We start from the raw sequence: 85,671 nt of genomic DNA on the forward strand, positions 1-85,671 counted from the left end.
TCGTCACATAGCCACCACTATGATCCTCAAAACCGTGAAAATTTGGCCTCGATTCCCCACTCGGCTCGCTACGGACGCTCAAGCCCGACAGGCTCCTAGCCCACCTAAAGCCCCATCCCCACGCTCAAGCTGTGGACCCGGCCGACCGGGTCGGTGCCGATGGTTTCGCTGCGCAGGGTGACGAAGGGTTTGATCCCCTCCCAATCCTCCGGCTCCCACCCCAGGTTGGTGACCAGCCCAAAGGGGCGCTGCCGACCCCCTCCGGCGCCGATGTAGCCGATGGTGCCGATCGACATGTTGAACCAGCCCCAGAGCCGCTGCTCCAAAACGATCCCGAAGGCGGTGAAGCTGGGGCCGCGTTCGGGGGTCAGACGGGTCAGCTCCAGTCCGTAGCGCTTGGCGCCCCCCGCTTGGCCCAGGATCCGAATTCCGGCATGGCGAACCATCTTGCCGTTTTGACTCCCCCCCTCGAAGACCCCGATCCCCGCCTGAGGGCGAACCAATAGGGCGTCGTCGGCCTGGGCGACCCCCGCCACGAACAGCAGCAATACCGCCATAAATACTGGTTTCATCACGCACTCCTATCGTTACAACGCCAGTTTCATCCCCGCCAACAGCAGCCGGTCGTACAGAAGCTTGAATTCCGAATCGCCCCCCCCCAGCGGCAGTTGCCCCAGCCCAAACACCCCCCAGCGGCCGTCGAGGTTCTCATCCAAATACAGGGTCGCTGCGCCGCCGCCGTGGGTTGCATCCACGCTCCCCATCGCCCGCCAGTAGAGGTCGTCGTCCCCAGGCGCCGATTGGGCGACCAGGTGCAGGTAATCGCGCCCGAGTAACCCCGGTAGGTGGGCCAGCGCCAGAGGGGCGGAGGGGTTCTGGTTGTGTAGGCGCGCAAAAAAGGCGCGGTACGCACTGGCGGAAAACCCGCTGCCCTGGTGCAGCCACTCCAGTGTCAGTGTCTCCCCCGAGAGGAAAGAGTAACTCCCCCCGATCAACCAATCGCTGCGGCGCGGGGCGTCGGTGGCGACCGAAAACGGCAGCAAGGGGTTGTCGGGGCTTTGCAGCGCCTGTTGCCGGGCGCCGGAGCCGAATTCGGCGTAGAGCAGTACCGCATCCGAGACGGTGATTTGCCCGTAGCCGCCCCAAAACGCCGGGTGGCGGTCGCGCCGGGCGGCGACCCACCCCACCGTCCAGTCGTCCGCCCGGTATTCCCCCTTGAGCAGCCAGCTGTTTTGCCGGTCGATGGGCTCGAAGTGGCCCGAACCGACGATGCGGGCGAGCAGTACCTGGGCGCGGAAGTCGGGGCTCCAGGTCGCCTTCACATCGTCGAGCCCCGAGAGCTCGCGCATCGGATCGGAGCGTCCGGCATCGAAGTAGAAGGGGTTGGAGGGGGAGCGAAACTGGGCCGGGCCCCAGGTGAGCAGATCCCGCCCACCGCTGATGCCGACGGCGTCGCTGATCTGCCAGCGCAGTTCGGCTTGGCTCAGATACCCCTCTCGGCGGATCAAATCCCCCGCACTGCGGTGGTCGATGCGGGCGATGGGGCGCAGGTGGAGCGACCAGTCGCCGACCCCCGCCCCCAGGTTCAGCCTTGCTTCGCCGGTCCAGGTGGTGGCGGGGATTTGGGCGAATTGATTGCCGGGGTTGAGGGGGCTGTCGCTGCGGACCCCCAGCGATTGGCCGTAGCCATAAAGGGTCGCATCTCCGTCATGCCATAGGGCGTCGCCCCAGACGGGGGTGGCGGCCAGACATACAGCCAGGGCAAGCCCCCTGCTCATCGCATGCGTCCCAGATCAAAAATACTGGGGGGAATCTCTTTCACGGTAACCGCCCCGTAGGCCATGACGGTAACGTCGTCGGACAGCGCGTCGGTGATGGTCATGCGGCTGACGAAGGGGATGTGCTCCCCCTCGAATGCGATGGCGTTGTGGTACTCGAACACCGCGCTTTTGAGCGGCTTGCCCCCCAGGGCGAAGAACTCGGCCTTTACCCCGACCAAGCGGGTTCGATCGACCCAATAGCGAATCTTCGCGTAGGTGGTGTTTACCCCCTTGGCGGTCAGGTCGAGGATCCAGCAGGGGGTGCCATTGACCTCTTCTTGTCCCACCAGCACCGCGTCGTAGTCTCCCGCGTAGTCGGTGGCGGCGATGTCGCCGTTGGCCGCCTGTCCGCTGAGCCGTTGCCGGGGGGAGATCGGGATCGGCTTGCTCAAACCCGGTTTGGTCAGCCACATGTTGCGTCCGATTTGCAGCAGGCGGCTGCCCTTGAAACGGACCGGCTCCAGGGTTTGCGCCACGCTGGCCTCTGAGTTGGCCTGTACCAGAAGCCGCTGTGGCTCCAGGTCGCGCCCGTGCTCGCGGGCTTGCAGTTGGATCTCCCATTCGATCCCCGGCAGGCCGCCGCCGCGGGCCCGGTCGGAGTGGATCAGGATGTCGTGGGGGTCGGGGGTGGCGGTGCCCGGCTCGGCTTGGGCGGGAGCGGTAGTAATCAAGGCGATCAACAGAACCAGGGCCTGGATCAACCCCCTCCAGATCCCCTTGCCTCCGTAGGTGGAGAGAGTTGGGGTGAGGGGGAGGCTCAAGCACGCCGAGGGCGGAACAATGAATCGCGGCGAGGACGCCGCTCCCACAAGTTGATTTGATGTCGCCGAGGACGGCGCTCCAACGGCAACAAGCAATCGCGCCGAGGACGCCGCTCCAACGGCAACAAGCAACCGCGCCGAGGACGGCGCTCCAACAAATGACTTAAACATGGCCCAGTGCCTCGATGATCGGTTGTCGGGCGGCCCGCCGCGCCGGCAACCACGCCGCCGCGCTGCCCACCACCAACATCAACGCCAGGGTCCACCAGGCGCGGGCGGCGTCGAAGTCGACCCGCAGTGGCACCGGGGCGGTGGCGTTGGGGGGGATGTAGCTGATGTGGGCGGCGTTGACCCCATAGCGGGTTAGGTAAGCCAGCAGCAGCCCGGTCGCGCACCCCAGCAGGGTGAGCAAAAACGATTCGAGCACGAACAACCGCACCACCTTGCCCCGCTTCAAACCGATGGCCCGCAGGGTGCCGATCTCCCGGGTGCGCTCGACCACCGTCATCCCCATGGCGCTGGCGGTGCTCATCACCACCACTGTCAGCACGATCAGGGCGATGAAGCCGAAGATCATCTCGAACATCCCCTTCACCTGCCGATAGAAGGCCGAGAGCGTCTGCCAGGTTTTCACCTCGACGTCGAATCCCGCCCCGTTCAGCACCTTTTCAATGCGATCCCGCGCCTGGGCGGTGTGCTTCACATCGTCGAGCAGTACGGTCAGTCGGTCGGCGCCGCCGGGCAGGTCGTAGAGGGTCCGGGCCAGCTCGATGGGCATGAACATCATCTTGTCGTTGGTCCCGGCGTTGCCGGTGTCGAAGATCCCCCCCACGCTGAAATCGAGGGCGTTGGCCTGCCCCCCCACCGTGTTGACCAGCACCACCCCGATGTCGCCGCGTTTCAAATCGAGCAATCCGGCCAGATCGCGCCCCAGGGTCACCCCATCGGGCCTGGCCGCATCGAGCCCCTCGACCGCCAGTTGCTCAGGAATCCCACTGTCCTCAAGCCCCAGGGAATCGCGCAGCGCCGCCGCCGGGGCCTGAATCCGCCAGCCGTCGTCGGGATCGATCCCCTCGGCGATGAAGATGGTGCTCACCCGGCCGTTGGCGGCGATGCCGCTCAGGGCCAGCCGGGGGGTGACCAGGGTGACCTGGGGGTCTGCTTCGAGCAGTGCCTCGATCTTGGCGATGTCGTCCTCGTGCAGCAGGTACCGCTCGGGATCGAACCGCCCCTCTTTGTCGAGCCCCCGCAGGCTGAGGGTCAGGTGGCCGAGCAGCTCGCCATGGATCGACTGAGCCGCCAGCCCACCGAAGATGTTGTGGATGTAGCCGGCAAACAGGGTGACGGCGGCAAAGCCGACCGCGATGGCGCTCAGGGTGGTCAGGCTGCGGCGGCGGTTGCGGGTCAGGCCGCGCAGGGCGAGTGGGAGCATGTTCATACGGCCCCCCTTTCGTCGGTCTCGATCAACCCATCGCGCAGGTGCACTTTGCGGTCGACGTGCTCCAGCAACCGGGGATCGTGGGTGGTGAAAAGAAAGGTCACCCCGAGGCGGCGGTTCAGGTCGTGCATCAGCTCGACCACCATGGCGCTGTTGCCCGAATCGAGGTTGGCGGTCGGCTCGTCGGCGATCACCAGCTTGGGACCAACCACCAGGGCGCGGGCGATGGCAACCCGCTGCCGCTGTCCGCCGCTGAGTTTGTCGGGTCGGGCCGGGGCATGGTCGGCCAAACCCACATCGCCGAGCGCTCCCTGCGCCCGCTGCCGAGCCGCAACCTTGTCGACCCCCTGAATCTGCAAGGGGAGCATGACGTTCTCCAGCGCCGAGAGGACCGGCACCAGGTTGAAGCTCTGGAAGACAAAGCCGATGTGCTGCCCCCGAAAGGTGGTGATGGCGTCGTCGCTTAAGGTGTGCACGTCGTGGCCGTCGATCTCGACCTTGCCCGAAGTGGGGGCGTCGATCAGGCCGACCATGTTCATCAGGGTCGATTTGCCGCTGCCCGAGGGGCCCCAGACCGCCAGGAATTCCCCGGCGTGAATCGTTAAATCGACCCCGCGCAGCGCTTGCACCGGGGTTTGTCCCAACATGAAGGTGCGGTGGAGGTTTTTGAGTCGTACCAGGGGCTGATGGCTCACGGACCGCCTCCTTTCAACGCAAATGGATGGTCTGAATTGCCCCCTGGGGGGGCAGATCGAAAACGGCGGCCTCAAAATCGGGGGGGCCAAAGCGGCCCCGAGCATCGCGACTGAAGCCGTAGGGTTCGGTGGGGATGCCGAGCAGGCCGGTGTCGAGGGTTTGGTTGCCGTTGATGTCGGCAAAACTGGAGACCGCATAACGACCCGGCGTCAGATTTTGCAGAGTAACGGTCGCTGCGTTGCCTTCAGCCGGAATGAGGCGCTTGGCCACGGCCCGCTCAACGTTCATGAAGGTGTCGGGGGTGGCGTAGAGCGCCAGCAGGATGCGGCTCCCCTTGAGCCCTTTGCCTTGAAAGTCGAGGGTGAGGTCGGCGGCATGGGTCGCCGGGGGGGCGAACAGCAAGGGGGTCGATAGGGCGGCGATCAGCAGCGGTCGGTTCACGGCAATTCCCTCCGAGGTTGGACGATGGAGGGAATCTAAAGGCGGGGGCGGAGAGGAGACGAGACGTGTGCGATGGGTGGGAGATAGGGCCGACGAACTGCCGATCTAGGTCTTATCGGACGTATGAGACCTATAAGGCCTAGGGAAGCGCTGATTGAATAGCGCTTCCGAGCGGTCCACGGATGGGCCGCCAAAATCAGGAACGTCAGTAGGAGGCGACCTAAGTCGCCGAAGCTCTGCTTTTGGTTTTTGCGCAGCGTGCCGCTTCAAGGCAGGAGGCCTTCAATCAGCGTTTCCCTAGATTCAACCGGCCATCAAATACCCGTCCCCTGCCCCAACAGATGCAACACCGCCATCCGCACCGCCACCCCGTTTTTCACCTGTTCGAGCACCAGCGATTCTGGGCCGTCGGCGGCGTCGGAGGCCAGCTCCACCCCGCGGTTGATCGGGCCGGGGTGCATCACCAGGGCGCCGGGGGCCATGCGGTGCAGGCGGTCGCGGTTGATCCCGTACATGTTGAAATACTCGTTGATCGAGGGGATGAAACTGCCTTGCATCCGCTCGCGTTGCAGCCGTAGCACCATCACCACGTCGGCCCCGGCAATCCCCCGTTCCAGGTCGTAATGGACCTCGCACCCGTAGTTCTGTACGTCGCGGGGCAGCAGGGTGGGGGGGGCGACGACGCGGGTGTGGGCCCCCAGGGTTTTGAGGGCGATCAAATTGGAGCGGGCGACCCGGGAGTGGGTGACGTCGCCGACGATGGCAATCGTTTTGTCTGCCCAATCGCCGATGTGGTCGTGCATGGTCAGCAGGTCGAGCAGCGCCTGGGTCGGGTGCTCGTGCCGTCCGTCGCCCGCGTTGACGATGCTGCATTCCAGATGGCGGGTGAGGAATTCGCAGGCCCCCCCCTGAGCATGCCGCACCACCACCACGTCGGGGACCATCGCCTGCAGGTTGGCCGCCGTGTCGAGCAGGGTTTCACCCTTGGTGGTCGATGAGCCGGAGGCCGAGATGTTGATGACGTCGGCCGAAAGTCGCTTGCCGGCGATCTCAAAGCTGGAACGGGTCCGGGTCGAGTTTTCGAAAAACAGGTTGATGACGGTGCGACCGCGCAGCGAGGGGCTTTTTTTGATGTCGCGCTCGTTGAGCTCCCGGAAGGAGCGGGCCACCGCGAGGATTGCCTCGATCTCGTCGCGGCTTAAGCCCTCCATGGTGATGAGATGGCGCTGATGGAAGGCGAGCGACTCAGCCATGGAGAACCTCCTTGCGGGTCACGATCATCTGCCCGTCGTCGCGGGCGACCAGCTTGACCAGCCAATGGGTGGGAATGTCGAGGGGGTAGGCGGTGAGGTCAGGTTGGATCGGCAGCTCCCGTTCCCCCCGGTCGATCAACACCGCCAGGATGATGCGGGCAGGGCGACCGAATTCGAACAGCGCCTCCATCGCCGAACGGATCGTCCGTCCGCTGCGAATCACCTCGTCGACTAGAATCACGGTGCGGTCGTTGATGTCGGGCAGGATCGTCTCGTGCACCAACGGGTGGTGGCCGATGCGTGAAAGGTCGTCGCGGTAGAAGGTAATGTCGATCATCCCGACTTCGTCGATGCCGGTTTTGGCCGCCAGCGCCTCGGCGAGCAGGTCGCCCCCAGAGGGGATGCCAACCATGACCGCCCCTGCGGCCATGCGCCGGTCGAGGATCGCCTCGGCCAGACGGTCGATCCCCTCGGCAACCTCTTCGGCACTCAGAAGGATTTGGGTGGTTTGCATGAAAAATCCAGGGCAGGAAACGTCCTCGTTTGGACAGAAACGAGGCGCTTTGGAAGGATTACCGGATAGAACGTATGGTGTTGTCGTATCATCGCCGCAACGAAATCGAAGCGCTTTCTTACGCTGCTTGTCGCAGCTTTCAAATTCTGCCGGAGGGCATCTGTAATGGGAATCTTCAAAGCGTACGACATCCGGGGGATCGTCCCTAGCCAGCTCGACACCGATACCGCCCAGCGGATCGGCATCGCGCTGGGGGAGCTGCTCGGCCAGGGACCGGTGGTGGTCACCCGCGACATGCGCGATTCCAGCCCCGGTATGTCGCAGGCGCTGATTGCCGGAATCACCCAGGCCGGGGTCGATGTGATCGACTGCGGCATGGGGGCGACCCCGATGAATTACTTCGCCAATGTGCATTTGAAGGGTGAGGCCTCGGTTTCGATCACCGCCTCCCACAACCCCGGTCAGTACAACGGCTTCAAGATTTCGCTGCGCGACGCCAAACCGATGAGCTACGAGACCGGCATCGACAAGATCGAGGCGAGGGTTGCCGAACTGGCCGCTGGGGCCGCCCCCCGTGCGGTGGAGCGCCCCGGCACCGTCACGCAAGCCGACGTCTTCACCCCCTTCCTCGACCACAACTTGGCGGTTCTCTCGGAAGCGACCCCCCCCTTTAAGATGGCCATCGACGGCGGCAACGGCATCGCGGGGCATTTTCTGCCCGCTTTGTTCGAGCGGCTGCCCCAGTTCGACCCCATCGCGATGTACTGGGAGCCCGACGGCAACTTCCCCAACCACGAGGCCAATCCCCTTGACCTTGAAACCCTGCGCGACTTGCAGGCCAAGGTAAAAGAGGTGGGGTGCGACTTCGGCATCGCCTTCGACGGCGACGCCGACCGCTGCGCCTTCGTCGACGAGCACGGGCAGATCATCCCCTCCGATCTGCTCACCGCCTTGATCGCCGAGGAGGTGCTGCGCCGCCATCCCGGCGCCACCATCCTCTACGATCTGCGCTCTTCTCGGGTGGTCCCCGAGGTGGTCGAGGCGGCGGGGGGCAAGGCGATCCGCTGCCGGGTCGGCCACGCCTACATCAAGGCGCAGATGCGGCAGGATGGGGCGACCTTCGCGGGCGAGCTTTCGGGCCACTACTACTTCGCCGACAACTTCACCACCGACTCGGGCCTCTATGCCATGCTCTACGTCTTGAGTCTGTTGGGGCGCAGCGACGCGCCGATCTCGGCCCGGATTGCCCCGCTACGCAAATACGCCCAGAGCGGCGAGATCAACTTCCGGGTCGGCGACCCCGACGCGGTGCTGGCCAACCTCGAAAAGCGCTACGCCGAGGCCAAGACCGACCACCTCGATGGATTAACCCTGACTTTTGAGTGGGGATGGGCCAACATCCGTAAGTCCAACACCGAGCCGCTGCTGCGGCTGAACGTCGAAACCTTCGACAAGGGGCTGATCGATGAGAAGTTGGCCGAGATTCGCGGCGCCATCGAGGCGGGGGGGTGAGCCTCGATGGGTAAAACGACGGCGTTGGCTCCAATGGGGGGCGGCATTGCTGCCCCTGCTGCTGACGGGCTGCGGCTACACGATGATCGGTTCGGGAGGCCCCGATCTGACCGGGATCTCAAGGGTGGTGGTCGAGGTGCAGGGGGAGGGAGACCTGCGCGGTGCCCTGGCCCGTCACCTGCAAACCCAGGGGGTCGAGGTGGTCGACCGCAACGGCGACATCCCCCGGCTGTGGATCGAGGTCGAGAAACCCTGGATCGTCGCCCTGTCGCGGGACCTGCGCGGGGTGGTGACCGAGGGGGAGGTGGTGGTGGCGGCCAAGGGGGTGTGGTATCCCAAGCCCGACGTGCGCCAGCCCATCGCACGGGTCGAAGTGCGGCTGCCGGTTGCGATGACCGGCGATCCCACCGTCGACGACGCCCGAGTTCGGCAGGGGCAACGTCAGGCGGCTCAGGCGTTGGCCGATGAGGTATGGTCGGCCTGGGGCAGCAGGTTCTAGGGAAGCGCTGATTCAAGCGGCGCTTCCGAGCAGCCCGGGATGGGCCGCCAAAATCAGGAACGTCAGCGACTGATTTTGCAAGCGAAGCAAAAACCACGTTTTTTGCGAAACGCCACTTGAAAAAAGGCCCGGAGCCTTTTTTCAGTGTTTCCCTAGATATGCCCTTAGCCCTGACAGACATTCAACCGTTGTAAGGAGCTCCCATCGTGGAATTTCTCCGCTTGCCCAAAGCCCGGCTTGCGGGTTGGTTGGAGGCGGTTGAGCGGCAGGTTCCGGTCATCATTCCGGTACGTGTGCCCGCTCCCGCCGGAGCCTTGCCCGAGGCCCGTCCCCTCTACCGATTTGCCCCCATGAGCGAAACCGGGGTCGGGGCACTGGCACTGGAATACCTGCGCACTCAACTGCCCCCCAAACAGTATTTCTTCCCCCCAAAAGAGCCGCTCTACCGGTTCGACCGCGAAGGGCAATTCGAGCCCATCGCCCCCCCGAAACAGCCCCAGGTGATCTTTGGTCTGCACCCCTGCGACCTGCACGGTCTGGCGGTGACCGACGCCTTTTTCACCCGCTCCTACCCCGACCGCACCTACCACGCCCGCCGCAGTGAGGCGCTCTTGATCGGCCTGGGCTGCTTGCCCGACGAACGGTGCTTTTGCCGCAGTCAGGGGACCGATCAGATCGACGACGGTTACGACCTGTTTTTGTGGGATCTGGGCGACCGCTTCTTCGTGCGCATCCGCACCGAGCAGGGACACGACCTGATCCACCTGGCGCGGGAGCTCTTCGAGCCGATCGACGAGGCCGACAAAACCGACTATCTGGCGCTGCTCGAACGGCGGTTGGGGATGTTCACCCTGGAGGTCGACACCAAAACCCTGCCCCAGGTGCTTGACATGGCCTGCGACACCCCCGCCTGGGAGGCGCTCGGCGCCGCCTGTTTCGCCTGCGCCGCTTGCACCTTCGTCTGCCCCACCTGCACCTGTTACCGCTTCACTGAGCAGCTCAATCTCGACGATTCGGGGGAGCGTTGCCGGGAGTGGGACTCCTGCCTGCTGCGCGATTTCGACCGGGTGGCGGGGGATCACCACCTGCGTCCCGAGCGGGCCGATCGGGTGAAAAACCGCTACTACCACAAGGAGCACGGCTACGTGCAGGAATTCGGCATGCCCTCGTGTGTGGGCTGCGGTCGCTGCATCGACGCCTGCATGGCGGGGATCAACATCGTCGACGTCTTTGCCAAGGTGCGGTCCAGTTGCGGAGTGAACCCATGATCCGCTTTGGCTCCGAAATGCCCGCTTCCCCCAAGGTCCAGGCGCCCGATCCTCTGTTTCCCTATCCGGCTCGTTTGGTCGAGCGGATCGACATGGGGCCCGATCAGGCGATGTTCACCTTCGCCCCCGAAGAGCCGGGTTTCCCTTGCCCCGATGGGCGCAACCACGAGCCGGGGCAGTTCTTGATGCTCTCGGTTCCCCCTGCCGGTGAGGCCCCGTTCACCATCTGCGCCGCTCCCCGTCGTGGTGCGCCGGGGGTGCAAACCACCATCCGCCGGGTTGGACGGGTCACCCGCCGTCTGTTCGAGCTTCCGGTCGGGGCGCGGGTCGGGCTGCGCGGCCCTTTTGGTCGCCCCTATCCGGTGGCCAAGATGGCGGGACTCGATCTGGTCTTCGTCGCCGGGGGGTTGGGAATTGCCCCGCTGCGCGGGTTGATCGAACACACTTTGGGCGATCCCGCATCATACGGGCGGCAACACCTGATCTACGGCATGCGCGAGGGGGGGCAACTGCTCTATGGGGATCAATGGCGGGCGGCGCGGGATGCCGAAACCTTGAGTCTCGACCTGCGCGCCGATGAAAACCTGCCGGGCGATTTCAATTCTGGGGGGGTACTTGACGCCATCGAGGCGTGGGACTGGCAGCCCGAGCGCACCGCTGTGGCGGTCTGCGGCCCTCCGGTGATGTACCCCCCGGTGCTGCAACGCCTGCAAGCGCTCAAAGTGTGGCCGCAGCGGATCTTCGTCACCCTGGAGCGCCGCATGGTGTGTGGCATCGGCCAGTGCGGCCACTGCGCCATCGGCTATCGCTACACCTGCACCGACGGGCCGGTCTTCTCGGCCTGGGAGGCGCGGGGCTTGCGCGAAGCCTGGGAAGAGCCCAAGGAGCGGCCATGAGTGGCTCCCTCGCCCTGGCCTCCCTGCTCGGCCATCCCCCGGGTCCCCCCCCCCGGATTTTGCTCCTGGAGTCGAGCCACGCCCTGGCGGGATTGGTTCGCGGTCGCATCGAACAGGAGCTCGGGTTCGAGGTGGTGCAGGCCTTCACCCTGGACGAGGCGGCCGAGGCGGTGGGCTTGAGCGAAACCCCCTTCTTCGTCGCCCTGGCCTCTTTGGCGTTGCCCGACGGTGAAGGGGTCGAGGTGATCGAGGCGCTCAATGCCCTCGATGTGCCGGTCATCGCCTTTACAGGGGTGGACGACGAAAAAACCCGTAAGGCGATTCTGGGGGCCGAGGCACTCGATTACGTCCTCAAAAGCGGCGAGGCGAGCCTGACCTACCTGGTCTGGTTGCTGGGGCGACTGTCGCGCAACCGCTTCATCAAGGTGCTGGTGGTCGACGACGCCCCCTTCATGCGCGAGATCATCGGCGAGCTGCTCATCAACCACTGTTACCAAGTGGTCGAGGCGGGCAATGGTCTGGAGGCGCTGGAACAACTGGCAGCCCACCCTGATATCAAGCTGGTGGTGACCGACTACCTGATGCCCAGCATGGATGGTATCGAGTTGCTGGCCCGCATTCGCGAGCGCCACCCTCGTGAGGAGCTGGCGGTCATCGGTATTTCGGGGGACGAGAGTCGGCACCTTAATACCGACTTTCTCAAGTTGGGGGCCAGCGACTACATCCCCAAGCCGTTCCGCAACGAGGAGTTCTATTGCCGGGTCTCCCAGGTGGTCGAAACCATCGAGTATGTGGCGGCCATTAAAGAGGCGGCCAATCGCGACTACCTGACCAATCTTTCGAACCGGCGCCATTTTTTCGCCCGCGCCAGTGAAGTGCTCGCAAGCGGGATCACCCCCATCGCCGCCGCCCTGCTCGATCTCGACCATTTTAAGGCGATCAACGACCTATACGGCCACGAGGCGGGCGACGTGGTGCTCAAGGTTTTCGCCGATCTGCTGCGCCCCCTTGAGGAGGAGGGGGCGGTGGTGGCGCGTCTGGGGGGGGAGGAATTCGGACTGCTACTGCCCGGTTGGGAGCGAGACCGTGTCAGGCAGCGGCTGGAACAACTGCGGGAGGAGACCGCCCGTCAGGTGCGGATCCTGGGGGGTAAGGCGGTGCGGTTTACGACCTCGATCGGCATCGCCTTTGGCGTCGAAGAGGGGCTCGACGATCTACTGCGCCGGGCCGATCAACAGCTTTTTCGGGCCAAAGAGACGGGGCGCAATCGGGTGGCGTTGGAGCTACAGATCGGAAAAGAGGCCTAGGAGCCTGTCGGGCTTGAGCGTACGTAGCGAGCCGAGTGGGGAATCGAGGCCAAATTTTCACGGTTTTGAGGATCATAGTGGTGGCTATGTGACGAAAAACCGGGGGAATTTGGACCGATTACCCGCCGGCGCAGTAGGACGATCTCAAGTCCGACAGACTCCTAGCCGTCAGCGAATGGGGCCGATCAGGCGAACCAAGCCCCGACCCTCTGCCCGTTCGATCCACTCAGGGTTCCGCCCCGCCGCTTCCCGTTCCGCCATCTCCTCGTTCAACCGTCCTCCTTTGGCCTTCAACGCAATCAACACCCCCCCAGGTTGCAACAGCGGTTGGGCCCAGGCATCGAGTTGGGCCAGGGTGTCGACCGCCTGGGCGGTGACGGCGGCGGCGCTGCCAAGCAATTCGACGGGGGGATGATTCAGGTTGGCGCGCAGCGCCCGCACGTGGGTCAACCCCAACTGACGGATGACGTGTTTGAGAAAGGCGACCTTTTTGGCGTTGAGATCGAGCAGGGTGACTTGCCCTTCGCGGTGTAGCGCCCAGATCAAAGCAGGTAACCCCTGCCCCGAACCCATGTCGATCAATATCCCAGGGGGGAGATGGGGCAGTACCTCATGGGCTTGATGGATCTTCTCTTGAACCTCCCGCAGCCCCCAACGTTTGCTGACCAGCGCCAGCTTTTGGTTCCAGCGCAGCAGCTCCTCGGCAAACCAGGCCTCTTGTTCGGTGGGCGTCATTCCCGCTCCAGTCGTCCCTGACGGCGCAGGTTCAGATGCAGGGTGAGCGCCTCGATGGCGGCCACGGTTACCCCCCGCACTTGGCGGGCATGGGCCATGGTCTCGGGGGCGGCCTGGCTCAGACGGTGGCGCATCTCAATCGACAGCCCCATCACCTGCCCGAAATCGACCCCTTCCAGGCTGAAGTCATCCATGGCGGCAATACGGTGGCGTTCGCGTCGTTTGCGGGCGATGTACCCGGCGTATTTGGCCTCGGCCTCCAGGGTGCGTCGGTCGCGCCCGGTCATTGCAGGGTCCCGCAAATCCCCCTTTTCAAGCCGTTCCAGCCGGGCGGAAAACCATTTTTTTTGGTCGTTTTGGACCAGCCCTAATGCAACCCCTACCGGGGTCAGGCGCAGGTCGGCGTTGTCCTCGCGCAGACTCAGACGGTGTTCGGCCCGGCTGGTGAAGACCCGGTAGGGCTCGTCGACCCCGTGAAGGGTAAGGTCGCGCACCAGCACCCCGGCATAGCTGCTTTCGGCTGCAGGCTGCCAGTCCGGTAGGTCGAGTGCCCAGGCTGCCGCGTTGGTCCCCCCCACCAACCCTTGAGCCGCCGCCTCCTCGTAGCCGGTGGTGCCGTTGATCTGCCCTGCCAAAAAGAGGCCGCCAACCTGGCTTGAGGCCAGCGTCATCTTGAGTTTGCGCGGATCAACGGCGTCGTACTCGATGGCATAGCCGGGGCGCAGGATGCGCACCTGCTCCAGCGCCGGAATCGAGCGTACCACCTCAAGCTGGGTCGCCAACGATAGTCCGGTCGAGATGCCGTTGGGGTAGATCTCGGAGCTGTCGTGCCCTTCGGGTTCGAGGAAAACGTGGTGGCGCTCCCGGCCCGCGAAACGGACGACTTTGTCTTCAATTGAGGGGCAGTAGCGCGGCCCGGTACCGGTGATGGCGCCCCGGTAGACCGCCGATTCTCCCAGGTGGGCGCGGACGATGTCGTGGGTTTCGGGGGTGGTCCAGGTGATGCCGCAATCCATGGGGGGGAGCCCCGGCGCGGAGGAGCCCCAATGCAACAGCGACGGGGGTTGATCCCCCGGCTGAGCCTCGACCCGGCTCCAGTCGATGGTGGCGCGGTCGAGGCGGGGTGGGGTGCCGGTTTTCAAACGAAAGGAGGGGTGGCCGAGCCGCTCCAGGGCGGCGGTGAGCCCCATGGCCGGGGCGTCGCCCAGCCGCCCCCCCGACATCGTTTGGATGCCGATGTGGATCACCCCACGCAAAAAAGTGCCGCAGGTGACCACGGCGGCGCGGCAGGCGATGCGACCGAAAACCCTGCCGATCACGGCGCCGATGCGCCCCCCCTCGGTTTCAAGGTCGACGATTTCGTCCTGGATTTGGCTCAGATTGGGGTGATCGGCCAAAAAGCCTTGAATCCACAGGCGATAACGGCGCCGATCATTTTGCACTCGTGTCGCCTGCACCGCCGGACCCTTGCGGGTGTTGAGCCGCCGAAAGTGCAGCCCTGTAGCGTCGGCCGCCCGCGCCATGACCCCTCCCATAGCGTCGATTTCGGCGACCAAATGCCCCTTGCCGATGCCGCCGATGGCGGGGTTGCAGGACATCTGGCCAACGGTGTCGAGGTTGAGGGAGACCAACAGGGTGCGGGCGCCGCGCCGCGCCGAGGCGGCCGCCGCCTCGACACCGGCGTGGCCGCCACCAATGACGACAACGTCGAAGGATTCGCTCATAAAATTATTTCTGTCTTAGCCCTCGATGGCGTCGAGCGCATCGAGGGCGATGGAGGTCATGCGGGTCAAGGTCGCCTTGTCGGCCACCAGTGGGGGCACAAGATAGGCGGCCGAGCCCAAGGGGCGGGCATAGAGCCCCATCTGTTGGCAGGCGGCAGCCCACTGCGGTCCCGCGTCGCCCAAATAAGAGGTGGTGCCCGGCGGATCGAGATCGAAGGCGATCATCGCCCCCACTTGGCGAGGACGGTGGGCTTTGGGGTGCTGGGCGATGGCGGCCAGCCCTTGGGTCAGGGTGGGGACGGTCACCTTTTGCACATGGGCCATCACCCGCTCCTCCTCGAAGACCTTCAAGGTTTCAAGGGCGACGGCGGTCCCCAGCGGGTTGCCGTAGAAGGAGTGGCCGTAATAGAGGGCACGGCCCGAGCCGTGATTCCCCAGGAACCCGGCAAAAACCTCTTCGGTGGCCAGGGTTGCGGCGATGGGGAGCATCCCACCTGCGAACCCCTTGCCGGTGGTGAGCAGATCGGGGGCGATCCCGGCGCCGTCGCAGGCCCAGAAGGTGCCGGTGCGGCCATAACCGACAAACACCTCATCGGCGATGAGCAAGCAGCCCGCTTTGTCGCAGGCGGCACGCAGGCGGCGCAGGTATTCGGGGGGGTGAACCCACATTCCCACCGCCCCTTGAATCAAGGGTTCGATCACCACCGCCGCGATGTGCTCGCCGTGTTCGGACAGATGCCGCTCCATCGCTTGGGCCGCCTGCTCCCAGTCGCCGTCCGGCTCGCCGGGGGAGGGGAGGCGGTCGCAGGTAAAAAGCAGGGGGGCGAAGCGTTGATGGAACACCGCCACCCCACCCAACGATACCGCGCCGATGGTTTCGCCGTGGAAGGAGCCGGTGAAGGCGACAAAGCGGTTGCGCCGCGGCTGGCCGTTTTGCTGGAAGAACTGAAAGGCGATCTTCAGCGCCACCTCGACGGCGGTGGAGCCGTCGTCGGAATAGAAGACCCGGTTGAGTTTGCCGGGGGCGATGTCGATCAGCCGTTCGGCCAGTTCGGCGGCGGGGCCATGGGTGGTGTTGCCCGCCATGACGATGTGGGGCAACACCCCGGCTTGCCGGGTTAGCGCCGCCACCAAACGGGGGTGGCGGTGCCCCAGGGCGGCAACCCACCAAGAGGCGGTACCGTCGAGCAAGGTTTGCCCAGCGCTGGTGGTGAAGCTGCACCCCTGTGCCCCGGTTACCACCAGGGGATCGGGACGATCCTGCATCTGGGTGTAGGGGTGCCAGAGGTGGTTGCGATCAGCCTGAAGAATCGACTCAAAGGCTGGGTTTACCAACGGAAGATCACCCACTGCGGCACCGAGATGCGGTTGGGCTCCGAGGCCGGATGGCGCGGCGCCAGGGTGCCGCCTCCGGTTTCGTCGACGAAGAAGAAGGGGGGGGCGCCGTTCTTGGGGATCACCTCGATCATGTAGGTGGTCCCCTTGACCCGATACTCCCGGACCTCTTGGGTGTTCTCTTTGTAGATGCGCACCTCGGTCTCTTTGCCTTCGATGTCGGGGGAGAGATCATGCATCTCGACGGCAGAGGGTTTTTGCCCCGACAGATCGGGGAGGCTGGGCTCGGGATCGCTCCCCTGACCCCAGGCGTTTGCGGTAAGTCCCGCCCCGCCGAGAAGCAGGGCCAGCCCCAATAGGGTGGTGCGTGCAGTAGGATTCATAGAGAAAAACCCATCAGTTAGAGGGATCAAACTGTAGGAAAACGGGGCGAAAAAGGGTTGCGGACAGGTCGGTCCCTTAAGGTATGCTTGTCAACCTCGGCTATTTCTTCAACCAACCTGGCCGAGCAGCGACGGAACAATCCCCCTAGGAGCTGGATCGTATCTTGGCCCTTTCCTGCGGTGTCCTCAACCGAAGGAAAACCGGCTCGAACCACGGTTCGAGAGGGAATGTTGCGGGCGCGGCTTGCCGTGCCGCCTGCTCCTTGGCAGGCTGGCGTCCATTCTAGATCACTCGTTCGACAGGAGCGCTGCCGATGGCACGGGTCCAAATTTATAAGACCCCCGAAGTCGACCTGAATCAGGTCCGGGAAATCTTGACGCGCTATATCCCCAGCAAAAGCAACGTGATGGGGGTGCTTCAAGATGTGCAGGCCCATTACGGCTATGTTCCTGAGGAGGCATGCGACCTGATTGCCAAAACCCTTCGGGTGCCGATGTCCCAGATTTTCGGGGTGCTCACCTTCTACGGTTTTTTCCGTCTCAAGCCCCGCGGTAAATACACCGTCCGGGTTTGTGTCGGTACCGCCTGCCATGTGAAGGGGGCCGAGATCGTTGGTATGGCCATCCAGCGCGAGGTGGGGTTGAGCAACGGGGAGGACACCACCGACGACGGGATGTTCACCTACGAAGAGGTCGCTTGCATCGGCGCCTGTGGGCTTGCGCCGCTGGTGTTGGTCGACGAGGAATCGTTCGCCGAGCTGAATCCCGCTCAGGTGCCGAGCATGATCAACAAGGTTCGTGACCGGGAGGCCGCCGCGGTGGCGGCGCAGGGCGAGGCCACGGAGGCCGCAGCATCTTAAGGTTGGAGCCAATCGGCTTCGACCCGGTGTCCCCCTTTTTACCATAGGGCCCATCGACCGATGGTGCCTCGGAGGATAGATCGCCATGACGACTGAACCCACGACGGCTGCCGGTAACGCCGCCGGACCTATTCGCTTCGTGATCGGCATGGGCACCTGCGGACTCTCCGCCGGCGCCCAGGAGATCTACGACACGGTTGCCGGACTCATCAAGGAGGAGGGTCTCGACGCCGTTATCGAAAGCACAGCATGTATTGGTTGTTGCTCCCGCGAACCCTTGATGGATGTGGTGATGCCGGGTATGGCTCGGCTGTCGTACGAGAAGATGACCCCCAAGAAGGTTAAGCAGATCTTCGACAAACACGTCAAAGAGGGGGAGCCGGTCAAGCGTAGCGTCCTCGGGCAGTTTCCTGCCGAGGAGGGGCAAAAGCCCTACGAGAAGATTCAGCTGATCGACGAACACCCTTACTACAAACGGCAGACCAAGATCGTCCTGGAGAACGTCGGTCTGATCGATCCCGAATCGATTGACGATTACATCCGGGTCGGCCAGGGGTATCAGGGGCTACGCAAGGCGCTGGCTCAATCGCCCCAGGATGTGGTCGACATGATTAAGAAATCGGGGCTGCGCGGTCGCGGGGGCGGGGGCTTCCCCACCGGTTTGAAGTGGCAGTTTTGCCGCGACGCCCAGGGGACCCAGAAATACAACATCGCCAACGCCGACGAGGGGGATCCGGGCGCCTTTATGGACCGCTCGGTGCTGGAGGGCGACCCCCATGCCATGCTCGAAGGGATGGCCATCGGTGCCTACGCCATCGGTGCCAGCGAGGGGTACATCTACATCCGCGCCGAGTACCCGTTGGCGATCAAACGGCTGCAAAAGGCGATTGCCCAAGCCAAGGAGCGAGGCTTCTTGGGTAAGAACATCCTGGGCAGCGACTTCAACTACGACATCAAGATCAAGAAGGGCTCCGGCGCCTTCGTCTGCGGCGAGGAAACCGCCCTGATCGCCTCTATTGAGGGCGAGCGTGGCACCCCCCGTCCCCGTCCCCCCTATCCGGCGATCTCCGGTTTGTGGGGCAAACCGACCAACATCAACAACGTCGAAACCTGGGCTAACGTCCCCAAGATCCTGCGCAAGGGGGCCGAGTGGTATGCCTCCTTCGGGGTGGAGCGCAACACCGGCACCAAGGTTTTCGCGCTGACCGGCGCCCTGAAGAACACCGGCTTGGCCGAGGTTCCAATGGGGATCACCCTGCGTGAGGTGGTCGAAGAGGTGGGCGGCGGCGTCCCCTACAAGGCCCGCGCCTTCAAGGGTGCCCAAATGGGCGGCCCCTCGGGGGGAATCATCCCCGCCGATCATGCCGACGTGGCCATCACCTACGAGTCGTTGCTCGAAAAAGGGGCGATGATGGGCTCCGGCGGGGTGGTAGTGATCGACGAATCGACCTGCGTCGTTGAGCTCGCCCGCTTCTTCATGAAGTTCACCGAAGACGAGTCTTGCGGCCACTGCACCCCCTGCCGCGACGGTACCAAGCGAATGCTTGAAATCGTCACGCGCATTGCCGACGGCGAGGGGCGCGAGGGCGACCTTGAGCTGATGGAAAACCTGGGCGAGGCGATTAAGTCCTCCTCCCAGTGCGGTTTGGGTATGACGGCGCCCAATCCGGTGCTGTCGACCATGCGCTGGTTCCGGCACGAGTACGAAGAGCACATCCACGACAAGACCTGCCGGGCCCACCAATGCTCAAAGCTGCTTAAGTTTTGGGTGATCCCCGATTTGTGTACCTCGTGCTCGATTTGTGCGGTCAATTGCCCTGACAACGCCATCGAGTGGGAGAAGGGGAAGGTTGCCTTCATCGATCAGGACAAGTGCACGATGTGCCGCAACTGCTACATCGACTGCAAGTTCATGGCGATCGAATAATCCGGATCGAATCCACGAGTTCTTCTGATCTTCCCGAAGCCGTGGGCCGCCCGGCGGTCCGCCGAGGAGTTTCTGAATATGTCTGATTTGGTGAAAGTCACCATCGATGGCAAGACGGTCGAGGTTCCCCGCGACCACACCATTTTGCAGGCGGCCGAGGTCGCCGGTGTCGACATCCCGACGATGTGCTTTGATCCTCGTATCAAGCCGTTCGGCGCCTGCCGCATGTGCCTGGTTCAGGTCGAGGGGGGGCGCGGATTGGCGACTGCCTGCACCCACCCGGTGATGCCCGACATGGTGGTGACCACCCAGACCGAGCAGATCGCGGCCAACCGCAAGACCCTGCTGGAGCTGCTCCTCACCTACCACCCCTTGGATTGCCCGACCTGCGACAAGGGGGGTGAGTGCACCCTGCAGAACCTTTCGTTTGCCCACGGCCCGCAGACCTCCCGCCTAGAGGCCCCCAAGCATCATTACACCGTCGACGACCGCTCGCCCCTGATTCAGATCGACAACAACCTCTGCGTACTCTGCGAAAAATGCGTGCGCATGTGCGACGAGGTGATCGATGTGGCGGCGCTGGCGATGTCGTATCGCGGCTATCACACCAAGGTGGTCCCGAGCTTCGGCAAGGTGCTCGACTGCGAGTACTGCGGCGCCTGCGTCTCGGTCTGTCCGGTCGGCGCCTTGGGCGACAAGCTCTACAAGTACCGCTCCCGCCCCTGGGATCAGGCGAAGAAAGAGTCGATCTGCACTTACTGCGGCGTCGGTTGCCACTTGAAGTACGGGGTCGCCAACGACGAGGTGTTGCGGGTGACCACCTCCCCCGATCTGGGTCACAACCAGGGGTTGCTCTGCACCCGTGGGAGCTACGGTTGGGGCTACATCGAATCGGAACAGCGGATCCGTCAGCCCCTCATCAAGAAAAACGGCACGTTCCAAACCGCGACCTGGTCCGAGGCGCTCGATTGGGTGGCCGAGAAGCTTCAGCGGGTTAAGTCGGATCATGGGGCCAATGCCGTGGCAGCGGTGGGCAGCGGCGGCATGACGATGGAAGAGGCCTTCCTGCTGCGCAAAGCAGTGCGGGAGGGGCTCGGTTCGGCGCACCTTGATTGCATCGGCGGCAGCCAAAGCGCTGCCGCACTCGATGGCATCGAGGCGGTGATCGGGGTGCGCAGCAACGCTACGATCCGTGGCGCCGCCGCCATCGAGCAGGCCGATTTGGTCTTCATCGCCCGCGCCGTGATCTCCGAAACCCAGCCGGTCGCCGGTTATGTGGTCTCCCACCTGGTTCACCGCAACGAGGGTAGCAACCTGGTGTTGGTCGATGGTCGGGAAGAGAAATTTTCCCGTTACTCCACCCCCCATGCCCGGGTCCGTCCCGGCACCGAAACGGCCTTTGTTTACGGGGTTATCAACGCCCTGATTCAGGGAGGCTTGGTCGATTGTGAGGCGGCGGCGGAGCGTGGAGAGGGCTTTGAGGCGCTGGCCGGATCGGTTGCCCGTTTCACGCCCGAGCATGTTGCTCAGGTTTGCGGCATCCCCGCCGAACAGGTGGGTGAGGCGGCGGCCAAGGTGGCCGGTGCGAACAACGCAGTCTTCATCACCGCCGTTGAATCGGCGGTGGGTGGGCAGAATCGCGAAATCGCCGAGGCGCTGGCGCTGCTGGCGTTGGTTAGCGGCCATTTCAAAGAGGGATCCGGTCTTCTGGTGATGCAGGAGCGGGCCAATTCGGTCGGAGTGCTCGCTGCCGGTCTGCGTCCTGCTGTAGAGGGTCTCGACGCTGCGGGCATCGCTGCTCATCTGGGGAGCCAAATCAAGGGGCTGTTGGTGGTCGGGGAAGACCTGACCGTGACCTTACCGGCAGGCGGCAAGGTGGCGGCGGCCCTGAACGATCTTGACTTCTTGGTTGTGTGCGATCACTTCATGACGGCGACCGCCCAGGCAGCCGACGTGGTGTTGCCTCTGGCTTCGACCGCTGAGAGCGATGGCACCTTCATCAATCAAGGCGGTTTGGTGCAGTCGTTCCAAGCGGCGATCAGCCCCAAAGAGGCGGCCAAACCGGGTTGGCAAATCCTTTACAACCTGGCCCGCCGCCTGGGTGGGATTGGCGAGATTGGCGGCTTTGCCGAGCTGCAATCCCAGGTTAAGGCTGCGGTTCCCGCCATGGCGGGGCGTGCCACCAACCTCTTTGCCGAAGCGGCCCCCAAGGGCAGCTATCGGGCGGTTGCATTCGACGCGGCCCCCCCCTCTTCCGGGCTGGTGCTAACCACCGGATCGATCCGTCAACACAACGGCACGTTGTCGACCCATGCCGAGGGGCCGATGCGGCTGGTCAGGCACGGTTTTGTCGAGGTGCATCCCGACGATGCTCTGCGCCTTGAGCTCGACAACGGCGACCGCATCCAGGTGCGCACCACCCACGGCGTGTTTGAGGCTGAGGTTGAGGTGAATGATCGCGGTGTGGCCGGGTACCTGTTTGTCCCCCGCCACTTTGTCGACACCCCGGTCTTGCAGGCGATGCCTGCCGACGGCAGCCTGCCCGCCGCCGAGTTGGTGGTGGTGGCCCGTGCCCAGAGCGCTGAGCCGGTCGCCGTCGATGCCTGAAGAGGGGGCGCGGCAACGGCAGATTGCCGAAAGTTTGATCGGCAAGGGGTGGCGCAGGCTCGAACACAACCGCTCCGGCGAGCTGCTGATGCTCAAGGACGACGAAATCCGCTGGTGGAAGGTGCGCGACGAGGCGACCGGACGCTGGGAGGTCGAGGCGGCCATGCAGCTCGACTCGGTGTTGCTCGCCAAGAAGTGGGAGGAGGGGCGTTACCGCCTGCCCCCCACCATCAACCATCCACTCGGTTTGTTCGTCGACGCCGCCATGATGGCCAACATCCGCCGCCAACTTGACCGCCCCGCCCTCGACAGGGGCGCCGAACAGGTCGCCCCCTTCGATCCCGGCATCCCCCTGTGTATTCCGATTGTTCCTGCCAAAGATTGACCCCTCCCCGGAGGGGCTCGATTTTCAGCCCGATACCCAAGAGAAACCGACATGATTAAGGCCACCGTCACCAGCTACGACGTCAAAAAGGGTTTTGGTTACGCAAGCGACGATCAAGGCAGGGCGATCTTCGTCCACTACTCGGCCATTGAACGTGGCGAGGGTGAGGAGGGGGATGTGACGCTGGAGGAGGGGCAGACTCTTCAGATTGAGGTGAAGGACAACAACCTCAAGATGCCGGTGGCGTTAAAAGCCAAGCTTACCTAAGCAGTACCCTCATCGTGATTGGTGGCACTGCGCCATTGGGGGCATAGCCCTCACCGTGTGCAACCCATCCACCCCACCAGGGGACAGCCCTCCATGAGCTTTCTGATTCAATCGCGTTCGCTGCTTTTGCAGCCGGTGAGTACCGCCAAGGAGTCGCGGTTCACCGAGCGGCTCAAGCGGTGCCCGCTGTTGATTTCCCTGCCCCGAGAGGAATGGCGGGACTGGTTGGCGGGCTGCAAATTGCAGATTTTGCGCGACGACGAACCGCTATGGGAGGAGGGCTCCCTGGGTCGTTCGGTCATGGTGCTACTCGACGGCGAGGTCTCGGTGGAATACCAGGGAACGGTCTTGGGCCACCTCAAGGCGGGCGCCATGCTGGGGCTCAATGCCACCCTGGGGCGCTGGCGGCGCGAATCGGGGATTCGGGCCCACGCCGGCGACGCCCTTGTCCTTGAAATCCCCTGGTCGCTGACCAAATCGACGCTCAAACGCAATCCCGGCATCACCGGCGCCTTGCAGGTGATCGGGCGTAGTTTCGAAGCGCTCAAACTGCTGGCGGGTCATCCCCTGTTGCAACATCTCGACGAAGATTCCCGAGGCAAGGTCGCCGCTGCGGCGCAGTGGCTTGATATGCCCCCCGGTCACATCTTTATCCGCCAGGGTGCCCATGACCGTGACGCCTACATCGTGGTCTCGGGATCGGTCGAGGTGGTCCGGCACGAGGGGCCGCGTGACATCGTGTTGGCTCAACTTGGCCACGGCAAGGTGATTGGCGAGCTGGCTCTGCTCGATGGCCGTCCCCGTACCGCCTCGGTCCGCACCGTCGAGCCGACCCGCTTACTCCACCTTCCGGCCAACGCGTTTGAGGATGCTGTCGAATCGCCCACCGCCTTTCGCGAATCACTGCGGCGTTGGCGCCGCAAGTTGGGGATGCACACGGTCCAGGATTGGATGGTGACGGGGGCAGCGACCGCCGAGAGCATCCCGGCCAAAGGTTGAATCCCCTCGGTTTGCATCCCCCCCTGGAAACCCCGATGGACCAAGATCCCACCCGCGCCGCCCCCTCCGGTTGGATCGAAGTGGTTGTGGATCGCCCCCTTCCCCCCTTGACCTACCGCTGGCCCGACGATCTGGATTGCCCCCCCAAGGTGGGGCGCGAGGTCGAGGTGCCCTTGGGGCGGGGCCGCGCCCGGGGCTGGATCGTTGCTCTGCATGCCGCACCCCCCGACGACGTGGCGGTTGGTCGCATCAAACCGATCATCGACCTGCCCGCTGCCGCTCCTGTCCCCCAGCCCATCTGGCAGACCCTGTGTTGGGCCGCCGATTACTACGGCTATCCCCTCGGCCCCTACTTGGCTGCCCTGCTGCCCAAGGAGGACCCCCCCGGTAAGGTTCGGCTGCTTGCCGGGTGGCAAGAGCATCCAGCGGGCAAAACCCTGCCGATCCGCACCCTGCTTGCGGGGCTTACGCCCCACCCGTTTGCCCGGTTTTGGATGGGGTGGCTGCAAGGGCATTGGGGGACGGTCGACCGAGAGGGGCGAATGCTGGTGCTCAGCGCGCAGGGGCGGGCCGTCACCATTGCACCGCGTGCCCATCGACAGCTGGCGCTGCACAACGCTCTGCTCAGTCACCCTCTTGAAGAGGCCGACGCGGTGGCTCAATTCGGCCGCGACGCGGTGCGCAGTCTTGAAGCCAAAGGTTGGGTGGTGGGGCACAAGCGGGGGCGGGAGGGAATGCTCCCCATGGGGCCGCAGCTCAACCCCGATCAAGCTGCCGCAGTGGCCCGCCTGACCGAGATGCTGACCGCGCCCGAGCGCCCAGCTTTGCTCTTCGGTACAACCGGATCGGGCAAAACCGAGGTGTACCTGCGGATCGCCCGCACAGTGGTGGAGCGGGGGGGGCAGGTGTTGGTGGTGGTCCCCGAGATCGCCCTGACCCCGCAAACCGCCGCCCGTTTTGAAGATCGCTTCCCTGGGCGGGTGGGTGTTTGGCATTCGGCACAAGGGGCGACCGACCGGGGTGACCTGGCAAGGCGGGTGCGGGCGGGACAGGTCCAGGTGTTGGTCGGGACCCGCTCGGCCCTCTTCCTGCCTTGGTTGAATCTCAAGCTTATGGTGGTCGACGAAGAGCACGACAACGCCCTGTCGCAAGAGGAGGGGATGCGCTACCACGGCCGCGATTTGGCGGTGGTGTTGGCCAAGAATGCGGGGGCGCTATGCCTGCTTGGTACCGCTACCCCCTCGGTTGAAAGTTGGCGCAATGCCGAGATGGGGCGGTACGAGCGGATCGATCTACCAGGAAGAGCAGGGGCGGGAAGAATGCCCGAGGTACGGCTGATCGACCTGCGCCAGGGGCGGGACGAGACCGACCGTCACCCCTTCGACCGTCCGCTGATCGCCGCGCCCTTGCGGCAGGCATTGGAAGAGGGTCTAGCCAAGGGGGAGCAGGCGATCCTGCTGCTCAACCGGCGCGGCTACGCCCCTTTTTTACGCTGCATCGGTTGCGGCGCCGAGTTCGCCTGCGAGCACTGCGCCGTCCCCCTGACCTACCACCACCACCCTCGCCGCCTGCTTTGCCACTACTGCGGTCATACCAAGCCGGTCCCCGATTTGTGCCCCACCTGCCAACAGATGCTCCTCACGCCCATCGGGGTCGGAATTCAGCAGGTTGAGGGGTGGCTAAACCAAATTCTGCCCAAGGCCAAGGTACTGCGGCTCGACCGAGACACCGCCCGGCTTAAGGGGATCGGGACGATTTTGGAGGCCTTCCGGCAAGGGGAGGGGGACATCCTGCTCGGCACCCAGATGCTGGCCAAGGGGCATGATTTTCCCAAGGTGACGACGGTAGGGGTGGTGTTGGCCGATCAGGGGCTGTCGCTGCCCGACTTCCGCGCCCAGGAGAGGCTCTTCCAAACCCTGGTGCAAACCTCGGGACGGGCAGGGCGAGCCGAGCTGCCGGGACAGGTGTTTATTCAGACCTTCGAGCCGGAGCACCCGTTGTTCGGGCAGATTCAGCGGGGTGAAGTCGCCCAATTTTTGGATGAGGAGCTGGCACTGCGCCGGATGCTCGGTTATCCGCCCGATCAGCCGATGCTGCGGGTGCTCGCACGGGGTAAGGGCAAACGGGTGGTGGGGCAGGCGTTGGAGGGGGTGGCGCGGACGCTGGCCAAACTGCCCGGTTTGATCCTACTCGGCCCCGCCCCCGCCCCGATTGAGCGAATTCAAGGGATCGACCGCCACCACCTGTTGCTACGCGGCCCCCGCCCAGCGCTACGCAGCGCCCTACGGCTGCTGCAACAGTGGCCGGAAGAACAAGGGGTGAACCTGCGTTGGGAGGTTGATCCGGTGCAGATGATGTAGGGGTTAAACCCCGCCAAGTTGATGCCAAGCGGTATAGAGCCCCACCGCCGCCGCCGAAGAAAGGTTCAACGAGCGCACGTCATCCACCATTGGGATGCGAAAGGCGGAGTCGGCACCTTCGATTTGCTCGGGCGGCAGCCCCCGGCTTTCGGGGCCGAAGAGCAGTCCGTCCCCCGGCTGAAACCGAACTTCGAACAGGGAGCGCTCGGTCTTGGTTGTCGCCGCCAGCACCCGCCCATTGAACGCCCTATGAAACTCCTGCCAGTCGTCATGGTGATGAATCGCCACCTCCCGCCAGTAGTCGAGCCCCGCCCGCTTGAGCTGCTTGTCGTCCCAAGAAAACCCCAGCGGATGGATCAGATGCAGGGTGGCGCCGGTGACCCGGCACAGCCGCACGATATTGCCGGTGTTGGGGGGGATCTCGGGTTGGTAGAGGATGATGTGGAGGGGGCAGGGGGCGGGCACGGGGACTCCGGCAAGCGTGATGGGGAAAAGGGCGGGGGTTGATCGGCCCCGTGTGCAACAGGCTCAAGCTGTGCGGATCGATGGTATCGGAAGCATCATCGGCAATCCGCCCATCGTCTCTTCCCGAGGGGGGAAGGGTGCTCCGGCGAACGCGAATCCAAGCAATAAAAAGGGGACGGTGGTTGCTCCACCGTCCCCATGATTGATCAAAACCGAAGCAATGCAGACACAGCGTTAAACCGGTTCACGGGTGGATTCCGGGTTTATCGATGGCGCCCCGGAATGACGCCCCACCCTTTACCCCAGCGCGTCGAGGATGTCCCGTTCGTGTTCCTGCTCTTGGGTCAGGATGTCCTCCAAGACCCGTTTGAGGGCGTATTCCCCCAGCGCCTCGGCCTGTTTCATCCGCTCTTTATAGCGGGTGATGGCAACCTTTTCGCCGACCAAATCCTGCTGGAGCATGGCGACCTGATCTTCAGAGGTCACGACATGCCGAACATCGACGGCGGGGGTACCCCCCAGGTAGTCGATCTCGTTGGCTAGAAGCAGGGCGTGTTGGTGCTCCTCGGCGGCGTGGACCACCAATTCTTGCTGAATGCTGCGGTACTGCGCCCCCTTCATCACCGCCGAATGCTGGATGTACTGGATCATCGCGGTGTATTCCAGGCGCAGGTCTTCATTGAGTAGCTCGATCAACGCCTCTCGGGTTAGCACCCCTTCGATTGCCGAGGGGGGCTCGATCATTTCCTCTTTTTTCTTCTTCTTGGGCATGGCGTGCAACCTCCTTGAAAGATGGGAACGGAATCAACCGGCCCCTTACCCGAACGGTAAAATCGCGCTTAGTTCGTCACCCTTTCTCAAACCCCAACTCCCCCCCATCCACAATCACCCGAACGGTGTCGCCATCGCGGAAGCTGCCCTCCAGCAACGCAATGGCCAGGGGGTTTTGGATCGCCTGTTGGATCAAACGCTTCAAAGGTCGGGCGCCGAAGGCGGAATCAAAACCGTGTTCGGCCAGCCATCCCACCGCCTCGTCGCTCAATTCGAGGGTGATCTTGCGATCGAGCAAAATCTTGCGTAGCCGGGCCAGCTGAATCTCGACGATTTTGGCCATATGGCCCCGCGCCAGCCGGTGGGCTCAACGGGACGACCTTTTCCCCGTAGCGGCCCCACCCCACCCTCCACCGTCGCCCCCGCGCCCGCTGGATCCCCGCCTGCGCGGGGATGACGCCGGGATGGGCGGGGGATGGGGGGCTTCGGGTCAGGCTTGGCACATGGGGATGCGAAAGCCCCAACCGGGCCGGGAGTTGGAGGCACAGCCCGAAGCCACCCAACAACGGCACTCTTTTCCAGGAGTCTGCCGGTCTTTCGTTGTCGTGGGGTAGAAGGAATAACGACAGCCCTTTCGCTGATGAGGGGCAAGAAAGACAACCTCTCGCTGAGGGATAGGATTCAGGTAGACGCATTCGGGTCGACAGGTACCCTTCTCCCCTTCGGTAAGCCCTACCCCATTTTGGCTGAGGTCTCCTGCGGAATGGATCCGTTCTTCGAGCAACCCATCCTCAACTCCCCCTACGAGTCTCCCTCCCGGCATTGGGAGTTGGATGAGCACGGCCAACCAACCCAGCGGACCATTGAGCAACGGCGGAGTGCAGAATTCGTCACCCCCATTCCCAAACCCAAAAAGCGCAAAGGGGGGGAGGGAAATTACCTGGCGTTGGATGAAGGATTTGGGCTGTCCACCCAGGACCAGCGTTACGAACACACCGGTTTGATCAACGCCCTGCGTGAAGAGGTGGCGCAGTGGCGGCAATTGCCCCCGGCCCACTGGCGAGTGACCCCCGAAACAGCCCGATTGCTCCAGCATTGGCGACACCACCCGTTTGGGGGTGTGCGCCCATTCTTTTGCCAGGTAGAGGCGGCGGAAACCGCCATTTGGCTGACCGAAGTTGCCCCCCAAAGTGGAAAAACCGGGGAACGGTTTTTGCGCCATCTGGAAGAGTCCAGCCAAGCAGCCAATCCCGATTTACTGCGTTTGGCCCTCAAGCTGGCCACCGGTGCAGGCAAAACCACCGTGATGGCCATGCTCATCGCTTGGCAAACCCTCAATGCCGTCCGACGCCCCAACAGCCGCAAATTCACCCGTGGGTTTTTGATCGTTACCCCCGGCATCACCATCAAGGACCGCCTGCGCGTCCTTCAGCCCAACGACCCGGACAGCTACTACAAGAGCCGCGAGCTGGTGCCCGGCGACATGATGGGCGACCTGGAACGGGCCAAGATCGTCATCACCAACTATCACGCCTTCAAACTGCGCGAACGTATGCCCCTGTCCAAGGGCGGTAGGCTGCTGCTGCAAGGCCGTGGCGGCGAAGCACTCGATACGTTGGAATCCGAAGGCCAGATGATCCAGAGGGTCATGCCGGAGTTGATGGGCATGAAGAACATCCTGGTCATCAACGACGAGGCTCATCACTGCTACCGGGAGAAACCCAACCACGACGACGAAAAGCTGAAAGGGGACGAGAAAAGGGAGGCGGAAGAAAACAACGAAGCAGCCCGTCTGTGGATTTCCGGTTTGGAGGCCGTCAACCGCAAGCTGGGCCTTAGCCGGGTGATCGACCTATCCGCCACCCCCTTCTTTCTGCGTGGTTCCGGTTATGCCGAGGGCACCCTGTTCCCCTGGACCCTCAGCGATTTCTCGCTGATGGACGCCATCGAATGCGGCATCGTCAAACTGCCGCGTGTGCCGGTGGCCGACAACATCCCCGGCGCCGAAGTGCCGGTGTTCCGCAACCTGTGGGAACACATCCGCAAAGACATGCCCAAGAAGGGGCGCGGCAAGGCCGAAGGACTCGACCCGCTTAAGTTGCCGACCCGCCTGCAAACCGCCCTCGAAGCCCTCTACGGCCATTACAAGAAAACCTACGATTTGTGGGAGCAGGCTGGAATCCAAGTGCCGCCCTGCTTCATCGTGGTTTGCAACAACACCTCGACCTCCAAGCTGGTGTACGACTACATCTCTGGCTTCCAGCGGCTAAACGACGATGGCAGCAGCAAGCTGGAGAACGGTCGGCTCCCACTGTTCCGCAACTTTGATGAACACGGCAATCCACTCGGCCGCCCCAAAACCCTGCTCATCGACAGCGAACAACTGGAATCCGGCGAGGCTTTGGATAACAGCTTCCGGGGCATAGCCGCTGACGAAATCGAGCGCTTCCGCCGCGAGATCATCGAACGCACCGGCGACCCGCGTGCGGCCGACACCATCACCGACGCGGCCTTGCTGCGCGAGGTCATGAACACCGTCGGCAAGGCTGGCCGACTGGGCGACTCCATTCGCTGCGTGGTTTCGGTCTCCATGCTGACCGAAGGCTGGGACGCCAGCACCGTCACCCACGTCCTGGGCGTGCGCGCCTTCGGCACCCAGTTGCTGTGCGAACAGGTCATTGGCCGCGCCTTGCGCCGCCAGTCTTACGAACTCAACGAGGCAGGGCTGTTCAACGTCGAATACGCCGACGTTCTCGGCATTCCCTTCGACTTCACCGCCAAACCGGTGGTCGCGCCGCCGCAACCGCCGCGCGAAACCATCCAGGTCAGGGCCATCCGTCCCGACCGCGACGCTCTTGAAATCCGCTTCCCCCGCGTCCAGGGCTACCGGGTGGAACTCCCGGAAGAACGCCTCACCGCCGGGTTCAACGCCGACTCCGTGCTGGAACTGACCCCCGATCTGGTTGGCCCCTCCATCACCCGCAACGCTGGCATCATCGGCCAGGATGTGGACCTGAACCTGGTCCACACCGGCGACATGCGCCATTCCACGCTGCTGTTTCACCTCACCCAGCGCCTGATCTACACCCGGTGGCGCGACCCCGGCGAGGAACCCAAGCTCTACCTGTTCGGCCAACTCAAACGCATCGCCAAACAATGGCTGGACACCTGTTTGGTTTGCAAAGGCGGCACCTACCCGGCCCAGCTCATGTATCAGGCCCTGGCCGACGTGGCTTGCGAACGCATCACCGCTGGCATCACCCGAGCGCTGATTGGTGAGCGCCCCATCAAAGCCGTGCTTGATCCGTACAACCCCACCGGCACCACCGCCCACGTTAACTTCAGCACTGCGAAGAAAGACCGCTGGCAGACCGACGCCCGCCGCTGCCACCTCAACTGGGTCATTCTCGATAGCGGTTGGGAAGGCGAGTTTTGCCGCGTCGCCGAAGCCCATCCGCAGGTACGCGCCTATGTGAAGAACCACAACCTGGGGCTGGAGGTGCCGTACCGCTATGGCTCCGAAATGCGCACCTACCTGCCCGACTTCGTCGTTCTTGTAGACGACGGCCATGGCGAGGATGACCTGCTGCACCTTGTGGTCGAGGTCAAAGGCTACCGGCGCGAAGACGCCAAGGAGAAGAAAGCCACGATGGAAACCTACTGGGTGCCGGGGGTGAACAACCTCAAGCAATACGGCCGCTGGGCCTTCGCCGAGTTCACCGAGGTCTGGCAGATGCAGGACGACTTCGCCGCGAAGGTGGAGGCCGAATTCAGCAAGATGATCGGGCGGGTGGTGGATGGAAGCTGAAACTGCATTCAGGAGCATTTTCTTGGCGTCAGGAAAATGCTCCCTAGGTGGCGATGCGCACCATTTTGTTGGCGCCAACAAAATGGTTCGACAAGAGGCCGGGCAGAAACGGGAGAAGAAGTCATGAGCAACATCAAGTTGTTCGAGTCCAAGCACATCCGTTCGGCCTGGGACGAAGCCACCCAACGCTGGTACTTTGCCATTGTCGATGTCGTCGCAGCCTTGAGCGAAAGCGAGAACCCGCAGGTCTACTGGCGGGTGCTCAAGAAGCGCCTGCTGGCCGAGGGCAATGAAACCGTTACAGCTTGTAACGCCTTGAAGATGACCGCAGCCGATGGCAAGCAGCGTCTGACCGACGTGGCGGATACCGAGCAATTGCTTCGGCTCATTCAGTCCATCCCCTCCCCCAAAGCCGAGCCGTTCAAACGCTGGCTGGCCCAGGTGGGCTACGAGCGGCTGGAAGAAATCGAAAACCCCGAACTGGCCGCCGCACGTATGCGCGAGTTGTACAAAGCCAAGGGCTACAGCGACGAATGGATCGAAAAGCGGGTGCGCGGCATCGCCATCCGCGACGAACTGACCCACGAATGGCAGAAGCGCGGCGTCAAGGAGCAGCGCGAATACGCCATCCTTACCGCCGAAATCAGCCGCGCCACCTTTGGCATGACCCCCGCCGAATACAAAACCTTCAAGAGTCTCGACAAGCCCGCCGACAACCTGCGCGACCACATGAACGATCTGGAACTGATCTTCACCATGCTGGGCGAAGCCTCCACCACCGAGATTGCTCGTAATAAAGACGCGCAAGGCTACGGCGAGAACCGCGAAGCGGCCGTGGCGGGCGGCGCGGTGGCCGGACGGGCACGCCGCGACCTGGAGAAAAAATCCGGCAAGCGCGTCGCCAGCCCGGAAAACTACAAAGCCTTGCCCGAAGCCGTGGCACGCAAAAAGCTGAAGAAGAAGGAAGCCTGAGCATGGCCAAAGCACCGAAAAGAAAACTTAGCGTCGAAACCCTTACCCACGACGCCACCCGCAAAAACATCCCCACCGCCGAATACCAATCGGTGATGCAGAAGGAAGAGCAGACGCCGGTTCGCGTGGCCTACCCTCGCAATGCTGCCGGGCAGGAGGAAGAAAAGCAGCGCCGCAACCGCGACCTGGACCCGCAACTGGTCTGGCGCGGCAAGGATGAACAAGACTGGTCCGACCTCGTCGTTCACGCCCCGCCGGTTTACATCCAGGAAAAGGTCCACCCCAAGGTGTTGATTGATGACCTGCGCCAGCAAAGCCAGGAGCAACAGGCAGCGGCGGGGCGTCAGGCGGGGAAATTACGGCAAGTCGACCTCTTCGCCGACTTCAACGGCCTGCCCGATAACAACGCCAAAACCGAGTTCTACCAGCACGACGGCCACTGGCAGAACCGCATGATTTTGGGCGACAGCCTGCAAGTGATGGCCTCCCTGGCCGAGCGCGAAGGGCTGCGCGGTCAGGTGCAGTGCATCTATTTCGATCCGCCCTACGGCATCAAATTCAACAGCAACTTCCAGTGGTCCACCACCAGCCGGGACGTGAAAGACGGCAACACCGACCACATCACCCGCGAGCCGGAACAGGTCAAGGCCTTCCGCGACACCTGGCGCGACGGCATCCACTCCTACCTCACTTACCTGCGCGACCGGCTGACTGTGGCGCGGGATTTGTTGACGGATTCCGGGTCGATCTTTGTGCAGATTGGGGATGAGAACGTGCACCGGGTACGGGCGGTGATGGATGAGGTGTTTGGGGATGGGAACTTCATTTCACAGATCGGATTTGCCAAGACTTCTGGCTCGACCGATGACTATCTTGGACAAACAACCGACTACCTGCTCTGGTATGCAAGAGATCGCCAGCAGGTGAAGTATCGAGCCGCACTCAAACGTAAACGCCCAGGTGAAGCAGGTGGCACGAATTACAACAGGCTTAGAGATATCCTCGGCAATAGCCGGTCTATCAAGACTTCCGAGGATTTGTCGTCTCAGATTGAGACTGGCGAGCTACGCATTTATTCACTGGATAATCTGACTTCCCAGAGCGCGGGTCGTGATAAGGGCGAAGGGGCAGCTTCTTGGTTCGGCGTCGAGTTGGATGGACGCATACATAAGCCATCGCTATCCGTTCGTTGGAAAACAAACGAGAGCGGTATGGCACGGCTCAAAGCAGCTGGGCGCTTGGAAGCCACGGAGAAACGACTTGGATACGTTCGCTACCTCGATGATTTTCCCGCTGTACAAATAAATAACCGCTGGGAGGATGTGGCTGCAAGTTTCATGGCGGACAAGATGTATGTTGTTCAGACATCACCGACCGTCATTCAACGCTGCCTCCTGATGACTACCGACCCCGGCGACTTGGTTCTCGACCCCACCTGCGGTTCCGGCACCACCGCCTACGTCGCCGAACAATGGGGCCGCCGCTGGATCACCCTTGATACCTCCCGCGTCGCCCTGGCCCTGGCCCGAGCCCGCATCATGGGTGCCCGCTACCCCTACTACCTGCTGGCCGACAGTCGCGAGGGGCAGATCAAGGAGGCCGAAGTCACCCGCACCGCGCCTTCCAGCCAACCCACACGCGGCAACATCCGCCACGGCTTCGTCTACGAGCGCGTCCCCCACATCACCCTGAAATCCATCGCCAACAACAGCGAGATCGACGTCATCTGGAGCAATTGGCAGGCGAAGCTGGAACCGCTGCGCGAGCAACTCAACCAGGCGCTGGGCAAACATTGGCAGGAATGGGAAATCCCCCGCGACGCCGAGGCCCAATGGCCCGATGCGGCGAAGAAACTCCACGCCGACTGGTGGCAAGCCCGCATCACCCGCCAGAAGGAGATCGACGCCTCCATCGCCGCCAAGGCCGAGTTCGAATACCTCTACGACAAGCCCTTTGATGACAAGAAGAAGGTCCGCGTCGCCGGTCCCTTCACCGTGGAAAGCCTGTCGCCCCACCGCGTCCTGGCCGTCGATGAAAACGACGAACTGATCAACAAGGTGGCCGAGCTGGAGCCCGGCTACGGCGAGGAACGCAGCTTTGTCCAGATGATCCTGGAAAACCTGAAGACCGCTGGCGTTCAGCAGGCCCACAAGGAAGACAAGATCAACTTCACCGCCCTGACCCCCTGGCCGGGCAACCTGGTTTGCGCCGAGGGCCGATACGAAGATGCCGGCGGTGAAAAACGCGCCGCCATCTTCATCGGCCCCGAGTTCGGCACCGTCTCCCGCCCCGACCTGGTGGAGGCCGCCCGCGAGGCGGGCGACGCCGCTTTCGACGTGCTCATCGCCTGCGCCTTCAACTACGACGCCCATTCCTCCGAGTTCGACAAACTCGGCCGCATCCCCGTGCTCAAGGCCCGCATGAACGCCGACCTGCACATGGCCGAAGACCTGAAGAACACCGGCAAGGGCAACCTGTTCGTGATCTTCGGCGAGCCCGACATCGACATCCTCGACGCCGAAGATGGTCAGGTGCGGGTCAAGGTCAACGGCGTGGACGTGTTCCACCCCAACACCGGCGAAGTCCGCAGCGACGGCAGCGACGGCATCGCCTGCTGGTTCATCGACACCGACTACAACATGGAATCCTTCTTCGTCCGCCACGCCTACTTCCTGGGCGCCAACGACCCCTACAAAGCATTGAAGACAACCCTCAAAGCCGAAATCGACGAGGAGGCCTGGGCTACCCTGAACAGCGATACCTCACGCCCCTTCGACAAACCCAAGTCCGGCCGCATCGCAGTGAAGGTGATCAATCACCTGGGGGATGAGGTGATGAAGGTGTTCAGGGTGGAGTGATGGCCGACCGCCACCAATTCCTCATCTACCAAGCGTTTCGAATCGGATTTCGACCGCACGGTGAAGCAGTGGGCGGTGAAGACGGGGCTTGGTGGATCGTGGGGAAGGTCGTCAATGAGCGGGGTGATCAAGTTGCCCCGGGAATATCTAACAACATCTAAATATGTCTAACTGTTTTTAGATAGAACCACCTAGAACTGGCTAGAGGCACCTATGGACCCGATCAAAAATCCCTTTTCTCCCGGTGAGGGTGCGCCACCGCCCGAATTGGTCGGGCGCGACCCACTGATCGAGCAAGCACGTATTCTGCTGGGGCGGGTGAAGCAGAAACGTCCGGAAAAGAGTCTGCTACTGACTGGCTTGCGTGGTGTGGGCAAGACCGTGCTGCTGAACGAAATCGAGCGGATGGCGAGGGCCGTTGGCTATCAGACGATTTTGCTGGAAGCGCAGGAGGAAAAGCCGCTGGGCGAGCTCATCTACCCCGCGCTGCGAGGACTGCTTTACGAGCTGGATCGGGTGGCTGGAGGGGGCGACAAGGTCAAACGCGGGCTGGCGGTGCTGCGCAGTTTTATCGGCAGCATCAAGCTGACGGTGGGCGATGTGGCGCTGGGGTTGGACATCGAGCCGGCCAAAGGCACGGCCGATAGCGGCGATCTGGAAATCGATCTGCCGAATCTGTTTGTGGCCATCGCCGAGGCGGCGCAAGAGCGCCAGAGCGCCGTGGCCATCCTGGTGGATGAAATCCAGTACCTGAGCCAGAAGGAACTGGGGGCTCTCATCATGGCGATGCACAAGATGCAGCAGAAGCAGTTGCCGCTGGTGCTGCTCGCCGCCGGTTTGCCGGTACTTCCCGGTATGGCAGGGGAATCGAAGTCGTATGCCGAACGGTTGTTCAATTTCCCGGACATCGGGGCGCTGTCGGCAGCGGACGCGGCCAAGGCATTACGCGATCCAGCCCATGAAGCGGGTGTCGAATTCCAGGAGGATGCGCTGCAAGAGGTGTTCTACCTGACGCACGGTTACCCCTACTTCATTCAGGAATGGGGTTACCAATCCTGGAATATCGCGGCGGCGAGTCCAATTACCTTGCAGACCGTGCAGGCCGCTACGCCAGAGGTGATCCGTCGGCTCGACAAGAATTTTTTCCGGGTGCGCTTTGATCGACTGACACCGGGGGAGAAGAACTTTTTGCGTGCGATGGCCCATCTTGGCCCCGAACACCATCGCACCGGCGACATCGCCACCGTGTTGGGCATGTCGGTCAAAGGGATAGGTCCGGCTCGCTCCAAGCTGATCAAGAAGGGAATGATCTACAGCCCGGCGCACGGCGACATGGCATTCACTGTGCCGCTGTTCGATGAGTTCATGATTCGCGCCATCCCCGAATTTATTCCCGGTTGAAACCGCCCATGGACTTGCGCATTGCCGATACCTTCACCGACAGCCTTGCCCGTCTGACCGGCGAGGAGCAGAAGGCCGTCAAGACGACCGCCTTCGACCTGCAACTGAACCCGGCCAATCCGGGCATGAGTTTCCACAAGCTGGACAAGGCGCGGGACAAGAACTTCTGGTCGGTGCGGGTTAGCAGCGATATTCGGCTGATCGTGCATCGCACCGAAGCCAGCTTGTTGCTGTGCTATGTGGATCACCACGACAAGGCCTATGACTGGGCCAGTCGCCGCAAACTGGAAACCCATCCCAAAACCGGGGCGGCCCAGTGGGTGGAAATCCGCGAACGGGTGGAGGAGGTGCGGGGGCCCTATCGGGCCGAGGTGGAAACCTCCATCCCTGTGGCTGCATCCAGCCACGCAAAACCGCCGCTGTTTTCAGGCCGGACTGACGATGAATTGCTGGGTTATGGCGTTCCCGTGGAATGGCTGGCCGATGTACGTCAGGCCGACGAGGACAGCCTTCTGGAGCTGGCCGACCATCTACCAGCCGAGGCGGCCGAGGCCCTGTTGGAACTTGCCACCGGCGGCAAGCCGCAAGTGACACCCCCGACGGCGGGGGTTGATCCCTTCAGCCATCCCGACGCGCAGCGCCGCTTCCGGGTCATGAACGATGTGGAAGAACTGGAACGTGCCCTGGCGTTTCCTTGGGAAAAGTGGACGGTTTTCCTGCACCCGGCCCAACGGCAGTGGGTGGAGCGCGACTACAGCGGACCTGTGCGGATTGCCGGTTCGGCCGGTACGGGCAAGACCATCGTCGCGCTGCATCGCGCTGTTTTTCTGGCACGCAGTCAGCCCGAAGCCCGCGTGTTGCTGGCTACCTTCTCGGAAACCCTGGCCAATGCCTTGCGTGCCAAGCTCCGGCGATTGATCAGCAACGAACCCCGTTTGGCGGAGCGGCTGGAAGTGCATGCCATGAATGCCATTGGCGAACGGCTCTATGAACAGCAATTCGGGCGGCCACATATTGCCGCGCGGGAGGTGATCAAGCGCTTCATGACAGAAGCCGTTAACCAGTTGATGGCAAAGGAAAACCCGGGCCTTAAATTCAGCGTCAACTTTCTGCTGACGGAATGGGAAGACCTGGTCGATGCCTGGCAACTGGATGGCTGGGAGGCCTATCGCGATGTGAAGCGCTTGGGCAGAAAAACCCGCCTGCCGGAGCAGCAACGTGCCGTGTTTTGGTCGGTCTTCGATGCGGTTCGCACGCGTCTGAAGGCGGATGGCCTGCTCACCCATGCATCCATGTTCAGCAAACTGGCCACCCATTTGGCGCAGCGCAAACATCCCCCCTTCGACTACGTCGTGGTCGATGAGGTGCAGGACGTCAGCGTCGCGCAGTTGCGTTTCCTGGCCGCCATGGGCGCAACGATGGGCCTGGGTCGACCGAACAGCCTTTTTTTTGCTGGCGACCTGGGGCAGCGGATTTTTCAGCAGCCGTTTTCTTGGAAGTCGCTGGGCGTGGATGTACGCGGGCGTTCGCGCACCCTGCACATCAATTACCGCACTTCGCACCAGATCAGGGTGCAGGCCGACCAGCTCCTGGGGCCGGAAATTTCTGATGTGGATGGCAACAAGGAAGAACGGCGCGGGACGGTTTCCGTATTCAACGGGCCGTCGCCGGTTGTTGCCACGTTCGAGAGTGAAGAGGCAGAAATTGAGGCAGTCGGCATTTGGCTGGCATCACGCAGCAAAGAGGGCGTGGCCTCCCATGAAATCGGCGTATTCGTGCGCTCGGATGCCGAACTGGAACGCGCCCGTGCCGCAGTCGACAAGGCTGGGCTGCCGTTCAGGGTGCTTGATGAGCATGTTGAAACGGTCAGCGGCCAGGCCTCCATCAGCACCATGCACCTGGCCAAAGGTCTGGAGTTCCGGGCCGTTGTGGTGATGGCCTGCGATGATGAAGTGATCCCGCTGCAAACACGGATTGAAGCGGTGGCCGACGATGCCGATTTGGAGGAGGTCTACAACACCGAGCGCCATCTGCTTTATGTGGCGTGTACCCGTGCCAGGGATCAGTTGCTGGTGAGTGGGGTGCGGCCTGTCTCGGAGTTTCTGGACGACTTGGGCATTACAACGGGGAGGTTTTTGTAATTTTCGGCGGTCTGCGTTGTAACCAACACATGGCGCGGTCGAGTGCCCTTTTTTGCAACAGGCAAACGAAGAGCCATGACCGACTTTGGTCAGTGGCTCTTCGTTTGCTCCCCTCACCCCTTCTCAAACCCCAACTCCCCCCCATCCACAATCACCCGGACGGTGTCGCCATCGCGGAAGCTGCCCTCCAGCAACGCAATGGCCAGGGGGTTTTGGATCGCCTGCTGGATCAAACGCTTCAAAGGTCGGGCGCCGAAGGCGGAATCAAAACCGTGTTCGGCCAGCCATCCCACCGCCTCGTCGTTCAATTCGAGGGTGATCTTGCGATCGAGCAAAATCTTGCGTAGCCGGGCCAGCTGAATCTCGACGATTTTGGCCATATGGCCCCGCGCCAGACGGTGGAAGATCAAGATCTCATCGATCCGGTTGAGAAACTCGGGGCGGAAATGACCGTTGACCACCGACATCACCGACTCGCGCATCTGCCGGTAGCTCGCCTCGTCGGTGAATTGACCGATGCGGTCCGAGCCCAGGTTGCTGGTCATGATGATGACGGTGTTGCGAAAATCGACCGTGCGCCCTTGGCTGTCGGTCAGGCGTCCGTCGTCGAGCACCTGGAGCAGCACATTGAAGACCTCGGGGTGGGCCTTTTCGACCTCGTCGAACAGCACCACCGCGTAGGGGCGGCGACGCACCGCTTCGGTGAGGACGCCCCCCTCTTCGTAACCGACATAGCCGGGGGGGGCGCCGAGCAGGCGCGAAACCGAGTGTTTTTCCATGAATTCGCTCATATCGATGCGGACCATCGCCTGGTCGTCGTCGAAGAGGAACTCGGCCAGCGCCTTGGTGAGCTCGGTTTTGCCGACCCCGGTGGGGCCGAGGAACATAAAAGAGGCCAGGGGGCGATTGGGATCTTGCAAACCGGCCCGCGCCCGGCGCACCGCGTTGGCGACCGCTCGTAGCGCCTCATCCTGCCCCACGACCCGCTTTTGTAGGCGATCCTCCATACGCAGCAGCTTGTCGCGCTCCCCTTCGAGCATTTTCGAGACGGGGATGCCGGTCCACTTGCTCACCACCTCGGCGATGTCTTCGTCGGTGACCTCTTCACGCAGCAGGGTATCTTGGCCGTTGCCGGTTTCGGCCTCACCGAGCTTGCGCTCTAGCTCAGGAATGACCCCATAGGTCAGCTCACCGGCACGCCCCAGGTCGCCACGCCGCTGCACCTGCTCCAGCTCGATGCGGGCTTTTTCGAGATCCTCGCGCAGTTTGTTCACCGAGCCGATCTTCCCTTTCTCGGCGGCCCAGCGATTCGAAAGATCGTCGAAATCCTGCTGCAAAGCGGCAATCTGGGTTTCGATCTTGGCAAAGCGCTCCTTGGAGGCGGCGTCGCTCTCTTTTTTAAGCGCCTCGCGCTCGATCTTGAGCTGAATCAGCTTGCGCTCGGCCTCGTCCAGCGGCGCCGGTTTGGAGTCGATCTGGGTGCGCAGACGGCTGGCCGCCTCGTCGATCAGGTCGATGGCTTTGTCGGGGAGCTGGCGGTCGGTGATGTAGCGGTTTGAAAGGGTGGCAGCCGCCACAATAGCGGGGTCGGTGATGCGCACATGGTGGTGGATTTCGTACTTTTCTTTGATGCCGCGCAGGATGGCGATGGTGTCTTCCACCGTCGGTTCGCCCACAAACACCGGCTGAAAACGGCGTTCAAGCGCGGCGTCTTTTTCGACATGTTTGCGGTACTCGTCGAGCGTGGTGGCACCGATCATGTGCAGCTCGCCCCTCGCCAGCGCCGGTTTGAGCATGTTGCCCGCATCCATCGACCCCTCGGCCTTACCTGCCCCGACCAGGGTGTGCAGCTCGTCGATGAACAAAATGATCGCCCCCGCCGCCTGGGTGACCTCGTGCAGCACCGCCTTCAGGCGCTCTTCGAATTCTCCCCGGAACTTGGCTCCGGCGATCATCGAGCCTAGATCAAGGGTAATGAGCCGCTTGTTTTTCAGCCCCTCGGGGACGTCGCCGTTGACGATGCGCTGCGCCATCCCCTCGACGATGGCGGTCTTGCCGACCCCCGGCTCGCCGATCAACACCGGGTTGTTTTTGGTGCGGCGCGACAGCACCTGAATGGCACGGCGAATCTCTTCGTCGCGGCCGATCACCGGGTCGAGTTTCCCGCTGCGCGCCTCTTCAGTCAGGTCGCGGCCGTATTTGCTCAAAGCCTCATATTGATCCTCGGCCCCTTGGTCGGTGACCTTGCGACCACCCCGGATCTTGTCGATGGCCCCCTTGAGCCCCTCTTCGGTGAGTCCCCCCTTGCCCAGCACCGTTTTCAAGGCGGCGTCCTGGAACATGACCAAAAGCAGGTGCTCACTGGCGATGAAGTCGTCCTTCATCTTTTTGGCCAGTTCGTCACCCTTGCCCAGCACCTGATTGAGTCGGTTGCCCAGGTAGATTTGCCCGCCGCCGCTGATCTGCGGCAGTTTGTTCAACGCTTCGTCGAGGGCGGTATGAATCGGGGCGGGGCTGCCCCCGGCGGCCTGAATGAGCGAGCGGACGATCCCCCCCTCTTGTTCGAACAGAGCGGCGAGCAGGTGCTCGGGTTCGAGCGCCTGATGGTTCATGCGTCCGGCGATGGCCTGGGATTGGGCGAGGGCTTCCTGGACCTTGCGGGTCATGCGGTCGGGGTTCATACGGGCTCCTTGGTGGGGTCGTTCGGGACGTCCCCTCCATCTAGGGCCTGGGGTGGGGGCGTCAATCCCCGCAGAGTGGGGGCAGCCCCCCCCTGGCGCGCAATAGGGAGGTGATCTCAAGATCCGATAGGGGAGGGTGGAAATGGTTGCCCTGCATGGCGTCGCAGCCCAGCGAACACAGGAATGCCGCCTGCTCTGCCGTCTCGACCCCCTCGGCCACCACCGTCAGTTTCAGGGAGTGGGCCATGGCGACGATGGCAGTGACGATGGCGGAATCTTCAGGGTCGTGGTCGACGTCGCGCACGAACGATTGGTCGATCTTGAGAATGTCGAGGGGGAAGCGTTTGAGGTAACTCAATGAGGAATACCCGGTGCCGAAATCGTCGACCGACAACGTCAGCCCCATCCCCTTGAGGGTTTCGAGCATGTGCTGGGTCGACTCGGCCTGCTGCATCAACGTCCCCTCGGTGATCTCAAGATCGAGGTAGTGGGCCGGGATTTCGAAGGCATCCAGCGCCTCGGCAATGATCGTTTTTAGCCCTTGGTCTCGGAATTGCCGGGCCGAGAGGTTGACCGAAACCTTGGGGCAGTCGAGCCCCTCGTCGAGCCAGGCCCGGATTTGGGCACAGGCGGTATGCAGCACCCAGCGACCGATGGGGATGATCAGCCCCGCCTCCTCGGCCATGGGAATAAAATGGGCGGGAGGGATGGGGCCGCGCTCGGGGTGGTTCCATCGGGCCAGCGCCTCGATCCCGACCAACGTGGCGTCGAGCCCCGACACCTGGGGTTGATACACCAAGGAGAGCTCTCCGCCGCGTAGTGCTTTGCGCAGGGCGTTTTCAAGGGTCAGTCGGTCGTAGGCGGTGCCGTGCCGGTCGGGGGAATAGAAATGGTAGGTATTGCGCCCCGCCTCTTTGGCTTGGTACATGGCGGCGTCGGCCTTACGCAGCAGGGTTTGGCCATCCTGACCGTCGTCGGGGTAGAGGCTGATGCCGATGCTGGTGCTGGCGAAGACCTCTTGCCCCTCGACCAGAAAACGGTCGGCGAAGATGTTCAGCACCTTGGCGGCGACGGCGGCGGTAGCTTGGGTGTCGATAACCTCCTCAACCAGGATCACGAACTCATCCCCCCCCAACCGGGCCACGGTGTCCTCTTCGCGGATGATGCGACGCAGCCTCTGCCCCGCCTCCAGCAGCAACATGTCGCCCAGGGCGTGGCCCAGGGTGTCGTTGATGACTTTGAAGCGATCCAAATCGAGGAACATCACCGCAAGCCAGTGCCCGTGGCGGCGTGCGTGAGCGATGGCGTGATCGAGCCGGTCGAGGAAGAAGGTGCGGTTGGGCAGTCGGGTCAGGGTGTCGTGGTTGGCCAGATAATTGAGGCGGATTTCGCTCTCTTTGCGGGCGGTGATGTCGGTGAACATCCCCACATAGTGGGTGATCGCTCCGCTGTCATCGCGCACCACGGTGACGACCAGCCATTCGGGGTAGATCTCCCCCGATTTGCGTCGATGCCAGATCTCCCCCTGCCAAGAGCCCTGTTCCAGCAGCTGCTGGTTCATTGCCTGATAAAAGGATTCGTCGTGGTGGCCGGAATGGAGCAATGCCGAGGTTTGCCCGATGGCCTCTTGGGCGGTGTAGCCGGTGATGTCGGTGAAGGCGTTGTTGACCACGACGATCCTTTGATCGGCGTCGGAAATCATGATCCCCTCCAGGCTGTACTCGAACACCCTGGCGGCCAGTTGCAGCTCTTGTTCCTTGGCCCGTAGCTCGGTTAGATCGGTGATGAAGGCAAACGAGCGGGGATCCTCCGGCCCCGGTGCGGTCAGGGTGGTGGCGTTGATGCGCACGAACAGCGGTCGACCATCTTTGGTTTGTAAGGTGGTTTCGTAGGTACGGTGCTGGGTTTGGCTGGCCTCGTCGAGTTGGTTTTGGATCTCACGCGACCCCTCCTGGGTGGCAAAAAGGGTGGCGTGGCGTCCGATGATCTCATCGGGGTGGTAGCCCAACATGGAGCACAGCGCCTGATTCACCCCGACGGTCACCCCTTTTTCGTCTCCGGCCCAAAATCCTTCGGAGGAGGTATCGATGATTGAGCGGTAGCGCCGTTCGCTGGTGCGGATCCGCTCCTCGGCCCGCACCCGGTCGGTGACGTTGCGGCCGATGATGACCAGCCCCTTGCGGCTGCCGTCGGGGTGAAAAAGGGGGATCTTAATGACGTCGAAAATCCCCATGGTTCCGTCGCTCTGCGGAACCTGCTCCTCGACCTGGGAGGTTGTTCCCACTTGCCAGGCCTTCTCGTCGGAGGCGACACAGGCCAAAAAGGCTTCGCGAGATTCGGGATAAAGCTCGGCGAAGTCGCGATCCCCCTTGCCCAGATAATCGGTTCCCTCCATCCCCATGGTGGCCAGCCCCGCTTGGTTAATCAGCAACCAGTGCCCCTCGCCGTTCTTGAAAAAGATGGCGTCGGGGGTCGCTTCAACCAGGGTGGTGAGCTGCTCCTCGCGCAGTTCTAAGGCGCGTTTGGCTCGGGTGCGTTCGGTGACGTCGTGGATGAGCGAAAACAGCAGGGTACGGCTACCTAGGGCAATGGGGTCTGAGTAAACCTCAACATCGCGGATCTCCCCCGAAGACAAGCGATGACGAAAACTGAAGTAGGTCTTCTCCTTGTTTTTGGCCCGCTGCATTTCGGCTGCGACCGCTGTGGGGGGCAGGGTGTTGATGTCTGAAATGTTCAGTTGCAGCAGGCGGTCGCGGGGATAGCCGTAATAGGCGCTGGCCGCCTCGTTGGCATCGACGATGGTGCCGTCGCTGGGGTCGATCAGCAGCTTAATCACTTGGTTATTGCGGAACATCCGGTGGTACAGCGCGTGGTTTTCTTGCAACTGTTCGAGGGTGTCCCGCTGATCGTCGATGTCCTGGGCAGTCAGGATCATGCCGCGCAGGTGGCCCCCCTTGCCGAGCAACGGTTCGCCCCGCTCTTCAATCCAACGGAACTGGTTGTCGTGGCGACGCAGGCGGTAGCGGCGGCTGAAGGGGGCTGGGTCGTGCAGCGCTTGGCGTAACTGCTCTTCGGCCTGGGGGCGGTCCTCGGGGTGGATCGCCGTAGCCGCCAGCGCCAGCTCCTGGGTGGCGGTGGTGCCCCGAAAGGCGAGCCAGGCGGGATTGAACCGTACCCAGCACCCCTGTGCGTCGAGGGCCGCGATCATCGAGGGGATGTGCCGAGCCAGATCGGCCAAGGTAATGGAACGGGGCATGGTCAGTCCTTGGGGCGCGAAATCCAGCTTTCCCGGCGAGGGAAGGGAAGCGGTGGTTGATGCGGCGTTTCTGTGCGGCCCAGGGATGGGCCGCCAAAATCAGGAACGTAGGAGGCGACTCCGTCGCCGAAGCTCTGCTGAAAAAGGCAGGAGCCTTGAATCAGCGTTTCCCTAAAGGCTACATCAAGCCACGGCGAGCCAACGAGGTCCAGCCCTGCCGGGTGACAATCAGATGATCGAGAACCCTGATTTCGAGCCCTTCGGCCAGGGTGACCACGCGGTGGGTGAGGGCCAGGTCTTGGGGCGAGGGATCTTGGGAGCCCCCTGGATGGTTGTGAACCAAGATCAAGGCGGGACTACCGGCTCGGAAGGCGGCGGCAAAGATGCGTTGTGGGGTGACCGGGGCCGAGGCCATCCCCCCCAGAGCGATGGTTTCGATCCCTAAAACCCGGTGGGCCTGGGTGAGCAAAAGAACGGCAAATCGCTCTTCGGACAGCCCCCCCAGATGCAGGTTGAGGTAGGCGACCACCGCCTCGGGGGTTTCGATCGGGTCGCTGCCCAGCGCTTGTTCAAAGAGGATCCGCTCGGCGGCGGCACGCACAATTTTGAGCGCCGTGGCCCCCGCCTCCCCCAAGCCAGGCGTCTGCGCCAGTTCCCCCCAGGGGGCGTCGCACACCCCGCGCAGCGAGCCGAAACGGGCGACGAGATCCTTGGCCAGCGGCTTAACGTCGCGCCGGGGGATCGCCTGGGTCAGCAGCAGCTCGACCGCCTCGTAGTCGTGAAAACCGTCGAGCCCCCCCTGCACAAAGCGGGTGCGCAGCCGTTGGCGGTGTCCTTGGTGGGTATCCGTGCCCATGGGGGCTCCTTAGGGAAACGCTGATTCAAGGCTCCTGCCTTGAGTCAGCACGCTACGCAAAAACCGAAGCCCTGCTGAAAAAGGCAGGAGCCTTGAATCGGCGCTTCCTTAGTGGGTTTTTCGCCCAATGAATCGGCGTCAGGGACGCCACGAACAGATACGGTCTCTACAAAGGGGGAGGACGCGGTTCGGCGGGACCGTCTTACCCCTTACGCCAGGTGGTGCCCCCCGGGCCGTCCTCTAAAACCACCCCTTCGTCGGCGAGCAATTTGCGGATTTCGTCGGCGCGCCCCCAGTTGCGCTCTTGGCGGGCCTGGTTGCGCTCTTGAATAAGCCCCTCGATCCAAGTCGCCTCGTCGGCATCGGCGTCGCCACGCAGGTACGATTCCGGGTCGCTCTGAAGCAGACCCAGAATCGATCCCAGACGGCGCAGCGCCTCAACCTCGGCGGTGGGGCTTTGACCCGCATCGAGCTGTTTGTTGATCTCGTGGGCCAGCCCGTGCAACACCGCCATCGCCTCGGCGGTGTTCAGGTCGCCATCGAGCGCCGCCTTAAAACGGGCGGTCCAGGCGTCGTTGGTTCTATAGGGGTCGGGGTTGGCTGCCGCCGCCCCTACCACCCCGGTCCGGCGCAGGGTGGCATAGAGCCGCTCCATCCCTGCCGCTGCTTGTGCCATGTGCCCCTCGGAGTAATCGAGCGGCCCGTGGTAGTGGGCCGAGAGCAGCAGCAGCCGCAGCGCCTCGGCGGGGTAGTGGGCCAGCACCTCGCGGATGGTGAAGAAGTTGCCGAGCGACTTGCTCATCTTCTCTTCGTTGATACGCAAAAAGCCGACGTGCATCCAATGGTTGGCCAGGTGTTGGTGGCCGCTGGCGCCGCAGCTTTGGGCGATCTCGTTTTCGTGGTGGGGGAAGATCAGGTCCATCCCGCCGCCGTGTAAATCGAAGACCTCACCCAGGTAGCGCATCGACATGGCCGAGCACTCCAGATGCCAGCCAGGCCGTCCCGCCCCCCAAGGGGAGTCCCACTGTGGCTCCCCCGGTTTGGCCGATTTCCACAGAACGAAGTCGAGCGGATCCTCTTTATGGGGATTGACCTCAATCCGCTCCCCGGCTTGCAGATCGTCCAGCGATTTACCTGAGAGCGAGCCATAACCCTGAAACTTGCGCACCCGGAAGAAAACATCCCCCCCGCCGACGTAGGCCAGTCCTCGGGTTTCAAGCCGCTGCACCAAGGCGATCATCTCGTCGATGTGGCCGGTCGCGGTCGGTTCCACGTCGGGGGGCAGGCAGCCGATGGCGGCCATGTCCTGCTGAAAGTAGGCGGTGGTCTCCTCGGTCAGCGCCTGGCAGCCAATCCCCCGCTCGGCCGCCCGCTTGATGATCTTGTCGTCGATGTCGGTGATGTTGCGGACGTAGGTCACCCGTGTGCCCGAGGCGCGCAGGTGGCGAGTTAGGGTGTCGAACACCGCCATCACCCTGGCGTGGCCGACATGGGACAGGTCGTAGACCGTCACCCCGCAGACGTAGAGCTTGAGGTGATCGGGCTCCAGGGTTTGCAGGGGCTCAAGCGAGCGGGTCAGGGTGTTGAAAAGCAGCATAGGGACCGATTTCAGGCGAAAAGGCCGCGCACCGACATCCACAACCACAGGATGGTCAGCACGGCGAAGAAGATGGCGCCGAACCACTGCCAACCGCTGCGGGGTTCGGTGTTGTAGGACTGCCAACCAAAGTAGCCGCACATGACGGCAAGAAAGCCGTAGGTGATGAAGCCTTTGATGAGATCGATCACGGGGGCTCCTGGGATTAGGGATCGACAAGGGGCGAAGTGAAATGGGGCTGATCCTAAGTTTCGAGGGGGTCGGGGGATGTTGCAAGGGCAAGGGGCCGACCACGCGGTTAGATGAACCAGGCCATGGCGATGGTACAGGTGAGGAGGGTCAGCGGTGCCCCCACACGAAAAAAGGGCCAGAACCCCAGGATCACCCCCTGTTTGCGAGCCGCTTCGGCGACGATCAAAGCCGCCATTGAGCCGGTCAGGGCGAGGTTGCCCGCCAAGGTCGAGATCGCTGCCAGCACCCGCCAAGCGGCCTGGGGGTCGGCAAAGGGGGGGATCCACGGCGCAGCCAGCATGACGAAGGGTACGTTCGAAACCAGGTTCGAGCCGATCAGGGTTGTTAGACCCAGGACGATCAAGGGACGGGCCCCCTCTCCCCCCATCCAGGGGGCCATCGTCTGCCAAAGCGACTCGGGGGCGCCGCTGCGCACCACCCCCTCCATCACCACAAAAAGACCAGCAAACATTAGAAGCAGCGGCCAATCGATCCGGGCCAGCATGCGGTCGGGGGAGGCGCCGCCCAACAGCAGTAGCAGAGCGGCGGCGGTAAGGACCGCCAGGGTCATGTCGGCTCCAGCCAACAGCGCCCCAAGGAGCCCGAGGGCGATGAGCGGCACGAGCCGGTTGGGTCGCCCTGGCGCGTCGGGCTCAAGCTCGGGATTGCAGGCAGGGATGGGGTCGCTTCGGTGCAGGGGAAGCAGCCACAACACCAAGGCGGTCGCCCCCAGCAGCAGCCCCCCCAAGGGGGCCAGGGCGGCGGCGTAGCCGTTGAAAGTCATGGGGGCTTGCAGGGCGATGAAGGCCTGCTGCGGGTTGCCCAGAGGGAGCATCAAACTGCCGACATTGCTGCCCAGAATCAGGGCGATCAGGGGGCGAATCGGGGCGATCCCGGTCCGCAGACAGACCCGGGTCAGCAGGGGGGTCAGAGCCAAGCAAACGGTATCGTTCATCAGCAGCGCCGACAGCATCCCCGCTGCCAGCGCCACCGTGGGGGCCAGCGTGCGGGGGGCGTGGATCGCACACCGCGACAATCCCCCCTCCAGCCCCCGCAACCATCCCCCCTCCTCCAGGTAGCGGGCCACAATCATCAACCCCAACAGCAGCGCCAGGGTCGGTAGGTGGACGGCGGCGCTGGCCTGTTCCAGGGTCAGATCGGTCGCCAGCAACATCAGTACCGCTCCGGTTAGCGCTCCGGCGGGGCGGTTGATTTGCACCCCCGGCAGCCGCTGTACGGCGATCAGGATCATGGTGAGGGTCAGGACGAGCAGGGGGGCGGTCATGCGGGCCTCGGTCGTGGGGCAGGGGGGGGATCATGGCACGGTGACGGTTCGGCGGCGATGGTGCCGCCGGGCGCCGGATCTGGCAGTCTTGCGGCTCTTGGCAATGGGCGCGGATGGGAGGCAACGATGGCGGGAACCGACAACGGGGTTGTGACGTTGGAGGCGGGGCAGGTACTGGCGGCTCGGTGGTCCGACGGCGCCCCCATGACATGGGAGGAGGTACTGCAAGGGGAGGCGGGAATCATCCAAGCCGCCGTCCCCGCCGATGCTTTGCTCCGGGGATTGAAGGAGCGGTTCGATTTAGACGAGCTGCATGTCGCCGATCTGCTCAACCCCGATCACCCCCCCCAGTGGGAGCGGCACGGTACGGGACGGCACCTGATCCTACGTATCGCCTCGCAAGAGGGGGTGGCCGCCTACGTGCGCCCCTTTTCGCTGTTCTTTGACGACCAGATGGCGGCGCTGGTTTGGCCCGAGCCCTGCACCGAGCCCTACGACCTGAGAAAGCTGCATGAAGAAAACCCGATCGATGCGGTGGTGCGCATTCTTCATAGCCTGCTTGACCGCCACCTGCGCCGGGTAGTGGTGTTGATCGACGAAAGTGAAGATATCGAGGACGAGGCGCTGGGCAACGCCGAAAAGGCCGACCTGCCCGCCCTGCTCGAAAAACGGCGCGAGTTGACCCGTTTAGCCCGGGCGGCCCGTAACAACCTGTTGGTGTTGGAGCATCTACTGCGCGATGGGCGGTTCGCCGAGCATGTGCGTCTGAGCGATGCCCAGGAGCACATGAGGCGGGCCATGAATCTGGCCGAGGCACGGGCCGAACACCTGATTGGGGTGGTGATGGCGGTGCAGTCGATCTTGGGACAGCGGCTCAACGAGGTGATGAAATTCCTCGCCGCCGTCACGGTGATCCTTACCCCCCTGGCCGTGATTACCGGGGTGTTTGGGATGAACTTCGAGCACATGGGCATCTTGGAGACCGACTGGGGCTTCCCCGCCTCCTTGATCGGCATGGCGATACTGGCGGCGCTCTTGGGGGCCTATTTTCGCTGGCGGAGGTGGTTGTGATCGATGCTTCCTGGGGGCATTGGCTCGGTCTACTCAAGGCCCCCCTGTTTCACATCGGCGGCAGTCCGGTCGACAGCATCGGGCTGATCTCTTCCGGGGTGATGATGCTGGTCGGCATCGCCCTGGCCCGGCGTGCCCGACGGCTGTTTCTCGAATCGGTCGCCCCCCGGTTTCACCTGCACACCGCCACCGCCCACACCGTGGCGACGCTGCTCTTTTACGGGCTGCTGGTGGTTACGGCCCTGATCTTTTTGAGCATCCTGGGGATCACCCTGACCAATCTGGCGGTGGTGGCTGGGGCGATGTCGGTCGGGATCGGCTTCGGGCTGCAAAACATCGCCAACAACTTCGTCTCGGGGCTGATTTTGCTCTTCGACCGGGCGATCAAGGTGGGCGATTTCGTCGAGCTCGAAAGCGGTTTGAAGGGGCGGATCACTCAGATCAAGGTGCGCTCGACCGTCATCCTGACCAATGACGGGGTCGAGGTGATCGTCCCCAACAGCCATCTCATCAGCAATCAGGTGGTGAACTGGACCTTGTCGGATGAGATGCGCCGTTTGTTGGTCCCCTTTTCGGTCGCCTACGGCAGCGACATTCACCGTCTGCGTCGGATCATGCTGGAGCAGGTGCCGGTCCGGCTGCCCATCGTGGTTCAGGACGACCCCGAGCGGCCTCCCCGGCTGTGGTTTTCCGCCATGGGCGATTCATCCCTCGATTTCACCCTGGTGCTCTGGATCAAGGCCGAGGCGGCCACCCGAATGGGGGGCTCGTTGAGCGAGTGTCTCTTTGTTGTGCACGACCTCTTGATTGAACACGGCTTCGAGATCCCCTTTCCGCAGCAGGATCTGCACATCCGCACCCTCCCAGCCGGGGTGGTTCTGGCCCCCGAGGGGGTTGGCGGTGGGTGAAGCGCCACGACTGATTTTGGGTTGGCGCGAATGGGTCGCCTTCCCCGAGCTCGACATCGCCCGGATCAAGGCCAAGGTCGACACCGGCGCTCGCACCTCGGCGCTGCACACCCACCTGATCGAACCCTTCCGGCAGGGGGGGCAACGGTGGGTGCGGTTCGGTATCCACCCTTTGCAACGCAGCCACGCCGAAAGTCGGATCTGCGTCGCCGAGGTGGTCGATCAGCGGGTGGTCAGCGACTCGGGGGGGCACAAAGAAAAGCGGTGGGTGATCGAAACCCCGTTGCTGCTGGGGGGGGAGAGCTGGCCCATCGAGATCACCCTGACCAAACGCAACAACATGCTCTTTCGGCTGCTGCTGGGCCGCACCGCCATTCGGGGGCGGGCCATGGTGGATCCGGGGCGCTCCTACCTCACCGGACGCAAACCCAAACCCATTCCGGCCACTGTAAAGGCCTTATCAAACGGCCCTTCATAAGCGCAAAAGCCAAAGCGAGGGGGTCTCCCCCTCCCCCTCGTTGGGGATAGACCCTGTAGGAGCGCCGTCCCGGCGCAAGGGCTCAATGAAGAGACAGACCGCAATCCCCCCTTACCTGAGTCATACCACCGGAGTTCCCGATGAAATTCGCCATCCTCAGCCGCAACCCGAAGCTCTACTCGACCCGCCGTCTGGTCGAGGCGGGGCAGGTGCGTGGGCACGAGGTGAAGGTTGTCGATCCCCTGCGTTGCTACATGAACATCACCGCGCACCATCCCTCGATTCACTACCGGGGTGAAAGGCTCGAAGGGTTCGATGCGGTGATCCCCCGTATCGGCGCCTCGATCACCTTTTATGGCACCGCTGTGGTGCGCCAATTCGAGATGATGGGGGTTTTCTCGGCCAACGAGTCGGTGGCAATTGCCCGCGCCCGCGACAAACTGCGCTCGTTGCAGTTGCTCTCCCGGGCCGGGATCGGCCTGCCGGTCACCGGGTTTGCCCACTCCCCCGACGACATCGAAGATCTTATGGCCATGGTCGGCGGGGCGCCGGTGGTGATTAAGCTGCTGGAGGGGACCCAGGGGATCGGGGTCGTGCTGGCCGAATCGAAACAAGCGGGCGAAAGCGTCATTCAGGCCTTCATGGGGTTGAAGGCCAACATCTTGGTGCAGGAGTACATCAAAGAGGCGGGGGGGGCCGACATCCGCTGCTTCGTGATTGGCGAAAAGGTGGTGGCCACCATGATGCGTCAGGGCAAAGAGGGGGACTTTCGCTCCAATCTGCACCGGGGGGGCAAGGCGCAGCTGATTCGCATCACCCCCGAGGAGCGCTCGACTGCGGTACGGGCCGCCAAAACCATGGGTCTGAACGTCTGCGGGGTCGATCTGCTGCGCTCCAACCACGGTCCGGTGGTAATGGAGGTGAATTCCTCGCCGGGGTTGGAGGGAATAGAGGCGGCCACCGGCAAAGACATCGCCGGGCTCATCATCGAATTCCTCGAAAAAAATGCCCGCCCCAATCGCACCCGCACCCGGGGGCAGGGCTGACCATGGCCAAGGGCGATCTGGTCATCGGCGGGGTGGCGGTTCCGCGTGGCGGGCGGGCCACCATCGATTTGGTCTTACCGGCCCTCTATACCCACGCCGCTCTGAACATGCCGGTCCAGGTGGTGCGGGGCAAACGACCTGGATCGACCCTCTTCGTGACCGGGGTGCTGCACGGTGAGGAGATCAACGGGGTTGAGGTCATTCGCCGCCTACTGCGCCACTCGGCCCTGAAACGGCTGCGCGGCAGTCTGATTGCGGTGCCGGTGGTCAACGTCTACGGCTTCATCCAGCACTCCCGTTACCTGCCCGACCGGCGCGACCTCAACCGCTCCTTCCCCGGCTCCGAGTCGGGCTCAATGGCGTCTCGGGTGGCGGCGATCTTAATGCAAGAGGTGGTCGCCAACGCCACCCACGGCATCGACATCCACACCGGCGCTGGCCCCCGGATCAACCTGCCCCAGGTCCGCGCCTGCCTCGAAGACCCCGAAACCGAACGGCTGGCCCGCATCTTCGGGGCGCCGGTCATCATCGATTCGGATGTGCGCGACGGCTCCCTGCGCAGCGCAGTGCGCGATCAGGGGCTGCCGATGCTGCTCTACGAAGGGGGGGAGGCGCTGCGCTTTGATGAGACCTCGATCCGCATTGGGGTACGGGGGATTCTCAACGTTATGCGCGCCTTGGGGATGTTGCCCGACGAGGTGCGCCGCGATCCGAAGCACACCCCCCACGTGGCGACCGCCTCGACCTGGGTGCGCGCACCGATGAGCGGGGTGATGCGGGCGCCACTCCCCCTGGGGGTTCGGGTGCATAAGGGACAGGTGCTGGCCATGGTGAGCGACCCCTTCGGCGAACGGGAGCAGCCGGTCGTTGCCAGCGTCGACGGCATCGTCATCGGACGGGTGCAAGTTCCCCTGGTTTACGAGGGGGAGGCGCTTTTTCATGTCGCCCGTTTCGACCGCCCAACTCAGGCCGCCGCCGTGGTGGAGGCGGTACAGGCCGAGGCGATGAATGAGGTTTCAGGGGGGTTCGAACCCCCGAGCGACACGGCATAAGCCCCATGTGCCGTTTTTGATGCGATTTTAGAGGTAGGTTATGGATTCGTTGTTCGGTATTCACCCCATCACCGCCGCCCTGGAAGAGGGGCAGCTTGATCGACTCTGGGTGCGCGAGGGCAAACGCCATCCCCGTTTACAGGAGCTGGTGGCCGCCGCCCGCAAACAGGGGGTGGGGGTCAAAGAGGTGCCGCTCAAAGAGCTCGACCGCCTCGCCGAGGGGGGGGTGCACCAGGGGATCGTCGCCACCTTGCGTCAGGCGCCGCCCCCGCTTGAGCTCGAAGACTGGCTCGAAACCCTGCCGGTCGACCCATTGGTGGTGCTGCTCGACGGGGTGACCGATCCCCATAATCTGGGAGCGATCATCCGCAGTGTGGCGGCGGCGGGGGGGCATGGGGTGATCGTCCCCAAGGATCGCCGCGCCCCGCTGTCGGCCATCGCGGTGAAGGCCAGCGCCGGGACCGCCATGCGGATGCCGCTGGTTCAGGTGACCAATCTGGCCCGGACGGTGGAGCAGTTGCAGCAAGAGGGATTCATGGTCTGGGCCGCCGCTGGGGATGGGGCCGCCCCCTGGGACCGGGTCGATCTAAAGGGCAAAACCGCGCTGGTGTTGGGGGCCGAGGGGGAGGGGGTGCGCCCTTTGGTGCGTAAGCGCTGCGATGGGGCGGTTGCGATCCCCATGGCGGGGGCCGAGTCGCTCAATGTTTCGGTGGCGGCGGGGGTGTTGCTCTTTGAGGCGGTGCGGCAGAGAAGGTAACGGGTTTGGGGGAAGAGACGGCAAAGGGGCCGGTCCCGGGAGGGACCGGCCCCTTTGCGTTGGGGCCGTTTAGGGGAATGGGGCCGTCATGATGATCGACTCGCCGTTGCAGTCGAGCCCGGCGATCAACATGCCCGAGGCGTCTTCGGATAGCCCCGTCAGGGCGCATGTGGAGGGTACTTCGAGCGGCAAGTTCATCGGGGCGACGCTCCAATGAGCGCCGTCGTTCGATAGGGCAAGGGTCGAAAAGGTGTAGAAATATCCCTGGCTTATAGAACCAACCCCAGCGAAACGACGCCCGGTCGACATGACATAGCCCATGGTGGCCGTGGTCGCCTGGGTCCAGGTTTGGCCGTCCGTGGTGGACCAAATCCCGGTTGTGGCTGAACTCCCCAATGTCGTTCCGGAGAGGGTGGCGGTTGAACCAATTCCAAGACTTTGGACGACGGGATCCAGACTCCAATTGACCCCGTTGGGTGAGGTCAAGAGAGAGCGGGCACGCCATTGTGTCCCCTCCCAGATGGGGTCGTTGTATCCCATAAAGGATTGGACTGTTCCCGACGGTGTGGCCTGCCAGCTCAGACCATCGCTGGAGGTGAGGACTTGAGTGGTGTGGCTAAAAATGTCCATCTGCAGAGCCAACCACTCTACGCCGTTCCATCCAATGGCCATCAACCGGGTCAAGGGTAAGGACGGGGTGCCCAACTGCCATACCGAGCCATCGATGCTTTGCAGCAGCGAGGTTCCGTTGGCGCTGTCGGCACTGGCCACCCAATACGAGCCGTTGTAGTTCAGGCCGCCATTGGGGGTGAATCCGAGGGGGAATGTTCCGGGTTGCCATTGCATCCCGTCGCTGGAGGCCAGTAGCCCACTGGTGTCGACGGCCATCCAACCTTGACCACCCTGTTTGAGGGTTTTGATGCCGCCCCCGATGGCGGTCCATGCCAGCCCATCGGCGGAGGTGTACCCCGAACCGTTGATGGCTGCGACCCAGAGTCCTCCGCCAAAGGCTAGATCGCTGGGGGTTCCCCTTTTGGGGGTCGCTCCTTGAGCCGTCCAAACGGCGCCGTTGTTGGAGGTGAGCCATACATTGCTGGCGCTGTCCCAGCCGCTGGCGATCCACAGGCCGTTGCCATAGGTAATTTGGCTGTTCATCCCAACCAAGCCTGCGGGGAGGGTGGCGAGGGTCCAGGAGAGGCCGTCGGGCGACGTGAAGATCCCGGCTTGTCCCAGCGCATCGATGCCCTGCGCAACCCAGAGTCCGCCGCCATTGGTCAGGCTATTGAACGACAGGACTTGGGCAACGGCATGAGGGGTCCAGGCGACGCCGTCGGAGGAGGTCCAGCTCACTGCTGCTCCTAAAGCCGAACCGACGGCCAGCCATGTCGCGCCATCGAAGACGGCGGTACTGACCGACGCCGGGTTGTTGTTTGCATCCACTGGTGCAGAGGAGATCCAGTTCAGGCCGTCGCTTGAATTCAGAAATTTGGACGCGCCGTTTATAAAGGCCGTCATAACCCACCGGGTCGTACCGTAATCGAGCGATTGGATTGTGGGGGAGGAGAACAAGGATAAAGAGGACACGCCGTCGATATTGATAAACGTTGGATTACTCCAGTTTTGCCCATTTTGGGAGAGTGTGGAGGAGATCGCTCCGTTGTTCACAATGCCCAGCCACTGATTGGCTCCCCAAGAGACGAGTTGAGTGGTATTGCAGTTCGTAGTCAGAAGAGAGCTGTTCCAACGGTGGCCGTCTTGGCTGGTTGCTGCGGTGTGTTGGCCGGTCTGATTGCCACATCCCATATACAACCACTGACTACCGTTGTGGCGTAGTGTCGCGTAGTTCATCGACGGCATTCCGGCTCGATACCGCACCGTCCATTGCGGCGCGGTACCGGTATTGACCAGGGTCGATGGGGTAAGCAAGGCGATGCCCGTTCCCCATCCGGTTGCCCCCTTGGGGCCGTAGAAGGTTGCGTTGGCGGTATCGAGATACAGGTCGCCGAGAGCGCCCAGCGACGGGCTAGGCGCACCGACCCCGTTTAGAATGGTGTTGCCGTTGACACCGGTCGGCCCCTGCAGGGAGACCCCGCCTCCCCACCCGGCGGCGGTTTTGGGTCCGTACAGCAGGGCGGTGGCGGTATCGAGGTAGAAGTCGCCCTCAACGCCCAAAGTGTTGGAGGGTGCGCCGGTGCCGCTGAGGATGGTGTTGCCGTTGACGCCGGCGGGGCCTTGAGGTCCGGTCGGGCCCTGGGTCATGGTGTTGGCAGAGGGGGTCGTGGTGCTGGCCTGATTGCCGCCGATGCAGCTGCTCAGGAGCAACGCGACGCAAGCCAGCAGCGCTGCGTGACGAGAAAGGTTCATGTCCACTCCGTGTGTCCTTGAAAATGGGGTACGGCGGGGTTGTGTCGGGTCGGTGGGGAAGGGATGAAAAAAAAGCCCCCCTCGAAAGGGGGGCCTGTTGCATGGCTGGACTTATTTATCGGGAATCAACTTCACCCGCATGCTGACATCGGCACCGCAAACCCGGATCCACTGCCGCCAGGTTTGGTACCCTTCGGCGCTGACCTCCACGTCGTAACGACCGCACGACAAAGCGATGCCGGGGACGTAGCGGGGGACGATGTTCATCACCCGGATTTTGGCCTCGACGGGCTCGGGATAGAGGGTCAGGCGACCTTTGGCCATGGCGGCGTTGTCGGCGACCAAGGGGTCGTCAATCGCGCTGCCGACCGACTCGTCCCCTTTGGGCATCAAGGCGGGGGGGGGCGGCGGGAGGTTCGGACGGGAACGGTCCTCTTTCACCCGGAAGGCGACCCGGATGGTCACCCCGTCGCCGTCGTTCATCAGCGACAACATCCGCAGACTGGTGACGTTGAGGTCGGGCAGTTGGGTCGGACGGCCATCATCTTTGCCGCTCTGGGCGTACATGCGCAGCGCCTCTTGTTGCACCCATTTGCTGCCGTCGAGCACCGAGCGCAGCGCCGCCTGATAGGGGCTGGTTAAGCCATCGAGCTCGCCGTGAAAGGCCCGCACCACAACCCCCTCCCAGCTGGGGTCGATCTTGGTCATCCGGGCCTCCTCCTTCTCGTACTGCTCCTGAATCCCCCGGAATTCCAGCGCGGCGGCCTGCCGTGCCTGCTCGAAGGTGGCCAGCTTCTCTTTCTGGGTTTTGAGCAGCCCGGTCAACAGCTCTTTCTCGTTCTCAGCGGCCCGGATGGAGCGCTTGAGGTCTTCGATGAAGTGGTTGTGGGAATCCAGGGTGTCGCCCAGCGCCTTGGGTTGTAGGGCGTTGAACGACTCGGTGGCGTCGATGGCGGCGCGAGAGGCCGATAGATCGAGAACCCCCGATTGATAACCGGCATCGCTCAGCAGGGCGTCGAGATCACCCATCGAGCGGATCAGCTGCACCTTAACCCGGTCGGAGGGGCGTCCCTTCCTGGTGTTGCCGTCGTCGGCCCGGAAGGGGAAGTAGGCAAATCGCTTCAAACGCAGGAAGGTGGTCCCTTTGGTCCCGGCGTCGATTTGAATGCGTAGCGGCTGCTCTCCGGTCCAAAGCATCGCGCCATCGCCCAGGTTGCCGAGATAATCGGCCCCCATCTGTTGGTTGACCCGGTCGCGGGCGTTGCCGCCCAGGCTGGTCTTGGCTTGCATCAGGGGAATTTCGGCGGCGTCGTCGGCGAAGGTGTTCAACGAGCGATCGGTGTCGAACAGGCCACGGGTGTAGACCGAGGCGACCAAGATGTCGCCCCAATGGAACTCTTTGAGGTAGGCCTGGAGTTCAGCCTGACGGGCGGCGATGTCTTTGTGGAATTGCTCGATCCGCTTGCCGACCTGGTCAATGGCGGTCGAGGTGGCATCGACCCGGCGGGCCAGGTTGTCGCGGTTGTCGATGGCGGTTTGCAGTCGCTGGGCCAGAGTGTCGTAGCGGGACTGCACCGCCTGGAAGGCCTCGTACTGGCTCATGCGCTGCCGGTATTCGGCGTTGAGCTGATCGGCCTCTTTGCCCAGGGCCTTGAGCGCCTCCTGATCGTCGCCTGGTGAAGAGAAGGTCTGCACCTTTTGCAACGACAAGCGCAGCGATTGTTCCAGTCCTGCGCGGGTATCCTGCTTCACGGGGATCCAATCCGACCCCTCAGCCTGTCCAACGCCAAAGGCGATGGGGAGGAACAGAGAAAGGGCGGCGGCAAGCGAACGTCGAAGTTCGGCCATGGACGGCTCCAAGCAGGAAAAATCGGGAAATTACCACAGGGCTTCAAGGCCGATTATCCCAATTTTTTCTTATCCCGAAAGAGCATTACCGCCATTCATCCAAACTGATCCCTGCAATACCGATATTTGGGGGGCGATGAGGGGGCGATAGCCCCCAACAATCCCGGTTCAGGTGTTGTGGGGATACGCCGATGAGCTCGACCCGAACGCCTCCCGTGAGCGTCCCCCCCTAGTTGAAGGGGGGACAGGTGGGATTTACAGGCGCTTCAATGACGGAGTTTTGCCTTGAATCAGCACGCCTGGCAAAAACCAAAAGTAGGCGCCCTGAAGCGGCGATGGTTTTTGCTTCGCTTGCAAAATCAGCAGAGCTTCGGGACGGGGTCGCCTCCTACTGACGTTCCTGATTTTGGCGGCCCATCCGTGGGCTGCTCGGAAGCGCTGAATCAATCAGCGCTCCCTTAGTGGGTGTGGAGCGGGTCGAAGTTTGGGGGGGCCGCCATCGCCTTGGCGAAGGCGAGGGCTAGAATATCGAGATCGGGCTGCTCTTCGATGGAGGACCAAGGCTCCCCTTTGCGGTAGAGCAGCAGGGCCGGTAGGTGGAAAACCTCCCATTCGGCGGTGAGCTGGCTGGCGTTGCCCCCCTCGACGGTGGCCAACAGCATGTCGTTGGGCATCCGCGCCCCCAAGCGGGGCCAGAGCGCCTCATAGGCTTTGCAACTGCCGCAGCCGGGGCTGGTGACCAACACCGCAGCCCAGGTGGCCTTTTGAATCAGCGGTTGCAGCTGGTATTCGTCTTTGGCGCAGGTGACGCCAGTGGGGATTTGGGCGCTGAGCGCCACCACCGCTCCGACAAAGAGCCCACTGTCGCCCCCCTCCAGCACGGTGAGCTGCGCGCTGTCGCCTCGCACCGCGTCGAGCCGAGCCCGGCGGGGGGGCAGCCCCGGCAGCATCAGGGTGAGCGCTCCGGTGTTGGCGGGGAGCTCGCCGCGCAGGGTCAACCGCACCTTGGGTCCCTCGTTCGATCCGGCGGTGGCGTCGATTTCGGCCATGACGGCGTCGGTGGGCAGGTTGGTGGCACCCCGCACCGAGACCGTCATGTGGGAGCGGGGGAAGGTGCGGCACAGCAGGGTGATGTTGTCGGCTTTCTCTTCAGCGCTCAGGGCCCAGGGGAGCAGCCCCACCGTCTCGTAACGCCCCGCCAACACCTTGGTTTTGCACTGGCCGCACGATCCCGAGGCGCAATCGGCGGGAATCTCGATCCCCCCTTTTTGGGCGGCGTCGAGCAGGGTTTGGTCGCTGCCGCAGTTGAACGACCTGCCGGAGGGAGACAGGGTGATGCCGTAGGTGACCGGGATGTCGCCCCTGATGACCTGTATCCCCGCCTCTAGGGGGTCTTCCGGGCGATGGAACAGCTCCTTGACCCCGCTGAGCGATGTCCCCTCCAGCTTGGCCGATGAAAAATCGGTGCGGCTCAGGTCGGCCCGGTCGAGTTTGGCGTGAGAAAAATCGGTCCCGAGCAGGGTCGCCCCCGATAGGGAGGCAAAGGTAAGGTCGGCCCCCCTGAACACCGCGTTGGTCAAGTTGGCATCGCGCAGGTCGGCGCACGACAAATCGGCATCGGGGGCGCGGGCACCACGTAGATCGGCGTTGCGTAGGTTGGCATCTTCAAAATTGGCATCCTCAAGATTGGCCCAGACCAGCTTGGTGTGGCTCAGATTGGCGCCGCGCAGGTCACAGCCGCTCAGAATTGCGCCCTGTAAATCGAGGTTCGAAAGATCCAAACCGCTCAGATCGCGGTCGCTTAAATTCAGAGGAGCCTCCCCTTCGCGGGGTTGGTTCAGTAAGGTCTCCAGCTCTTGGCGGGTCAGGCTCATGTTGATGTCCTTGGCGATGTCGCGACTGGTGCTGGGCACAAGTTCAACGCGCAGCCCCTAGAATAGTAGAGTGAAATCATTGGGTATTGATCGGGGTGGACGGTCAAGCGATGAATCGGTTCCAGCAAAAAATTGAGCTGCGCGATGGCGAGGCCCTGTTTCAGGTGGGTGGCTCGGTGCGTGATCGTTTGCTGGGGCGAACGCCAGCCGATGTGGATGGGGTGCTACTCACCCCCGACCCCGAGGGGGCGGGGGGGCGTCTGACCCAGGCGGGACTCGCGCCGGTGGTGGGACGCAACGGCGGTCGGGCTTGGCGGGGAAGGGGGATCGATCTGACCGTCTGGCCCCGAGAACCGGGGCAACCGGTCGAGGAGGCGCTGCGGCATGAGGCGTTGCAGCGCGATTTCACCCTCAACGCCCTCTACAGCCGCTGGGGTATTGAGGAGGTGATCGACCCGCTTGGGGGTCAAGCCGATCTGCGCCGGGGGATCGTGCGGGCTACGGGGGCGGGGGCGTTGGTCCGCGATCCGGTCCGGGTGCTGCGTCTGGCCCGCTTGGCCTCAGGGTTGGATTTTCAGGTCGATCCGGCCACCTTGGCCTGGGCGCGGGCGGTCGATCCGGGTTTGGCGGCAGGGGAGCGCGTCGGGCGCGAGGTGCTTGCTTGGCTGACCCAGTCGGCGGCGCCGGGTAAGGGGTTGGATCTTTGGGCGGACAGCGGCGCCATCCGTGCGATTCCCGAGGTGGCGGCGCTGCAAGGGGTGGCGCAGCGGGCCGATTATCACCCCGAGGGGGATGTCTGGATCCACACCGGTCAGGTGCTGGACCGGGCGGCTCAGCTTGGCCAAGGGCTTGAGAGGGGAGCCCTTGGAGTGCTGATGCTCTCAGCCCTATTTCACGATGTGGGCAAGGCGATCACCACCCGCTGGGAGTTGGGGCGCTGGCGGGCGCACGGTCACGAGGCGGTTTCCCGGGATTTAACTCAAAGTCGACTGAAGGGGTGGGGATTGGGCAACCGGGTGGTGGGGTGGACGGTCCGTTTGGTCGCCGACCATGGCCGCCCGATGGCGTTGGCCCGCGATGGGGCCAGTTTGACCGGGTGGTGGCGGCTGCTCGATGGCCACCCTTGCCCCGAACTGCTCTTTCTGCTGGCCCAGGCCGACAGCCAGGGTCGGGTTGCTGCGGGGGAGGGGGAGCCATCTCCGCCCCTTTTCACGGCGGGGATGCCCTTTCGCGCCGCCCTCGACCGTTGGGGGCAGATCCCGATGTTGTCGGGAGGGCATTTGCTGGCCGCAGGTGTCCGACCGGGACCGGCGGTGGGACGGGGGCTGACCCTGCTGCGCCGCGCCGCGTTTCTAGGGCGTTGGCGCGAGGGCGAACCCATTGCCCCTTTGCTGCGTCAGGCAGGTTTGCTGGCGGGGCGCGCCAAAGGATGACCTCCACCCGTTGTTACCCGATGTTACGAGACGGTCGTCGACCGCTTGTAGCGCAGATCGAAGATCTCCCTCCCCGCCCGTTTGCCCTTGCGCTCGAACCGGGTTTCGATTCGGTCGTCGTAGTGATTGCCCCAGAATTGTCCGCGTCCAGCCTGGTTTTCGAGCAGCGCCACCTCGTCGAGTACCTCAAGCATGTGCTGGGCGTATTCCTCCCAGTCGGTGGCCAAAATCAGCAAGCCCCCAGGCGCCAGCGCCGAGCCGATCGCCTGCATGAAGGGTGTTTGCACGATCCGCCGCTTGTGATGGCGCGCCTTGGGCCAGGGGTCGGCAAAGAGGATCGAAACCCGGTGCAGCTGCCCCTTGGGCAGGAGGGGCAAAAGATCTTGGGCCGCCCCCTGATAGAGCTTCAGCCGCCCCTCAACCCCCGCCGCGACCGCTTGATCGATCATCTGCGCAAGGCCCCGCTGGTAGATTTCGACCCCGATGTGCAGGTGATCGGGAAAACGCAGCAGATTGGCCAGTAGGTTTTCCCCCCCGCCGAAACCGATCTCCAGCACGATGGGCCGTTTGTCCTCAAGGCCTGTTTCGGGGACCAGGTAGTCGGGCAGGGTCTGTGCGATCAACCCCTTTTTGCGGGCCGAAAGATGCCCCCCTTTGCGACCGTAGGTTTTGGTGGTGGCGGGGGGCGCGGCGGTGTCGATGTCGGTCATGGGGATCAAGGCTATGGGGTGGAGGGGGCGACCGTGCCGCCGACGGTGATGGCGACAATTTGATCGGGATGGAAATGCTTGCGCGCCACTGCCCGAACCTGATCTAGGGTCAGGGCGCGGATTTGCTCCAAAAAGCGCCAGGGACCGTCGGCACCCAGTCCCTGGAATTGGTCGACGGCAATCCGGTCGGCCACTTTTGATAGGGTGTCCATTTGTACCGGGAAGGAGCCGGTCAGGTAGCGGATGGCGGCGTCGAACTCCTCTTGGCTGGGGCCGTCGGCCGCCATGCGCACGATCTCGCGGCGGAGCAGGGCAGTCGCTTCGTCGCGGGTGGCGTTTTTGGTTTGCGCACCGGCGATGAAGGCGCCTCCGGCGTTGCCGCCGGTGAGGTAGCTGTAGGCCGAGTAGGCCAGCCCCCGTTTTTCGCGGATTTCATGCAGGATGCGGCTGGTGAAGCCCCCCCCCCCCAGGATGTAGTTGGCCACATAAAGGGCGGGGTAGTCGGGGTCGCCCCGGTCGATGGTCAAAAAGCCCATGAGGATGGTCGATTGCGACAAATCCCGGGTCGCCGTCTGCGCCTGGGGTTTGCTCCAGTTGGGCAGGCGGGGGATTGGGGCGACGAGCGGCCCTTTCCAGCCGTCCAGGGGGGCGAGCCATTGATCCAGGGTGGGGCGGTCGACATCGCCCGCCACCACCAGCACCGCCCCCTGGGGGGTGTAGAAGCGGTTGTGGAAGGCGACGATCTCGTCGCGGCTGCGGGCGGCGATTCCCTCCACGGTGCCATCGGGGTCATGGGCGTAGGGGTGACCGGCAAAAAGCTGCGCCCTAAAAAGCATCGCCGCCTCGGTGTCGGGATCTTCAAGCGATTTGCGCCGCGCCGCCCCCAGGTCTCCCTTGATGCGGTCGACATCGGCGGGGTCGAAGTTGGGGGTGCCCACCGTTTCGGCCAGTAGCGCCATGGCTTGGCCCCCCTCGCGGGACAGGGCGGTGACCGACACGGTGGTGGTGTCGCGCCCGACCCCGCCGTTGGCCCGAATCCCCAGCGATTCAAAGGCCTGCATCAGCTCAAGCCCCGGATGATCGTGGCTCCCCTCCCAAAGCAGCGCCTCGGTTAATGCCGCCAGCCCCGCTTGCCCCTCGGGCTCCCGCGAGGCGCCAGCCGGTAGGAGCAGCCGCACCGCGACCATCGGGTTGGCATGGTTTTCCATCAAAACCACGGTCATGCCGTTGTCCAGCCCCCACGCCACAGGGCGGTTGCTCGGCGCGGTGGGAAGCGACGGAGTGACGGCGTCGGCAGGGGTGGTTTCGTCGGCTTGGGCCAGGGGGACCAGGGGCAGCAGCGTAGCCAGAAGCAGTCCGACAAGCGGGAAGCGGCGGATCATGGTTGGGCCTCCCCGGCGGTGGGCATTTCGGGAATCAGGGTGGCGGTGATCGCCTTCTGAGGGTCTAAGTAGCGGCGGACCACCCGCTGCACGTCCTGCTTGGTGACGGCGCGGATGCCGGAGAGCATACGGTCAAGCTCCGACAGGGGCTGGCCGATACTGACGACCTGACCGATTTTCATGGCTTGGTAGAAGACTGAATCGCGAGAAAACACCTCGTCGGCCTCCACCGCGATGCGGGCCTTGGCCAGCTCCTCCTCGTTCGGCCCCTCCCGACCGAGCTTGGCGATTTCAGCTTGGGCCTGCGCCAAAAAGGTGGTGGGATCGACCTCGGGGCGTAGCCCTCCCGACAGGGTGACGAGGTCACGCCCCCGGGTTAGGGGGGAGATGCCGATGCCAACGCCGAAGGCCAGCTCCTGCTCACGAGAAAGTTTTTTAACCAAGCGGGCGGTTTCCCCCCCGGCCAGGATGTGGCAGGCGACCATCATGGCGTCGATGTCGCCCCGCGCACTCGGCTCCGGCCCCAGCCAACCCCGGTAGACGGTTCCCAGTTGAGCGGGGCGGTGCAGGGTGATATCGCGCGGTCCCATGGGGTCGGGTTCGCTGCGCAGGGGGCGCTGCGCCAAGGGGGGGACGTCGCGGCGGTGGGCGACCGCGCCGAAGGTTTTGCGGGCCAGCGCAATGGTTTGGGCCGGATCGACATCGCCAACCACCACAACCGTGGCGTTGGCCGGGTCGTAAAAGCGTTGATACCAGTCGACCAACTGTTCGTGGCTCCAGCCGGTGATGTCGCCGGGCCAACCGATCACCGGGTGGTGGTAGGGGTAGACCTGATAGGCGGCGGCCTGGAGTTGTTCGTAGAGCAGGCTGTCGGGGTTGTCGTCGGTGCGCATGTGCCGCTCTTCGGCGACCACCATCCGCTCTTTGGCAAACTCCTCGGCATCGAGCAACAGGTTGGCCATGCGGTCGGCTTCGAGCGCCATGACCACCGGCAAACGATCGGAGGCAACCTTGGCAAAGTAGGCGGTGGCATCGGCGGTAGTGAAGGCGTTTTCGCTCCCCCCCTCGCCGGCGATGATCCGAGAGTACTGCCCCGCACCGTGCTTCTGGGTCCCCTTGAACATCATGTGTTCGAGCATGTGGCTGATCCCGGTCCAGCCGGTCGGTTCGTCGACCGCGCCGACCCGGTACCACACCTGCACCACCGCCACCGGCGCCTTATGGTCCTCTTGAATCAATAAATCCAAGCCGTTGGCAAAGTGCTCGTGGACGATGTTGCCCCCGGTCAGATCGCTGGCCTGAATCTCGGGCATCGCCGGTTCGGCCCAGGCAGCGGCAGACAGCAGGCAGCCCGCCAGCAGGGCCAACGGGGCAAAGGAGGACGGCGGCGGAGTTGGAGTCATACGCACGTGGTACTCCTGTGGGTAGGGTGGAAGAGGTCCACGAACGGCGGTCAGGGGGGCGGAGGGTTCCCTGCCGGGGCGGGAAGCCAGCTTTCAAGCCGGAGCAACGCCTGGGCGGCGTTCGAGCGTACCGGCAGCAGCCCGAGGAGGACTCCGAGTGAATCGGCCCCCCAGTCGGCCCATTCAAAGCTGCGATAGTCGGTCAGACCTTGCAGACACTCGATCCCCAAGCCCATCGCGATGAAGCCCAGGGCGTAGCGGCGAAGCAGCGTGGGATCGAGCAGGATTAGGGCGAACCAGCCCATCAACAGGGCATAGGCCGACAGGTGCTCCAGCTTGTCGGACCAATGGAAGTTCAGGGAGGGGGATGCCAACGGAATCAGGCAAAACACAACGATGGTCAGTGCGTAGCTCCAACCCAGAATCAACCAAAGCGGCAGCCAGCGCAGAGGTCGCATGGGTGGGTCAGTTCCCGGAGGCGACGGTCGGGGAGGGGTGTTTTAAGTCATGCCTGGCCAGCAGGCGCAACATCGGCTCGATGTCGATCGAGGAGACCTTGGTGTTGATCCATGGAGCGCCGACTGCATGGCGGCCTTGGGTGAAAGCGACGACGCGGATTACGCTGCCGTTGGGGGATGCCTCCAGGAAGAGTGCGTAACGCGCACGGCGTTGTGCCGTGCTCCCCGCAGTGACGCCGAAGGCTCCTTGGGGATTCTTGATCGCGAGCCAGTCGGTACCGATGGCTGCAGCCTTCGCGTCGAGAACCAAAACCTGCATGTCGAATGCGGCATCGACCAACACCGGCCAGACCTGGTCGAACGGGCGGGGATCGGGAATCAGGACCGTCCAACGGCGACCGGAGGCGCTGGCGCCCTCAACGTCGGCGCGTTCCATCGCGCCGTCGTTTTCGGGAGTTGCCGCCCCGGAGGGGGACGGTTCGTAGAGGTTGTCGTCCAGAGAGGGGGGGGCAGACAGATTTTTTGGGGTGGGGACCGTCTCACCCGAGCCCTCGTCGATGCCCCAGAACAATTTTGGGCTTCCCGGACCGCACCCCCCCAGCATCAGGAGGATCAAGGATAAAGGAAGCCAGACCATACGGTTCGATCGAAACATCGCTTAGAACTCCACCGCGAGTTTAACGGTGGTCAGGCTTTTGGAGCCGACCTTGGCCACCTCGCCGGTCAGGGTCAGCAGGGGAATGGCGGTGATTTTGACACCAATCGTGGTGGTGGTGACGGTTTTGCTGTACTCGCTCAAGGCAACCAGACCTGAGGTCAAGGCGCCGCTCGGGGTCGAGGTCGCCTTCATCTGGCCGACCTCGGCATAGGGTTTCACGAAGGGGAGATCGAGCCCCACCATCAACGCCACCCCTTGATCGGTCAGGGTGTAATCGGTAATACCGGTCAGTTTGCTCTGATAGGCGCGGATGTTGGCCTCAAGCATGGGTACCGGGATGAACTGACCAATCGAGAAACGGCCCTCGAAGCCAGTGACCTTCACGTTCGAGTTGGGGATCTGAACGATCATGATTCCGGCGTCGATGCCGAAGGGGATCCCAGCCGAGGCACGCAGCTTGGGGGCCGGGACGTAGGCCGGGACGGTGAGTCCGGGGCTGGCGGCGGTCAATGCGGCCCAATGCGAGGCGTTGTTGTCGACCTTGAGCATGCTGAGCTCGGCCCCGACCGAGAAGCCTACTGGGATGATCCCGTCGGAGTGGGGTTCTGCCGAGTTGGAGGGGTTCATCCAAATTGCGGCGGCCAGATCGTCGGAGAGCCCTTCGAAGTTGGCCTGGGCGGTCGCTTGGGCGGCGGCCAATAGATCTTGGGGGTTGATGTTGAAATTACCGGCGTGGGCGGGGGCCGAGAAGGCAAGTCCGGCCATAGAGGCCAGTGCGGCGGTGCGAACGATCTTCATGTTTCTCCTCCTGGGCCTTAGGGAGCCCACTTAAATGGGATTACCTGGGGTCGGTAGCTTCAGTTGGAACAAAGCCGTGCCGCAATCGATGTCATCACATCAAGATCGGCGGGGGGAACAAGGTAGCTTGAAAACGCTTCCGGATGAACCCATTGCACATCGTCGTGTACGTGCAGTTGGATCGGCATGTCGGGATTGAGGTTGTCGATCCAAAACAAAAGCAGCACCACATGCCGATCATCGTATCGATGCTCTACGAATCGCCAAGCCTGGGTCGAATCGATGGCCAGGTTCAGCTCCAACTCCTCGATCAGTTCCCTCTGCAAGGCCTGGGCCACGCTTTCGCCCAAAGCCACCTTCCCCCCCGGTAATTCGTAGTGGCCCGGCAGATGCCCCCCTTCAGGGCGCCGGGCCAGCAAAACCCGTCCGCGGGTGTCGACCAACACCGCAGCGGCAACCCATAACGTGGGGAAAGCCGCATCAGGAGCGGTAATCGGCATTGATCTTGATGTAGTCGTAACTCAGATCGGTGCTGCGCTTGAGAGCACGACCGCGGCCAACCCCAAGATCGATGGCGATGTCGACCTCCTGCGCTTTAAACACCTCGGCCCCTTGCTCCTCACGGTAGTCGGGATGGCGTTGCCCTTCGACCACTACCGGATAGGGGCCCAGATAAATCGAGACCCGTTCCCATTCAAGCTCGGGATCGGCCCGGCCGATGGCCCCGGCGATCCGGCCCCAGTTGGGGTCGGCGCCGAACAGAGCGGTCTTGACCAAGGGGGAGGTCGCCACCGTGTCGGCCACCTTTTTGGCGTGGGTGTCGTCGCGGGCCCCCTCGACCTGGATGTTCATAATCCGGGTGACCCCCTCGCCGTCGCGCAGGATGGCATCGGCCAGCTGCTTGCAGATCTCAAGCAGCGCCCCTTCAAGCATCTCTTTATCGCGGGGTTCGACCGCCACCCGTCCGGTCGCCACTGCAAACACACAATCGTTGGTCGAGGTGTCACCGTCGACCGAGATGGTGTTGAAGCTCTCTTCGACGCTGCGGCGCAGCATGGCCGACAGGGTCGTCTCGTCGAGGTCGGCGTCGGTGCCAATAAAACCCAGCATAGTGGCCATGTTGGGGTGGATCATCCCTGAGCCCTTGGCGATGCCGGTGAAGGTGGCGCTGCCGCCGCTGGGCAGATCAACCGTTAGGCTCGCCCCCTTGGCGAAGATGTCGGTGGTCATGATGGCCCGGGCCGCGTCTTCCCAACGCGTTTCGCCCCGATCGGCAAAAGCGGCATCGATGCCTGGCAGCAGTCTTTCCATGGGTAGAAGCTCGCCGATCACCCCGGTCGAAGCGGCGAGGATCGCCTGTCCCTCTTCCAATCCAACCGCCTGTCCCAATCGCGACGCACAGGTCGCAACATCCTCCATGCCCCGGTTGCCGGTGCAGGCGTTGGCATTGCCGCTGTTGACCACCAACGCGCGGAAGGGGAGCCCTTTTCGCGCTTCGCTCCAGCGCACCGGGGCGGCCCGGCTGCCGGAGAGGGTGAAAGCTCCGGCCCAGACACAGGGGGTCTCGGCCACCAAGACGGCGACATCGGGACGCAACCTGGTCGGGTTTTTCACCCCGACCGAGGCGATGCCCCAGCTAAGACCGGCAATGGGTTGAAGATCGGGCAGTTGGGTAGGACCGATGGGCATGATGGGATCAAGCCGCCTTTCCGTGACAATGTTTGAACTTTTTACCCGAACCGCAGGGGCAGGGATCGTTGCGCCCGATTTTGTCGCTGCGTACCACCGGGTGCTGTTTTTCGATTCCGTCGGCGTCCGGGGTGCCCGGTAAGTCGGGGCGAATGCCGGCCAAGCGGGCCCGTTCCGCATCGGCCTTGGCCTGAGCTTCGGCCATCGCCGCAACATCGGGGGGGGAGACCTTCAGGTGGTGCAACACCGCGACCACCTCGCTGCGCACCCGATCCAGGAATTGCTGGAAGAGCAGGAACGACTCTTTCTTGTACTCCCGCTTGGGATCCTGCTGGGCATATCCGCGCAGGTGAATCCCCTCGCGCAGGTGGTCCATGGTCAGCAGATGATCCTTCCACAGGCCGTCGAGCACCTGCAAAAGCACCATCCGCTCGACTTGCCGCAGACTTTCGCTGCCCGCTTGCCCCTCAAGGCCGAGGTAGTTGCTGCGGGCCGCCTCAAGAATGTTGCGGCGGATGTCGTCCCATTCCGATTCCCCATCGGTCACCCATGTCTGAATCGGCAGATCGAGGTCGAGAATGCGCTGGAACTCGGCGGTCGCCGCGGCGACCTCCCACATTTCGGGGTGAACGGTGGGGGGAAGATGTAGGTTGAGAATCTGGTCGACGGTGTCTTCCCGCATCGACTCGATGTAGTCGGAGACATCGGCGGCGTCCATGACCTCACGGCGCTGACTGTAGACCACCTTGCGCTGCTCATTCATGACGTCGTCGTAGTCGAGCAGTTGTTTGCGGATGTCGAAGTTGCGCCCCTCGACCTTCTTTTGGGCCATCTCGATCGATTTGGTCAGCCAGGGGTGAACCAGCGCCTCGCCGGGTTGCATCCCCATGCGGACCATGATTTTGTCCATCCGCTCCGAGCCGAAAATCCGCATCAGATCGTCGGTCAGGGCGATGTAAAAGCGGGACGAACCGGGATCGCCCTGGCGTCCGGCACGACCGCGCAGCTGGTTGTCGATACGCCGCGATTCGTGGCGTTCGGTGCCGATAATGCGCAGACCCCCCGCCAGCATGACCTCCTCTTTTTCGGTAATGCATTCCTGGCGTAGCACCTCGAATTTGGTTTCGCGCTCCTGACCTTCGAGATCGGGAAACTCCATCAGCAAGCGCATCTCGGGGTTGCCCCCTAGCACGATATCGGTACCGCGCCCAGCCATGTTGGTGGCGATGGTGACCGCCCCCTTGCGCCCCGCCTGCGCGACGATGAAGGCCTCACGCTCGTGTTGTTTGGCGTTGAGCACCTCGTGGGCGACCTTGGCCTGGGCCAGGGCCTTGGCGAGCATTTCCGATTTTTCGATGGAGACGGTGCCAACCAGGACCGGCTGTCCCTTTTCGTGGCAGGCGCGGATGTCTTCGATGATCGCGGCGAATTTGTCGTCGAGGTTTCGGTAGACCACGTCGGCTTGGTCGATCCGTTGTACCGGTCGGTTGGGGGGCATGACCACCACCGAAAGTTCGTAAATCTTATGGAACTCCACCGCTTCGGTGTCGGCGGTGCCGGTCATCCCCGCCAGCTTGTCGTACATCCGGAAGTAGTTCTGGAAGGTGATCGAGGCCAGGGTCTGGTTCTCGTTCTGGATGGCGACCTTCTCCTTGGCCTCTAAGGCTTGGTGCAACCCGTCGGAGTAGCGCCGCCCCGGCATCATGCGGCCGGTAAATTCGTCGATGATGACTACCTCGCCATTGCGCACGATGTAGTCCACATCCCGCTTGAACATCTGGTGGGCTCGCAGCGCCTGATTGACGTGGTGGACCATCTCGACGTTGGCAAGATCGTAGAGATTGTCGAGCCCAAGCAATCGCTCAACCTTTTCGTTGCCCTCCTCAGTGAGGACCACCGTCTTGCTCTTTTCGTCGACGGTGTAGTCCTCGGCGGTGAGATCGGCAATCAGGTTGTCGGCTAGGGCGTATTTATCGGTACGGTCTTCGGTGGGGCCCGAAATAATCAGGGGGGTTCGGGCTTCGTCGATCAGGATCGAGTCGACTTCGTCGACGATGGCGAAGTGCAGGGGGCGTTGCACCAGATCCTCGGCGCGGAACTTCATGTTGTCGCGCAGATAGTCAAAGCCGTATTCGTTGTTGGTGCCGTAGGTAATGTCGGAACCGTAGGCGATCTGCCGCTCTTTCTCGTCCATACCGTGGACGATGATGCCGACGCTCATGCCAAGAAAGCGGTAGATCTGCCCCATCCATTCGGCATCACGGCGGGCCAGGTAATCGTTGACCGTGACGACATGGACTCCTTTGCCGGTCAGGGCATTGAGGTAAACCGGTAGGGTGGCGACCAGGGTTTTGCCCTCGCCGGTTTTCATTTCGGCGATTTTGCCTTCGTGCAGGACAACGCCGCCCATCAACTGAACGTCGAAATGGCGCATCCCCAAAACCCGCTTGCCCGCCTCACGCACAGTAGCGAAAGCCTCGGGCAGGAGGTCGTCGAGCTTTTCCCCTTGTTCCAGCCGTTGCCTGAAGAGCGCGGTTTGCGCGGTGAGTTGTTCGTCGCTTTTACCCTGCATCTGCTCTTCTAGAGCGTTGACACGTTGGACGGTCTTCTTCAAACGTTTGATTTCACGATCGTTTTTGCTACCAACAATCTTGCGGACGAGGGTGCCGATCACTCGGGCCTCCTATCTTGAACCCCGACGGGGATGTGTTGATGGGGGAGAGAGCCCCATGTTTCGGAGCTGTATTAAAGAAAAACCCTGGGGAAAATCCCAGGGTTATCTCAAAACAAATGACGGATCGGTAGGATCAGTTCTTGGCTTGTCGCAGGTAGGGCATCGGGTTGACCGCCCGTCCTCCGTGCAACACCTCGAAATGGATATGGGGGCCGGTGGAATGTCCGGTTGAGCCGACGGCGGCGATCTGCTCCCCAGCAGCTACCCGCTGACCCACCTTGACCAGAATCTTCGAGTTGTGGCCGTAACGGGTTTTTAATCCGCCGCCATGGTCAATTTCGACCAGAAATCCGTAACCGTAGCGAGGGCCAGCGTAGGTGACGATGCCATCGGCCGAGGCGCGCACCGAGGCGCCCAGATGATTGGCGATGTCGACCCCGAAGTGGTAACCGTCGCTACCGTCGAAAGGGGAGATGCGGTGGCCGAAGGGGCTGGAGACATATCCACCATCTGTGGGCCAACGTCCTGGCTGGGTCGATTGCCGCAGCTGGTCGACCTCTAAGAAGGTGCCAAGCAGGTCGATTTGCTCGCTTACGGCCTGAGTGCGGGTAAGAAGATCGTTCAGGGCTGAGGGGAGGGCGCTGGCCAGAGAATCGGTGGTGTTGATGCTGGGCAGGTTGGGGCCGCCGACCGCCGGTTCGGTGGAGAAATCGAACTCCCCCTCTTCAAGTCCCGCCACGTCGACCAGTCGGGATCCAAACGATTCCATGCGCGCAAGGCGGGCTTGAGCCTGCCCAACCTCCCGGGCCAACGATTCGACGATGGCATGGTGCTGCCCCTGCTCTGCCGACAGCTTGTGGTCGAGCTCGGCGATGCGGATGCGGGCCCGCTCGATTTCGGCAACCAGAGTGCTACTCGCTTCGTATGACTGGTCGAGGCGATTCATTTGATGAATGCCCCAGCCGCCGATGCCAAGTGTCAACATGGCCAGTGCCAAACCACCGCCGAGACCCCAGCGGATGACCTGCCGGGTTAGGATAAAGGTCCGAGCCTGACCGCGCCCATCGGATGGAGCGATCATGACAGACCAGTTGTTGAGCCATCGATGCATGAAGGTCCTCGAACAATTCAATCTTCAGCTTTTACCCAAGGCATTCGATCCAAGCGCCCGAAAAAACGGGGGTTACTATCATGGAACACCCCTTTTTGCAATGTGGGCAGGGTCACTGGTTTGGGTCAAACCATGGCAAAAGAGCCCCCAACAGGGGGGCAAGACCTTCGCGCTCAGGGGCCGAAACCGGGAATGCTCCGGCCCCACCCCTGGAACGGATCTCGGCATCGAGACGGCGGCTGGCTCCCATCCATTGATTGCGGGAGAGTTTGTCAATCTTGGTTAACGCCACCAGCCACTGGCAGGGGATGTTGCGCAGATCGAGAAGATCGATGAGCTGATAGTCCATGGGAAGAAGCCCGCGGCGGGCGTCGACCACCAAAACCAATCCGGTCAGGGGTGGGCGCTCGATTAAATAATCGGCCATGACCCGCCCCCAGGCCTCCTTCATCTTGATGCCCACCTTGGCAAAACCGTAGCCGGGAAGATCGACCAGCCGCCCTTGCAAGCCGGGAACCGAAAAAAAGTTGATGGCCTGGGTGCGTCCCGGGGTTCGAGAGGTTCGCACCAGCCCCTTCTGCTCGCACAAGGCGTTGATGAGGGTCGATTTACCCGAATTGGAGCGTCCGGCAAAGGCGATCTCAGGCCCCTCCTGCGGAGGAAACGGGGGGCGGGGATGGGAAGCCAGAAACTGTGCGCGGCGTAGGGGGTTGGGAGGTGTCATGGTTTTTGGCGCCAGGTCATGCTGCTCGATTCGTAGCGTGGGCAGGAGGTTGTCTTGTATGGTCGCAGCTTGTGCACGGTAGCGTTTATTGCCCCCGTTTTGGAGCGTTCATGTCCGATCCTCATTTCAGTGCCGACACCATCGTTACCTGGCTAACCGACCACCCCGAGGTCGCTCAAGAGGTGGCAGTGCGGTTGATGCCCTCGGGGGGGGGGAAGGTGGTCAGCATACAGGACAGCCTCAACCGGCGTCTCCAGCAAGAAAGCCGAAAACTAAGGGATCAGCTGCACAGTATTTTGCAACAGGCCAGGCGCAACGAGGCGATTCAGCGTCGTTTCGAAAGCATTGAGCAGGGGCTGTCGCAAACCCGGGGGCTCGATGCCCTACTCGGCTACATCCTGTTCAGTTTCGAATCGGCCTTCGATTTAAAAACGGTTTCGATCACCCTGATCGATCCCCCCTCCCTGTTGCAGGCCTATCTGCAAGAAGATGGTCATCGCCGGGTTTTGTGCCGCGCCCGCCGGGAGTTTGAGGTTCTGGGCCCGGGCCGGATGTTGGAACGGACGGTATTGATGAGCGAGCCCCAGATTTCGGTGCTGAAACTGTTGTTCCCCGATTGGACCGGTGTGGCGAGCTTGGCGGTATTGCCATTGCGGGTAGAAGACCGGCTGATCGGTACCATCAACTTGGGCAGCCCCGATCCCGACCATTACATCCCCGATCAGGGCAGCGAAATGCTGGACCGGATCGGGCAACTGATTGCTCTGGCGCTCGATCATGCTTTGGTTCAGGAGCAGTTGATCCAGCGCCACCTCATTGATCCGGTCTCCCATCTGGTGAACCGGCAGTTTTTGGATTGGGTTTTCCCTTGCGAAACCAGTCGCTGGCGCCGGGAGGGATTTCATCTGGGACTGGCGATCCTCGACATGGACCGCTTTGAGCCCTTCAACCAACGTTGGGGCGAGGCAGAGGGCGATCAGATGTTGCGTCGGATCATCGAGCAACTGCTAGCGTTGACGACACCGACCGAATGGTTGGTGCGGATGTCGGGGCAGCGCTTTGCCGTGTTGTTTGTCGACCACGAGGCCGAGGCGATGACCCAGTTGCTGCAAGAGGGGATCAAGGCCATTGCCGCCATTGGATCCCAACATCCCGGCGCGCCCCGTTTGACCGCCTCGGCGGGGTTATCGCTGTTGCAGGATCAAGAGGATCTCGACGAGTGGATCCGTCGGACCGAAGAGGGTCTGTATCTGGCCAAGACCCTCGGCGGCGACCGAATCGAATGGGCCTAAAGAGCCACCGCTTCGATTCGGTCCACCGCCCAAAGTCAGCGACGGTCCGGGCCGTCGGGAACGTTCTCTAGAAGAGCCAGGAACGGTTCGTGTAAAACGCCGTTGCTGGCAATCAGGTGGGGCCGTTTGGTCCGGGCCTGATTTAGAATGAGGTCGACATCCTTCCGACCCGAGCAACGCCCCCCCGCCTCCTCCACAATCAAAATCCCCGCCGCGTAATCCCATTCATTCTTCGGGACCAGTGTTAGGAAGGTATCCGAGCGTCCAGCTGCCAGCCATGCCAGCTTGACGGCGATGGAGCCGGCGAAGATGGGGGTGAGGGTCGCCTCCAGGGGGGTGAAGAGCCCCTTTTTGGCTTCACTTCGGGAGAACAGGCAGGTTGACCCCGCCAGTTCGGCACGCGCCGAAACCTGGATGGGCTGATCGTTGAGCCAGGCTCCTGCCCCTTTATGAGCGTGAAAAAGCTCGTCGGTAGCAGGATTGAAAACAGCCCCAATCACAGGTTGGCCTCGTTGGGCCAAGGCGATGGAAACACCATATTCGGGAATTTGTTGGGTGAATTCCTTGGTGCCGTCGATGGGATCAACAATCCAGACCAGCTCTTTGTCGAGCCGACCGGTATCGTCGGCGGTCTCTTCGGAAAGCCATCCCGCTTCCGGCAGTAATGCGCCGAGCGCCTCATGTAGAAAGCGGTCGACCGCCAGATCGGCCAGGGTCAGGGGATCCTTGCCCGCCTCGTCTTTGTGGCTGACCCCCATGTCGTCGGGGTGTGCGTAACTCTGCACGATGGCACCGGCCTGGCGGATGATGGGGAGCAACTGCTGATGGATGGCGTGGAGATCAAGCATGGCGTCCTCGGTCGACAAAAAAAGGGGGGAGCCGACGAGCGTCGGCTCCCCCCTGAAGGTTCAAGCTAGATGTTTAGTGCTTCACATCGGCCCAGACGGCCCGTTTCCACTGCCAAGCCAGTAGAGTGAAGATGAACAGGAAACCCAACACCCATTTGCCCATCGATTGGCGGGTGAATTGAGCTGGCTCGCCTACGTAGGACAAGAAGGCAGTTACGTCGTTGGCCTCTTGCTCCAACGAGGCTGGGGTCTCGTCGCCGTTAAGGTATTCAAAATCGGCATAGGTGATGTCATCGCCGAACAACGGTTGGGGCATGGCGATGTTGTGGCCGAGGAAATAGGCGTTGAAGTTATTCCCCGAAAACTCGGCCGGAGCCTCGGTGAAGCCATTGAGAAGCGAGAAGACATAGTCCTCATTCCCATGACGGGCCCGGGTGATCAGCGACAGGTCGGGCGGAATCTTGCCATAGGAGTCTTTGGCGTCGGCCGGTTGCAGGTCGGTGATCAAGCCATCGTTCATCGCGTTCATTGCAAAGTTGTTGCGGATGGCGTCGACCTGTTCGCGGCTCAGATTGAAGGGTTCTTCCAAAAGGTTGCGCCACTTCAGGTATTTGGCCGAATGGCAGCTCATACAAACGTTGGTAAACACCGCCAGCCCACGTTTGATGCTCTGCTCGGACATATCGTTATTCGCTTGCAGCAATTCGATGTGCCCCTCCGCGGCCATGGCGCTGGGCGCAACGGCAACCGCAAAGGCGAGGGCAATCGCATGAATCAGTCGTTTCATGTCAAAGATTCTCCCTTGGCTTATGCGCTGGTCGCCGGTTTATCATCGCTCTTGCTGATCCACGGCAGGGCAATGAAGAAACCGAAGTAGTAGGCGGTGCACAGGCGGCCCAGCATGGTCAGGGTTTCGGTGGGGGGATTCAGACCGCAGTAACCGAGCAGAACCACAGCCACGAACCACAGGGCCAGGGCAATGCGGAAGACCGGACGGCGACGGCCCGAACGCTCCTTGGCCCGATCCAACCAGGGCAGCAGGAAGAGCACGGCCAGCGAGGCGCCCATGGCGATCACCCCGATCAGCTTCCAGGGGAAGGAGCGCAGGATGGCGTACCAGGGGGTCAGGTACCAAAGGGGTTTAATCTCGGCTGGGGTTTGCATCGGGTTGGCGGGGACGAAGTTGTCCACCTCCATGAAATAACCCCAACCTGTCGGGTTGTAGAAGATGAAGTAGCAATAACCGATCAGGAAGACGCCGAGCCCGAACAAATCCTTGATCGTGTAGTAAGGGTGCAAGGGAACGGTGCGGCCGGTTTTCTCCAGCTCTTTGAATTCGACCCCGTCGGGATTGTTGGAGTGGACCATATGCAACGCCTGCATATGGACGCCCACAACGGCGAAGAGCAGGAAGGGGAAGAGGTAGTGCAGTGAGAAGAAGCGGTTCAAGGTCGGATCGTCGACACCGAAGCCGCCGCGCAGCAACTCAACCAGAAAATCGCCGATATAAGGCAGCGCCCCGAACAGATTGGTGATGACCGCCGCCCCCCAGAACGACATCTGGCCCCAGGGGAGCAGGTAACCGAAGAAGGCAGTTCCCTGCATGATCAGCAGGATCACCACCCCAACGATCCACAGCAGCTCGCGCGGTGCCTTGTAGGAGCCGTAGTACATGTTGCGGCCGATGTGCATGTAGATGACAACGAAGAAGGCAGAGGCGCCGATGGCATGCATGTAGCGCAGCAGCCAGCCGTAGTTGACCTCGCGCATGATGCGCTCGACCGAGTCGAAGGCGATGGCCGCGTCAGGCTTGTAATACATCGCCAAAAAAATCCCGGTGACGACCTGAATGATCAGAACAAAAATGGCCAGAGAGCCAAAGTTCCACATGTAACTCAGGTTGTTGGGGGCAGGATATTCGGTGGCTTGGGAGCGGATCATATCGCCCACCCCCATCCGTTTGTCGACCCACTTAAACAGCGGGGTTTCCATGATTTTATCGATCATGGGTTTCTCCTATCTGGGACTGAAATCGTGAGAACTGGATCTTGGGGATCAGCCGATGAGGACGGTGGTGTCGCTCATGAACGCATACTTCATGATCTGAAGGTTGCGCGGTGCTGGGGAGCCTTCAATCACACGGCCCGCTAAGTCGTACTTGGAGCCGTGGCAGGGGCAATGCCAGCCGCCTTGCCAGTTCCCGCCCATTTCGGGGTCGCCAATCTCGGGTTTGAAGAGAGGAACGCAGCCCAGATGAGTGCAAACGGCGGAACTGATGTACCACTCGGGGCGTTGAGCGCGATAGGCCTTGACCTTCTCGTCGCCCGACAGGAACCACTCGGGGTTGTCTCCCCCCTCGGGTTCGTCGCTCATGGGGTCTTTCAGGTCGGTCCGAGCGTCCAATGTGCCGAGCATCTCCTCGGTGCGATGGACGATGAAGACCGGCTTTCCCTGCCAGGGGACCACGATCATTTGCCCCAACTCAACCAGACCGATCTCCACCTCGGTGGTGGACATAGCCAGTGTGTCCTTGGCCGATTGCATCGACCGGACGAAGGGGAAGGCCGTGGCGGCAGCCCCGGCGATGCCCACCGCACTGGTGGCCACCGCGAGGAACCTTCTCCGACCGGGATTAGGTGCCTGTTGCGACATAGGAATGACTCCTCTCCTGGGTTTTAGCCCGCCGCATCGAGGGCAATGCGGCAAAGGATATGCGCCGTTCTTACTCTGTTTTTGATTTGTGACGGCTGGGTGATGCAGGTCGGATGACCCACAATTCGATGTGATGCAAATGGCCTCGCCGTTTCGGAACGATTGCCCGCTAACCCCAAGCCCAACCATCCCCCTCCCGAAGCGACCGAAGGGGACGATTATTAGAAGACTTGATGGGCGGGTTCAATGTTTTTCTGGCCACTTACCATCCCATCGGTAGTGTTTCACTCATTTAGAACATAAGCATATTAGGAAACTCGAAACAACCAAAAAGACCGCATTTTTAATGATGATAATCGTCCTGGGCTCTTTTCGACTCGGCGTCTCATTCTTCATAAATAGTCTGTTTTTGGGGGGTCTTGACAGCCTTCTGGGGCCTCCGTAGTCTTCCGGCCCTTTTGGAGCTAGGCCGAAGTGGTGGAATTGGTAGACACGCCATCTTGAGGTGGTGGTGGGTTCGCTCGTGCCGGTTCGAGTCCGGCCTTCGGCACCATCCAGAAGGTTCAACGGGTCCAACCCGTTTACAGAGAACCCCGCAGACTTCCCAGTCTTGCGGGGTTTTTTGTTTTAACTCAGACCAATCGGCATCGCCGGTTGGATGTTCCTGCGTGGATCCCCACTCGCGGGTGGATTACCCTATCGCCCGGCGAACGATACGAAGGAACAGATGCCTCACCGCCGCCAACGGTAGCGAGGTGATCGATCAGCGATACGAGAGAGGGCGGGGCATGACCGGAAAAGTCGGCATCATCGGTGGCGGCAACATGGCTGAAGCCATCATCTGTGGCCTTTTGAACAAGCGGGTCCTGACCCCCGAGCAGATCATCGTCAACGAAATCATCCCCGACCGCCGCAACCATCTGCGCAAGCAATACGGGATCGACGTACCCCACACCATCGGCAAGTGGGTGGGGGAGGTCGACTTGGTCATGGTGGCGGTCAAGCCGCAGCAGGTCCCCACCGTGATGAAGAGCCTCAGCCACCGGGTGAGTGATGGCCAGACCCTGGTCTCCATCGCCGCCGGTATGCCGGTCGACCGGATGCGCGGCGATCTGGGTCGTCCTCAGCAGCCCTTCATTCGGGTTATGCCCAACACCCCCGCGTTGGTGGGTGAGGGGATGAGCGTCATGTTCGCAAGTAAAGAGGTGACTGCCGCTGTCAAAGCCCAGGTCACCGCTTTGCTGCAGGGGATCGGCAAGGTTGCCGAGGTCGAATATGAAGGGTTGATGGATGCGGTGACGGCGGTGTCGGGCAGCGGACCTGCTTTTGTGTTTATGATGATCGAGGCGCTGGCTGATGCCGGGGTGCGCGAGGGGTTGTCGCGGGAGATGGCCCTTCTACTGGCCAACCAAACCGTGCTGGGCTCGGCCAAGATGGTGCAAGAGACCGGGCGTTCCCCAGGGTTGTTGCGCGAGCAGGTGACCAGCCCCGCCGGAACCACCGCCGAGGGGATTGCCGCCCTTGAGGCCTTTGGACTGCGCCACGCGATTTTCGAGGCGGTTCGGGCAACGAAAAACCGTTCCATCGAACTGGCCAAGGGTTAAGCCATGTTTCTGATCGCCAATCTGCTTGACGCTCTGGCCTCGATTCTTGAACTGGCCTTGACGATGTACATGTGGCTGCTCATCGGGCGGGCGATCCTCAGCTGGGTGCAGCCCGACCCCTACAACCCCATCGTGCGCTTTCTTTTTCAGACCACCGAGCCGGTGTTGGCGCCGATCCGCCGTCGCCTGCCGGTGGTGAGCGGTCTGGATTTCTCGGTGTTGGCGGTCATCTTCGCGATCATCTTTTTGCAAAGTGCGGTGATGCGCTCCCTGCACCAATTTGCTTACAACCTGGGGCATTGAGGACGATGTCGGTCCAACGCAACCCCGATGGCAGCGTCACCCTGGTGGTGCATGCTCAGCCGGGGGCCAAACGGACCGAGCTGGCCGGGTTGCACGGTGAGGCCGTGAAGATCCGGGTCGCCTCCCCGCCGGTGGACGGCAAGGCCAACGCCGCGTTGATCGCCTTCCTGGCCAAGCTTCTAGGGGTGCGAAAGGGTGATGTGATCCAGACTGCGGGGCAGACCTCGCGCGAAAAGCGTTTTCGCATCGAAGGGGTCGACGATGGGGCGTTGATCTGTTTTCAAAACGCTTTAAGCGGGCTCGAAATATGAGGGCCTCGCGCTTCGGCCTCATCGCTTGGCGCCGGTTGTTGCGACGCCTGGGCGAACGCCGTCTGACAGCGGCGCTGCTGCTCTGTTTGCTTGGCAGCACTTGGTTTTCGGGCGCTCTGAGCCACACCCATCCGGTCGATACCAGCGATGCCGGGTGCTGGGTTGAACAGCTTCAAGCCCACGTCGGCCCCACCCCGGTTGTTGCCCCTTTGGCGCTGGCCCCTGTGGCCCCGCCGATTCAAAACGACCTTCCCTGCGTTGCTCTGCCTCGCATTCGGCATGGGGCCACCCCCTATCGCTCCCGCGCACCGCCCGCCTCTTCCTGAGATTTTCCACTGAAAACGCCACCGCCCCTGGGTAATGCCCGTGGGGCGGTCCGTCATGGGTAAAAATCCAAGCAGAGGTTTTCGATGAACAAGCTGCGTTTTGCACCAGCCATCCGGCTGGCGTTGGTGTGCGCCGTGGGGGCCATGGGTACCCAGGCGGGCGCCTCCTCTTTGCAAGTGACCGACAACCGCATGAACCCCGCCGTCTCCCTGATCGTTTGGGGGCAGTACAGCCAGGCCAGTCATAACCAACCCTTGACCCTGCCCGGCATGCCGCTGGGGGGGGAGGCGGGGGCTTGGGATCGCGGTTTCGCCCTGCGCGAGTCGGAGCTGTCGCTCTCGGCGATGGTCGACCCCCATTTTTACGCCTTTGCGGCCCTGGCCATCGCCCCGGAGGGGGGGCTTTCTGCTGAGGAGGCCTATGGCGAAACCACCGATCTGCCCGGTGGGGTGCAGCTGCGTTTTGGCCGTTTCTTCTCGGCACTGGCCTACAACAACGACCGCCACGCCCACGTCTGGTCCTTCAACGAACCCTCGCTCCCCTATCAGGCCTTTCTGGGCAATCAATACGGCGACATGGGGGTGCGCGCCGCCTGGTTGCTGCCGACTCCAGGCTACGCTGAACTTTTCGTCGAGGGGTTTTCGGGGGAGCGCTACCCGACGGCGGGTCGGGTCGGGGGGCAAGGGGCCAAGGTGGTGGCGCTGCGGCTGGGGGGCGATCTGAACGACGAAACCTCGTGGCTTGGCAATCTGGGCTACCTCGACGCCCGTAGCCAAGACCGCCTGGAGGAGAGCGATAGCCAGAGCTTCACCGGCCACGGCCACGTTGCAGCCGCCTCGCTGGTGCTGACCTGGGCCCCCGACGGCAATCCCCTGGAGCGCAACCTCAAGGTGGTGATCGAGGCGATGCAGCGCCGCGAGGCGGGTGCCAGCGTCGACGCAGCCACCGGCGGCGCCCTGGCCAGCGGCACCCGCAGCCAGACTGGGTATGCGGTCGAGGGGGTTTACCAATGGCGGCAGGGTTGGGAGGGGGGGCTGCGCTTCGATGTGGTTGGACTGGCCGAGCAGATCCCGACCGGCATGAGTGGCGGTTCAACCCCCGCCAGCCGCTTGTCGGCCATGACCACCTGGCGGGGCTCTGAGTTTTCGAAGGTGCGGCTGGAGGCGAGCCAGGAGTGGACCGGACGGGGTACCGGCGACGCCCCCAACACCCGCGTGACCCTCGATTACATGCTTTCTCTGGGCGCCCATGGCGCGCATGCCTTTTAAGGAGCGGCCATGAACAAGATTTCTTTTGTGAAGCTTGGGGCCGTGTTGGGTTTGGCCCTTTATTTCTCTAGCGCGTGGTCGGCCCCTTTGCGGGTAGCCGCCACCCTGCCCGACCTTGCCGCCCTGACCCAAGAGGTCGGGGGGGAGGCGGTCGAGGTGGTCCGCTTGACAACCCCCGCCCAGGATCCCCACCGGGTTATTGCCCGCCCCTCTCTGATTGCCAAGGTGGCCCACGCCGATGTGGTGGTGGCGGTGGGGATGGAACTGGAGAGCGGCTGGTTGCCGGTGCTGCTGCGCCAAGCCCGCAACGACCGTTTGACCCCCCAGGGAGGGTTGATCGACGCCTCCAAAGCGCCGGGTCTGACGATCTTGGGCAAACCGGCCGGTTCGGTCACCCGCGATGAGGGGGACATTCACCCCGACGGCAACCCTCACTACACCCTCGATCCCCGCGCCATGCTGCCCTTGGCCCGCCACATTGTTGCCCAGCTCAAGGAGCAACCGGGAGCCGATACGGCGACCCTCGATGCGGGGCTCGCCCGCTTCGAAACCCGCTGGGGCGCTTTTCTGGCGGGCTGGCTCAAGCGGGCGGCATTGCTCCAAGGGGCTCGGTTGGTACTCGATCACGAATCCTGGCCCTACCTGCTTGATGCGGTGGGGGCGATCGAGGCGGGGGTGTTGGAACCTAAACCGGGGATCCCCCCCACCACCCGCCATCTGGCGGAGCTGGGGACGATGCTGTCCCGCCAACCGGCACGCGCCATCGTCATCGCCGATTGGCGCAGCCCCGATGCGGCGCAGTGGTTGAGCGACCATACCGGCCTGCCAGTGGTGAAGCTGCCGACCGGCAGCGGCGAGGAGGGGCTTGAGGCCCACTTCGACGCCATCCTCAATCGCCTGCTGCAAGCTGCGGCGCGCTAAAGCGGCGGCGGTGCCAGGGATGGGGCGGGCGATCCGCCCCTTTCGTCCACGAGTCAACCTGATCCACACGAGGCACCGATGAATCTTTTGTGGCTTTTACCCGGCATCCTGGCCGGGGTTTTGGCCGCCGTCGCCCTGGTCCCTTTGGGGCGCGAGGTGCTGCGACGCGGCATCGTTTTTGTGGATTTGGCCATCGCTCAGGTCGCCGCCACGGCGGTGGTAGCGGCCCATCTGCTTGGTTGGAAGGGGGGATGGGAGGAGCAACTGGCAGCGCTGTTGGCTGCCTTGAGCGTGGCCGCCCTGGCTGGGTTGTTGGTGGAACGGCTCAAAAAAGAGGCGGAGGCCTGGATCGGGGTGATCTACGTGGCGGCGGGGGCTTTGACCTTGCTGCTGCTGGCCCACGACCCCCACGGCGCCGAGGAGGGGGTGGAGCTGCTCAGCGGCCAGATTCTCTGGGCCGGTTGGGGGCAGGCGGCCCAGGCTGCGGCGGTAGCTGGGGTGGTGGTGCTCTGGGGGGCGCGGGTCGCCGATCCTTGGCGCCGCTCCCGCCCTTTTTACCTGATTTTGGCCGCATCGGTGACGGTGCTGGTGCAGATCCTCGGGGTTTTTTTGGTTTTCGCGCTGCTCATCATGCCGGCGCTGGCGGTGGTGAAACTCAAGGCGGGGTGGTGGTGGGTTGGTAGCCTGATCGGCGGCTTGGGGGTGCTGGGGGGGATGACCGCCTCGGCCTTGGCCGACCTGCCTGCCGGCACCGCCATCGTGGTGGGATTGGCGGTGCTGGCGCCGCTGGTGCGGTTGTTCTTGCCGGTCGGTAATAGCCGAGAACCGTCAAAGATGTCGGCGTCGACTTAGGGAAACGCTGATGAAAGGCTCCTGCCTTGAATCAGCACGCTACGCAAAAATCAAAAGTAGGCGCCCTGAGGCGGCGATGGTTTTGGCTTCGCTTGCAAAATCAGCAGAGCTTCGGCGACTTAGGCCGCCTCCTACGACAGCGCTATGTTGGTGGCCCTTCCCTGGGCCGCTCGGAAGCGCGAATCAATCAGCGCTTCCTTAACCCTGAGCAAACCGGGCAATCAGGTTTTTCGCCCGCTCTTGAATCGCGGTGGGGGCGTGGTCGCTGAAGAGGTTGGAGACCACGGCGCAGGCATCGATGCCGGTGGCGGCCACTTGGCCGATGTTCTCGCCGTCGATTCCCCCGATGGCGACCACCGGCACCTTCAAGGTGGCGACCGCCTCTTTGAGCACGTCGAGGCTGATGGTGGGGGACTGGGGTTTGGTTTCGGAGGGAAACATCGAACCGAAGGCGACGTAATCGGCGCCGTCGGCCACCGCCTGTTTGGCCCGTTCTAGATCGCCGTAGCACGAGACCCCGATGATCGCCTCTTCACCGACGATTTCGCGCACTGCGTCGAGGTCGGTCGCGTCCTCCTGGCCCAGGTGAACCCCATCGGCCCCCGCCTGGCGGCAGGCCTCCGGGTCGTCGTTGACGATCAACAGGGCGCCGGCCCGGTAGGTAAAGGGTTTGAGTCGCCGCGCCAGGGCAACCCGACGGGCGGTCCCGCCGCTTTTGGTGCGGATTTGCACCGCCTTAGCCCCCCCCGCCAGGGCGGCGGCGATCTGGGTTTCGATCGAGGCGTCGGGGGTGAGCTGTTCGTCGGTGATGACGTAAAGGGGCGAGGCGAACATATGAAGCTCCGTGGTCGGGTGAAAGGTTGAACGGGGGTGCGAAGCCACGAAGGACGCGAGGTTCCCGGACCGGACTTGCCATCTTGGGCAGCATGAGGATACTGCCCGCCAACCCCCATCATCGTTCAAACCGTCTTTTTTCGCCTATTTTTTTCAGGCTTTTACCGTTTCGAAGGAGGTTCTCATGCGCCGTGTTGCCCCCGTGCTCGCCGCTTCCGCACTCCTCCTGGCCTCTTGTGGCGGCCAGGAATCCTATACCCCGGCAGCCGGGGCAGCCCCCGCACAGATCTTTGAGCAGGCCTGCGCCGCCTGCCACGGCGATAAGGGTCAGGGCAAATTCGGTCTGCTGCTTAAGATTGCCGGCCATCAAGAACAGGCCGAGGTGGTCGAGAAGATCGGCAAGGGTGGCGTGATCATGCCCGCCTTCCCCAACATCGCCTCCGATGATCGCAAGGCGGTTGCCGCCTGGTTGGCCCAGCAGTAAGCGACAACCGGTGGTTGTTGATTTCCCAAAAAGGGCGGCGCAAGCCGCCCTTTTTGCATTGAGTTTGGCATGAAGGGCGGAGCAGGTTTATGAAGCGTCGTTGGTTGGCGGCGGGGTTGGTCATGGGGTTGGCAAACGGTTGCGTGGCGGCTTCAGCGCAGGCCGACGCGTTGGGCGCCCCCGACTTTTGGCCCAGCCCCACGGGGGTTTTAGAAGACATGGGGCGGATGGTCCAGAACCCCACAACCTGGGACGAAACCGCATGGTTGTGGGCCGGGGCGGTCGGGTTGGGGACGGTCGCCCTCCATCAATACGACGGCCAAATCCGCACCTGGATTCGCAGCCACGACGGCACGCCGCAAAACGACGTCGCCCGTTTCGGTAACGCCCTGGGTGATGGCCTCAACCTCGTCCCCCTCATCGGTTTGGGGTATGTCGGCGGCTGGCTATTGGAGGACAAAACGGTCATGGGCGACGCCTTGGCGGCGGCGGAGGCTTATCTCGGCTCGGGGGTGGTGACGGTGGCGCTCAAGTCGATGACGGGCCGGGCCCGTCCCTACACCGGGCAGGGGCCCAATCGTTGGCACGGCCCTTTCCAAACCGGCAGCGACGTCACGAGTTTTCCTTCGGGCCATGCCACCAGTGTTGTTGCCATCGCCTCGGCCCTGGCGACCCGCCATCCCGACACCTGGGTTGGCCCGATCGCCTACAGTCTGGCGGCGACCACCCTTTATGCTCGTATGCATCACGACAAGCACTGGGCCTCCGACCTCCTCCCTGCGGTCGCCATCGGCTATTGGACCGGGAGGGTGGCGGGGGAGCAATCCTCATCCTCCCAAGCCCTGAGTTGGCAAGTTGCGCCCCTGCCGGGGGGGGGCGAGGCGGTCGTGATCTGGCGATGGTGAGGGGCTATCGGGATTGTAACTATTCAGCCCCTCCCATCCCCCCGGTTTTTCCCTACGGGTTTTCTTTCATAAAGAGGGGTTGGTTACCTTCGAAGAGGAGGGTCAGGGCTGGGGTGGGACCGATGCCGTGTTTGCGGCAGGTCGACAGGTAGCTGCGGATGCGGCAGAAGATATCGGCGCCCTCTTTGGAGCGGAAGCATCCTGAGATTTTCTGGTGCAGCTTGACCATACGGATGTCGTTTTCACCCTGGTTGTTGGTGAAGGGAACCAGCGGATTGTCGATGAACCGTAGGACGTCGTCCTCGAAATTGCGCAGTCGTTCG

Annotated in this window: 74 protein-coding genes, 1 tRNA gene and 1 pseudogene; 35 read left to right on the forward strand and 41 right to left on the reverse strand. The window is 62.8% G+C overall.

Going from position 1 to position 85,671, the window contains the following annotated elements:
* Positions 1-104: 104 nt before the first annotated feature.
* From AUJ55_01475 to AUJ55_01510, 8 genes are all read right to left on the reverse strand, one after another.
* Positions 105-557, reverse strand: coding sequence for a hypothetical protein (locus tag AUJ55_01475; protein OIO60947.1), 453 nt, complete (start codon positions 555-557; stop codon positions 105-107).
* 30 nt (positions 558-587) lie between these two features.
* A complete protein-coding gene (locus tag AUJ55_01480) occupies positions 588-1,778 on the reverse strand; it encodes a hypothetical protein (protein ID OIO60948.1) in 1,191 nt (396 codons plus the stop codon).
* Positions 1,775-2,521, reverse strand: a complete 747-nt coding sequence (locus tag AUJ55_01485) for an outer membrane lipoprotein-sorting protein (GenBank protein OIO60949.1) — start codon at positions 2,519-2,521, stop codon at positions 1,775-1,777. The genes AUJ55_01480 and AUJ55_01485 overlap by 4 nt, the downstream gene beginning before the upstream one ends.
* Before the next feature lie 223 nt (positions 2,522-2,744).
* On the reverse strand, positions 2,745-4,019 hold the full coding sequence (locus AUJ55_01490; GenBank protein ID OIO60950.1) for an ABC transporter permease: 1,275 nt from the start codon (positions 4,017-4,019) through the stop codon (positions 2,745-2,747).
* A complete protein-coding gene (locus tag AUJ55_01495; GenBank protein OIO61015.1) occupies positions 4,016-4,738 on the reverse strand; it encodes a lipoprotein ABC transporter ATP-binding protein LolD in 723 nt (240 codons plus the stop codon). Before AUJ55_01495 ends, AUJ55_01490 begins: the two co-directional genes overlap by 4 nt.
* Positions 4,728-5,162, reverse strand: coding sequence for a hypothetical protein (locus tag AUJ55_01500; GenBank protein ID OIO60951.1), 435 nt, complete (start codon positions 5,160-5,162; stop codon positions 4,728-4,730). The genes AUJ55_01495 and AUJ55_01500 overlap by 11 nt, the downstream gene beginning before the upstream one ends.
* Before the next feature lie 308 nt (positions 5,163-5,470).
* Positions 5,471-6,409 (reverse strand): aspartate carbamoyltransferase, encoded by a 939-nt coding sequence (locus AUJ55_01505; GenBank protein ID OIO60952.1) that lies wholly within the window; start codon positions 6,407-6,409, stop codon positions 5,471-5,473.
* Complete coding sequence (locus AUJ55_01510) at positions 6,402-6,923, reverse strand: hypothetical protein (protein ID OIO60953.1); 522 nt, start codon at positions 6,921-6,923, stop codon at positions 6,402-6,404. Before AUJ55_01510 ends, AUJ55_01505 begins: the two co-directional genes overlap by 8 nt.
* A gap of 165 nt (positions 6,924-7,088) precedes the next feature.
* On the opposite strand from AUJ55_01510, the gene AUJ55_01515 reads away from it, so the two are divergent.
* From AUJ55_01515 to AUJ55_01535, 5 genes are all read left to right on the forward strand, one after another.
* Complete coding sequence (locus tag AUJ55_01515; GenBank protein OIO60954.1) at positions 7,089-8,435, forward strand: hypothetical protein; 1,347 nt, start codon at positions 7,089-7,091, stop codon at positions 8,433-8,435.
* Between the two features lie 46 nt (positions 8,436-8,481).
* Positions 8,482-8,934 carry a hypothetical protein gene (locus tag AUJ55_01520; protein ID OIO60955.1) on the forward strand — a complete coding sequence of 151 codons (453 nt, stop codon included), beginning with the start codon at positions 8,482-8,484 and terminating at the stop codon, positions 8,932-8,934.
* A gap of 206 nt (positions 8,935-9,140) precedes the next feature.
* The gene (locus tag AUJ55_01525; GenBank protein OIO60956.1) at positions 9,141-10,202 is read left to right on the forward strand and encodes a hypothetical protein; all 1,062 of its coding nucleotides are present in this window, start codon (positions 9,141-9,143) and stop codon (positions 10,200-10,202) included.
* A 17-nt stretch (positions 10,203-10,219) separates the two neighbouring features.
* A complete protein-coding gene (locus tag AUJ55_01530; GenBank protein OIO61016.1) occupies positions 10,220-11,098 on the forward strand; it encodes a hypothetical protein in 879 nt (292 codons plus the stop codon).
* On the forward strand, positions 11,095-12,405 hold the full coding sequence (locus AUJ55_01535; protein ID OIO60957.1) for a hypothetical protein: 1,311 nt from the start codon (positions 11,095-11,097) through the stop codon (positions 12,403-12,405). Before AUJ55_01530 ends, AUJ55_01535 begins: the two co-directional genes overlap by 4 nt.
* A 168-nt stretch (positions 12,406-12,573) precedes the next feature.
* Here AUJ55_01535 and AUJ55_01540 read toward each other — a convergent pair whose 3' ends face one another.
* The 4 genes from AUJ55_01540 to AUJ55_01555 form a co-directional block, all read right to left on the reverse strand.
* On the reverse strand, positions 12,574-13,140 hold the full coding sequence (locus AUJ55_01540; GenBank protein ID OIO60958.1) for a hypothetical protein: 567 nt from the start codon (positions 13,138-13,140) through the stop codon (positions 12,574-12,576).
* Positions 13,137-14,864: a hypothetical protein gene (locus AUJ55_01545; protein OIO60959.1), complete on the reverse strand. Its 1,728-nt coding sequence runs from the start codon at positions 14,862-14,864 to the stop codon at positions 13,137-13,139. Before AUJ55_01545 ends, AUJ55_01540 begins: the two co-directional genes overlap by 4 nt.
* A gap of 15 nt (positions 14,865-14,879) precedes the next feature.
* Entirely contained in the window at positions 14,880-16,130 is a 1,251-nt protein-coding gene (locus AUJ55_01550; GenBank protein OIO61017.1) for an adenosylmethionine--8-amino-7-oxononanoate transaminase, read from the reverse strand.
* Between the two features lie 62 nt (positions 16,131-16,192).
* A complete protein-coding gene (locus tag AUJ55_01555) occupies positions 16,193-16,582 on the reverse strand; it encodes a hypothetical protein (GenBank protein OIO60960.1) in 390 nt (129 codons plus the stop codon).
* 314 nt (positions 16,583-16,896) lie between these two features.
* Here AUJ55_01555 and AUJ55_01560 point away from each other — a divergent pair, with 314 nt between their 5' ends.
* From AUJ55_01560 to AUJ55_01590, 7 genes are all read left to right on the forward strand, one after another.
* Complete coding sequence (locus AUJ55_01560) at positions 16,897-17,442, forward strand: hypothetical protein (protein OIO60961.1); 546 nt, start codon at positions 16,897-16,899, stop codon at positions 17,440-17,442.
* Positions 17,443-17,527: 85 nt separating this feature from the next.
* Entirely contained in the window at positions 17,528-19,369 is a 1,842-nt protein-coding gene (locus tag AUJ55_01565) for an NADH dehydrogenase (protein ID OIO60962.1), read from the forward strand.
* A 78-nt stretch (positions 19,370-19,447) separates the two neighbouring features.
* Entirely contained in the window at positions 19,448-21,976 is a 2,529-nt protein-coding gene (locus AUJ55_01570; protein OIO60963.1) for a hypothetical protein, read from the forward strand.
* Positions 21,969-22,361, forward strand: coding sequence for a hypothetical protein (locus AUJ55_01575; GenBank protein OIO60964.1), 393 nt, complete (start codon positions 21,969-21,971; stop codon positions 22,359-22,361). Before AUJ55_01570 ends, AUJ55_01575 begins: the two co-directional genes overlap by 8 nt.
* Before the next feature lie 54 nt (positions 22,362-22,415).
* Entirely contained in the window at positions 22,416-22,628 is a 213-nt protein-coding gene (locus tag AUJ55_01580; protein ID OIO61018.1) for a hypothetical protein, read from the forward strand.
* A 93-nt stretch (positions 22,629-22,721) separates the two neighbouring features.
* Positions 22,722-23,627 carry a hypothetical protein gene (locus tag AUJ55_01585; protein ID OIO60965.1) on the forward strand — a complete coding sequence of 302 codons (906 nt, stop codon included), beginning with the start codon at positions 22,722-22,724 and terminating at the stop codon, positions 23,625-23,627.
* Between the two features lie 35 nt (positions 23,628-23,662).
* Positions 23,663-25,987 (forward strand): primosomal protein N', encoded by a 2,325-nt coding sequence (locus tag AUJ55_01590; GenBank protein ID OIO60966.1) that lies wholly within the window; start codon positions 23,663-23,665, stop codon positions 25,985-25,987.
* Between the two features lie 3 nt (positions 25,988-25,990).
* Here the strand turns inward: AUJ55_01590 and AUJ55_01595 are convergent, their stop codons facing one another.
* From AUJ55_01595 to AUJ55_01605, 3 genes are all read right to left on the reverse strand, one after another.
* Positions 25,991-26,452, reverse strand: a complete 462-nt coding sequence (locus AUJ55_01595) for a tRNA (uridine(34)/cytosine(34)/5-carboxymethylaminomethyluridine(34)-2'-O)-methyltransferase TrmL (protein ID OIO60967.1) — start codon at positions 26,450-26,452, stop codon at positions 25,991-25,993.
* Between the two features lie 297 nt (positions 26,453-26,749).
* Positions 26,750-27,196, reverse strand: a complete 447-nt coding sequence (locus AUJ55_01600; protein ID OIO61019.1) for a ferritin — start codon at positions 27,194-27,196, stop codon at positions 26,750-26,752.
* 103 nt (positions 27,197-27,299) lie between these two features.
* Positions 27,300-27,566 (reverse strand): hypothetical protein, encoded by a 267-nt coding sequence (locus AUJ55_01605; GenBank protein OIO60968.1) that lies wholly within the window; start codon positions 27,564-27,566, stop codon positions 27,300-27,302.
* Positions 27,567-27,986: 420 nt separating this feature from the next.
* On the opposite strand from AUJ55_01605, the gene AUJ55_01610 reads away from it, so the two are divergent.
* From AUJ55_01610 to AUJ55_01630, 5 genes are all read left to right on the forward strand, one after another.
* A complete protein-coding gene (locus AUJ55_01610; GenBank protein OIO60969.1) occupies positions 27,987-31,031 on the forward strand; it encodes a restriction endonuclease in 3,045 nt (1,014 codons plus the stop codon).
* Between the two features lie 123 nt (positions 31,032-31,154).
* Entirely contained in the window at positions 31,155-32,003 is an 849-nt protein-coding gene (locus tag AUJ55_01615) for a phage antirepressor protein (GenBank protein ID OIO60970.1), read from the forward strand.
* A gap of 2 nt (positions 32,004-32,005) precedes the next feature.
* Positions 32,006-34,861, forward strand: coding sequence for a site-specific DNA-methyltransferase (locus AUJ55_01620; GenBank protein ID OIO60971.1), 2,856 nt, complete (start codon positions 32,006-32,008; stop codon positions 34,859-34,861).
* A 213-nt stretch (positions 34,862-35,074) separates the two neighbouring features.
* Entirely contained in the window at positions 35,075-36,262 is a 1,188-nt protein-coding gene (locus tag AUJ55_01625) for an AAA family ATPase (protein OIO60972.1), read from the forward strand.
* 8 nt (positions 36,263-36,270) lie between these two features.
* Positions 36,271-38,403, forward strand: coding sequence for a DNA helicase (locus tag AUJ55_01630; GenBank protein OIO60973.1), 2,133 nt, complete (start codon positions 36,271-36,273; stop codon positions 38,401-38,403).
* A gap of 113 nt (positions 38,404-38,516) precedes the next feature.
* Here the strand turns inward: AUJ55_01630 and AUJ55_01635 are convergent, their stop codons facing one another.
* From AUJ55_01635 to AUJ55_01660, 6 genes are all read right to left on the reverse strand, one after another.
* Positions 38,517-41,084, reverse strand: a complete 2,568-nt coding sequence (locus tag AUJ55_01635; protein OIO60974.1) for an ATP-dependent chaperone ClpB — start codon at positions 41,082-41,084, stop codon at positions 38,517-38,519.
* A 61-nt stretch (positions 41,085-41,145) separates the two neighbouring features.
* Positions 41,146-44,340: a hypothetical protein gene (locus AUJ55_01640; protein OIO60975.1), complete on the reverse strand. Its 3,195-nt coding sequence runs from the start codon at positions 44,338-44,340 to the stop codon at positions 41,146-41,148.
* A gap of 178 nt (positions 44,341-44,518) precedes the next feature.
* Positions 44,519-45,196, reverse strand: coding sequence for a hypothetical protein (locus AUJ55_01645; protein ID OIO60976.1), 678 nt, complete (start codon positions 45,194-45,196; stop codon positions 44,519-44,521).
* Between the two features lie 202 nt (positions 45,197-45,398).
* Positions 45,399-46,793, reverse strand: a complete 1,395-nt coding sequence (locus AUJ55_01650) for a cysteine--tRNA ligase (GenBank protein OIO60977.1) — start codon at positions 46,791-46,793, stop codon at positions 45,399-45,401.
* Between the two features lie 11 nt (positions 46,794-46,804).
* Positions 46,805-46,984, reverse strand: coding sequence for a hypothetical protein (locus AUJ55_01655; protein ID OIO60978.1), 180 nt, complete (start codon positions 46,982-46,984; stop codon positions 46,805-46,807).
* Between the two features lie 107 nt (positions 46,985-47,091).
* Positions 47,092-48,309, reverse strand: coding sequence for a hypothetical protein (locus AUJ55_01660; protein ID OIO60979.1), 1,218 nt, complete (start codon positions 48,307-48,309; stop codon positions 47,092-47,094).
* Positions 48,310-48,435: 126 nt separating this feature from the next.
* Between AUJ55_01660 and AUJ55_01665 the strand changes: the two genes are divergently transcribed.
* From AUJ55_01665 to AUJ55_01690, 6 genes are all read left to right on the forward strand, one after another.
* On the forward strand, positions 48,436-49,380 hold the full coding sequence (locus tag AUJ55_01665) for a hypothetical protein (protein OIO60980.1): 945 nt from the start codon (positions 48,436-48,438) through the stop codon (positions 49,378-49,380).
* Entirely contained in the window at positions 49,371-50,288 is a 918-nt protein-coding gene (locus tag AUJ55_01670) for a hypothetical protein (protein OIO60981.1), read from the forward strand. The genes AUJ55_01665 and AUJ55_01670 overlap by 10 nt, the downstream gene beginning before the upstream one ends.
* The gene (locus AUJ55_01675; GenBank protein ID OIO60982.1) at positions 50,275-50,766 is read left to right on the forward strand and encodes a ribosomal protein S6 modification protein; all 492 of its coding nucleotides are present in this window, start codon (positions 50,275-50,277) and stop codon (positions 50,764-50,766) included. The genes AUJ55_01670 and AUJ55_01675 overlap by 14 nt, the downstream gene beginning before the upstream one ends.
* Positions 50,767-50,906: 140 nt before the next feature.
* Entirely contained in the window at positions 50,907-51,812 is a 906-nt protein-coding gene (locus AUJ55_01680) for a ribosomal protein S6 modification protein (protein ID OIO60983.1), read from the forward strand.
* A gap of 2 nt (positions 51,813-51,814) precedes the next feature.
* A complete protein-coding gene (locus AUJ55_01685; protein OIO60984.1) occupies positions 51,815-52,864 on the forward strand; it encodes a succinylglutamate desuccinylase in 1,050 nt (349 codons plus the stop codon).
* A gap of 40 nt (positions 52,865-52,904) precedes the next feature.
* Positions 52,905-53,621, forward strand: a complete 717-nt coding sequence (locus AUJ55_01690) for a 23S rRNA (guanosine(2251)-2'-O)-methyltransferase RlmB (protein OIO60985.1) — start codon at positions 52,905-52,907, stop codon at positions 53,619-53,621.
* A 69-nt stretch (positions 53,622-53,690) separates the two neighbouring features.
* On the opposite strand, the gene AUJ55_01695 is transcribed toward AUJ55_01690, so the two are convergent.
* The 3 genes from AUJ55_01695 to AUJ55_01705 all read right to left on the reverse strand — a co-directional run bounded on the left by AUJ55_01695 (position 53,691) and on the right by AUJ55_01705 (position 59,746).
* Positions 53,691-55,985: a hypothetical protein gene (locus AUJ55_01695; protein OIO60986.1), complete on the reverse strand. Its 2,295-nt coding sequence runs from the start codon at positions 55,983-55,985 to the stop codon at positions 53,691-53,693.
* Between the two features lie 111 nt (positions 55,986-56,096).
* Positions 56,097-57,833: a hypothetical protein gene (locus tag AUJ55_01700; GenBank protein ID OIO60987.1), complete on the reverse strand. Its 1,737-nt coding sequence runs from the start codon at positions 57,831-57,833 to the stop codon at positions 56,097-56,099.
* 458 nt (positions 57,834-58,291) lie between these two features.
* Entirely contained in the window at positions 58,292-59,746 is a 1,455-nt protein-coding gene (locus AUJ55_01705) for a hypothetical protein (protein ID OIO60988.1), read from the reverse strand.
* A gap of 47 nt (positions 59,747-59,793) precedes the next feature.
* Between AUJ55_01705 and AUJ55_01710 the strand changes: the two genes are divergently transcribed.
* A complete protein-coding gene (locus AUJ55_01710; GenBank protein ID OIO60989.1) occupies positions 59,794-61,140 on the forward strand; it encodes a hypothetical protein in 1,347 nt (448 codons plus the stop codon).
* Positions 61,141-61,163: 23 nt separating this feature from the next.
* On the opposite strand, the gene AUJ55_01715 is transcribed toward AUJ55_01710, so the two are convergent.
* The 11 genes from AUJ55_01715 to AUJ55_01765 form a co-directional block, all read right to left on the reverse strand.
* Positions 61,164-61,850, reverse strand: a complete 687-nt coding sequence (locus AUJ55_01715) for a tRNA (guanosine(46)-N7)-methyltransferase TrmB (GenBank protein ID OIO60990.1) — start codon at positions 61,848-61,850, stop codon at positions 61,164-61,166.
* A gap of 11 nt (positions 61,851-61,861) precedes the next feature.
* Entirely contained in the window at positions 61,862-63,232 is a 1,371-nt protein-coding gene (locus AUJ55_01720; GenBank protein ID OIO60991.1) for a hypothetical protein, read from the reverse strand.
* The gene (locus AUJ55_01725) at positions 63,229-64,635 is read right to left on the reverse strand and encodes a hypothetical protein (protein ID OIO60992.1); all 1,407 of its coding nucleotides are present in this window, start codon (positions 64,633-64,635) and stop codon (positions 63,229-63,231) included. Before AUJ55_01725 ends, AUJ55_01720 begins: the two co-directional genes overlap by 4 nt.
* Before the next feature lie 50 nt (positions 64,636-64,685).
* Positions 64,686-65,093, reverse strand: a complete 408-nt coding sequence (locus AUJ55_01730; GenBank protein OIO60993.1) for a hypothetical protein — start codon at positions 65,091-65,093, stop codon at positions 64,686-64,688.
* Positions 65,094-65,100: 7 nt separating this feature from the next.
* Positions 65,101-65,748 (reverse strand): hypothetical protein, encoded by a 648-nt coding sequence (locus tag AUJ55_01735; protein ID OIO60994.1) that lies wholly within the window; start codon positions 65,746-65,748, stop codon positions 65,101-65,103.
* Positions 65,749-65,751: 3 nt separating this feature from the next.
* On the reverse strand, positions 65,752-66,549 hold the full coding sequence (locus AUJ55_01740) for a hypothetical protein (GenBank protein OIO60995.1): 798 nt from the start codon (positions 66,547-66,549) through the stop codon (positions 65,752-65,754).
* A gap of 59 nt (positions 66,550-66,608) precedes the next feature.
* Positions 66,609-67,049 (reverse strand): hypothetical protein, encoded by a 441-nt coding sequence (locus tag AUJ55_01745; GenBank protein OIO60996.1) that lies wholly within the window; start codon positions 67,047-67,049, stop codon positions 66,609-66,611.
* Positions 67,030-68,238, reverse strand: a complete 1,209-nt coding sequence (locus AUJ55_01750) for a bifunctional ornithine acetyltransferase/N-acetylglutamate synthase (protein OIO60997.1) — start codon at positions 68,236-68,238, stop codon at positions 67,030-67,032. The genes AUJ55_01745 and AUJ55_01750 overlap by 20 nt, the downstream gene beginning before the upstream one ends.
* Before the next feature lie 7 nt (positions 68,239-68,245).
* On the reverse strand, positions 68,246-70,912 hold the full coding sequence (locus tag AUJ55_01755; protein OIO60998.1) for a preprotein translocase subunit SecA: 2,667 nt from the start codon (positions 70,910-70,912) through the stop codon (positions 68,246-68,248).
* Positions 70,913-71,045: 133 nt separating this feature from the next.
* Complete coding sequence (locus AUJ55_01760) at positions 71,046-71,993, reverse strand: hypothetical protein (protein OIO61020.1); 948 nt, start codon at positions 71,991-71,993, stop codon at positions 71,046-71,048.
* 142 nt (positions 71,994-72,135) lie between these two features.
* A complete protein-coding gene (locus AUJ55_01765; GenBank protein ID OIO60999.1) occupies positions 72,136-72,747 on the reverse strand; it encodes a ribosome biogenesis GTP-binding protein YsxC in 612 nt (203 codons plus the stop codon).
* 110 nt (positions 72,748-72,857) lie between these two features.
* Between AUJ55_01765 and AUJ55_01770 the strand changes: the two genes are divergently transcribed.
* Complete coding sequence (locus tag AUJ55_01770; protein OIO61000.1) at positions 72,858-74,039, forward strand: hypothetical protein; 1,182 nt, start codon at positions 72,858-72,860, stop codon at positions 74,037-74,039.
* Positions 74,040-74,074: 35 nt separating this feature from the next.
* Here AUJ55_01770 and AUJ55_01775 read toward each other — a convergent pair whose 3' ends face one another.
* The 4 genes from AUJ55_01775 to AUJ55_01790 form a co-directional block, all read right to left on the reverse strand.
* A complete protein-coding gene (locus AUJ55_01775; GenBank protein ID OIO61001.1) occupies positions 74,075-74,887 on the reverse strand; it encodes a hypothetical protein in 813 nt (270 codons plus the stop codon).
* Positions 74,888-74,960: 73 nt separating this feature from the next.
* The gene (locus tag AUJ55_01780; GenBank protein OIO61002.1) at positions 74,961-75,674 is read right to left on the reverse strand and encodes a hypothetical protein; all 714 of its coding nucleotides are present in this window, start codon (positions 75,672-75,674) and stop codon (positions 74,961-74,963) included.
* Positions 75,675-75,694: 20 nt separating this feature from the next.
* The gene (locus tag AUJ55_01785) at positions 75,695-76,894 is read right to left on the reverse strand and encodes a cytochrome b (GenBank protein ID OIO61003.1); all 1,200 of its coding nucleotides are present in this window, start codon (positions 76,892-76,894) and stop codon (positions 75,695-75,697) included.
* Positions 76,895-76,942: 48 nt separating this feature from the next.
* A complete protein-coding gene (locus AUJ55_01790) occupies positions 76,943-77,539 on the reverse strand; it encodes a ubiquinol-cytochrome c reductase iron-sulfur subunit (GenBank protein OIO61004.1) in 597 nt (198 codons plus the stop codon).
* 468 nt (positions 77,540-78,007) lie between these two features.
* Between AUJ55_01790 and AUJ55_01795 the strand changes: the two genes are divergently transcribed.
* From AUJ55_01795 to AUJ55_01830, 8 genes are all read left to right on the forward strand, one after another.
* Positions 78,008-78,092 (forward strand) — tRNA-Leu (locus AUJ55_01795).
* Positions 78,093-78,327: 235 nt separating this feature from the next.
* Positions 78,328-79,143 (forward strand): pyrroline-5-carboxylate reductase, encoded by an 816-nt coding sequence (locus AUJ55_01800; protein OIO61005.1) that lies wholly within the window; start codon positions 78,328-78,330, stop codon positions 79,141-79,143.
* Between the two features lie 3 nt (positions 79,144-79,146).
* On the forward strand, positions 79,147-79,446 hold the full coding sequence (locus AUJ55_01805) for a hypothetical protein (GenBank protein ID OIO61006.1): 300 nt from the start codon (positions 79,147-79,149) through the stop codon (positions 79,444-79,446).
* 5 nt (positions 79,447-79,451) lie between these two features.
* The gene (locus tag AUJ55_01810; protein ID OIO61007.1) at positions 79,452-79,757 is read left to right on the forward strand and encodes a YggU family protein; all 306 of its coding nucleotides are present in this window, start codon (positions 79,452-79,454) and stop codon (positions 79,755-79,757) included.
* Positions 79,754-80,083: a hypothetical protein gene (locus tag AUJ55_01815; protein ID OIO61008.1), complete on the forward strand. Its 330-nt coding sequence runs from the start codon at positions 79,754-79,756 to the stop codon at positions 80,081-80,083. The genes AUJ55_01810 and AUJ55_01815 overlap by 4 nt, the downstream gene beginning before the upstream one ends.
* A gap of 84 nt (positions 80,084-80,167) precedes the next feature.
* Positions 80,168-81,352: a hypothetical protein gene (locus tag AUJ55_01820; protein OIO61009.1), complete on the forward strand. Its 1,185-nt coding sequence runs from the start codon at positions 80,168-80,170 to the stop codon at positions 81,350-81,352.
* Between the two features lie 9 nt (positions 81,353-81,361).
* Positions 81,362-82,273 carry a hypothetical protein gene (locus tag AUJ55_01825; GenBank protein OIO61010.1) on the forward strand — a complete coding sequence of 304 codons (912 nt, stop codon included), beginning with the start codon at positions 81,362-81,364 and terminating at the stop codon, positions 82,271-82,273.
* A gap of 78 nt (positions 82,274-82,351) precedes the next feature.
* The gene (locus AUJ55_01830; protein OIO61011.1) at positions 82,352-83,125 is read left to right on the forward strand and encodes a hypothetical protein; all 774 of its coding nucleotides are present in this window, start codon (positions 82,352-82,354) and stop codon (positions 83,123-83,125) included.
* A gap of 198 nt (positions 83,126-83,323) precedes the next feature.
* On the opposite strand, the gene AUJ55_01835 is transcribed toward AUJ55_01830, so the two are convergent.
* Positions 83,324-83,959: a thiamine-phosphate diphosphorylase gene (locus tag AUJ55_01835; protein OIO61012.1), complete on the reverse strand. Its 636-nt coding sequence runs from the start codon at positions 83,957-83,959 to the stop codon at positions 83,324-83,326.
* Positions 83,960-84,143: 184 nt separating this feature from the next.
* On the opposite strand from AUJ55_01835, the gene AUJ55_01840 reads away from it, so the two are divergent.
* Entirely contained in the window at positions 84,144-84,443 is a 300-nt protein-coding gene (locus AUJ55_01840; GenBank protein OIO61013.1) for a cytochrome C, read from the forward strand.
* An 89-nt stretch (positions 84,444-84,532) separates the two neighbouring features.
* Positions 84,533-85,348: a hypothetical protein gene (locus tag AUJ55_01845; protein ID OIO61014.1), complete on the forward strand. Its 816-nt coding sequence runs from the start codon at positions 84,533-84,535 to the stop codon at positions 85,346-85,348.
* A gap of 52 nt (positions 85,349-85,400) precedes the next feature.
* Here AUJ55_01845 and AUJ55_01850 read toward each other — a convergent pair.
* Positions 85,401-85,671, reverse strand: a pseudogene (locus AUJ55_01850) (hypothetical protein).

Source organism: Proteobacteria bacterium CG1_02_64_396 (assembly GCA_001872725.1).
Taxonomy (GTDB): Bacteria; Pseudomonadota; MNWR01; order CG1-02-64-396; family CG1-02-64-396; genus CG1-02-64-396.

Coding starts and splice junctions, on each gene's coding strand:
- AUJ55_01475 (OIO60947.1), bottom strand. CDS start 557: ATGGCGGTATTGCTGCTGTTCGTGGCGGGGGTCGCCCAGGCCGACGAC.
- AUJ55_01600 (OIO61019.1), bottom strand. CDS start 27,196: ATGATCGAGCCCCCCTCGGCAATCGAAGGGGTGCTAACCCGAGAGGCG.
- AUJ55_01575 (OIO60964.1), top strand. CDS start 21,969: ATGCCTGAAGAGGGGGCGCGGCAACGGCAGATTGCCGAAAGTTTGATC.
- AUJ55_01540 (OIO60958.1), bottom strand. CDS start 13,140: ATGACGCCCACCGAACAAGAGGCCTGGTTTGCCGAGGAGCTGCTGCGC.
- AUJ55_01535 (OIO60957.1), top strand. CDS start 11,095: ATGAGTGGCTCCCTCGCCCTGGCCTCCCTGCTCGGCCATCCCCCGGGT.
- AUJ55_01830 (OIO61011.1), top strand. CDS start 82,352: ATGAATCTTTTGTGGCTTTTACCCGGCATCCTGGCCGGGGTTTTGGCC.
- AUJ55_01565 (OIO60962.1), top strand. CDS start 17,528: ATGACGACTGAACCCACGACGGCTGCCGGTAACGCCGCCGGACCTATT.
- AUJ55_01835 (OIO61012.1), bottom strand. CDS start 83,959: ATGTTCGCCTCGCCCCTTTACGTCATCACCGACGAACAGCTCACCCCC.
- AUJ55_01515 (OIO60954.1), top strand. CDS start 7,089: ATGGGAATCTTCAAAGCGTACGACATCCGGGGGATCGTCCCTAGCCAG.
- AUJ55_01590 (OIO60966.1), top strand. CDS start 23,663: ATGGACCAAGATCCCACCCGCGCCGCCCCCTCCGGTTGGATCGAAGTG.
- AUJ55_01610 (OIO60969.1), top strand. CDS start 27,987: ATGGATCCGTTCTTCGAGCAACCCATCCTCAACTCCCCCTACGAGTCT.
- AUJ55_01620 (OIO60971.1), top strand. CDS start 32,006: ATGGCCAAAGCACCGAAAAGAAAACTTAGCGTCGAAACCCTTACCCAC.
- AUJ55_01750 (OIO60997.1), bottom strand. CDS start 68,238: ATGCCCATCGGTCCTACCCAACTGCCCGATCTTCAACCCATTGCCGGT.
- AUJ55_01530 (OIO61016.1), top strand. CDS start 10,220: ATGCCCGCTTCCCCCAAGGTCCAGGCGCCCGATCCTCTGTTTCCCTAT.
- AUJ55_01820 (OIO61009.1), top strand. CDS start 80,168: ATGAACAAGCTGCGTTTTGCACCAGCCATCCGGCTGGCGTTGGTGTGC.
- AUJ55_01810 (OIO61007.1), top strand. CDS start 79,452: ATGTCGGTCCAACGCAACCCCGATGGCAGCGTCACCCTGGTGGTGCAT.
- AUJ55_01825 (OIO61010.1), top strand. CDS start 81,362: ATGAACAAGATTTCTTTTGTGAAGCTTGGGGCCGTGTTGGGTTTGGCC.
- AUJ55_01725 (OIO60992.1), bottom strand. CDS start 64,635: ATGACTCCAACTCCGCCGCCGTCCTCCTTTGCCCCGTTGGCCCTGCTG.
- AUJ55_01735 (OIO60994.1), bottom strand. CDS start 65,748: ATGTTTCGATCGAACCGTATGGTCTGGCTTCCTTTATCCTTGATCCTC.
- AUJ55_01630 (OIO60973.1), top strand. CDS start 36,271: ATGGACTTGCGCATTGCCGATACCTTCACCGACAGCCTTGCCCGTCTG.
- AUJ55_01800 (OIO61005.1), top strand. CDS start 78,328: ATGACCGGAAAAGTCGGCATCATCGGTGGCGGCAACATGGCTGAAGCC.
- AUJ55_01550 (OIO61017.1), bottom strand. CDS start 16,130: ATGCAGGATCGTCCCGATCCCCTGGTGGTAACCGGGGCACAGGGGTGC.
- AUJ55_01685 (OIO60984.1), top strand. CDS start 51,815: ATGGCCAAGGGCGATCTGGTCATCGGCGGGGTGGCGGTTCCGCGTGGC.
- AUJ55_01480 (OIO60948.1), bottom strand. CDS start 1,778: ATGAGCAGGGGGCTTGCCCTGGCTGTATGTCTGGCCGCCACCCCCGTC.
- AUJ55_01560 (OIO60961.1), top strand. CDS start 16,897: ATGGCACGGGTCCAAATTTATAAGACCCCCGAAGTCGACCTGAATCAG.
- AUJ55_01720 (OIO60991.1), bottom strand. CDS start 63,232: ATGATCCGCCGCTTCCCGCTTGTCGGACTGCTTCTGGCTACGCTGCTG.
- AUJ55_01510 (OIO60953.1), bottom strand. CDS start 6,923: ATGCAAACCACCCAAATCCTTCTGAGTGCCGAAGAGGTTGCCGAGGGG.
- AUJ55_01650 (OIO60977.1), bottom strand. CDS start 46,793: ATGCTGCTTTTCAACACCCTGACCCGCTCGCTTGAGCCCCTGCAAACC.
- AUJ55_01640 (OIO60975.1), bottom strand. CDS start 44,340: ATGCCCCGTTCCATTACCTTGGCCGATCTGGCTCGGCACATCCCCTCG.
- AUJ55_01695 (OIO60986.1), bottom strand. CDS start 55,985: ATGAACCTTTCTCGTCACGCAGCGCTGCTGGCTTGCGTCGCGTTGCTC.
- AUJ55_01785 (OIO61003.1), bottom strand. CDS start 76,894: ATGATCGATAAAATCATGGAAACCCCGCTGTTTAAGTGGGTCGACAAA.
- AUJ55_01660 (OIO60979.1), bottom strand. CDS start 48,309: ATGACCGCCCCCCTGCTCGTCCTGACCCTCACCATGATCCTGATCGCC.
- AUJ55_01845 (OIO61014.1), top strand. CDS start 84,533: ATGAAGCGTCGTTGGTTGGCGGCGGGGTTGGTCATGGGGTTGGCAAAC.
- AUJ55_01490 (OIO60950.1), bottom strand. CDS start 4,019: ATGAACATGCTCCCACTCGCCCTGCGCGGCCTGACCCGCAACCGCCGC.
- AUJ55_01815 (OIO61008.1), top strand. CDS start 79,754: ATGAGGGCCTCGCGCTTCGGCCTCATCGCTTGGCGCCGGTTGTTGCGA.
- AUJ55_01625 (OIO60972.1), top strand. CDS start 35,075: ATGGACCCGATCAAAAATCCCTTTTCTCCCGGTGAGGGTGCGCCACCG.
- AUJ55_01645 (OIO60976.1), bottom strand. CDS start 45,196: ATGGGCACGGATACCCACCAAGGACACCGCCAACGGCTGCGCACCCGC.
- AUJ55_01680 (OIO60983.1), top strand. CDS start 50,907: ATGAAATTCGCCATCCTCAGCCGCAACCCGAAGCTCTACTCGACCCGC.
- AUJ55_01760 (OIO61020.1), bottom strand. CDS start 71,993: ATGATCGCTCCATCCGATGGGCGCGGTCAGGCTCGGACCTTTATCCTA.
- AUJ55_01505 (OIO60952.1), bottom strand. CDS start 6,409: ATGGCTGAGTCGCTCGCCTTCCATCAGCGCCATCTCATCACCATGGAG.
- AUJ55_01745 (OIO60996.1), bottom strand. CDS start 67,049: ATGCCGATTACCGCTCCTGATGCGGCTTTCCCCACGTTATGGGTTGCC.
- AUJ55_01765 (OIO60999.1), bottom strand. CDS start 72,747: ATGACACCTCCCAACCCCCTACGCCGCGCACAGTTTCTGGCTTCCCAT.
- AUJ55_01715 (OIO60990.1), bottom strand. CDS start 61,850: ATGACCGACATCGACACCGCCGCGCCCCCCGCCACCACCAAAACCTAC.
- AUJ55_01790 (OIO61004.1), bottom strand. CDS start 77,539: ATGTCGCAACAGGCACCTAATCCCGGTCGGAGAAGGTTCCTCGCGGTG.
- AUJ55_01775 (OIO61001.1), bottom strand. CDS start 74,887: ATGCTTGATCTCCACGCCATCCATCAGCAGTTGCTCCCCATCATCCGC.
- AUJ55_01545 (OIO60959.1), bottom strand. CDS start 14,864: ATGAGCGAATCCTTCGACGTTGTCGTCATTGGTGGCGGCCACGCCGGT.
- AUJ55_01585 (OIO60965.1), top strand. CDS start 22,722: ATGAGCTTTCTGATTCAATCGCGTTCGCTGCTTTTGCAGCCGGTGAGT.
- AUJ55_01605 (OIO60968.1), bottom strand. CDS start 27,566: ATGGCCAAAATCGTCGAGATTCAGCTGGCCCGGCTACGCAAGATTTTG.
- AUJ55_01740 (OIO60995.1), bottom strand. CDS start 66,549: ATGAAGATCGTTCGCACCGCCGCACTGGCCTCTATGGCCGGACTTGCC.
- AUJ55_01555 (OIO60960.1), bottom strand. CDS start 16,582: ATGAATCCTACTGCACGCACCACCCTATTGGGGCTGGCCCTGCTTCTC.
- AUJ55_01730 (OIO60993.1), bottom strand. CDS start 65,093: ATGCGACCTCTGCGCTGGCTGCCGCTTTGGTTGATTCTGGGTTGGAGC.
- AUJ55_01780 (OIO61002.1), bottom strand. CDS start 75,674: ATGAAACGACTGATTCATGCGATTGCCCTCGCCTTTGCGGTTGCCGTT.
- AUJ55_01690 (OIO60985.1), top strand. CDS start 52,905: ATGGATTCGTTGTTCGGTATTCACCCCATCACCGCCGCCCTGGAAGAG.
- AUJ55_01615 (OIO60970.1), top strand. CDS start 31,155: ATGAGCAACATCAAGTTGTTCGAGTCCAAGCACATCCGTTCGGCCTGG.
- AUJ55_01770 (OIO61000.1), top strand. CDS start 72,858: ATGTCCGATCCTCATTTCAGTGCCGACACCATCGTTACCTGGCTAACC.
- AUJ55_01805 (OIO61006.1), top strand. CDS start 79,147: ATGTTTCTGATCGCCAATCTGCTTGACGCTCTGGCCTCGATTCTTGAA.
- AUJ55_01700 (OIO60987.1), bottom strand. CDS start 57,833: ATGGCCGAACTTCGACGTTCGCTTGCCGCCGCCCTTTCTCTGTTCCTC.
- AUJ55_01570 (OIO60963.1), top strand. CDS start 19,448: ATGTCTGATTTGGTGAAAGTCACCATCGATGGCAAGACGGTCGAGGTT.
- AUJ55_01840 (OIO61013.1), top strand. CDS start 84,144: ATGCGCCGTGTTGCCCCCGTGCTCGCCGCTTCCGCACTCCTCCTGGCC.
- AUJ55_01635 (OIO60974.1), bottom strand. CDS start 41,084: ATGAACCCCGACCGCATGACCCGCAAGGTCCAGGAAGCCCTCGCCCAA.
- AUJ55_01665 (OIO60980.1), top strand. CDS start 48,436: ATGGCGGGAACCGACAACGGGGTTGTGACGTTGGAGGCGGGGCAGGTA.